Origin of the sequence: Acidovorax sp., assembly GCF_047607405.1 — a bacterium.
Lineage (GTDB): Bacteria > Pseudomonadota > Gammaproteobacteria > Burkholderiales > Burkholderiaceae_C > Acidovorax.
Map to the genome: position 1 here is coordinate 1 of NZ_JASGDA010000001.1, position 88108 is coordinate 88108.

Sequence of the window (88108 nt, forward strand, 5' to 3'; positions counted from 1 at the left end):
GCTCTGCTTTTGCTGTAGCCCCAGCGCTATCGCATGGCGCTCCATCTCGCTCAGTTGTTCGTAGGTGTTCTTTGTCATGGGAGTCTCAATTCTGAAGGGGGGTTGCACTTCAGATTTGAGGCCGCCGGGCGATAGAGGCCGATTTTGCTTAAAGATGCACAATGGTGGATCGCGCCCCCTGTGTGTGGCGCATGAGGAGCCCCGTATGCGCCCTGCCATCCGCCATGCCCTGCCCTTGCTGGCCCTGTGCGCCGCCACGGTCGCCGGGGCGCAGTCCATGAAGCCCGGCCTGTGGGAAATGCAAAGCAGCATGCAGCAAGGCAACGCCGGGCAGCAGAACGCCATGGCCCAGATGCGCCAGCAGATGGACAGCATGCCCCCCGCCCAGCGCAAGCAGATGGAGGCCATGCTGGCCAAGCAGGGCATGTCCCTGGCTGGCGACGGCATGCGCATGAAGACCTGCATCACGCCCGAAATGGCCGCCCGGTACGACGTGCCCCCGCAGCGCGAGGAAGGCGGCTGCACCACCCGGGCCCAGCCCCGCGTGGGCAACACCGTGCGCTTCAGCTACCAGTGCGCCAACCCGCCGTCGCAGGGCGAGGGCGCGGTGACGTGGAGCGGCAGCGACGCCTACAGCATGCGCGTGGAGACCACCACCACGGTGCGCGGCAAGGCGGAGAAGTCCACCGTGGAATCGTCGGGCCGGTGGCTGGCGGCGGACTGCGGCAGCGTCAAGCCGCTGGCTGCGATGGCGGGCCAGCGCAAGTAGCGGCGGCCAGCTACCGCGTGCCGAAGATGCCGGTGCCCACGCGCACCAGCGTGCTGCCCGCGTGGATGGCGGCTTCCAGGTCGGTCGTCATGCCCAGGGAGAGCGTGTCGAAGCGCTCCAGCCCCGGCGCGCCCGAATCGCGTATCTGGTCAAAAAGCCTTCTGGCGCTGGTGTGGATTGCGCATTGCGCTACAAACTCAGGAGCATGATCGGGGATCGCCATCAGCCCGCGCAGCACAAGGCGTGGCAGTTGCGCCACAGCGCGGGCCAGGGCCAGCGCCTCGCCCGGCGCCACGCCCGACTTGGTGGGCCCGCCGTCGATGTTGACCTGGATGCAGACCTGCAACGGCGCCAGCCCCTCGGGCCGCTGGGCCGACAGGCGCTCGGCGATCTTGAGCCGGTCCACCGTGTGGACCCAGTCGAAGTGCGCGGCCACCAGGCGCGTCTTGTTGCTCTGGATGGGGCCGATGCAGTGCCAGGTGAGCGGCACACCCGGCAGCGCAGCGCGCAGGGCGGCGATCTTGTCCGCGCCTTCCTGGATGTAGTTCTCGCCAAAGTCGCGCTGCCCGGCGGCGGCGGCCTGGGCCACCGCATTGGGGCCGAAGGTCTTGGAAACCGCCAGCAGCGCCACGCTGGAAGGGTCGCGCCCGGCGGCCTGGCAGGCGCGCGCGATGCGGCCCCGTATCTGCTGGAGGTTGTCGGCAATCGTGGTCATAATGTTCGATCAAGCGTACCAAACGATAGAGGGATTCCGTGGACATCACCCAACTGCTCGCGTTCAGCGTCAAGAACAAGGCTTCCGACCTGCACCTCTCCGCAGGTCTGCCGCCCATGATCCGGGTCCACGGCGACGTGCGCCGCATCAACGTGGATGCGCTGGACCACAAGACCGTCCACGGCATGGTCTATGACATCATGAGCGACGCGCAGCGCAAGACGTATGAGGAGTTCCTGGAGGTGGACTTCTCGTTCGAGATCGAGGGCCTGGCGCGCTTTCGCGTCAACGCCTTCAACCAGAACCGTGGCGCGGCGGCGGTGTTCCGGACCATTCCGAGCAAGATCCTCACGCTGGAGCAGCTCAATGCGCCCAAGATTTTTGCCGACCTGGCGCTCAAGCCGCGCGGCCTGGTGCTGGTGACGGGGCCCACGGGCTCGGGCAAATCCACCACGCTGGCCGCCATGGTGAACTACCTGAACGAAACCGAGTACGGCCACATCCTGACGGTGGAAGACCCGATCGAGTTCGTACACGAATCCAAGAAGTGCCTGGTCAACCAGCGCGAGGTGGGGCCGATGACGCTGTCGTTCGCCGCCGCCCTCAAGTCCGCGCTGCGCGAGGACCCGGACGCCATCCTGGTGGGCGAAATGCGCGACCTCGAAACCATCCGCCTGGCCATGACCGCCGCCGAAACAGGCCACCTGGTGTTCGGCACGCTGCACACGTCCAGCGCCGCCAAGACCATCGACCGGATCATCGACGTGTTCCCGGCGGAAGAAAAAGAGATGGTGCGCGCGATGCTGTCCGAATCGCTGCAGGCCGTGATCTCGCAGACGCTGTGCAAGACCAAGGACGGCTCGGGCCGTGTGGCCGCGCACGAGATCATGCTGGGCACCAGCGCCATCCGCAACCTGATCCGCGAGGCCAAGGTGGCGCAGATGTACTCCACCATCCAGACCAGCAACAGCGTGGGCATGCAGACGCTGGACCAGAACCTGACCGACCTGGTGCGGCGCAACATCATCAGCCCGGCCGAGGCGCGCAGCAAGGCCAAGATTCCCGAAAACTTCCCTGGCTGACCCCCGCGCAGCCGCCACCACGGAGCACCGTATGAAAGGCATCCTGAGCCTTCTGAAGATCAACACCCGCAACGGCAAGCCTGCGGACGACCACACGGACTCCGTGCTGTTCTCCACCGCCTTCGCGGGCCAGGGCGTGGACGACTCGATGCTCGTGCCCTGGGAGGCGCGCGCCGTCGAGATCGGCGCCAAGCGCCTGCCCGCCAGCCGTGGCGGCAAGCTGCTGCAGGGCCTGTGGGCCAAGGACAAGTACATGGCCCACCTGGACAAGGACGCGGTGGAGCGCATGGAGCGCTTCTTCGAGTTCGCCGCCGTTCCCGCCAGCCGCGACGTGATCCGCCAGGACGAATACGGCAACTTCATGGTGGTGCTGCTGACCGGCACCATCGCCGTGGACCGCGTGCAGCCCTGGGGCGAGCAGCTGCGCCTGGCCGAGACGCGGCCCGGCGACATTCTGGGCGAGATGTCGCTGCTCGACAGCGGCATCCGCTTTTCGGCCTGCACCACGCTGACCGACTGCGAGATCGCCGTACTCAGCGCCGAGGCCATGGACGACATGGTCAACAAGGACCCGCAGCTCGCCGCCAGCCTCATCGCCCTGCTGGCGCGCAAGCTCTCGCTGCGCCTGCGCGTTGTGAGCGCCCGCCTGAGCGACAACCAGAAGTGACAATGGAGAGAATCTGATGGAACGCGATCAGGCCAGTAAATTCATCAACGACCTGCTCAAGCTGATGGTCAGCCGCAACGGCAGCGACCTGTTCATCACGGCGGAGTTCCCCCCGGCCATCAAGGTGGACGGCAAGGTCACCAAGGTGTCGCCCCAGCCGCTGACGCCAAACCACACGCTCACGCTGGCGCGCGCCATCATGAGCGACAAGCAGGTGGCCGACTTCGAGCGCACCAAGGAGTGCAACTTCGCCATCTCGCCCGCAGGCATCGGGCGCTTTCGCGTCAACGCCTTCATCCAGCAGGGCAAGGTCGGCATGGTGCTGCGCACGATCCCGCTCACGCTGCCCACCATCGACGGCCTGGGCGTGCCGCAGGTGCTGAAAGAAGTGACCATGACCAAGCGCGGCCTGTGCATCCTGGTCGGCGCCACGGGCTCGGGCAAGTCCACCACGCTGGCCGCCATGGTGGACTGGCGCAACGAGAACTCCTTCGGCCACATCATCACGGTGGAAGACCCGGTGGAATTCGTCCACCCGCACAAGAACTGCGTGGTGACGCAGCGCGAGGTGGGCCTGGACACCGACAGCTGGGAAGCCGCCCTCAAGAACACGCTGCGCCAGGCGCCCGACGTGATCCTGATGGGCGAGATCCGCGACCGCGAGACCATGGAGCACGCCGTGGCCTTCGCCGAGACCGGCCACCTGTGCCTGGCCACGCTGCACGCCAACAGCGCCAACCAGGCGCTGGACCGCATCATCAACTTCTTCCCCGAGGAGCGGCGCGCGCAGCTGCTCATGGACCTGTCGCTGAACCTGCGCGCCATGATCTCGCAGCGCCTGATCCCCAAGCAGGACGGCAAGGGCCGCGCCGCCGCCGTCGAGGTCATGCTCAACACCCCGCTGATCGCCGACCTGATCTTCAAGGGCGAGGTGTCCGAGATCAAGGAAATCATGAAGCGCAGCCGCAACCTGGGCATGCAGACCTTCGACCAGGCGCTGTTCGACCTGTACGAGGCCAACGTCATCAGCTACGAGGATGCGCTGCGCAACGCCGACTCGCTCAACGACCTGCGGCTGCAGATCAAGCTCAACAGCCAGCGCGCCAAGTCGCCCGACCTCGCCCAGGGCACCGAGCATTTCGCCATCGTCTGACCCGTTTCCGCCCCTTTCACGCCCGCCCTTCTGGGCGGGTTTTCATTTCCACCCCAGGACATTCCCCATGCCAAGCACCAACCCCCGCAGCTACGACGCCACCCCTTCGCGCAAGGTCGCCTTCCTGGGCCTGGGCGTGATGGGCTACCCCATGGCGGGCCACCTCGCGCTGGCCGGGCACCAGGTCACGGTCTATAACCGCACCGCTACCAAATCAGTAGCATGGTGTGCAGAGTACGCAAGCGCTGGAGGCCAAAAACATGCCAAAACGCCACGCGAGGCAGCGGCGGGCGCAGACTTTGTTTTCTGCTGCGTGGGCAACGATGACGACCTGCGCTCCGTCACCCTGGGCGCCGACGGCGCCTTCGCGGGCATGCAGCCCGGCGCGGTCTTTGTCGATCACACCACGGCGTCCGCCGAGGTGGCGCGCGAGCTGTACGCCGCCGCCAAAAATCAGGGCCTGCAGTTTGTCGATGCGCCCGTCTCGGGCGGCCAGGCGGGCGCGCAGAACGGGCAGCTGACGGTGATGTGCGGCGGCGACGCAGCGGCCTTCGACGCAGCCCGGCCCGTGGCCATGGCGTTCGCGCGCGCCTTCACGCTGCTGGGCGACAGCGGCGCGGGCCAGCTCGCCAAGATGGTCAACCAGATCTGCATTGCCGGGCTGGTGCAGGGTCTGTCCGAAGCCATCGCCTTCGGCCAGAACGCGGGCCTGGACATGAAGCAGGTGCTCGACGTGATCGGCAAGGGCGCCGCGCAGAGCTGGCAGATGGACAACCGTGGCAAGACCATGGTGGACGGCCAGTTCGACTTCGGCTTTGCCGTGGACTGGATGCGCAAGGACCTGGGCCTGGTGCTCGACGAGGCGCGCCGCAACGGCTCGCGCCTGCCGGTGACGGCGCTGGTGGACCAGTTCTATGCGGACGTGCAGCGCATGGGCGGCAACCGCTGGGACACGTCCAGCCTGATCAAAAGGCTGACATCCCCCTGAGGGCGGCCCTTGCGCGGCGTCCGCTGGCCTGGGGAGCGCCAGTTTCAAGCGTCGGCGCCCCTGTGCTCGCCTTCAGCCCCCGGCTGGCTTGGTGTCCGTGGTGACGGGCGCGGGCGGGGCGGCGCGGCGCAGCTCTTCTTCCGGGACGATCTCGAACACGCGCACGACCTTGCTCACGCCGCTCACGCCGCGCGCGACCTCGGTGGCGCGGCTGGCTTCGCGCTGCGACACGCGGCCCATCAGATAGACGATGTTGCGCTCGGTCACCACCTTGAAGGAGCTGGCCAGCAGGTCCTGGGCGTCCACCAGGCTGGCGCGCACCTTGCCGGTGATGAAGGTGTCGTTGGAGCGCTGGCTCAGGGTGCTGCTGGGCATCACGGCCAGGTCGTTCACCACGGAGCGCACGTTTTCCACCTGCGACACGATGCGCTCCACCGCCTGGCGGTCCTGATCGCTGGGCACTTCGCCGGTCAGCAGCGCCTGGCGGTTGTAGCTGGTCACGTTGACGTGGGCACGGTCGCCCAGGGCTTCGCGGATGCGGTTGGCGGCGCGCAGCTCGATGCCTTCGTCCTCGATCTGCGTGCCCGCCGTGCGGCGGTCCACCGCCATCACGCCGCCCACGACGGCGCCGCCCACCACCAGCGGCGCGCAGGCCGACAGGCCCGCCGCCAGCGCGGCGGCGGCGAGCACGGCGCAGACCGTGCGGGACGGGTTCTTCAAACTTGTAGCTTGCTTCATAGCGGAATCTCCTGTTCACCAAGTAACTGCGTGTCCACGCCGTCGCACAGGCAGTGCAGCACCAGGGCATGGACTTCGCGCACGCGCGCGGCGCGGTCGTGCGGCACGCTGATGAGCACGTCCGTCTCGCGCAGCAGCGCGGCCAGCTTGCCGCCGGTGCGCCCGGCCAGCACCACCACGCTCATGTCGCGCTCGTGGGCGGCCTCGGCGGCGGCCAGCAGGTTGGCGTCGTTGCCGGTGACGGTCAAGGCCAGCAGCACGTCGCCTGCCTGCCCCAGCGCGCGCACCGGGCGCGCGAACTGCTGCGCGGCGTCGCCCGCCACGTCGATCGGCAGCGCCAGCGCCGCGAGGCCAGGCCGCTCGCGCTCGAAACCGGCCACGCAGAACGCCGCGAACTGCTGCGCCTGTGCCGCCGCAGGCCCGTTGCCGCAGGCCAGCACCTTGCCGCCGCTGGTCACGCAGGCCAGGACGGCCTGCACCGCCGCCGCGATGGGCTGGCTGAGCGCCTGCGCGGCCTGGTACTTCAGGTCGGCGCTGTCGATGAAATGCTGTTGGATGCGTTGCTCAAGCATGGAGGCCCAATGATACCCGGCGCGTGTTACAGCTTTTATAGCAGACTGTGGCCGCCCCTATTGCGCTAGCGGCATAAAAGGCTTGTAAAAAACAGGCTATTGCGCATCGAAGGCCGCCTTCAGCCATTGAATGCCGCCCTCTTGCACCAGCACCACGTCGAAGCGGCACGGCGGCGGCGCGGGCTGCCGCAGCAGGTAATGCCGCGCGGCGAAAACGATGCGCTGCCGCTTGGCCGCGCTGATGCTCGCGCCCGCTCCGCCGAAGGCCCCGCTGGCGCGGCTGCGCACCTCGACGAACACCAGCGTGCCGTCCTGGTCGCGCATCACCAGGTCGATCTCGCCGCCGCCGCGTCCCGGCGTCCGATAATTGCGCACCGCCAGCCGCAGGCCCGCCGCCTGCAAGTGGACCAGGGCTTGGTCTTCCGCGGCCATGCCGCGCTCGCGCGTGGTGGGCGCGGCGCTGGTCGGCTTCTTCTTTCCAAGGAACTTCATTGAGCGCATCTTTCGCTTCTGCCCTCGACGCTGCGCGCGACGCGGCGGCTGCGCAGCATTATCCGCAGGGTGCGCTGTATGTCGTCGCCACGCCCATCGGCAACCTGGCCGACATCACGCTGCGCGCGCTGCACGTGCTGCAACTGGCCGACACCGTGGCCTGCGAGGACACGCGCCACACCCAGGCCCTGCTGCGCGCCTACGGCATCGACAAAGGCGCGGCGCAATGCCTGGCCGTACACCAGCACAACGAGGCCGAAGCCGCGCAGGCCGTGGTGCAGCGGCTGCAGCAGGGCCAGCGCGTGGCCTACGTCAGCGACGCAGGCACGCCGGGCGTGAGCGACCCCGGCGCCCGGCTGGTCGCCGCCGTGCAGGCCGCTGGTCTGCGCGCCGTGCCGCTGCCCGGCGCCAGCAGCGTTACCACTGCCCTGAGCGTAGCTGGCGCTGTCGCGCACCAGGCAGAGCACGGCGGCTTTGTATTTGCTGGTTTCCTGCCCACCAAGAACGCCGAACGCGCCGCCGTGATCCAGCAGCAATTGGCCGCCGAACCCCGCTGCGTGGTGCTGCTGGAAGCCCCCCACCGCATCGCCGAACTGGCGCAGGCCCTGGCGGTGCTGGGCGACCGCCCCGTCACCCTGGCCCGCGAGCTGACCAAGCAATTCGAGGAAGTGACCACTCACCAGGCCCATGCCCTGGCCGCGTGGCTGGACGGCGCCCCGCAGCGGTCGCGCGGCGAGTTCGTGGTGCTGCTGCACCCCGTGCCGGTGGCCGGTGACGACGGTGAAAGCCTGCGGGTGCTGCGCCTGCTGGTGCAGGAGTTGCCGCTCAAGACGGCGGTGCGCCTGGCGGCCGAGATCACCGGCGCGCCGCGCAATACGCTGTATGACGCCGCGCTGGCGTGGAAGCGCGGCGAGGCCGAATCGTAAAGACGCCCCTGCGGAGCCCCTGACGCCCGCCCGCAACAACCCGGGCCGTCACCGCAGCCCGCCACGCTGCGGCTTTCCGGCTTTGACAATTGTTAAAAGACGTTTCTGAAACCAATGCTTACGATTGGATTCTGATACGTATTGCAACAAATCGAGCGCCCCATGCCCCCCATTACCACCGACGACACCCGGCCGCAAACAGCGAAGATTCTGCTGGTGGAGGACAGCTTCGCGAACCGCGACATGCTGACCCGTCGGCTGCAGCGCCGCGGCTTCAGGGTCTGCTCCGCCGCCGATGGCGCCACCGGCGTCGCCATGACGGTTTCGGAGCAGCCCGACCTCGTCCTGATGGACGTGGCCCTGGGCGAGATGGACGGCTGGCAGGCGACGCAGCTCATCAAGGCCGACACCCGGACACAGGGCATACCCGTCATCGCACTGACTGCCCATGCGCTGGCGAGCGACCGGGAAAAAAGCATCGAGATCGGCTGTGCCGACTTCGACACCAAGCCCGTCGATCTGACCCGCCTGCTGGGCAAGATCGAAGGCTGCCTGGCGAAAACCGCCCCGAAACCCAGCCAGCCTGACGCCCCAGCGCACCCAGAGCACGCAGAACCCGCGCCCAGGCTCGATCCGGCGGCAGCGCTCAAGGGCAGCGTGCGCGACTTCCGCGAACTGCAGGGCCCGGACCTGATGGCCCGCGTCGGCGCCTTTTACGAATGGCAGAACCTGCGCCGCCAGAGCAGCCTGTGGCCCTACTCCCGCTCGACGCAGGAAGCGCCCCTGTCCGTCTGCACGGCGCTCGACGACAGCGGGCTGAAGTTCTCCGGGCTGAATTTCGGCACTCAGGATTACCTCGGCCTGTCGTCGCACCCCGCCATCAAGGAAGTGGCCAAGGCGGTCATCGACGAGTACGGGGTCCACAGCGCGGGCTCGTCGGCCCTGGCGGGCAACACCAAGTACTCGCTGCGGCTGGAAGAGACGATCTCGGAGTTTCTGGGCCTGCAGCACACCACGCTCTACCCCACGGGCTGGGCGGCAGGCTACGGGGTCATCAAGGGCCTGATCCGCCCGGCGGATCACGTCGTGATGGACGGCCTGTCCCACGCCTGCCTGCAGGAAGGCGCGTATTCGGCAACCTCCAACGTCCACCTGCACGGGCACCTCAACCTCGATTCGGTGCGCCGCCACCTGAAGCGCATCCGCGCCCACGACACGGCCAACGGCATCCTCGTGGTGACAGAGAGCCTGTTCTCCATGGATTCGGACACGCCCGACCTGAGGACGCTGCAGAACCTGTGCGACGAATACGACGCGACGCTGCTCGTCGATGTCGCCCACGACCTGGGCGCGATGGGGCCGGGCGGCAGGGGCTGCATTGGCGAGCAGGGCATGCTGGGCAAGGTGGACATCGTCATGGGCAGCTTCTCCAAGACGTTCGGGTCGAACGGAGGGTTCGTCAGCAGCAACTCGGCGGCCGTGAAGCAATACCTCAAGTACTACGGCTGCACGGCCACGTTCTCCAACGCGCTGTCGCCGGTGCAGGCCGCCACCGTCACCAAGGCATTCGACATCATCCAGTCCGAGGAGGGTCGGCAGCTTCGCGCGCAACTCATGCAGCGCATCGAGGAGATGCGCGCGGCATTGACCCACGTCGGCCTGCAGCACATGGGCAATCCGTCCCCCATCGTTCCAGTCCGTGTGGGCGACGAGGCCCTGGCGCGGCTCGTGAGCCGACGCCTGCCTGCGCTGGGGGTCATCGCCAATCTGGTCGAGTACCCGGCGGTTGCCAAGGGCGACGCCCGCCTGCGGCTGCAGATGATGCCCACGCACACCACCGAGAACGTGCAGGCGCTGGCCGCGCGGCTGCGCACGGCGATCGACCACGCGCAGGTCGAGTACGTGCGCCATCGCGCCGCGCTCGCCGATGTCGCCAGCCCCGCGGCCGGCAGGGCCAAGGCCGCGACAGAGGTGTGAAGGGGACGCAGGTGGCGCTCGCCGATCGCCTGATCCACGCGGTGGACTGGTTCATTCCAGTCGAGCTGCGCAAGAGCACCGCGACACTTTGGCGGGCCAGAATCTTCGTCATCAGCCATGTGCTGGGCCCTTTCAGCGGTGTCGCCATCCTGGGCTACCTCTACCACGTGCTCCCGGAGCATGACTGGGTCTTCTGGGTCATTTGCGTCCTGTGTACTTCGTTCTGGGCCTTGCCCCTCGCCCTCAAGCTGGCAGGCGATCTGTTCAGGCCCGCCCTCTACTCCTTCTGCACGCTGATCGGCGTCAGCGTCTTCGGGGCTTTTTTCTACGGCGGCGTCAGTTCCCCGTTCATGCCGTGGTTCCTGACGGCGCAGATGCTCGGGTTCTTCTATCTCAGCGGTCGGCCGCTTCTGGTACTGGGCATCATCGGCGCGAACCTGACGGCCTTTGCGGTCGCTTACTTCGTCAACGGCGCGTTTCCCGAGCGGGTGTCGCTCCACGACCTTTCCATCGTCGGGATGATTTCCGTCTGCATGGCCACGCTCTACAGCTCGATGATGGCGATCTACTATGCCTACGTCATGGTGGCGCACTCGGCACTGCAGGAAGAAATCAAGAACCACCTGGAAACCACCGCCAAGCTGCGCATCGCCAAGCACGAAGCCGAGCGCGCCAACGAGGCCAAGGCCGTCTTCCTGGCAAAGATGAGCCACCAGTTGCGAACCCCGCTGAATGCCATCATCGGCTACAGCGAAATCCTGCTGGAAGATGCCGAGGCGAGCGATCCGGTGGTGGACGTGGAGGAGTTGCGATCCATCAACCACGCGGGGCGCCACCTCTTGTCGCTGGTCTCGGACGTGCTGCGCATGCCCAAGTCCGATGCCGAAGGCGGCGACAGCGACGACATCGAAATCAAGCTTCAGCCCGTCGATCTGGACCGCTGCCTGGACGAGCTGTCCGCCACCTGCCGCACCCTGGTGGAGAACAACGGAAACCAATTGACCTGCGACAAGCCCAGTGTGCTGGGAACGATCCAGACCGACGAGATCCGGCTGCGGCAGATCCTGATCAACCTGCTGGGCAACGCCGGAAAATTCACCCGCAACGGCACGGTGGCGCTGCGCGCGTGGCGCGCAACCGATGGCGGGCGCGAACAGGTGTTCATTGCCGTGCAGGACACGGGGATCGGCATTTCTGCCGAGGCCATTCCGAAACTGTTCAAGGACTTCAACCAGCTCAATGCAGGCCAATATGCCGGGAGCGGGCTGGGCCTGGCCGTCAGCCAGAAGCTGGCGCACCTGCTGGGCGGCGATATCTCGGTCGAAAGCCAGTTGAACCGTGGATCGGAATTCACGCTCAGGCTGCCCATGGCCGCCGAAGCGGCATGACGCGCACCGCCCTCGAGAACAGGTGACTGCAATGGGACGCTGGATTGGAAACCTGAGGCCGCGAGTGAACGCGGCGGTGGACTGGTTCATACCCGCAGGGCTGAGGCATTCGCAGGACACCCTGCAGGGCGCGCGGATGTTCATGTTCAGCCATTTCTTCGGCCCGTTCCTGGGGAACACGGTCACGCTGTCGATGCTGTACCTGGGCGCCGAGGCCGACCTGTCCTGGTGGATCCTTTGCTTCGCCGTGTCGGGCTTCTGGGTCTATCCGATCCTGCTGCGGCTGACGGGCTGGTATCTGCCCCTGGCGCTGGTCTCGATCGAGGAACTCCTGTTCTGCATTTTCTGGGGCGCCTACCAGTATGGCGGCATGAATTCACCGATCCTGCCGTGGCTGGTCACCGTTCCGCTGCTGGCCTTCTTCTACCTGCCCGAGCGCTCGACCCGAATCATCGTCGCGATCCAGATCGTCGCCAACCTCGTGCTGTTCTACGGCGTGTTTGCCACGGCGGGCTTTCAGGAAACGGTGCGCTTCGACGGCATGGGCACCCTCGGCCTGGTATCGACCTTCTGCGCCAGCGTCTATGGCTCGATGATGGCGCTGTACTTCGCCAGCATCGTGTATTCGCAAGGTGAGCTTGAGCAGGAGATCCGGCTCCACAGAACGACCGAGCAGCAGTTGCGGGAAGCAACCGACCAGGCGCAGCGCGCGCTGTTGGCCAAGTCGGTGTTCCTCGCCAAGATGAGCCATGAGCTGAAGAACCCGCTCAACGCGATCATCGGCTACAGCGAACTCCTCATCGAAGAGGCCGGTGATGCGGACACGCAAAAGCGCAAGGACCTGGCATCCATCGAAGGCGCCGGCCACAGGCTGCTGGGGCTGATCGACAACCTCCTCGAACTCTCGAAGCTGGAAGCCGGCAGGGTGGAGGTGTATGCCCGGGAGATCGACTTCGCCGATTGGCTCAAGAAACTGGCCGCCCGCATCGGCCCGTGGATTACCGCCCACCAGAACGAATGGATCGTGCAGGTACACGATGCCGGGCGGATCGTCTGCGATACGCAGATATTGCAGCGCGTGCTGGAGGGCCTGGTGAGCAACGCCGCCAAGCACACGAAGAACGGTCGCGTCACGCTCTCGGCCAGCGTGCGTGACGCCACCTGGACCGTATCGATCGCGGACACCGGCGCCGGGATACCGCCGTCGCGGATGTCGAGCCTGTTCGAGACCTTCGGCAGCTCTGAAGACGAGACCGCGAGCCGGTACGGGGACGAGGCGGGGCTGGGGCTTCCGCTGGCCTACCGCTACTGCCAACTCATGGGCGGCCAGTTGTCCGTGCAAAGCGAGGTCGGCGTGGGTACCATGGTCACCGTCACCCTGCCTGTGCAGCCGCGCGGCGCAGTGGAGCCTGCGGGTGTATCCGCTTCGCCCCAACGCCCGCGCCCGATGCCGACGACACCTTAGGCGGCAACGATGAACCCGAACCACGCCAACCCGCAGCCCGGCACCGGGCCCCAGGCTCCCGCCGCTCCGCTGGAGGACAAGCCGCGCCTGCTGATCGTTGACGATGTCTTCGAGAACCGCGAGATACTGCGGCGGCGCTTCGAACGCCAGGGCTACCATGTGACCGAAGCCAGCGGTGGAATCGAAGCACTGGATACGCTGGAGCGCGCGGCATTCGACCTCGTTCTGCTGGACATGATGATGCCCGACCTCAGCGGGCTCGAAGTGCTGGCCCACATACGGGCCAGGCATTCCGCAGGCTCGCTGCCGGTGATCATGGTGACCGCCAAGACCCAGAGCGAGGACATCGTTGAAGCCTTGAAACGCGGCGCCAACGACTACATCACGAAGCCGGTCGATTTTTCCATCGCGCTGGCCCGCGTCGTCACGCAGATCGAAAGACGGCGCGCAGAAGTGAAGATCCACCAGATGAACGAGGAGCTTGCCCGGACCAACGAGGCGCTCGAGCGCCGGGTCGCGGACCGCACGAAGGATCTCGTACAGGTCAACCAGCAGCTGCGCAACGAGATCGAGCAGCGCGAGAGAACGCAGGCGACCATCACGCACCTGGCGCACCACGATGCGCTGACAGGTCTTGGCAACCGGCTGCTGTTCCACAAGGAGCTTGGCGATGCGCTGTCGCTCAGGCAAAGACATGGCGGCGATCTGGCCGTCCTGTTCATCGACCTGGACGGCTTCAAGGCCATCAACGACACCCTGGGGCATGCCACCGGGGACATGCTGCTCAAGCACCTCGCCGCCCGCTTGCGCAACACGCTGCGGGAAAGCGACAAGATCGGACGGCTGGGCGGCGATGAGTTCGCCATCATCCAGTTCAGGGTGGGGCAGCCGACCGAAGCCGTGGCGCTGGCCGAGCGCTTGATCCAGACCGTTCAAGCGCCTTTCGATATCGACGGGCAGAGGCTGGTCGTCGGCGCCAGCATCGGCATCGCGCTCGCGGGAGGCGACTACCAGGACAGCGCCCAATTGCTCAGGGCGGCCGACCTGGCGATGTACCGGGCCAAAACGGAGGGGCGCGGTCGCTTCCAGGTGTTCGAGTCCGACTTCGACCGGCAAGCCAAGGAGCGGCGCGAACTCGAAGTCGCCCTGCGCGCAGCCGTTGAGCAGGATGCGCTCGAAATTCATTACCAGCCCCTGGTCAACCTGCAGACCGGTCGCATCAGCGGCTTCGAGGCCCTGTCGCGCTGGCATGACCCGCAGCGCGGCCAGGTGCCGCCCAACGTCTTCATAGCGCTGGCGGAAGAGGTCGGGCTCATCGGCATCATCGGCGAGCGAATCCTCCAGCGCGCCTGCGCAGAGGCCGCGAACTGGCCGCCGGACACCACGGTCGCCGTGAACCTGTCCGCCGCGCAGTTCCAGAGCGGCGACCTGGTCGCCGTGGTGAAGAATGCCCTGGCCACCTCGGGGCTGGCGCCGGAACGGCTGGAGGTGGAGATCACCGAATCGATCTTTTTGCAGGGCAGCGAATCGAACCTCGAAATCCTCAGCCGACTCGGTGCGCTCGGCGTCAAGATCTCGATGGACGACTTCGGCACGGGTTACTCGAGCCTGAGCTACCTGCGCAGCTTTCCGTTCCACAAGATCAAGATCGACCGGTCCTTCATCGGCGACCTGCCGGAAGGGCAAAGCAGCGTTGCCATCGTGCGGGCCGTTTGCGGGCTGGCGCGCAGCTTCGGCGCATCGACCACCGCCGAAGGCGTCGAGACCGATGGCCAGCTCACATCCATCCGCGCCGAGGGATGCACCGAGGTGCAGGGCTATATCTTCAGCAAGCCGGTTCCGGCCGACCAGATTCCCGCGCTGCTGGCGCTGCCGCCGCGCCCGTCGGAATAGTTCGCGCATTCGGCGATGACCGGGTGGTGTCCATCGCCCTCAATCCAGCAACAGCGCCACGACCGCTGAGAAGCTCAAAAAAGCCAGCGCCGTCGAGACCAGGATGATGCGCGCCACGCGCCCGTTGTGGGCGCCGAACTTCTCGGCCAGCAGTGAGACGTTGCTGGCGCTGGGCAGCGCGGCCAGCAGCACCAGCGCGGTCAGCGCGAACGGCGTGAGCGGCACGCCCAGCGCGATGGCCGCCGTGCCCGCGGCCCACACCAGCAGCGGGTGCGCAGTGAGCTTGGCCAGGGCCAGGGGCACGTAGTCGATTGCAGGCACGCGCTCGTGCTCATTCATCTGCGACCGGGCCAGCACCGCGCCGATGGTGAACAAGGCCACGGGCGAGGCCGCGTCGGCCAGCATGGCGATGGTCTTGTCCACCGGGCCGGGCAGCCGCCACTGCAGCGCCGACGCCAAGGCACCCAGCGCAATCGCCCAGGGCATGGGGTTGGCCGCCACGCCCCGCAACGCCTGGCGCAGCGCCACACCCACGCCGTGCGTGCCCGCGCCATCGAGCCGCGACAGCGCAATGCACAGCGAGCTGGTGACCACCATGTCCACCACGAGGGTCACGATGGCCGGGCCCGCCGCCTGCGCGCCCAGCAGGGCCACCAGCAGCGGCACGCCCATGAAGCCGGTGTTGGGGAACGCGGCGACCAGCGCGCCGAAGGCCGCGTCGTTCCAGCCGATGCGCGTGCTGCGCGTGAGCGCCACCACGATGCCCACCATGGCCAGCGCGCACACCAGATAGACGCCCGCCACGGCGGGGTCGAGCAGCTGGGCGATGGGCGTACTTGCGCCGAAGCGGTACAGCATGCATGGCAGCGCGAAATACAGCACGAAAGCATTCAGGCCCGGGATGGCCGCCTGGGGCAGCACGCCGCGCCACGCGGCCAGGTAGCCGCAGAGCACGAGGGCGAAGAAGGGGAAGGTGATGAGCAGGACGGAGAGCACGGGCGGCATTGTCGCAGCGGCTCGTTATCATCGACCGCTTTACGTTTTCACCCCCCATGTCCGGCCTCAATCTCGCCCAGCTCCAAGCCGTCCACTACACCGACGGCGCCTGCCTGGTGCTGGCCGGCGCGGGCTCGGGCAAGACGCGGGTGATCACGCACAAGATCGCGCACATGATCGAGAAGGGCCTGGCGCCCCAGCGCATCGCCGCCATCACCTTCACCAACAAGGCCGCCGCCGAGATGCGCGAGCGCGCCAGGGGCCTGATCGGTCGCGCGGCCAAGGACGTGATGGTGTGTACCTTCCACGCCCTGGGCGTGCGCATGGTGCGCGAGGACGGGCACGTGCTGGGCTTGAAGCCCCAGTTCAGCATCCTCGACGCGGACGACGTGGCGGGCATCCTGAAGGACGCGGCGGGCGGCACCACCGACCTGGCCACCGCCCGCCAGTGGCAGTGGACCATCAGCAAGTGGAAGAACATGGGCCTGAACGCCCAACAGGCGCTGGCCCAGGCGGCAGACGACCACGAGCGCAGCATCGCCGTCGTCATGGCGCGCTACGAGGAACGGCTGGCGGCCTACCAGAGCGTGGATTTCGACGACCTGATCGGCATGCCGCTCAAGCTGCTGCGCGACCACCCCGAGGTGCGCGCCAAGTGGCAGGCGGCCCTCGCCCACGTGCTGGTCGATGAATACCAGGACACGAACGCCACGCAGTACGAATTGCTGAAGCTGCTGGTGGGCAGCAGAGGCCATTTCACCGCCGTGGGCGACGACGACCAGAGCATCTACGGCTGGCGCGGCGCCACGCTGGACAACCTGCGCAAGCTGCCCGAGGACTTCCCCAATCTGCGCGTCATCAAGCTGGAGCAGAACTACCGCTCCACCAGCGCCATCCTGCGCGCGGCCAACAACGTCATCGGGCCCAACCCCAAGCTCTTCCCCAAGACCTTGTTCAGCGAACTCGGCGAGGGCGAGCCCGTGCGCGTGCTGGACTGCGACACCGAGGAGCACGAGGCCGAGCGCGCCGTGGCCCGCATCCAGGGCCTGCGCGCGGCCGCCAACCCGCCGCCGGACTGGAAGAGCTTCGCCATCCTGTACCGCGCCAACCACCAGGCCAAGCCGTTCGAGAAAGCCTTGCGCCGCGCCAACATCCCCTACAAGGTCTCGGGCGGCACGAGCTTTTTCGACCGCGCGGAGATCAAGGACCTGTGCGCCTGGTTCCGCCTGTGGATCAACAACGACGACGACCCGGCCTTCCTGCGCGCCATCGCCAACCCGAAGCGCGGCATCGGCCACACCACGCTGGGGGCTTTGGGTGAATTCGCCACGCGGCACAAGCAGAGCATGTTCGGCGCGCTGTTCAACGGCATGCTGCCCGCCGCCGTGCCGAAGCGCGCGCTCGACGGCCTGCACGAGTTCGGCCGCACCATCAACGAGCTGGAACACCGCGCCCGGCACACGCACGGCGCCGAGGCGGCGCGCACCTTTTTGACCGACTGGCTGAAAGAGATCGGCTACGAGCAGCACCTGTACGACGGCGAGGACAACGAGAAGGTGGCCGCCGCCCGCTGGAGCAACGTGCTGGAGTTCTGCGACTGGATGGCCCAGCGCGCGGGCGGGCAGATCGACGACGCAGCAGGCGTGACTACCGCCACGGAAACCAAGAGCCTGCTCGAAGTCGCGCAGACCATCGCGCTGCTGTCCACCATCAGCGAGCGCGAGCAGGAACAGGACATGGTCACCCTCTCCACCCTGCACGCCAGCAAGGGCCTGGAATGGCCGCACGTGGTGCTGGTGGGCGTGACCGAGGGCATGCTGCCCTTCAAGCTCGACGACGACGAGGGCCGCCAGATCAAGGTGAGCGACGACACCCTGCAGCGCCTGCAGGAGGAGCGCCGCCTGATGTACGTGGGCATCACCCGCGCCCAGCGCACGCTGGCCGTCAGCTGGACCAAGAAGCGCAAGAAGGGCCGCGAGATGGTGGCCGCGCAGCCCAGCCGCTTCATCGCCGAGATGGCGCTGGACAAGGCCACCCTGCGCGAGGACCCGCGCGAAAAGCTCAAGGCCCTGCGGGCCGAATTCGCCGCCAAGGCCCTGGCGGCGCAGCAGGCGGCGGCATGATCCGTGCCACTACCAATTCAATAGCTACCCGCGCTTGATGGATAAGCGCTAGAGGCCATTTTGACCATGAAAAAATCACACCTTCTCGTTCTCTCCGCCCTGGCTGCCGGGGCCTCGGCCCACGCTGCCGACCCCGATGCCTGGCAACGCTGCGCAGCGCTGGGCGACGACAACCAGGCCCGCCTGGCCTGCTTTGACCAATGGGCCTCCGGGCAGCAGTCGGCGCAAGCCTGGCGCGCCCCCGCCGCCAGCGCCAAGGAGAGCGTGCCCCCGCCCGTGGACGCCACGCTGCCCGCCACCCGCATCATCGAGGTGGCCCGCACCGAGGGCTGCCGCGACCCGCAGTACAGCGAACTGTCGCGCTTCTGGGAGCTGGAGTCGGGCAGCGACTGCGGCACCTTCAGCTTCCGCAGCTACCGGCCCATCACCGTGTCCGTGGTGGCCAGCAGCAGCGTCAACCGCCAGCCCACGTCCGACGCGGCCGACCACTCGGCCACCGAGTCCACGCCCTACCGCCGCACCGAGAACCGCATACAGCTGTCGGTGCGCACCAAGGTCGCCCAGGGCCTGCTCACGCAGGGGCACCCCACGCTCAAGGACTCGGTGTGGTTCGGCTACACGCAGCAGTCGTACTGGCAGCTCTTCACGCCCGAGATCTCGCGCCCCTTCCGCGCCACCGACCACGAGCCGGAGGTGATGTACGTCTATCCCACCACGGCCAACCTGCCCTGGGGCTGGAAGTGGCGCTACAGCGGCATCGGCCTGGTACACCAGTCCAACGGCCAGAGCCTGCCCCTGTCGCGCAGCTGGAACCGCGTCTATCTGATGACCGGCATGGAGCTGGGCAACCGCTGGCGCGTCAACGCCCGCCTGTGGAAGCGCCTGCCCGAGGGCACGGACAGCGACGACAACCCCAACATCAGCGACTACATCGGGCGCGGCGAGCTGTCGGCGTTCTGGAACGTCAACCGGGACCACACCGTGGGCGCCACGCTGCGCAGCGCGCTGTCGAGCAGCGGCCGGGGCTCCGTGCGACTGGAGTGGCTGCAGACCCTGGGCTCGTCCAGCCTGCTGGGCGGCAAGAGCAACCTGCGCCTGCACACCGCGCTGTTCAGCGGCTACGGCGACAGCATGATCGACTACAACCGCAAGCGCACGGTGTTCAGCGTGGGCCTGAGCCTGGTGGACTTCTGAGCTAACAAGCCGTTACGCATTTGCCCTCAGGTTTCACGCCGATGCGCCGACGCGCGCCCACAATGCACGCGCACCGATAAGCGCGGCTTTTGGGCCCTTTTACCCGCCATTGCCCTATGGGTGCGCCCTCGAAAATGCCCAACAGTAGAGAGGAACACACCCATGGACATGCAATACCAGCTCAAGGCAGGCAGCTACTACCTGTACGACATGCGTGACGCCCCCAGCGCCGTGACGGGCGAGCGCCGGTTCAAGCTCAAGACCGACACCGTCGCCATTGCGTTCGACCTGCACACCGGCGAAGTCCACCAGCACGGCAGCCCCACGCGCATCCAGTCCTGGGCCAACAACACCCGCCGCCGCCTGCGCGCCGCCGGGGCGCAAGAGGCCGCCAACGACATCGTGGTCGTCTCCGGCCCGCTGCCGGTGGACGAGCTGAACAAGTGCCTGTGGATTCGCGGCTACTGCCGCCGCATGTTCACGCGGCTGGCGACGCTGCCGCACGGCAAGCTGCAGCGGCCTGCGGCAGATTCTTGGCGAAAAGCGGCCTGAGCGCTTATACAGCAAGCACAAGCAGCTATTTATTCGATAGCAAACGCGGGCCTGAACGGCCCGCGTTTTTTTGTCCCCGCACGCATCGCCCGGCACGCGCAGGGCATTTGGGACAATGCCCCCATGCTCCAATTCACGCTTCTCGCCACCGACCCCGACAGCCACGCCCGGCGCGGCGCACTCACGCTCAACCACGGCGTGGTGCAGACCCCCATCTTCATGCCCGTGGGCACCTACGGCACCGTCAAGGGCGTCATGCCGCGCAGCCTGCACGACATGGGCGCGCAGATCATCCTGGGCAACACCTTCCACCTGTGGATGCGCCCGGGGCTGGACGTGATGCACAGCTTCGGCGGGCTGCACGGCTTCGAGCAGTGGAACAAGCCCATCCTCACCGACTCGGGGGGCTTCCAGGTCTGGTCGCTGGGCGCCATGCGCAAGATCACCGAGGAGGGCGTGCATTTCGCCAGCCCCGTCAACGGCGACAAGCTCTTCATGTCGCCCGAGGTGAGCATGCAGATCCAGACCACGCTGAACAGCGACATCGTGATGCAGCTCGACGAATGCACACCCTACGAGACCCAGGGCCACCTCACCACCGAGGCCGAGGCGCGCAAGAGCATGGAGATGAGCCTGCGCTGGGCCCAGCGGTCGCAGGACGAGTTCCACCGCCTCGCCAACCCCAACGCCCTGTTCGGCATCGTGCAGGGCGGCATGTACGAGAACCTGCGCGCCGAGTCGCTGGAGCGGCTCGTCGAGATGGACTTCCCCGGCTACGCCGTCGGCGGCGTGAGCGTGGGCGAGCCCAAGGACGAGATGCTGCGCATCATGGCCCACACGCCGCACCGCCTGCCCGCCCACAAGCCGCGCTACCTGATGGGCGTGGGCACGCCCGAGGACCTGGTGCAGGGCGTGGCCGACGGCGTGGACATGTTCGACTGCGTGATGCCCACGCGCAATGCGCGCAACGGCACGATCTTCACGCGCCATGGCGACTTGAAAATCCGCAACGCGCGCCACAAGGCCGACCACCAGCCGCTGGACACCACCTGCACCTGCTACGCCTGCGCGGGCCCGTCCGGCGTGGCCTGGGACGCGGGCGGACGCGATGGTTTCAGCCGCGCCTACCTGCACCACCTGGACCGCTGCGGCGAGATGCTGGGCCCCATGCTGACCACGGTACACAACCTGCACTACTACCTGAACCTGATGCGCGAGGTGCGCGAGGCGCTGGACGCGGGCGCGTTCACCGCGTTCCGCGCGCGGTTCAAGGCCGACCGCGCGCGCGGCGTGTGAGCGCGGTCCGCGCCACCGGGGCCGACGCCCCGCCGCTGCGCCGCATCAGGGCGGCGGCGTGCGGCGCTCGAATTGGCTCACCATCAGCCTCAGCAGCTCCAGCACCGCAGGCGGCAGCATGCGGCCATGCCGCGACACCACGTGCGTGCGCCCCTGGTGCAGCAGCGGGTTCTTCATGGGCAGGCAGACGAAGGACTCGGCGCCCAGGCTGGACGGAAAGGCCAGCCGCGTGTTCAGCGCATAGCCCAGCCCCGCCGCCACGAACTGGCCGATGGCGTTGAACGAGCTGGTGGTCAGCGCCGCCTTCAGGCGCACGCCCTCGCTGACCTCGGCGGCCTCGATGTGCTGGCGCACGCCGAAGCTGCGGTGCAGCATCGCGCCCGGATAGGGCAGCAGGTCTTCCAGCGCCAGCGGCCCCTGCCTGCGGGCCAACGGGTGCGACGCCGCCACGATGGCCTCGATCGGCTGCGGGTGGGAATGGTGCGAGCGCAGCCGGTCGTCCTGCGGCGGCTGGAACAGCAGGCCGATGTGGGCGCGCTCCTCGACCACGCTGCGCACGATGTCGTCGCTGCTGGCCACCGCCAGGTCCACCGTGATGGCCGGGTGCGCCTGCATGAAGCTGCGCAGGCTGTGGCGCATGAGCCAGTCCACGAAGCCCTCGCCCGCCACGATGTCGATGTGGCCGCGCTCCACCTTCTCGATGCTCGCCATCTGCGCGAGCAGGTGGCGCTTCTGGCTGTTCTGGCGGCGCAGGTAGGCGGCCAGCAGCTCCCCCGCGTCGGTGGGCACCACGCCGCGCCCGCGCCGCTCCAGCAGCCGGGTGCCGCACTCTTTCTCCAGGATGCCGACGGCCCGGCTCAGCGCCGAAGGGTCCATGTCCAGCACCTCGGCGGCGCCGCGCACCGAGCCGCTTTCGAGCACCTGCATGAAGTACCGCAGGCGGCGGCTTTCGAGTTTGTCGTCCATCGGCGGGCCCTTCAAGCGTTGCATTCAATGCAACAAATATCCCAAATCTCGATCATTGATGCAATCCATTGGCCTGGAGAGACTTCATGGGCACCGCTTCGCCCCTCCACCAACGTCAAAGGACCACCCCATGAATCCCGCCGTGCCCGCCACCGCCGCCGTGACCGCCGCGCCCAGCGCCAGCGGCAAGCTGCGGCTGCTCGCCGTAACGATCGTCGTCGTTGCCCTGGCCGAACTGATCGGCCCCGCGAACTTCCAGGTCGGCCCCGGCAAGGTCGTGCTGCTGCCCATGCTGTGGGCGCTGCTGCTGGCCGCCGCCTGGGGCATTGCGCAGCGGCGCCTGCCGTCGGCGGTGCGCATCGACACCGGCCTGCAAGGGCTGGCGGGCGGCCTGTTGGACGCCGGGCTGCTGCTGTTCATCGTCAAGCTGGGCCTCACCGTGGGCGCGGCGCTGCCGATGGTGCGGCAGGCCGGCTGGGCCTTGTTCTTCCAGGAGTTCGGCCATGCCTTCGGCACGCTGGCGCTGGGCCTGCCGCTGGCGCTGCTGCTGGGCATCAAGCGCGAGGCCGTGGGCGCCACCTTCTCGGTGGGCCGCGAAGGCAACCTGGTCATCATCAGCGAGAAGTACGGCATGGCCTCGCCCGAGGGCCGGGGCGTGCTGGCCGAGTACATCACCGGCACCGTGCTCGGCGCGCTGTTCATCGCGGTGCTGGCGGGCTTCGTCGCCAGCCTGAACATCTTCGACCCGCGCTCGCTCGCCATGGGCGCGGGCGTGGGTTCGGGCAGCCTGATGGCCGCCGCGCTGGGGGCCATCACCGCGCAGGTGCCGCCCGAGCAGGTGAAGCAGATCACCGCCATCGCGGCCGCGTCCAACCTGCTGACTTCGGTGGTGGGCTTCTACTTCACGCTGTTCCTGTCGCTGCCCGCCTGCTCGTGGCTCTACGGCAAGCTGGAGCCGGTGCTGGGCCGCCTGACCCAGCGCGGCCGCGCGCCGGTGGCCGAGGCCGCTCCCGCCAACGCCAGCCAGGCCGTCGCCGCCCATGCGCTGTCGCTGGCCGACACGGTGCTGGCCTGGCTGGTCATGGTCGGCGGCGTGGTGATCGCCAACGCGCTGTCGTACAAGGTGCCGGTGCTGGAGTCGCTGGAAGGCATGGCCGTGGTGGTGGTGATCGTCGCGCTGGTGGAGGCGATCAAGCGCCTGCTGCCGCGCGTGCCGCTGGTGCTGGTGCTGTCGGTGGTGGCCACGGTCTTCGGCATCCCGGGCCTGCTGCCCTTCACCGACACCGTGCTCGCGCTCACGGGCAAGCTCAACTTCCTGGCCTTCACCACGCCGGTGCTGGCGCTGGCGGGCTTCTCGGTGGCCAAGGACCTGCCCCTGTTCCGCCAACTGGGCTGGCGTATCGTGGTGGTATCGCTCACCGCCACGGCGGGCACCTTCCTGGGCGCCACGCTGATCGCAGAATTCTTCCACTGACCCAATTTTTCTGGAGCGCACCACCATGTACCGCGACCCCGAGATTTCCGACGACATCCGCCAGAGCATGGTCGCCTGGCGCCGCGACATCCACGCCCACCCCGAGACGGCCTTCGAGGAGCACCGCACCGCCAACGTGGTGGCGCAGGCCCTCACGCTGATGGGCCTGCCTGTCCACCGAGGCCTGGCCGTGACCGGCGTGGTGGCCACGCTGCGCAACGGCGACGGCCCCAGCATCGCCCTGCGCGCCGACCTGGACGCGCTGAACATGCAGGAGCTGGGAGGCGGCAACAAGCCGCACATCTCCACCTGCCAGGGCAAGATGCACGGCTGCGGGCACGACGGCCACACCGCCATGCTGCTGGGCGCGGCGGCGCACCTGGCGCGCCACAAGCCGTTCAAGGGCACGGTGCATTTCGTCTTCCAGCCCGGCGAGGAGAACGAGGGCGGCGGCCGCGTGATGGTGGACGAGGGCCTGTTCGAGCAGTTCCCCGCCGACGCGGTCTATGGCATGCACAACTTCCCCGGCATGCCGCGCGGGCAGTTCGGCATCCGCGTGGGCACCATGACGGCGTACCTGGACACCTTCGAGATCACCGTCACCGGCAAGGGCAGCCACGGCGCCATGCCCGAGACCGGCATCGACTCCATCGTGGTCGCCTCGCAGCTCGTCAACGCGCTGCAGACCATCGTGAGCCGCCGCACCGGCGCCACGCAGTCGGCCGTGGTCAGCGTGACGCAGATCCATGGCGGCGACACCTGGAACGTGATCCCCGAGACGGTGGTGCTGCGCGGCACGGTGCGCACGCTGGACGCGGCCATCCAGGACAAGACCGAGGCCGCCATGCGCCAGATCTGCGAGGGTGTGGGCCAGACGCACGGCGCCCGGGTCGAGCTGAACTACATGCGCGGCTACCCCGGCGTGGTCAACACGCCCGCCGAGACCGCCGCCGCCGTGGCCGCCGCCGCCAGCCTGGTGGGCGAGGCGCAGGTACACACCGACATCCCGCCCGCCATGGGCTCGGAGGACTTCGCCTTCATGCTGCAAAAGCGCCCCGGCGCCTACATCGCCATCGGCGCGGGCGAGGGCGACAACGACCCGCCGGTACACAACCCCTACTACGACTTCAACGACAACATCCTGCCGCTGGGCGCCGCCTACTGGGTGGCCCTGGTCCAGCAGCAGCTGCCCGCCGACTGACCTGCCAACGCATGCTCTCCGCCTTCGACATCTTCAAGATCGGCATCGGCCCGTCCAGCTCGCACACCGTGGGCCCCATGCGCGCCGCGCAGCAGTTCGCCAGCGCGCTGGAGCAGGGCGGCCTGCTGGAACGCACCGCGCGCGTACACACCGATCTGTTCGGGTCCTTGGGCGCCACCGGCCACGGCCACGCCACCGACCAGGGCGTGATCCTGGGCCTGATGGGCGACGCGCCGGACACCGTGGACCCGGCCACCGTGCAGCCGCGCCTGGCCCTGCTTCGCAAGACCGGGCAACTGGCGCTGCTGGGCCGCCACGCCATCGTCTTTGACCGCGTGCGCGACATCGTCTTCCTGGGCGGGCAGTCGCTGCCCGAACACCCCAACGCCATGCGCCTGACCGCCTACGCGGCCGACGGCGCGGTGCTCTCGGCGCGCAGCTATTTCTCGGTGGGCGGCGGCTTCGTGGTGGAAGGCGGCACGGCGCCGCCCGCCAGCGCCGTGCAGCGCAACTGGCCCTGGCCCTTCTCCTCGGGCGATGAACTGATGGCCCAGGCCCGCGCCAGCGGCCTGTCGGTGGCGGGCCTGATGCTCGCCAACGAATGCGCCTGGCGGCCCGAGGCCGAGGTGCGCGCGGGCCTGCTGCGCATCTGGCAGGTGATGCAGGATTGCGTGCAGCGCGGCTTTGGCATCGGCAACCCGCTGGCCGCCACGCCCCTGCCTGGCCCGCTGCACATGCGCCGCCGCGCGCCCGAGCTGCACCGCGAGCTGACGCAGGCGCAGCAGGGCGCTGCCGACCCGCTGGCCGCGATGGACTGGGTCAACGCCTTCGCCATGGCGGTGAACGAGGAGAACGCCGCAGGCGGCCGCGTGGTGACTGCGCCCACCAACGGCGCGGCGGGCGTGGTGCCTGCGGTGATGCACTACTACGCGCGCTTCGTGCCCGGCGCGAGCGACGAGCACATGGTGGACTTCCTGCTCACCGCCGCCGCCATCGGCATGCTCTACAAGGCCAACGCATCAATCTCGGGTGCCGAGGTGGGCTGCCAGGGCGAGGTGGGCGTGGCCTGCTCCATGGCGGCGGGCGCGCTGGCCGCCGTGCTGGGCGGCACGCCCGCGCAGGTGGAGAACGCCGCCGAGATCGGCATGGAGCACAACCTGGGCCTGACCTGCGACCCCGTGGGCGGCATGGTGCAGATCCCGTGCGTGGAGCGCAACGCCATGGGCGCGGTCAAGGCCATCAACGCCGCGCGCATGGCGCTGCGCGGCGACGGCAGCCACTACGTGTCGCTGGACACCGTGATCCGCACCATGAAGCAGACGGGCGAGGACATGAAGGCCATCTACAAGGAAACCTCGCTCGGCGGCCTCGCCGTCAACGTGGTGGAGTGCTGAACCCCGCCCTCTACTCCTGCGCCAGCTTGACGCCCGAGCCTGCGCCGCAGGCGTGGCAGAACCGCGCGAAGGCGCTCTTGCGCGTGCCGCAGGGCGCGCAGCGGTCGAACAGGCCGATGCCGCAGTGCGGGCAGAAGTCGATGGCCGCGTTCTTCAAGTCCACCGGGCGCTCGCAGCCCGGGCACACGCCCTTGGCCAGCCGCGCCAGGGCCACGTCGTAGCCCAGATCCTTGCGGCGCTCCTGGTCGGGCAGGGCCTCGGCCTGCTTCTGGCGCTCCAGGTAGCGGTTCAGGGCCACGATGGCGTAGCGCCCCACCAGCGCCGTGATGCCAATGCCCACCACGTAGCGCACATAGCCGCCGTAGCTGGGCAGGTAGGGCACCAGCTCCACGAAGAACGCGAACAGCGCGAAGAAGATGAAGCCCCACACGAAGGGCCAGTAGGTACTCTTGCGCTTCTTCACGAACAGCCAGCCCGCCACGGCCAAGAGCGGCAGCGTGAGCGCCAGGCGGTACAGAAAGACGCGCAGCTCGACCCTGCGGCGCTCGGCGTCGAGCTTCACGGTGCCGTCGGCTTCGAGCTGGTCCAGCCGCTCCTGCGCGGCGGCGGCGGCCTGGCGCGCGTCGAGCGCGGCCTGCTGCTGGGCCTCCACCGCCTGCTGGGTCTTGCGCTCGGCGCGCTTGAGCACGTCCAGCGCCTGGGTGCGGGCGATCACTTGCGGGTCCTGGTCGGCGCGCTGCGTGGCGCTGCGCGTGGCCAGCCAGTTGTTGAAGGTCTCGCGCGCGGACTGGCTCTCGCTGCGGGCCTTGCTGTGCTGCAACTGGGCCTGCTCCAGCGCTTCCTGGGCGTCCTGCTCTGCCTGGCGGGCCTGCTTGACTTCGGCGCGCAGCTTGTCGGCGGCGGGTTTGTCCAGGAAGTCATCGACGCGCAGCGGCGTCTCCACCTTGGGCAAGTCGCCCACGATGGTGCCGCCCAGCCCGATCAGGAAGCCCGCGAACACGAAGGCCACCAGCCACAGGCCGCGGCGAAACCATTTCTCGGACAGGCGCAGGGATTTGCTCATATTCGTTCCTTACTATTCTTTTGGTAGCTGCTTGCGCTTGATGGATAAGCGCTGGAGGCCATTTTGGCTTAATTTTTCAGCACCACCACAACCGGGGCCGACGCCATCTGCGTGCGCTGCAGTGAGCGGCCCGATCTTGAGCGCAGTCGGCTCGTAGCCCTTGAACTGCAGCCAGGCCTGCGCCTGCTCGCGCGAGCGCACGGTGACGGGCTCCATGGCCACGGGCAGCAGCGACAGGGCCATCGTTGAACAGGTAGCGCATGGTGCAGCGCCCCGCGCCGCCTGTCCGCGCCCAGGGTGCGCAGTGGCTGCGGGCCGGCTGCCCGGTATTGCCACGCGATACTTTGGCCCCGCCAGATCGGGCACCTGGGCGACATGCGGGCACCCGGCCATCTCCCACAATCGCAGGCTTGCAAGGAGACAACGCCATGACCCAACCCTTCGACCTCGTCGTGTACGGCGCCACCGGCTTCACGGGCCGCCTCGTCGTCGAGTACCTGCTGCAGCGCTACCCCGCAAGCAGCGGCGGCCCGCGCTGGGCCATGGGCGGGCGCAGCGCGGCCAAGCTGGCGACCGTGCGCGACGAGGTGGGCGCGCCCGCCGACACGCCGCTGGTGGTGGCCGACGCCAGCGACCCCGCCAGCCTGCGGGCGCTGATGGCGCAGACCCGCCTGGTGCTGACCACCGTGGGGCCGTACCAGCTCTACGGCAGCGAACTGGTGGCCGCCTGCGCGGCGGCGGGCGTGGACTACGTGGACCTGTGCGGCGAACCCGCCTGGATGCGCCAGATGATCGACGTACACGAGGCTGCGGCAAAGGCCAGCGGCGCGCGCATCGTGTTCTCGTGCGGGTTCGACTCCATTCCGTTCGACCTGGGCGTGTTCCTGCTGCAAAAGGAATTCCGCCACCGCTTCGGCCACCCGGCCAGCCGCGTGCGCGGGCGGGTGCGCCAGATGAAAGGCACGTTCTCGGGCGGCACCGCCGCGAGCCTCAAGGCCACGCTGGCAGCGGCTGCGGCCAACCCTGCGGTGCTGGATCTGCTGAAGAACCCCTTCTCGCTCACCCCCGGCTTCACGGGGCCGCGCCAGCCGCCGGGCAACAAGCCGATGCTGGACGAGGCGCTGGGCCTGTGGGTGGCGCCGTTCGTGATGGCGGCCATCAACACGCGCAACGTACACCGCTCCAACTTCTTGCTGCAGCACGCCTACGGCGCCGACTTCGTCTATGACGAGATGCTGGTCACCGGCGCGGGCGACAAGGGCGAGGCGCTGGCGAACGCCGTCGCCAGCGACAAGTCCCTGGGCGCGAGCGACGGCCCGAAGCCCGGCGAAGGCCCCTCGCGCGCGGAGCGCGAGGCGGGTTTCTACGACCTGCTGTTCGTGGGCCAGGACGACGCGGGCCGCAGCCTGCGCGTGGGCGTGCGGGGCGACCGCGACCCGGGCTACGGCTCCACGTCCAAGATGATCGCCGAGGCGGCGGTGTGCCTGCTGCAACAAAGCGCCGCCGCCACCCCCGGCGGCATCTGGACGCCCGCGCCCGCCATGGGCGACAGGCTGATCGACCGGCTGCAGGCCCATGCGGGACTGCGCTTTGCGGTCGAAGAGGCTTGATTTGCTATTGAATAAATAGCTGTTGGCGCTTGCTGCATAAGCGCCAGCGGCCATTTCCATTAAAAACTACCGCGCCAGCAGCATCTGCACCCGCTCGCGCAGCAGCGTGGGCTGCACCTCGCTGGGTGCCACGGGGTCGCCCACGTTCAACCCCACACGGCTGAACATGCCGCGGCGGAAGGGCCGCACCATGGCGTTGCCCTGCTCCACGCGGCTGAAGTACGAGCCCCACAGGTTGGTCAGCGCCATGGGGATCACCGGGGCCATCACGCCGTCGCCCTGGGCGCGGTCGATGATCTTCATGATGCCGCCCTTGAACGCCTGCAACTGCCCGTCGCGGGTGATGCCGCCCTCGGGGAAGATGGCGAGCAGGTCGCCGCCCCGCAGCACCTGCGCGGCGCGGGCAAACGCCGCGTCGTAGGTGGCAGGGTCTTCCTTGTAGGGCGCGATGGGGATGGCCTTTGCCAGCTTGAACAGCCAGCCCAGCACGGGTACGCGGAAGATGCGGTGGTCCATCACGAAGTAGATGGGCCGGGGGCTGGCGGCCATGAGCAGCACGGCATCGACGAAGCTCACGTGGTTGCACGCCAGGATGGCTGCGCCCGACGCGGGCAGGTTCTCGTCGCCCTGCACCTTGAAGCGATAGACGAAGCGCGACAGCACCCAGGCCACGAAGCGCAGCAGGTACTCGGGCACCAGCAGGAAGATGTAGAACGCCACCACCGCGTTGGCAATGCCAGTGAACAAAAAGATCTGCGGCACGGTAAAGCCCGCGCCCAGCAGCGCGCCCGCGATGAGGCTGCTGGCGATCATGAACAGCGCGTTCAGGATGTTGTTGGCCGCGATGATGCGCGCGCGGTGCGTGGGCTGGCTGCGCATCTGGATCAGCGCGTACATGGGCACGCTGTACAGGCCCGCGAACAGCGACAGCAGGAGCAGGTCGGTCATCACGCGCCAGTGCGCGCCCTGGGCGATGAAGGCGGCCACGTTCATGATCTCGGACGGCGGCAGGCCGCGCGACGCGAAGTACAGGTCGATGGAGAACACGCTCATGCCGATGGCGCCCAGCGGCACCAGGCCGATCTCGACGTGGCGGCGCGACAGCACCTCGCACAGCAGCGAGCCGATGCCGATGCCCACCGAGAACACCACCAGCAGCAGCGAGGCCACCTGCTCGTTGCCGTGCAGCACCTCCTTGGCCAGGCTGGGGAACTGGCTGAGGAACACCGCGCCGAAGAACCACATCCACGAGATGCCCAGCAGCGAGCGGAAGACCACGACGTTCTCGCGCGCGATCTTCAGGTTGCGCCATGTCTCGGTGATCGGGTTCCAGTTGATGACCAGCCCCGGGTCGGTGGCGGGCAGCGAGGGGATGTAGCCCGACACCACGCGCCCCGCCACCGCCAGCACCACGCAGGCAAAGCCCACATGGTGCGCGCCGATCTCGGGCACGGCGATGATGAGCCCGCCCGCCACGTTGCCCAGCAGGATGGCGACGAAGGTGCCCATCTCCACCATGCCGTTGCCGCCGGTCAGCTCGCGCTCGGTCAGCACCTGGGGCATGTAGGCGAACTTGACCGGGCCGAACAGCGTGGAGTGCAGCCCCATCAAGAAGGTGCAGCCCAGCAGCACGGGCACGCTCTGCGAGAAGAAGCCCCAGGCCGCGATGGCCATGATGGCCATCTCCAGCCGCTTGACGAACACGATCAGCGCGCGCTTGTCGTACTTGTCGGCCAGCTGCCCCGACGTGGCCGAGAACAGCAGAAACGGCAGGATGAACAGCGCCCCGATCACCAGCCCCGCCATCGCGGGCGGCAGCCACGACACGCCGATCTGGTACGTCACCATGACGGTGAAGGCGAACTTGAACAGGTTGTCGTTGGCCGCGCCGGAGAACTGCGTCCAGAAGAACGGCGCAAAGCGCCGCTGGCGCAGCAGGGCGAACTGGTTCGGGTCCTCGTGCAGTGCCGGGGTGGGTTCAGTGCGGTCCATGTGTCGTGCTCCAAATGCGGATAAGAGGGGTCGCGGCGCGGGCGCCATTGTGCCCACGGGCGCAGTATCGGCAACCGATGCGGCGACAGCCCGTCGGAAGTCGCACAGGTGGCCGCCCATGCACCTCGGGTATCGATAATCGATACCCATGAGCACCACCGCCGACCTCGTCGCCGCCTTGAAGAAGGAACTGAAGGCCGCGCACATGACCTATGCCGACCTTGCCCAGGCGCTGGGCATGGCCGAGTCCAGCGTCAAGCGCATGCTGGCCAAGGGCGACATGCCGCTGTCGCGCATCGACGCGATCTGCCGTGCGCTGGCGCTCGACTTCGCCGACCTGGCGCGGCGCGTGGCCGACAGCCAGCCGCTGCTCAAGGAGCTGAGCCTGGAGCAGGAAAAAGCCGTGCTGGCCGACAGGAAGCTGACCCTCATGGCAATCTGCGTGCTGAGCCAGTGGACGCTGGAGCAGGTCACGTCCACCTACCGGCTCACCGAGGCCGAGGGCGTCAAGTACCTCGCGCAGCTCGACCGCATCGGCATCATCGAGCTGCGCCCGCTCAACCGCTACCGCCTGAAGCTCGCCAAGACTTTCCGCTGGCGCCCGCACGGGCCGGTGATGAACTTCTTTCGCGAGCACGCGCTGCTGGACTACTTCGCGGGCGGCTTCGACGGCCCGGGCGAAGGGGTCTTGCTGGTCCACGGCACCATCAGCCGCGCCCTGGCGCCCGCCTTCATGGAACGCATGCAGCGCGTGGCGCAGGACTTCGCCCAGCAGCACCTGGCCGACCAGAAGCTGCCCCCGCACGAGCTGGAGGGCTACACCCTGCTGCTGGCGCTGCGCAGCTGGGAGTTCGAGGTGTTCACGCAGCTGCGGCGCTGACGTTGGCGCTGGCGCTGGCGCTGGCGCCTATCACGCGACACGAAACACAACTTCACAACACTTCGCAATTCGCCTACACCGCGTTGACGGCGCATGCGCACCATGAAGGCTCCGGTTCCGGCAGGAATCTTTTCACAGGAGAACATCACCATGGCCCGCAATGCACTCGCCACCGCCGTTTCCGTCGTCCTGCTGTCGCTCGGCGCCGCCACGGCGGCGCAGGCGCAGACCAGCGCCACCGTCGTCATCCAGGCCGGGCAGCCCCAGTACCAGCCCGCCGCCGCGCCCGTGCAGGTGCAGTACGGCCCGCCGCCCCCGCCGCGCCATGAAGCCGTGCCCCGCCCGCGCCGCGGCCAGGTCTGGGTGCCCGGCCACTGGGAATGGCGCGGCCACCGCCACGTGTGGGTGCGAGGCCACTGGGTGAAGGAACGCCCCGGCTACCGCTACCGCGAACCGCGCTGGGTGGAACACGGCGGTCGCTGGGAGATGCAACCGGGCGGCTGGGACCGCGACGGCGACGGCGTGCCCAACCGCTACGACAGCCGCCCGAACGACCCGACCCGCCGCTGACGGTCGCCATGGGCATCGGCGGCGCCCGCTGATGCTCATTATTTAATAGCTATAAGCGCCCGTCCAATAAGCGCTGGAGGCCAAAAACACCTCAAATTTCCGTACGTGGCGAACAGCTTCTTACAATGATCGCTGTCTCAACACCCAAGGGCACGCCGGTGCCCTTTGTATGGAAATAGCAATACTGTTCGCCCTCATCCTGCTCAACGGCCTTTTTGCCATGTCCGAGATCGCGCTGGTCACGGCGCGCAAGGCCCGGCTGCAGAGGCTGATCGATGAGGGCGATAGCGGCGCCGCCGCCGCCGTGAAGCTGGGCGAGGACCCCACGCGCTTTCTGTCCACCATCCAGATCGGGATCACCTCGATCGGCGTGCTCAACGGCATCGTGGGCGAGGCGGCGCTGGCCGCGCCGCTGGCGGGCTGGCTGGAGCGCCTGGGCATGCCGCAGCCGGTGGGCAGCTACGTGGCCACGGGGCTGGTGGTGGTGTTCATCACCTACTTCTCCATCGTGGTGGGCGAGCTGGTGCCCAAGCGCATCGGCCAGTCCTACCCCGAGACCTTCGCCCGCCTGGTGGCGCGGCCCATCAACCTGCTGGCGCTGGCGACCAAGCCCTTCGTGCTGCTGCTGTCCACCTCCACGCGCACGCTGCTGCGCATCCTGGGCGTGAAGGAGACCAGCGGCAGCCCCGTGACCGAGGAAGAGATCCACGCCATGCTGGTGGAGGGCACCACCGCCGGCGTGATCGAGTCGCACGAGCACACCATGGTGCGCAACGTGTTCCGCCTGGACGACCGGCAGATCGGCTCGCTGATGGTGCCGCGCGGCGACGTGGTGTGCCTGGACGTGGACGCGCCGTTCGAGCAGAACCTGGCGCGCATCGAGGAATCCGACCACGCCCGCTTTCCGGTGGTGCGCGGCGGCATGGACAACATCCTGGGCGTGATCAACGCGCGCCAGTGGCTGTCGCGCACGCTGCGCGACAGCGCCCACGGCCAATTGGCCGATCAGCCGCTGCAAACGGCGCTGTACGTGCCCGAGACGATCACGGGCATGGAGCTCTTGGACAACTTTCGGCTGCAGGACGTTCACATGGCCTTCGTCATCGACGAGTACGGCGAGGTGCAGGGCATCGTGACGCTGCAGGACCTGATCGAGGCGATCACCGGCGAGTTCCAGCCGCGCGACCCCGAAACGTCGTGGGCGCTGCAGCGCGAGGACGGGAGCTGGCTGCTGGACGGCCACATCCCCGTGCCCGAGCTCAAGGACCGCCTGCAGCTCGACGCCGTGCCCGAGGAGGAGCGCGGCCGCTACCACACCCTGAGCGGCATGGTGATGCTGCTCACGGGCCGCCTGCCGTCCGAGACGGACACGGTGCGCTGGGAAGGCTGGAAGTTCGAGGTGGTGGACATGGACGGCAAGACCATCGACAAGATTCTTGCCACGCGCCTTACCGAAGCGGAGTTGGCCGAGGAAGACCCCGCCGACTGACGGGGGCGAATCAGTCGTCGGCCACGAACACCGTCAGCACGCCGGTGTAGCCGTACAGGTGGCGGTGCGCGATCTCGCCGCCCGCGAAGAAGCCCGCCAGCGGCACGTCGCCCAGGGCGTGGCGCACGGTTTGCAGCTCGGCGCTGGGCCCGCCGAAGTGCGGCCCGCCCCGGCCCGAGCAGCTCACGTAGATGGCGCCGCAGATGCGCCGCTCGCGCTGCGCGGCGTCGGGGCTGCCGGATACCGTGGCTTCCAGCACTTCGGGCGCCAGCTCCTCGCGGATTTCGGCGCAGATGCGCACGAGGTCGGCGCGCGCCGCCGCCACGTTGCGCTGGCAGAACGCCAGGCGCATGCCCGCATTCACCCGGTCGGCCAGGGCCACGCCGCGCCGGGCGCCGTCCAGCCCCACGATGTGGCGCACGCGCACGTCGGTGCCGAAGTGGCCGGTGCGGCGCGCATCCAACGCCGCCTTGCCGTCGGCCAGGCCCGCCAGCGTGGCGCGCACCTTGCGCAGGGCGGGCTGCGGGTCGCCGTCGAGCGTGATGTCCAGCGTGTCCAGCAGCACGTCCAGCGCCGGTTCGCCGTCGAGCTGCAGCACCAGGTTGTCCTGCACGGCGGTGACCGTGTGCAGCGCGCCCACGGGCTGGCAGCCCTGCGTGACGCGCGACAGCAGCGCCACCCCGGCCCCGAAGGCCACGCCCGACAGGCCGCCGTCGAACACGCCCGTGGCATGGCCCTGCCCCGCGATGTTGCCGTTGCCGCCCACCGCGAACTGCACGCTGGCGCCCCGGCTGGCCGACAGTCCGCCGAAGAGGTAGCCTGAGCCGGTGCGCGCCGCCATCTCGGCGATCAGCTCCGCCAGCTCGGGCGTGTTGCCGTCCGCATGCACCAGCGCCGTGTGCGGGGCAAAGCCGCCGCCCGCGCGCAGGGGTGCCACGCCCGAGAACACGCGGTACTGATCGGGCGGCACGTCCAGCAGCAGCACGGACAGCGCGGGCTCGTCGAAGTACTCGGCGTTGTTGGCGGCCACGCCCACGCCGACGGTGCCGCTCCAGTCCGTCACCTCGGGCAGTTCGGCGCTCAGGTAGTCCAGCAGCGCGCGCGCCTCGCCCGCGTAGTGGTCGGTGATGTAGATGAGGCCCAGCGTGGGCGCGGCGGCGTAGGCGGGCAGCGCCATCTGGGCGCGCAGCTGGGCCAGCACCAGCGCGGCGGCCATGCGCCACTGCGGATGGGTGGCGTGGCCGCTAGGAAAGAGTTTCATGGGAGGCTCCGGCGCCGCCGCCGACAAGGCCGCGCGTCAGCGCGCCCGCTTGCGCGCTGCCGCCGTCGCCTTCTTGGCGGTCGCCGTCTTGCGGGCGGAGGCTGGCGCCTTGGCGCTTGCCGCGCGCTTGCCCTGGGCCGCGAGCTGGTTCGCCATGCCGGTGGCCGTCTTCAAAGCCCCTTTGGCCAGGCCCGTGGCCACGTTGCGGGTGGTGTCGATGGCGGTCTGCCGGGCAGCGTCCTTCATGGCGTTGGCGGCGATCTGCTGGAACTGGCTGGTGAGCGAGCCCCACCACTGCACCGGGTCCACCACTGCCGATTCGGCAGCGGCGGCGGCCTTGGCGGGCTTGCGGACTTTCCTGGCGGGGGCGGCCTTGGGAGCGGGAGCGGGTGCAGGGGCGGCCTCTGCGGCTGCCGGTCGGCCCGCCATGCGGGAGACGGCGCCAGCGGCGCCGCTCACGGTGTCGGCGGCCTTCTGCACGCCGCTCTTGAGGTTGTCGGCGGTCTTGAGCTTGAAGGCGTTGGCCACGTCGCCCATGCTGAAGTTCATGCCCTTGAGCGTGGCCAGCGTCATCTTCTGCACCTCCAGCGCCTGGATGGTGGCGGCCAGCGCGCGCGAGTTCTGCTCCAGCCAGAACTGCACGGCCTTGAGTTCGTCGATGCGCTTTTCCAGCTCTTCCACGCTGATGGTGGGCGCCACCCAGTTGGCGAGGCTGGGCAGCTGCGGAATGCTGCTGGTCGCGCCTTTGGCCAGGCTTTGCAGAAAGTCGAAGCCGGGGACGAATTTGCCGAAGCCGAAGTTGGTGGGTGTGTCGCTCATGGCCGCTCCGCGTGAGATGGGGTGGATCTGTGGTGCGCGCAGCTTACTCCAACGCCCGCCGGGGGCGGCCTACGGTTTTCCCGCCCTCAGTGCTTGTGGCCGTGGTCGTGCGCGGGGGCGGCTGCGCCAGGGGCCGCGGTGGCGACGGGCACGGTGAGGTTCAAGCGGCTCTCGGCCCCCTGCGCGTCCTGGAACACCAGGGTGATGGGCACGGTGCCGCCCTTTTGCAGCGGGGCCTTCAGGTCGAGCAGCATCAGGTGGTAGCCGCCGGGCTTGAGCTCCACCGCCTGGCCTGCGGGCAAGTCCAGCGCGGGGACGGCGCGCATCTTCATGATGTCGCCGTCCATCCTCATCTCGTGGACTTCGGTGGTGCCTGCTGCGGGCGACTCGGCGCGCACCAGGCGCGCGCCGTGGGGGGCCGTGAGGCGCATGAAAGCGCCCGTGCCCTTCTGGCCCTGCACGCTGGCACGGGCCCAGGCAGCCTCGGCCTTGACGGGGGCCTGCTGGGCGTGGGCGGCGGCGCTGGCGGCCAGGGCGGCAACGGTGAAGGCGGCGGCGCGGAGCAGTGTGCGCATGGTGGGGGTTCCTTTCAAAAATCGATCCATCAATGTTGGTGTGCGGCGGTGCCCGAGGGCAGTATCTCCAGCGCGACCGCCGGGGCCTTGAGCTTCTGGCCGGGCTGCTGCGGCACCTCCGTCCAGTCGTGGCGGCCCTCGGCGCAGACCTGGCGCACGGGCCAGTACACGGTGCCCGCCTGCGCGGGCATGGTGGCGACGAGCACGAACTCATCGTAGTGCGCGTCGGGCAGCATGTCGTCGGGTGTCCTGGCCGTCCATGTGATGCGCACCACGTCCTCGGTCACGCTGCGGCCATGGCTGGTGTAGGGCTGGGCGAGCTTGGCGCGCTGCACGTCCAGCGCCCAGCCGGGCTTGGGCATGGGGCGCGCGCCCTGCACGCCTGCGGGTATGTCCACGGCAATCTGCCGCGTGGGCGAGCCCGCGCAACCGTGGCCGATCTTGAAGCTGGCCTTGTAACTGCTGCCCGCCGGGGCCACCTGGTATTCCAGGCCGACATGCGCGGATGCAGGGTAAAAAATGCCTATAGCGCCCGTCAATAAAGCGCTGGCAGCTATGGTTTTGATAGTTTTGGGGTGCATGGTGCGTCCGTCTTTTCGTATGTCTGAAAAATACAAGCCAAATAGGCCGCCAGCGCTTGGACTTGAAACCGCCCTTTATGGACAAGCACTGGCAGCTATCTAAAAAGTAGCAAATCAGGAGAAGGCGGGCGGCCCACGTGGCGGCAGCGGCGCCGCCGTGCGCTCAGCGATGTGCGCGGCGGGAACGGGGTGCAGCGCGTGCGCCAGGGGGTGGGGCAGCGCCGCGTGGTCCAGCGGCGCGGGCGGCGGCGCGCCCCCATGGACGCACAGGGGACAGTCCAGCGTGTGGCCGGGCAGCTCCTGCGCGCCGTCGTCCGTCTTGACCAGCAGCTTGATGGCGCCCGAGCCCGAGCAGATCAGCTCCAGCGACTGCGGGCTGACCAGCGGCGAGGCCACGGCCACCCCCAGCGACAGCGCGAACCACGCCAGCACGAGGCGGGCGAGCCCGCGAAGGCGGCGGATGGCGTGCAGGGCGGTGGGCATGAGGGCGCCATTGTAGGTGCCGAGGGGGGAGCGCCGCCGCTGGGCTATCCTCGGCGCGCATGAGCTACACCTTCGCCTCCGCCACCATCCTGCTCCTGCTGATCACCGACCCGCTGGGCAACATCCCGATCTTCGCCAACGCCCTGCGCGGCGTGGCGCCCGAGCGCAGGGCCCGGGTGATCCTGCGCGAAGTGCTCATCGCCTTCGCGCTGCTGCTGGTGTTCTTGTTCTTCGGCGCGCAGTTCCTGCAGGTCATGAACCTGAGCGACCTGTCGCTGCAGCTCGCGGGCGCGGTCGTGCTGTTCCTGATCGCGCTGCGCATGATCTTTCCGCCCAGCGCACCCGCCGAGGCCGCGCTGCCTGGCGAGCCGCTCATCGTGCCGCTGGCCATACCCGCGCTCGCGGGGCCGTCGGCCATGGCCACCGTGATGCTGCTGGTCGCCCAGGCGCCCGAGCGGCGCGTGGAGTGGGTGGCCGCGCTGTGTGTGACCATGGCGGTCTGCGCCGTGGTGCTGCTGCTGGCCGAGCGCATCCAGCGCCTGCTGGGCGAGCGCGCGGTCATGGCCTTCGAGCGGCTCATGGGGCTGATCCTGGTCGCCATCTCGGTGGAGATGCTGCTGCGCGGCATCAGGCAGCTCGCGCGGCAGCTGTAGCAGGCGTTCAGCGGCGCTGCAGCGCCACGGCCGCGCCCAGTGCGAACACCGAGTTGGGCACGCCCGCCCGCGCCATCAGCGGGCGCGGCCTCGGGCTCAGCCGGGGGCGCGTTGCGGCAGCGGGCCGCTCTGCCTCGGCAGCGGCTTGCGTCACGCCCTTTTCCAGCTGCTGGGCCACCAGGTCCTGCAGGCTCACCGACTGCAGGTAGTCCAGCACCCGCGCGTTGAAGCTGGTCCACAGCTCGCCCGTCATGGCTTCCACCTGCGCGGCCTGGCCGGGGCCCAGGTTTTGCAGGTCGTCGGCCTGGAGGTTTTCTACCGCCAGGATGATGTCGGCCACCGAGATCTGCTCCGCGCGCCGGGCCAGCGTGTAGCCGCCGCCGGGTCCGCGCGTGCTGTCCACCAGCCCCGCGCGGCGCAGCGCGCTGAACAGCTGCTCCAGGTACGACAGCGACGTGCCCTGGCGGGCGCTGATCGTGGACAGGGCCACCGGGCGCAGTTTCTGGCGCAGCGCCAGGTCGGTCATGGCCGATACCGCCAATCGTCCTCGGGTCGTGATTCGCATCGTTGCTACTCCTTGTGAACGTCGTTCGTCTGCCCATCCAGACCGTGCAATACCGCCACGGAATGGTCCCAGGCGTTCAATGTAGGAGCTTTGATACTTCGCGTATATTCGTTTTATTGATTCCAACACTGCGTTTTTTTCGAACTGTTGAGGACGCCATGAACTTCAAGCACCTGCGCTACTTCTGGACCGTCGCCAAGGCGGGGGGCGTGGTACGTGCCGGTGAGCAGCTGCACACCACGCCGCAGACGCTGTCCGGCCAGATCAAGCAACTGGAGGAATGGCTGGGCCACGACCTGTTCAGGAAGCGAGGGCGCGGGCTGGAGCTGACCAGCGAAGGGCGCGTGGCGCTGGGCTACGCGGAGCAGATCTTCGCGCTGGGCGACGAGCTGGAGAAAGCCGTGCGGCTGTCGCGCGGCCAGGCGAGGCCCCTGGAGTTCCGTGTGGGGGTGGCCGACGCCATCGCCAAGTCGGTGGCCTACCGCCTGCTGGAGCCCGCGCTGGGCATGCCGCAGCAGGTCCACATGACCTGCCAGGAGGGCAAGTTCCCCGAACTGATCGCGCAGCTCAGCCTGCACCGGCTGGACCTGGTGCTGGCCGACGAGCCCGTGTCCCGCAAGATCGGCGTGAAGGCGTTCAACCACCCGCTGGGGCACAGCGGCATGAGCTTTTGCTGCACGCCCGCGCTGCGCGCCCAATTGCAGGGCGACTTCCCCCACTGCCTGCAGGGCGCGCCCATGCTCATCCAGGGCCCCATGTCCTCGGTGCGCCAGCAGCTAGACCACTGGTTCAACAAGCACCAGTTGCAACCCCGTGTGGTCGGCGAGTTCGACGACAGCGCGCTCATGAACGCCTTTGGCCGCGAGGGCCGGGGCGTGTTCACCTCGCCCACGGTGCTGGACGGGGAGACCTCGGCGCAGTTCGGCGTGGAAGTGATCGGCCGGTCCACCGAACTGGTCGAGGAGTTCTTCGCCATCTCGGTGGAGCGCCGCATCACCCACCCCTGCGTGGCCGCAATCACCCGGGCCGCCAAGGCGGACCTGTTCGCCGCCTAGGGCGTGTCATCCCTGAATTCACCCACGCGCTGGCCCCGCAATGCGGATGGATGCGCGAAGCGGGGTGCAGCCCATGGTCAATCCATGGGCAAGCCACGCGACAAAGCAGATGCCGTATTGCGGGGCCTGGCTGGCTTTCACGTGGGCGAATTCAGGGATGACACGCCCTAAGATCCAAAAACAAAAACGCCCACTGAAGAGTGGGCGTTTTGCAACTGTTTTGGTTGCGCGAGAAGGATTTGAACCTCCGACCTTTGGGTTATGAGCCCAACGAGCTACCAGACTGCTCCATCGCGCGGTAAGACAGAAATTATAACCTATTTTTTAGGCTGCTGCGGAATCTTTGGACTCCGTTGCTTCGGCAGCGCGGTCCACGAGTTCCACATAGGCCATGGGCGCGTTGTCGCCCACGCGGTAACCCATCTTCAGGATGCGGGTGTAGCCACCGGGACGGGCCTTGAAGCGCGGACCCAGTTCGTTGAACAGCTTGGTCACGCTGTCGCGGTCGCGCAGGCGGTTGAAGGCCAGGCGGCGGTTCGCCACGGAGTCTTCCTTGGCCAGGGTGATCATGGGTTCGATCACGCGGCGCAGTTCCTTCGCCTTGGGAACGGTGGTCTTGATGGCCTCGTGCTCGATGAGCGAGTTCATCATGTTCTGCAGCATCGCAAGGCGGTGCGAGCTGGTGCGGTTGAGTTTGCGGAGGCCGTGTCCGTGGCGCATGGTGCTTTTTCCTTTGATTTAATTAAAACGGGCAGCCGTATCAGGTACTGCCCGCGGCACTGCTCCCACTGAAGGGAGCCAAAAATTATAGCGATTAACGCTTGTCCAGGCCAGCAGGCGGCCAGTTTTCGAGCTTCATGCCCAGCGTGAGGCCCCGCGAGGCGAGCACTTCCTTGATTTCGTTGAGCGACTTGCGGCCCAGGTTCGGGGTCTTGAGCAGCTCGTTCTCGGTGCGCTGGATCAGGTCGCCGATGTAGTAGATGTTCTCGGCCTTCAGGCAGTTGGCCGAACGCACGGTCAGCTCCAGCTCGTCCACGGGGCGCAGCAGGATGGGGTCGAACGTGGCGTTGCCGCGCGGGCCGGCGGGCGCATCGAAAGCAGCCAACTCGCCGCCTTCCAGTTGCGCGAACACGGCCAGTTGTTCCACCAGGATCTTGGCCGAGGCGCGCACGGCGTCCTCAGCGGTGATGGCGCCGTTGGTCTCGATCTCGACGACCAGCTTGTCCAGGTCGGTGCGCTGCTCCACGCGGGCGCTTTCGACCGTGTAGCTCACGCGCTTGACGGGCGAGAACGATGCGTCGAGCACGATGCGACCGATCGACTTGGTGGACTCGTCGGCATAGCGGCGCAGGTTGCCGGGCACGTAGCCGCGGCCCTTTTCCACCTTGATCTGCATGTCCAGCTTGCCGCCCTGCGACAGGTTGGCGATCACGTGGTCGGGGTTCACGATCTCCACGTCGTGGGGCGTCTGGATGTCACGCGCCGTGACGACGCCTTCGCCGTCCTTGCGCAAGGAGAGCGTGACTTCGTCGCGGTTGTGCAGCTTGAAGACCACACCCTTGAGGTTCAGAAGGATGTTGACCACGTCCTCTTGCACACCGTCAATGGACGAGTACTCGTGCAGAACACCCGCGATGGTGACTTCCGTCGCTGCGTAACCCACCATGGACGAGAGCAGAACGCGGCGGATGGCGTTGCCCAGCGTGTGGCCGTAGCCACGCTCGAACGGCTCCAGCGCGACCTTGGCACGGTTGTGGCCAAGCTGCTCGACATTGATCGCCTTGGGTTTCAGCAAATTGGTTTGCATGCAGACTTCCTCTCAATGCCCCCAGCTCGTTACACCGGTAAGGCTGGTGAAGCGCCTAAACCGCGATGCCTCGCGGTTCAGGGACGGTTTTCTTGAACTACCTAATTAGCGCGAATACAACTCAACGATCAGCGATTCGTTGATGTCGGCGCCGAACTCATCACGGTCGGGCACCTTCTTGAACACGCCTTCGGCCTTGTCGGCGTTGACTTCAACCCATGCAGGCATGCCAACCTGGGCTGCCAGTTGCAGGGCTTCGACCACGCGGTTCTGCTTCTTGGACTTTTCACGCACGGCCACAACGTCGCCGACCTTCACCAGGTAGGAAGGGATGTTCACGGACTGACCGTTCACCGTGATCGCCTTGTGGGACACCAGCTGGCGCGCCTCGGCGCGCGTAGAGCCGAAGCCCATGCGATAGACCACGTTATCCAGGCGGGACTCCAGCAGGAACAGCAGGTTGGCGCCGGTGTTGCCCTTCTTGCCTTCGGCGGCTTCGAAGTAGCGGCGGAACTGCTTTTCCAGCACGCCGTACATGCGCTTGACCTTCTGCTTTTCGCGCAGTTGCAGACCGTAGTCGGACGTGCGGGCGCCAGAGGTGCGACCGTGCTGGCCGGGCTTGGAGTCGAACTTGGACTTGTCGGCGATCGAGCGGCGCGCGCTCTTGAGGAACAGGTCCGTGCCTTCACGGCGGGAGAGTTTGGCCTTGGGGCCGAGGTAACGTGCCACTTGAGCTTCCTTTATGTCATCTACCGCAAACCATTGCGGGAGCCGCCTGAGGCGCTTGCGCGTTCACAGGCGGCGGTGGGCTTGGCGAAAATTAGATACGGCGGCGCTTCTGGGGGCGGCAGCCGTTGTGGGGCACCGGGGTCACATCGGAGATCGACGTGATGCGGATGCCCAGTGCGCCCAGTGCGCGCACCGAGGATTCACGACCCGGGCCGGGACCCTTGATTTCCACGTCCAGGTTCTTGATGCCCTGGTCGATGGCAGCGCGGCCAGCCACTTCCGATGCCACCTGGGCAGCGAACGGCGTGGACTTGCGCGAGCCCTTGAAACCCTGGCCACCCGACGAAGCCCACGACAGGGCATTGCCCTGGCGATCGGTGATCGTGATGATGGTGTTGTTGAACGAGGCGTGTACGTGGGCAATACCGTCCGAAACGTTCTTGCGGACCTTCTTGCGCACACGCTGGGCTGCGTTGTTGGCGGGAGACTTAGCCATGTTGATCTTCCAATCTCTTTACTTCTTCAGTGCAGCGGCACCCTTGCGCGGGCCCTTGCGGGTGCGTGCATTGGTACGGGTGCGCTGACCACGCATTGGCAGACCGCGGCGATGGCGGAAGCCACGATAGCAGCCGATGTCCATCAAACGCTTGATGTTCATCGTGGTTTCGCGGCGCAGGTCACCCTCGATGGTGAACTGTTCGATCTGCTCGCGAATCTTTTCCAGATCGCCATCCGTCAGGTCTTTGATCTTCTTGCTGTATGCGATGCCCGTTGCGTCGCAGATCTTGCGCGCGCGGGTGCGACCGATGCCATAGATGGCGGTCAAACCGATTTCCGCGTGCTTGTGCGGCGGAATGTTAATGCCAGCGATACGTGCCATATGCGTCCTCTAATACTTTCCAATCAACCTTGGCGCTGCTTGTGACGCAGATCCGTGCAGATCACGCGCACCACACCCTTGCGGCGGATGATCTTGCAGTTACGGCAGATTTTTTTGACCGAAGCCGAAACTCTCATTGCATTCTCCTAAAACTTTTCCATCCGTCCCGGGCTGCTTGCGCGGAACAACAATTCATCAACCACCCGTGCCGCCCTTGAAGTTGGCCTTCTTGAGCAGCGATTCGTACTGTTGCGACATCATGTAGTTCTGCACCTGGGCCATGAAGTCCATGGTCACCACCACGATGATCAGCAGCGAGGTTCCGCCAAAGTAGAACGGAACGTTGTACTTCAGGATCAGGAACTCGGGCAGCAGACACACGAAGGTGATGTACACCGCGCCTGCCAGCGTCAGCCGGACCAGGATCTTGTCGATGTAGCGGGCCGTCTGCTCACCCGGGCGGATGCCAGGAATGAACGCGCCGCTCTTCTTCAGGTTGTCTGCGGTCTCGCGGCTGTTGAACACCAATGCCGTGTAGAAGAAGCAGAAGAAGATGATGGCAGCCGCGTAGAACATCACGTAGATCGGCTGGCCGGGGGTCAGCGCGCCGGAGATGTCCTTCAACCAGCGCATGGATTCACCTGCGCTGAACCAGTTCACCACCGTGGCGGGCAGCAGGATGATCGACGAAGCGAAGATCGGCGGGATAACGCCAGCCATGTTCAGCTTCAGGGGCAGGTGCGACGACTGACCGCCATACACCTTGTTTCCCACCTGCCGACGGGCGTAGTTCACCAGGATCTTGCGCTGACCACGCTCCACGAACACCACGAAGTAAGTCACCAGACCCACCACGATGACGATGAAGATGGCTGCCAGAATGCTCATCGCACCCGTGCGCACCAATTCCAGCAAGCCGCCGATGGAGCTGGGCAGGCCCGCAGCGATACCCGCGAAGATCAGAATCGAAATCCCGTTGCCCAAACCACGCTCGGTGATCTGCTCGCCCAGCCACATCAGGAACATCGTGCCCGCCGTCAGGCTGACCACCGCCGTCATGCGGAAGCCGAAGCCCGGGCTCAGCACCAGGCCCGCGGAGCTTTCCAGCGCCACGGCAATGCCCAGCGACTGGAACAGGGCCAGGCCCAGCGTGCCGTAGCGGGTGTACTGCGTGATCTTGCGGCGACCGGCTTCGCCTTCCTTCTTCAACTGCTCGAAGGTGGGCACCACGTAGGTCATCAACTGCATGATGATCGATGCCGAGATGTACGGCATGATCCCCAGCGCAAAGACCGTGAAGCGCGACAGCGCGCCGCCCGAGAACATGTTGAACAGGTTCAGGATGCCGCCCTGCTGGCCGCTGAAGAGCTGCTGGAGCTGGGCTGGATCGATGCCGGGCACGGGGATGTGCGCCCCGATGCGGTACACGACCAGCGCGAGCAACAGAAAAACCAGGCGGCGGCGAAGATCGCCGAACTTGCCGGTCTTTGCAATTTGAGCTGCGCTAGTAGCCACGAATGCCTTCCTTAGCAATCACGCTCAGGCGACGCTGCCGCCAGCGGCTTCGATCGCTGCCTTGGCGCCAGCGGTGGCACCAATGCCGCTCAGCTTGACGGCCTTCGTCAGCGCGCCGCTCTTGATGACCTTGACCACCTTGGCCAGCTCGCCCACCAGGCCAGCCTGCTTGAGCGCCAGGACGTCCACTTCGGCCAGGCCGAGCTGGTCCAGCGCCGTCAGGGTGACTTCGGCGTTGTACTTGAGCAGGTGCGACTTGAAACCGCGCTTGGGCAGGCGGCGTTGCAGAGGCATTTGACCGCCTTCGAAACCCACCTTGTGGTAGCCGCCCGAACGCGACTTCTGGCCCTTGTGACCACGGCCAGCGGTCTTGCCCAGGCCGGAGCCGATACCACGGCCTACGCGGCGCTTGGCATGCTTGGCGCCGTCGGCGGGCTTGATGCTATTGAGTTCCATGATCTATCTCTCAGACGATTTTGACCAGGTAGCTGATCTTGTTAATCATGCCGCGCACTTCGGGCGTGTCCTTCAACTCGCTCACGCTGTTGAGCTTGCGCAGGCCCAGGCCACGAACGGTGGCGCGGTGCGATTCCTTGGTGCCGATCGGGCTGCGCACCAGTTGAATCTTGACGGTTTGTTGTGTAGTCATACCAGCTCCCATCAGGCGAAGATGTCTTCGACCGTTTTGCCGCGCTTGGCCGCCACCTGGGCGGGCGTGGTGGAGTTCACCAGCGCGTCGAACGTGGCGCGGACCATGTTGTAGGGGTTGGAGGAACCATGGCTCTTGGCAACGATGTCCGTTACGCCCAGCACTTCAAACACGGCGCGCATCGGGCCGCCGGCGATGATGCCCGTACCCTTGGGGGCCGGGGCCATCATCACCACGGCGGCGCCGTGGTGGCCCGTCACGTTGTGGTGGATGGTGCCGTTCTTCAAGGAGACCTTCACCATGTTGCGGCGGGCCTCTTCCATGGCCTTTTGCACAGCAGCGGGCACTTCCTTGGACTTACCCTTGCCCATGCCCACGCGGCCATCACCGTCGCCAACCACCGTCAGTGCGGCGAAACCGAGAATACGGCCACCCTTCACGACTTTGGTCACGCGGTTGACCGCGATCATTTTTTCGCGCAGACCGTCGTCACGACCTTCGTCTTGCACCTTGGGTTGAAATTTAGCCATTTTGTATTCCGCTCCGCTTAGAACTGCAGGCCGGCTTCACGGGCTGCGTCGGCCAGGGCCTTGACGCGACCGTGGTAGGCGAAGCCTGCGCGATCGAATGCAACCTTCTCGATACCGGCGGCCTTCGCCTTTTCAGCGATGCGCTTGCCGATGACCTGGGCTGCAGCGGCGTTGCCACCCTTGCCCGAGCCGCCGAGCGACTTGCGCACGTCGGCTTCCGCCGTGGAGGCACTGGCCAGCACCTTGCTGCCGTCGCCGGAAATCACGGTGGCGTAGATATGGAGGTTCGTGCGGTTCACGGTCAGACGCGCCACGCCTTGCTGTGCAATGCGGATGCGGGTCTGGCGCGCACGACGAAGACGCTGCTCTTTCTTGGTCAACATGTTGCAGCTCCTTATTTCTTCTTGGTCTCTTTGATCGTGATCTTTTCGTCCGCATAGCGGATGCCCTTGCCCTTGTAGGGCTCGGGCGGACGAACGGCACGGATCTCGGCAGCGATCTGCCCGACGCGCTGGCGGTCGGCACCCTTGATCACCACTTCCGTGGGTGTGGGGGTGGCCACCGTGATGCCTGCGGGCATGTCGATGTTGACCGGGTGCGAATAGCCCACGGCCAGGTTCAGCTTGGAACCGGAGGCGGCGGCCTTGTAGCCCACGCCGACCAGGCTGAGCTTCTTCTCGAAGCCCTTGCTGACGCCAACCACCATGTTGTTCACCAGTTGGCGGATCGTGCCGCTCATGGCATTGGCTTCGCGGGAGTCGTTGGCAGGCTCGAAGCTGAGCTTGCCGTCCTTGTTCGACACGGTCACCAGGGCGTTCTGCGCCAGCGACAGCGTGCCACCAGAGCCCTTGACGGAGATCTGGTCATCTTTCACGGACACATCCACGCCTGCGGGGATGGTCACGGGCATTTTTCCTACTCGGGACATTTCAGTTTTCTCCTCAATGCCGCGGGTTAGGCCACGTAGCAGAGCACTTCGCCACCGACACCGGTAGCGCGCGCCTTGCGGTCGGTCATCACACCCTTGGGGGTGGTGACGATGGCCACACCCAGTCCGTTCATGACCTGGGGAATGGAGTCGCGGCCTTTGTACACGCGCAGGCCGGGGCGGCTGACACGCTCGATGCGCTCGATCACGGGGCGGCCCGCGTAGTACTTCAGGGCGATTTCGAGTTCGGACTTGCCGGCCTCGGTCTTGACCTGGAAGCCGTCGATGTAGCCCTCATCCTTCAGCACCTGGGCGATGGCGACCTTCACCTTGGAGGAAGGCACCAGCACCGTGGCCTTGGAGACCATTTGTGCATTGCGGATGCGGGTCAGCAGGTCAGCGATGGGATCACTCATGCTCATGTTGTTCTCTCCTGCCTGCTTACCAGCTGGCCTTGGTGACACCAGGGATGTCGCCTGCGAAAGCCAGTTCGCGGATCTTGGCGCGGGCCAGACCGAATTGACGGAAGGTGCCACGCGGACGACCGGTGATTTCGCAACGGTTGCGCTGGCGCGTGGGGTTGGCGTTGCGCGGGAGCTTCTGCAGGCCCAGACGGGCGGCATCGCGCTCTTCGTCGCTGCGCTTGGCATCGCCAGCGATGGCCTTCAGTTCCGCATACTTGGCGGCGTACTTGGCTGCCAGTTTTTCGCGCTTCAGTTCGCGCTGGATCAAAGCTACTTTAGCCATGCTTCGCCTCAGTTCTTGAACGGGAAACGGAAACCAGCGAGAAGCGCCTTGGCTTCTTCGTCGGTCTTGGCCGTCGTGGTGATGCTGATGTTCAGGCCGCGCAGGGCATCGACCTTGTCGTACTCGATCTCAGGGAAAATGATCTGTTCCTTGACACCGATGTTGTAGTTGCCGCGGCCGTCGAAGGCGCGACCGGAGATACCACGGAAGTCACGCACACGGGGCAGGGCCACGGTAACGAAACGGTCGAGGAACTCATACATCTGCACGCCGCGCAGCGTGACCATGCAGCCGATGGCCTGGCCTTCGCGGATCTTGAAACCGGCGATGGCCTTCTTGGCCTTGGTGACGACGGGCTTCTGGCCTGCGATCTTGGTCAGGTCGGCCACGGCGTTGTCCATGACCTTCTTGTCCGACACGGCTTCGCTCACGCCCATGTTCAGCGTGATCTTGGTCAGACGGGGCACCTGCATGGGCGAGGTGTAGCCGAACTGCTTGGTCAGTTCGGGAGCGATCTTGTCGCGGTAGATTTCTTGGAGTCGTGCCATGTTTACCCCTTAGGCCGCCTTGATTTCGGCGCCGCTGGACTTGAACACGCGAACGCGCGTGCCGTCGGCCTGCAGCTTGATGCCCACGCGATCGGCCTTGCCGGTGGCGGCATTGAAGATGGCCACGTTGGACTGGTGGATCGGCATGGCCTTTTCCACGATGCCGCCGGTCGTACCCTTCATGGGGTTCGGCTTGGCGTGCTTCTTGACCAGGTTGATGCCTTCGATGATCAGGTGGGAGTCATCCTTGCGCAGCGTGACGGTGCCACGCTTGCCCTTGTCACGGCCGGTCAGCACGATGACTTCGTCGCCCTTGCGAATCTTGTTCATGGCGCGTCCTTAGAGAACTTCGGGAGCCAGGGACACGATCTTCATGAACTTCTCGGTACGCAGTTCGCGCGTCACGGGTCCGAAGATGCGGGTGCCGATGGGCTCCAGCTTTGCATTGAGCAACACGGCTGCGTTGCCATCGAATTTGACGAGCGAGCCGTCGCCACGGCGGATGCCCTTGGCGGTGCGGACCACCACTGCGCTGTAAACCTCGCCCTTCTTGACGCGGCCACGCGGAGCGGCTTCCTTGATGCTCACCTTGATGATGTCGCCAACGCTTGCATAGCGACGCTTCGAGCCACCCAGCACCTTGATGCACAGGACGGACTTGGCGCCGGTGTTGTCGGCAACCTCTAACCGAGATTCTGTCTGGATCATTTCAATATTCCCAACTTGTACCGGCAGGCAACGCGCCAACCAGTCAGTCTTGGGCCCGTCGTCCGCGCCGCAAACCATTTGCAGCGCTTCCCGTTGGGCAGAAACCTCGCGCTTTGAACGCGAAGCCCTCGATTATGGCAAAAGATATTTCGGGAGTCAAGCACCCGTCACGCCGGGACCTGCATGTACTGCCGGGCCAGGGCCACGAAGGCATCCAGTTGCGGGTCGGCGCCCAGTTCTTCGCGCAGGATTTGGGCAACGGCGGGCGCCAGTTCGGCCGCCTGGCGCGCATCCAGAAACAGCAGGCGGCAGCGGCGGGCCAGCACGTCTTCCACCGTGCGGGCGTATTCGTGGCGCGCCGCGAAGCGCACCATGGCGGTCGTCAGCCTGCCGCCCAGCTCCTCGTCGGCACCGGGCAGCGCCTGCAACGCCTCGGCCTCGCTGCCGTAGGAATGCAGGCCCTGCGGGTCGCTGATGCGGTGCCGCACGGGCCCGGCGGGCGTGCCCACCAGCAGCAGGTGGTTGGTGGCGCCTGCAGGCTTTTCGGCCAGCAAACCGGTGGTGAAGCATTTTTGCAACACATCCTCGGCCATGGCGCGGTAGGTGGTCCATTTGCCGCCCGTCACCGTGACCAGGCCGCTGCGGCTGGTGAGCACGGTGTGCTCGCGGCTCAGGCTCTTGGTGTTGTCGCCGTCGTCATCCTGGGGTTTGACCAGGGGGCGCAGGCCCACCCAGACGCTGCGGATGTCCTCGCGCTGCGGGGCGCGGGTGAGGTAGCGGGCGGATTCCTCCAGGATGAAGCGCACCTCTTCCCGGAAAGGCTCGGGCTCGCGCACGATGTCCTGGCGCGGGCTGTCGGTCGTGCCCAGGATGAGCTTGCCCAGCCACGGCACGGCGAACAGCACCCGACCATCCGCCGTCTTGGGCACCATGAGGGCGTGGTCGGAGGGCAGGAATTCGCGGTCCACGACGATGTGGACACCCTGGCTGGGCGCGACGATGGGCTTGACCGGGCGACCGATGGCCTCTCCGTCCATCTGGCGCAGGCCGTCCACCCAGACGCCGGTGGCGTTGACCACGGCGCGGGCGCGCACCGTGAACTGGCGGCCGCTGGCGGCGTCCTCGCAGACGAAGCCCGCGACCTTGCCACCTTCATGCACCAGCGCGCGGGCCGGGCAGTAGTTGACCACCAGGGCGCCCAGGCTGGCGGCGGTGCGCGCCAGGGCCAGCGCGAGCCGGGCGTCGTCGAACTGTCCGTCCCAGTACTTGACGCCGCCCTTGAGGCCCTGGGTGCGCACCGTCGGCAGGCAGGCCAGCGTGTGGTCGCGCCCCAGGAACTGCGTGGCGCCCAGGCCGGCCTTGCCCGCCAGGGCGTCGTAGGCCATGAGCCCGGCGCCATAGAACGGCGTTTCCCAGAAGCGGTACGACGGCATGACGAACGGCAGAGGCTGCGCCAGGTGCGGCGCGTTGTGCAGCAGCGTGGTGCGTTCGTGCAGCGCCTCGCGCACCAGCGCGATGTTGCCTTGGGCCAGGTAACGAACGCCGCCATGCACCAACTTGGTGGCGCGGGACGATGTGCCCTTGGCGAAATCATGCGAATCCACCAGGACCACGCTGAAGCCGCGCGCCGCCGCGTCCACCGCCACGCCGAGGCCCGTCGCGCCGCCACCGATCACGGCGAGGTCGTACTGACGCGGCTCGGCCAGGCGATTCAGAAGGTCGGCGCGGCGGGTAGGAAGGGGCGCAGCAGCAGGAGCGGTGGTCATGGGATGGAATTGTCCATGGACAGGGAGAAAAGATCGGGGTTTACCCTGAATTCTTGCGCAAAAAAGGCAGCCGGACGCCTTGTAAGCAGCGGCTGCCTGTCTTCTCGGTCACATGCCAGGATCAACGGACCTTGCCGTCCTTCCAGGCTTGCAGCAGCTTGTTGTAGTCGATGGTCTCGCCCTTGGGCTTTTCGTTGGCCAGCTTCTTCCAGGGGGCCTGCTTGTCGCTCAGCCACTTGTTGGGGTCGCCCTTGGGGTTGAGCTTGGGCGCGCAGTGGGCCATGCCGGCCCGCTCCAGGCGGCCCATGACCTGGTCCATCTCGTCGGCCAGCGTGTCCATGGCGCCCTGGGGCGTCTTTTCACCCGTGACGGCCTGGGCCACGTTCTTCCACCAGAGCTGGGCCAGCTTGGGGTAGTCGGGCACGTTGGTGCCGGTGGGCGACCAGGCGACGCGCGCCGGGCTGCGGTAGAACTCGACCAGGCCGCCGAGCTTGGGCGCGGCGTCGGTCATGGCCTTGGACTGGATGTCGCTCTCGCGGATCGGGGTCAGGCCCACCAGCGTCTTCTTGAGCGAGGTGGTCTTGGCCGTCACGAACTGCGCGTAGAGCCAGGCGGCAGCCGTCTTGTTGGCGTCATGGCCCTTGAAGAAGGACCACGAGCCCACGTCCTGGTAGCCGTTCTGCATGCCCTGCTTCCAGTACGGGCCGTTGGGGCCGGGGGCCATGCGCCACTTGGGCGTGCCGTCGGCGTTGACCACGGGCAGGCCGGGCTTGGTCATGTCTGCCGTGAAGGCGGTGTACCAGAAGATCTGCTGCGCGATCTGGCCCTGGGCGGGCACGGGGCCGGCTTCGCCGAAGGTCATGCCCATGGCTTCCTTGGGCGCGTACTTCTTCATCCAGTCCACGTATTTGGTGAGCGCATAGACGGCGGCGGGCGAGTTGGTGGCGCCGCCACGGGCCACGCTGGCACCCACGGGCGTGCATTTGTCGTCGGCCACGCGGATGCCCCATTCGTCGATGGGCAGGCCGTTGGGCGCGCCGATGTCGGCAGACCCCGCCATGGACAGCCACGCATCGGTGAAGCGCCAGCCCAGCGACGGGTCCTTCTTGCCGTAGTCCATGTGGCCGTAGATGGGCTTGCCGTCGATGGTCTTCACGTCGTTGGTGAAGAACTCGGCGATGTCCTCGTACGCGCTCCAGTTCAGCGGCACGCCCAGGTCGTAGCCGTACTTGGCCTTGAACTTGTCCTTCAGGTCCTTGCGCTCGAACAGGTCGGCGCGGAACCAGTACAGGTTGGCGAACTGCTGGTCCGGCAGCTGGTACAGCTTGCCGTCGGGCGCGGTGGTGAACTTGGTGCCGATGAAGTCCTTGATGTCGAGGCCGGGGTTGGTCCACTCCTTGCCGGCGCCTGCCATGTAGTCGGTCAGGTTCATCATCTTGCCGTAGCGGTAGTGCGTGCCGATCAGGTCGGAGTCGCTGATCCAGCCGTCGTAGATGGACTTGCCGGACTGCATGGACGTTTGCAGCTTCTCGACCACGTCGCCCTCTTGGATCAGGTCGTGCTTGACCTTGATGCCGGTGATTTCCTCGAACGCCTTGGCCAGCGTCTTGGACTCGTATTCGTGCGTGGTGATGGTTTCGGAGACGACCGAGATTTCCTTCACGCCCTTGCCCTGCAGCTTCTTGGCGGCGTCGATGAACCACTTCATCTCGGCCATCTGCTGGTCCTTGGATAACGTGGAAGGCTGGAACTCACTGTCGATCCACTTCTTGGCCTCGGCCTCGCCGGCCCAGGCGGCGTGCCCCATTGCCAGGGCCGCTGCGGCGAACGCGATCGCCTTGAACTGCATCTTCATTGCTGTCTCCTCTCAAAGTTCGAGACCCCCATTGGTGAATCGGCACCAGCCCAGGGGGGAACCAGGCCGGGCCTGTGACACTGACCATTTACTATCAAAACAATAGCTGCTTGCGCTTGTCCATCAAGCGCTAGAGGCCATTTTGACCCTTAACCCTTGCGCAACACCAGCGCCAGCACCAGCATGGACAGCACGAAGCTGAACCACACCGAGGGCTCGGCCGAGAGCGAGAACCACTGCACCATCTTCTCGCCCAGGCCCACCCAGGCGAGGTTGATGTAGGCCGCCGTCAGCAGGCCGATGAACAGGCGGTCGCCGCGCGTGGTGGCAATGGGCAAAAAGCCCTTGCGCTCCACGGTGGGCCACTTGAGCTCCCACACCGTCATGCCGATCAGCATGAGCACGATGCAGGTGAAGAAAACGGCGACCGGCGTCGTCCAGGCCATCCACTCGAACATCTGCGAATCTCCTCAAACCCGGCCCATCGCAAAGCCTTTTGCGATGTAGTGCCGCACGAACCAGATGACGATGGCGCCGGGCACGATGGTCAGTACCCCGGCGGCGGCGAGCGTGGCCCAGTCCATGCCGGATGCGCTGACGGTGCGCGTCATCGTCGCCACGATGGGCTTGGCGTTCACGCTGGTCAGCGTGCGGGCCAGCAGCAGTTCGACCCACGAGAACATGAAGCAGAAGAACGCCGCCACGCCCACGCCCGCCTTGATGAGTGGCAAAAAGATGGTGAGGAAGAAGCGCGGAAAGCTGTAGCCGTCGATGTAGGCCGTCTCGTCGATCTCGCGCGGGATGCCGCTCATGAAGCCTTCCAGAATCCACACCGCCAGCGGCACGTTGAACAGCAGGTGCGCCAGGGCGACTGCGATGTGCGTGTCCATCAGCCCCACGGTGGTGTAGAGCTGGAAGAACGGCAGCAGGAACACGGCGGGCGGCGTCATGCGGTTGGTCAGCAGCCAGAAGAACACGTGCTTGTCGCCCAGGAACTGGTAGCGGCTGAACGCATAGGCCGCGGGCAGCGCCACGGTGAGCGAGATCACGGTGTTGATGGCCACGTAGATCAGGCTGTTGATGTAGCCCGAGTACCAGCTCTCGTCGGTGAAGATGCGGTGATAGTTGTCCCAGGTGAAGTGCTGGGGCCACAGCGAGAAGCTCGCCAGGATCTCCTCGTTGGTCTTGAAGCTCATGTTGACCATCCAGTAGATGGGCAACACGGCGAAGACCAGGTACGCGACGAGGAACAGCGTGCGTTTCTGGAAGCGGCGCTCATTCATGGCCACCCTCCTTTTCTGCGGTGCCCACGCGCTGCATCCAGTTGTAGAGGATGAAGCACAGCAGCAGGATGATGAAGAAATAGATCAGCGAGAAGGCCGCCGCCGGCCCCAGGTCGAACTGGCCCACGGCCTTCTGCGTGAGGTACTGGCTGAGGAACGTGGTCGCGTTGCCCGGCCCGCCGCCCGTGAGCACGAAGGGCTCGGTGTAGATCATGAAGCTGTCCATGAAGCGCAGCAGCACGGCAATCATCAGCACGCCGCGCATCTTGGGCAGCTGGATGTAGCGGAACACGGCGAACTTGCTCGCGCCGTCGATGCGGGCGGCCTGGTAGTAGGCGTCCGGAATGCTGCGCAGCCCCGCAAAGGCCAGCAGCGCCACCAGCGGCGTCCAGTGCCACACGTCCATCAGCAGCACCGTCAGCCACGCCTGCGTGGCGTTGCCGGTGTAGCTGTAGTCGATGCCCAGCTCCTGCAGCGTGCGGCCCATCAGGCCGATGTCGGCACGGCCATAGATCTGCCAGATGGTGCCCACCACGTTCCACGGGATCAGCAGCGACAAGGCCACCACCACCAGCACGGCGGACGACTTCCAGCCCTGCGCGGGCATGGCGAGGGCCAGCAATATGCCCAGCGGAATCTCCACTGCCAGCACCGCCAGCGAGAAGCCGATCTGCCGCAGCAGCGCGGCGTGCAGCTCCTCGTCGCGCATCACCTGCGCGAACCACTCGGTGCCCACGAACACGCGGCGCTCGGGGCTGATGATGTCCTGCACCGAGTAGTTCACCACCGTCATCAGCGGCAGGATGGCCGAGAAGGCCACGCACAAAATGACCGGCAGGATCAGGAACCAGGCTTTCTGGTTCACCGGCTTGGTCGTGGTGCTCATGGCAGCAGCCCCTCGTTTTGGTAGAAGCAGGTGTGCTCGCCGAGCACCTGCAGCCAGACGGTGTCGCCCGGCGACGGCAGCCGCGTCTCGGGGCTGAAGCGCGCCTTGAGCGTGTGCGCGCCCACCTTGGCGGTCAGCATCAGGTAGGTGCCGATGTCCTGCACCTGGGCCACGGTGCAGGGCAGCGCACCGTCCTGCTGCGCGTCGGCCAGAGCCAGGTATTCGGGGCGCACACCGACTTTCAGTTCGCCATCCGGCAAGGCACGCGGCGTCCGCAGGCGGTGGCCCGCCACCGCGATGCCGCTGCCATCCACCTGCGCAGGCAAAAAGTTCATGCCCGGCGAGCCGATGAAGTGGCCCACGAAGGTGTGCTGGGGCCGCTCGAACAGCGCGTCGGCCGAGCCGACCTGCACAGCGCGGCCCCGCGTCATCACCACCACCTGCTCCGCAAAGGTGAGCGCCTCCACCTGATCGTGCGTGACATAGATCAGCGTGAGCTTCAGCTCATGGTGGATCTGCTTGAGCTTGCGCCGCAGCTGCCATTTGAGGTGCGGGTCGATCACCGTGAGCGGCTCGTCGAACAGCACGGCCGCCACGTCGGCGCGCACCAGCCCCCGGCCCAGCGAGATCTTCTGCTTGGCGTCGGCAGAGAGCCCCGCCGCGCGCTGGTTGAGCTGCCCGCTCATCTCCAGCATCTCGGCGATCTGGCCCACGCGCTCTTTGATCTGCGCCTCGGGCACCTTGCGGTTCTGGAGCGGGAAGGCCAGGTTCTCGGCCACCGTCATGGTGTCGTAGATGACGGGGAACTGGAACACCTGGGCGATGTTGCGCTCCTGCGGCGTGGCGCGCGTCACGTCGCGGCCGTCGAACAGCACCTTGCCGTGCGAGGGCACGAGCAGGCCCGACATGATGTTGAGCATGGTCGTCTTGCCGCAGCCCGAGGGGCCGAGCAGCGCATACGCGCCGCCGTCCTCGAACTCCATCGTGAGCGGCAGCAGCGCGTAGTCGCTGTCCTGCTGCGGGTGGGGCTTGTACGAATGCGCCAGGTCCAGACTGATGCGAGCCATCTCAGCGCCCCCCTTGGCGCGCGGGCGCCCATGCCAGGCGGCCATCGGCGCCAAAAACGTAGATTTGCGCCGGGTCCAGGTGCAGCGTGATGTGCGCGCCCAGCTCGAAGTAATGCACGCCCGTCAATTGGGCCACCAGCTCGCCCCAGGGCGTGGCGGCATGTACGAAGGTGTCGGAGCCGGAGATTTCCGCCAGCTCCACCACGCCCGCCACGTTCACATCGCCGGGGCGGGCCTGCTCGCGCAGCGCGCTGGCGCGCACGCCCACCGTCAGACCGTCCGCCGCCAGGCCCTGCGGCAGCGCCGCTGCCAGCTCCACACCGCCTTGCAGGCGCACGCCCTGGCTGGTGGCCATGGCAGGAATCAGGTTCATCGGCGGGTCGGAAAAGGCCCGCGCCACCCGCAGCGAATTGGGCGTGTGGAACACCTCTGCCGTGGGGCCGTACTGCAGCAACTGGCCTTCATCCAGCACGGCGGTGTAGCCGCCCAGCAGCAGGGCCTCGCCCGGCTCGGTGGTGGCATAGACCACGGTGGACTGGCCTGCGGCAAAAAGCTGCGACAGCTCCTCGCGCAGCTCCTCGCGCAGCTTGTAGTCCAGGTTGACCAGGGGCTCGTCCAGCAGCATCAGCGGCGCGCCCTTGGCCAGGGCGCGGGCCAGCGCCACGCGCTGCTGCTGGCCGCCCGACAGTTCCGCCGGATAGCGGTCCAGGAACATCTCGATGTGCAGGCGGCCCGCCAGCTCGCGCACGCGGGCGTCGATGTTCTTCTCGCCGCGCAATTTGAGGGGCGAGGCGATGTTGTCCGCCACCTTCATCGACGGGTAGTTGATGAACTGCTGATACACCATGGCCACGTTGCGCTCGCGCACGGGCATGCCGGTCACGTCCGCGCCGTCCACCGTCACGCGGCCCGCCGTGGGCGCATCCAGCCCGGCCATGATGCGCATCAGGCTGGTCTTGCCCGCCTGCGTGGCGCCCAGCAGCACCGTCACGGCGCCGCTGTGCAGCGCCAGGCCCATGTCGTACAGCCATGTCTGCGCCCCCACCCTCTTGCTGATGCCTTCCAATGCCAGTTGCATCGAAGCTGCCTTTCCTTTTCGGTTTTGCGCATTCTTGTTCTTTTTGGATCGCTTTCACTCCAGGTTTACCCTTATCAGGGTTCCTTTTCGTTCGCTTTAAAGTCAAACGTGTGAACACGAACCCACGACAACTCCTGCTGCTCGACGAGGTGCGCGCGCGCAAGTCCGCCACCGTGGAGCAGTTGGCCGAGACCCTGGGCGTGACGCTGCAGACCGTGCGCCGCGACGTGCAGCGGCTGGCCGAATCGGGTTTGCTCAAGCGGTTTCACGGCGGCGTGCGCGTGCCCAGCTCCACGGTGGAGAACATCGCCCACACCCAGCGCCAGGCGCTCAACGCCGAGGGCAAGGCGCGCATCGCCCGCGCCGTGGCGCAAGAGGTGCCCAACGGCTGCTCGCTGATCCTGAACATCGGCACCACCACCGAGGCCATCGCCCAGGCGCTGATGCACCACCGCGGCCTGCGCGTGCTGACCAACAACCTCAACGTGGCCGCCGTCCTGAGCGGCAACCCGGACTGCGAGGTGATCGTGGCGGGCGGCGTGGTGCGCACGCGCGACCGGGGCATCGTGGGCGAGGCGGCGGTGGACTTCATCCGCCAGTTCCGCGTGGACATCGCGCTCATCGGCATCTCGGGCATCGAGCCCGACGGCACACTGCGCGACTACGACTTGCGCGAGGTGAAGGTGGCGCAGACCATCATCGAGCATGCGCGCGAAGTCTGGCTCGCCGCCGACCACACCAAGTTCAACCGCCCGGCCATGGTGCAGCTCGCCACGCTGGCCCAGATCGACCGCCTGTTCACCGACGCCCCGCCGCCCGAGCCCTTCCCCGCCCTGCTGCAAGAGGCAGGCGTCCAATGCACCGTGGCCTGAAAAAATGACCTACCTGCTCGCACTCGACCAAGGCACCTCCAGCTCCCGCAGCATCGTGTTCGACGAACACGGCCACATCGTGGCCCAGGCCCAGCAGGAGCTGCCGCAGATCTACCCCCAGCCCGGCTGGGTGGAGCACGACCCGCTGGAGATCTGGCGCACGCAGCTCGCCACCGCGCGCGAGGCGCTGGCCAAGGCGGGCATCGCCGCCAACGCCATCAAGGCCGTGGGCATCACCAACCAGCGCGAAACCACCGTGCTGTGGAACCGCAAGACCGGCCAGCCCGTACACCACGCCATCGTCTGGCAGGACCGCCGCGCCGAGCCCGCCTGCGCGCAGCTGCGCGCCCAGGGCCACGCCGACGCGATCCAGGCCAGGACCGGCCTGCTGATCGACGCCTACTTCTCGGGCACCAAGCTGCAATGGATGCTGGACAACGTGCCCGGCGCGCGCGATGCGGCCGAGCGCGGCGAGCTGGCCTTCGGCACCGTGGACAGCTGGCTGATGTGGCAGCTCACCCACGGCGCGGTCCACGCGACGGACGTGAGCAACGCATCGCGCACCATGCTGTTCAACGTGCGCACCAACCAGTGGGACGAAGACCTGCTGGCGCTGCTGCGCATTCCCAAGTCGCTGATGCCGCAGGTGCAGCCGTCCAGCAGCCATTTCGGCGACATCGCCGCCGACCTGCTGGGCCATGCCATTCCCATCGGCGGCGTGGCGGGCGACCAGCAAAGCGCGCTGTTCGGCCAGGCGTGTTTCAGCGCAGGCATGGCCAAGAACACCTACGGCACGGGTTGCTTCATGCTGATGCACACGGGCGGCAATTTCCAGAAAAGCGAAAACGGCCTGCTGACCACCAGCGCCGCGCAGACCACGAGGCAGCCCGAATTCGCCATGGAAGGCAGCGTCTTCGTCGGCGGCGCCGTGGTGCAGTGGCTGCGCGACGGGCTGCGCGCCATCGCGTCGAGCAGCGAGGTGCAGCCCCTGGCCGAGAGCGTGCCCGATTCGGGCGGCGTGATGATGGTGCCCGCCTTCACCGGCCTGGGCGCGCCCTACTGGAAGCCCGAGGCGCGCGGCACCATCACGGGCCTGACGCGCGGCAGCACGTTGGCGCACATCGCGCGCGCCGCGCTCGAATCCATCGCCTACCAGAGCGCCGCCCTGCTCATCGCCATGAGCCGCGACGCCGTGGCCGCTGGCGGCAAGCCGGTCAGGGAATTGCGTGTGGACGGCGGCGCGTGCGTGAACGATCTGCTGATGCAGTTCCAGGCCGACCTGCTGGGCATCCCCGTGGTGCGCCCCGCCGTGGTGGAGACGACGGCCCTGGGCGCGGCCTACCTCGCGGGCCTGTCCAGCGGCGTCTATGCGGGTACGGCGGAGCTGTCCCAACTGTGGCGCGCCGAGCGGCGCTTTCTGCCCACGCTGCCGCGCGACCAGGCGCAGGCGCTCATGGCGCGGTGGGAGCATGCGGTGGCGCAGGCCACGCTATGAATAAATGAGCTGTTAGCGCCTTTGCAATATGGTTTTCACCATCAAATCATATTGAAAGTGCGATAGACAGGGCGCCAGCAGCTCACTTTTTTGATATGCACCGCCCTGCGCCCGGCAGCGGCCAGGCGCATATCGATATGCGGTTTTATCGCTTCGTGCGGACGGGGTGGCCTTCCAGAATCGGTCGCATCACCCCGTCACAAAAAGAGCACGCACGCATGAACCCACCCCCCATTTCCCGCCGCTCCCTGCTGGGAGCGGCCAGCGCCGCCGCACTGTGGGCCGCAGCACCGCCAGCCGGGGCGCAACAGGCGGTGCCCGAGTCGGCGCGCATCATCGTGGGCTTTGGCGCGGGCGGCAACATCGACATCCTGGCCCGCCTGATCGCCGAGCAGGTGGGGCCGCTGCTGGGGCCCCGGCACCACATCCGGGTGGAGAACAGGCCCGGCGGCGGCGGGCAGATCGCGGCCCAGCAGCTCCTGGCCGCGCCCGCCGATGGCAGCACCTACCTGATCGCCCCGCTCATCACGCCCGTGCTGTCGCAGCTGGTGTACGACAAGCCCGGCTACGACCCCAAGGTGGACTTCACGCCCGTCGGCCTGGTGGCCCACTTCCAGTTCGCGCTGGCCGTGCCCGCCAGCCACCCGGCGCGCGATGCCAGGGAGCTGATCGCCTGGTTCAAGGCCCATCCGGACAAGGCCAACTTCGGCTCGCCCGCAGCGGGCAGCCTGCCGCACTTTTTTGGCCTGCTGCTGGGCGAGGCGGCAGACGTGGAGATCGTCCACGTCGCCTACAAGGGCGGCCCGGCGCTGCTGGCCGACCTGGGCGGCGGCCAGCTCAGTTCTGCCGTGTCCACCGTGTCGGAGCTGCTGCCGCTGCACAGGCAGGGCAGGATCCGCATCATCTCCACCTTTGGCCCGCAGCGCGCCACCGAACTGCCGCAGGTGCCCACGCTGGCGCAGCAGGGCTATGCCCAGGCCACCGGCAGCGGCTGGTTCAGCCTGTGGGCGCGCGCGGGCACGCCGCCCGCCGCCGTGGCCGCCTTCAATCGCGCCCTGAACACCGTGCTGGCCAGCCCCGCCGCCAAGGCCAAGCTGGCCGAGCTGGCGCTGGAGCCCGATCCGCGCACGCCACAGTACCTGGAGCAGCTGCGCGTGGCGGAGATCGAGAAGTGGCGCTCCGTCATCGCCGCGTCCGGCTTCAGGGCAGGCTGATGACGCAGCGCGAGCAACCCAACATCCTGTTCATCCTGGCCGACGACCTCGGCTGGGCGGACCTGGGCGTCTATGGCGCGACCGACTTCGCCACGCCACACCTGGACCGGCTGGCCGCGCAGGGCGCGCGCTTCACGCAGGCATATGCCAATTCCGCCGTGTGTTCGGCCACGCGTTTCGCACTGATCACCGGGCGCTACCAGTACCGGCTGCGCGGCGGGCTGGAAGAGCCCATTGCGGGCAGCAACACCCAGGGCCTGGGCCTGCCGCCCGAGCACCCCACCCTGCCCTCGCTGCTGCGCGATGCGGGCTACGACACGGCGCTGATCGGCAAGTGGCACCTGGGCCACCCGCCCGCGTACGGGCCGCTCCAAAGCGGCTACGACCGCTTCTTTGGCAACCTCGGCGGCGTGGTGGACTATTTCACCCACAAGCCCGGCGTGGGTGAACACGTGCCGCGCGACCTCTGGGAGGGCGATCTGCCCGTGGAGCGCACCGGCTACTACACCCACGTGCTGGCGGACGAGGCCGAAGCCTACGTGCGCGGGCGGCAGGGCAGCCAGCGGCCCTTCTTCCTGTCGCTGCACTTCACCGCGCCGCACTGGCCCTGGGAAGGGCCGGGCGACGAAGCCGTGTCCCGCGAACTGAAGGACTTGTTCCACTACGACGGCGGCAGCCTGCGCAAGTACGGCGAGATCGTCGAGGCCCTGGACGCCGCCGTGGGCCGGGTGCTGGCCGCGCTGGACGCCACCGGGCAGGCCGACGACACCATCGTCGTCTTCACCAGCGACAACGGCGGGGAGCGCTTTTCCAAGACCTGGCCCTTCACCGGCCAGAAGACCGAGCTGCTCGAAGGCGGCCTGCGCGTGCCCACGCTGCTGCGCTGGAGCGCCCGCATCCGCCCGCACGTGCAAACCCAGGTCACCATCACCGCCGACTGGCTGCCCACGCTGCTGGCCGCCGCAGGCGGCGCGCCCCACCCCGGCTACCCGAGCGACGGCGAAAACATCCTGCCCGTGCTGGAGGGCCATGCGCCCGCGCACCCGCGCACGCTGTACTGGCGCTACAAGGCCCAGTCCCAGCGCGCCGTGCGCGACGGCGACTGGAAGTACCTGCAGATCAACGACAACGAGTTCCTGTTCGACGTGGCAGTGGACGCCCGCGAGCGCGCCAACCTGCGCGACAGGCACCCCGATGTGTTCACCCGCCTGCGCCTGCAGTGGGAACAATGGAACGAGGGCTTCCTGCCCATCACCGACGAGGTGTTCACCCACGGGCTGACGCCCGACGTGCAGGCCGACCGCTACGTGCCCCACAGCCTGGCGCGCAAGCGCCCATCCGGGGCGTAGCTGCAAAAAAGAGCGGGGTCAGGCCGCAGCCCGCTCCTGCGCATGCAGCCGCTCGCGCTCGGTGGCAAGCAGCTCCTTGCGCGTGTGGTCGATGTGCTCGCGCAGCAGATCCACCACCCGCTCCACGTCGCGCTGGCGGCAGGCGTCCAGCAGCGCGTAGTGGTCCTGCATGGGGCGGTCCAGCCCCGTGGCCTCGGACATGGCGACGTGCGTATAGCGGTCGGTGTTGAGGCAGAACTCCTCGATCAGCTGCCGCAGCCGCGCGTTGTTGGCGGGCGCGGACAGCGCCAGGTGGAACTGGCGGTTGTACTCGGCCCAGTCTTCCAGCACGTCCGACGCAGCGTAGGCCGCCAGGATCTTCTCCATCGCGTCGAAGTCGCGCTGCACCATGTTGGGGACGGCCAGCCGCGCCGCGTGGCATTCCAGCGCGATGCGGATGTCCAGCAGCTCGCACAGCTGCGCCACGCTCATGCCCGCCACCACGGCGCGGCGGTTGGGCTGGTGGATGACCAGGCCCTCGGCCTCCAGTTGGCGCAGCGCCTCGCGCACGGGGATGCGGCTGGCGTTGAAGCGCTCGGCCAGCGCGTCCTGGCGCAGCTCGTGGCCGGCCTGCAGTGCGCCACTCAGGATGTCCTGGCGCAAGACTTCGCGTATCGTATGGTGCAGGGCGCGGGGCTTCATGCCCTATATTGGATCAGATTCGCGCGACAATGGATCAAATCCACGCTTCGGGTTAACCCTGGATTGCCATTTTGAATCCGTTTTCGTACATTTGTATCCAATTCGCTCTGGTATGGATATTGCGAATGCCCTGGCAACCCTTTTTTTCCACCCACTCTCAGGAGTTCACATGCCTCGTTTGACCCGCCGCCAAATCTCCACCGCCGCAGCGCTCGCGCTGGGCCTTGCCGCCGCGCTGCCTGCCGCCCATGCGCAGGAAACCATCAACATGGGCGCCGTGCTGTCGCTCACGGGCGCCAACGCCACCGTGGGCGAGGACGTGCGCCGCGCCGTCGCGCTGGCCGTGGACAAGGTGAACGCCGACGGCGGCGTGCTGGGCAAGAAGTTCAACGTCATCATCGAGGACTCGGGCGGCAACGCCACGACCGCGCTGAACGCCGCGCGCAAGCTGGTGAGCGTGGACAAGGTGCCCGTGGTGATCGGCGAATACTCCTCCGGCATCACGCTGCCCATGGCGCAGTACCTGGTGAAGGAAGGCGTGACGCACATCAACATCGCCAGCACCAGCGTGAAGGTCCGCGACCTGGGCGCCAGCTCGTTCAACCTGATCGGCCTGGAGGACAAGGGCAACCAGTTCTCGTCCAAGGACGTGTGGGACCTGGGCTACCGCAACGTGGCGATGATCGCCCCGAACAACGCCTACGGCCAGGGCGTGGTGCATGGCTTCAAGACGGAATTCGAAAAGCTCGGCGGCAAGATCATTGCCGAGGCGCTGTACACCGCCGGCCAGTCCACCTACCGCCGCGAGCTGCAGCAGCTCTCGCGCAGCAACCCCGACGCCTACATCTACACCGCCTATGGCCAGGAATCGGCCGTGATCAACCGCGAAGCGGTGGAGCTGGGCCTGCGTGACAAGCCCTTCTACGCGATCCTGATCTCCATGAGCCTGTCGGACACCGCGCCCGAGATCGCCAAGGGCCAGCTCGGCATGGAAGTGGGCAGCGTCTATGGCGATGCCGGCAAGGCGTACACCGCCGCCTTCACCGCCAAGTACAAGGAAGGCATGAAGACCTCGTACACCGGCTACGCCTACGACGCCGTGCTGATGACCGCCGCCGCCATGAACAAGGCCAAGTCCACCGACACCGCTGCCGTGCAGGCCGCGCTCAAGGAAATCGGCAAGGGCGGCTACGTGGGCGTGACCGGCCCCATCGTGTTCGACAACGACCGCCAGCGCATCAACCCGCCCTACGCCAAGCTCAAGTTCGACGGCAAAGTGGTTCCCCGTTAATCGGCCAGACATCGCCGCCTGAGCGGCGATTTCAAGCCAAATCGGCTTCCAGCGCTTATCCACTAAGCGCTGGAAGCTCTTGTTTTCATAGCATCCTTTTCCGCCCGCCATGCTCCAACTGCTCTTCGACACGCTCTTGCGTGCCTCGGATCTCGCGCTCGTCGCGCTGGGCCTGAGCACCGTCTATGGACTGGTCAAGTTCCCCAACATCGCGCACGTCCAGTACGCCATGCTGGGCGCCTACGCCACCTACGCCTTCTTCTCCATGGGCCTGCCGCTGCCCGTGGCCATCGCCATCGCCTGCGTGCTCACGGGCCTGCTCACGCTGGTGCTGCACCTCTTGGTGTTCCGCCGCCTGCTGCGCTCGGGGCCTGCCATCACCATGATCGGCTCGCTGGCCGTGGCCATGCTGGTCGTGGCCTTCGCGCAGGGCTTCGCGGGCTCGTTCCCGCGCATGTTCAACCTGCCCATGACCGAGCCCGTCATCGTCGGCGGCGTGCGCCTGTCGCACACGCAGATCTACGCCATGGCGACCACGGCCGTGCTGCTGGTGCTGTTCACGCTGCTGCTGTTCTTCACGCGCACGGGCCGCGCCATGCGGGCGCTGTCCACCAACCCGGCGCTGGCCGCCGCGTCGGGCCTGAATGCCGAGGGCATCACGCGCCTGGTCAACTTCGCCAGCGGCGCCATCGCCGGGCTGGGCGGCAGCGTGCTGGCCCTGTCCACCGGCGCGCACATCAACCTGGGGCACGACCTGCTGCTGCCGGTGTTCGCCGCCGCCATCCTGGGGGGCCTCGGCAACCCGCTGGGCGCCGTGCTGGGCGCGCTGCTCATCGCGCTGACCGAGACGCTGGTGACCAACATCAACTTCGGCCCGCTGCTGGGCAAGCCCATGGCCTTCCTGCCGGTGTCGTACATCAGCGCGGGTTCGTTCCTGGTGCTGCTGCTGGCCCTGCTCTTCAAGCCCTACGGCCTGTTCGATCGGGAGGTGCGCCGTGTTTGATTTCTTTGTCGCCACCCTCACCGTCGCGGGCATCTATGGCCTGATGGCGCTGGGTCTCAACCTGCAGGCGGGCGTCTCCGGCCTGCTCAACTTCGGCCACATCGCGTTCGCGGGCATCGGCGCCTACGGCACGGGCATCGCCATCCAGGCGGGCTGGTCGCCCGTCGCGGGCGCGGCCTGCGGCGTGCTGGTCGCCGTGCTGCTGGGCTGGTGCATCGCGCGCCTGGGCCGCCAGCTCGCGTCGGACTACTGGGGCATCGCCACGCTGGCGATTGCCGAAATCCTGCGCACCGTCGCCACCAACGAGGACTGGCTGACCGGCGGCGCCAACGGCATCGCGGGCATCCCTTCGCTGTTCGACAGCCTGGGCCGCCCCTGGAGCGCCCTGGCCTTCCTGGCCGTGGTGCTGGTGGTGCTGGCGGGCTTTGCGCTGCTGGCGCGCCGCCTGGCGAACGGTCGCTTCGGCCGCGCGCTGCGCCTGATGCGCGAGGAGCCGCAACTGGCCGTGTGCATGGGCTACGACCTGCGCCAGCTCAAGTCGCACGCCATCATGACCGGCGCGGCGGTGACGGCGCTGGGCGGCTCGCTCTACGCGCACTACATGAGCTTCGCCGGGCCGGACTACATGATCGCGGCGGAAACCTTCCTGCTGTGGACGATGCTGATGATCGGCGGCCTAGGCAACACCGCAGGCGTGCTCGTCGGCGTGCTGCTGGTGCAGGCGGCCTATGCGCTCGTGCCGTTCGCCAAGGACTATTTCCACTTCAGTTCCGACCTCGCGGGCGCCATCCGCCTGGGCCTGATCGGCGCCATCCTGCTGGCCTGCCTGCTGTGGCGCAGCGAGGGCCTCGTCCCCGAAAAGCTGAGGAAGATTCCATGACCCAACAAGCATTCCTCGACGTTCAGTCCGTCGCCAAGGCGTTTGGCGGCAACCAGGTGCTGGAAGACGTGAGCGTGCAGATCGCCCCCGGCGAGATCGTGGGCCTGCTGGGCCCCAACGGCTCGGGCAAGAGCACGCTGCTCAACGTCATCACCGGCTTCACGCAGGCCGACAAGGGCAGCGTGCATTTCGACGGCCAGCGCATCGACCGCCTGCCCGCGCACCGCATCGTGCAGACGGGCATGGCGCGCACCTTCCAACTGCCGTCCATGCCCACCAAGATGTCGGTGATGGAAGTGGCCATGGCCGCCGCCACCGCGCACCACGGGGTGCTCGACACGCTGCTGGGCACCGGCGGCGCGCGCGCCACGGAACAGGCCGCGCGCGACAAAGCGGAGCACCTGCTCAAAGAGCTGCTGCTGACGCCCGTGCGCGACCTGCCCGCATCCGCCATCTCGGGCGGACAGAAGAAGCTGCTGGGCATCGTCTGCGCGCTGATGGCCGAGCCGCGCATGCTGCTGCTCGACGAACCCACGGCCGGCGTGCACCCCAACCTGCGCCGCGACATCGTGGCCGCGCTGCAGCGCCTGAACGCCCAGGGCATGACCCTGGTGATCGTGGAGCATGACATGCACTTCATCCGCGACGTGTGCACGCGCTGCGTGGTGCTCGACCGCGGCCACATCGTGGCGAGCTGCCGCCCCGACGAACTCGCGAGCAACGAACGGGTCTTGCAAGCCTACCTGGGCTCCGCAGGCGCCAAACCCCTGGAAGCGACAACATCGTGATCGACATCGACAACGTGGTAGCCGGCTACACGGCTGAAATCGACATCCTGCGCGGCATGACGCTCAACGTGCAGAAGGCCGAAATCGTCACCCTGCTCGGCCCCAACGGCTGCGGCAAGAGCACGCTGCTCAAGACCATCGCGGGCTTTCTGCTGCCGCGCGGCGGGCACGTCAAATTGCGCGGCGAGGACGTTTCGCAGATCCCCGTGCACCGCAAGATCCGCCACTGCGGCCTGGGCTTCGTGCCGCAGACCGAGAACGTGTTCAGCGCCCTGACCATCCGCGAGAACCTGCAGGTCGGCGGCCATTACATGGACAAGGCCGACTGCGCCAGGCGCATGGACGAGCTGTGCACGCTCTACCCCATCCTGCGCAAGAAGTTCGACGCGCGCGCCGCGTCCATGTCGGGCGGCGAGCGGCAGATCCTGGCGCTGGCCCGCGCGCTGATGCCGCGCCCCGAAATCCTGCTGCTCGACGAGCCCTCGGCGGGCCTGTCGCCCAAGGTGCTGCACGAGGTGTTCGACGCCATCGTCCACGTGCGCGACCAGGAGCGCGTGACCATCCTCATGGTGGAGCAGAACGCGATGGAGGCGCTGCGCATCTCCGACCGCGCCTACGTGCTCTCCATGGGCGCGGTGGCGCTCACGGGCCGGGCACAAGAACTGCTTCAGGACGAGAAAGTGCGCGAGCTGTACCTGGGCGGCCGCGCGCACTGACCTGCCCAACCCGAGAAACGGCCCCACCATGCGCGCCCTGCTCGCCCGCTTCCCCATCAAGGCCCAGTTGCTGGCGCTCGTCGGTGTGCTGGGGGTGCTGCTCGTCGCGCTGGGCGGCTTCGGTCTGCATGCCTTGCAGCACAGCAACACCACGCTGCAGTCGCTGGTGTCGGGGCGCCTCGCGCCCATGCAGCAGCTGGCCGAGGTGACGCACGCGCTGGACCTGGGCCGCTACGGCGTGGTGTCGGCCATTGCCGACCCCACGGACATCGACCGCGACCTGGCCACGCTGGAGCGCGTGCTCAAGCAAGGCGCCACCGCCTGGAAAGCCTATGAAGCCGGCGACCTGAGCCCGAAAGAGCGGGAGCTGGCCGACCGCTTCGCCAAGGAATACCAGCGCTTCGCCGCCGAGGGCGTGCAGCCCGCCGTGGAGGCGCTGCGCTCGGTGAACCTGCCCGGCGCGACCGAGCTGTACGGCCAGACCCTGGTGCCGCTGTACCAGCCCGCCCGCGCCACGCTGGACGCGCTGATGCAGGAGCAGCGCGCCGCAGGCGAGGCGCTGTACGCCGAGTCGCAGGACGCCTACGCGCACAACCGCCTGCTCACGGCGGCGGTCATCGGCGGCGGCCTGGCGCTGGCGCTGGTGCTGGGCGTGCTGCTGGCCCGCGCCATCGCCCGCCCACTGACCCTGGCCGTGCGCATCGCCGAGGGCGTGGCGGGCGGCGACCTGACCCAGCGCATCGAAGTCAACAGCGCGGGCGAAACGGGCCAGTTGCTCGCCGCCCTGCGCAGCATGAATGCCAGCCTGCAACACATCGTGCGCGACGTGCGCGGCGGCTCGGACGAGATTGCCGACGCTGCGGCGCGCATCGCGCAGGGCAACGCCAACCTGGCCGAGCAGACCGCCGCCCAGGCCCAGGCGCTGGAAGAAACCACGCAGGCCCTGCACGCCATTGCGCAGCAGGTGCAGGGCAACGCCAGCCACGCCCAGCAGGCGCGCGCCCAGGCCCAGTCGGCCAGCGGCGTGGCGCACGACTGCGGTGCAGTGGTGGCGCAGGTGGTGCAGACCATGGGCTCCATCCAGGACGCGTCGCGCCGCATGGCCGAGATCATCGGCGTGATCGACGCCATTGCCTTCCAGACCAACATCCTCGCGCTGAACGCCGCCGTCGAGGCCGCGCGCGCAGGCGAGCAGGGGCGGGGCTTTGCCGTGGTGGCCGCCGAGGTGCGCAGCCTCGCAGGCCGCTCGGCCCAGGCCGCCAAGGAGATCAAGGCGCTGATCGACGACTCCAGCAGCCGCGTCGAAGGCGGCCACCGCCTCGTCACCCAGGCAGGCGACACCATGCGCGACGTGGTGCAGCGCGTGGGCGAGGTGGTGGGCAGCGTGGACGCCATCGCCCAGGCCAGCCATGCCCAAAGCGAGGGCGTGGCCCAGGTACACGCCGCCGTGGCGCAGATGGAAGGCAGCACGCGCGACACCGCCCTGCTGGTGGAGCAGGCCAGCAGCGCCGCCGACGCGCTGCGCGGCCAGACGCAGGCGCTGGCGCACACCGTGCGCCGCTTCGTGATCGACGATGCCGACGGCACTGCCGCGCAGCCCGCAGCCCTGCTGCTGGAGGGCGACAAGGCGGTCGATTCATCCCGTGGCGACCCCGCCTGAAGCACCGGCGCAACACAGGCATGAACGATTGTGAATAGATTCCGACCGGAAAAAAACGCGGCGACAATGTTGACGCATTGCAACACCCGGCATTGATATCCCGCTCATTCCACAAGGATTCACACCATGCGCATGCTTCTCCCCCGCCTTGCCGCCTGCCTGACCCTCGCCCTCGGCGCCATGAATGCGGGCGCGCAGGCCACGTCGTCCGCAGCCCAGCAGCCCATCGTGCTGGGCACCACCGCGCCGTTCAGCGGGGCGTTCGCCGAGTACGGCGAGGAATACCGCAAGGGCGCCGATGCCTGCCTGGCGCCCATCAATGCCGCAGGGGGTGTGCGCGGTCGGCCCATCCGCATCGCCTACCTGGACGACGGCTATGACGCCAAGCGCGCCGTGGCCAACGTGCGCGAGCTGGCCGGCCAGGGCGTGGCCGCCTTCGTGAACGTGGTGGGCACCGGCGTCATGCTGGCCGTGCAGCCCGTGCTGGAAGAAATCAAGACGCCGCTGATCGGCACCTCCAGCGGCGCCGACGCGCTGCGCACGCCCGAGGGCAGCAGCCCCTGGGTGGTGCATACCAAAGCCAGCAACGGCGACGAGTTCGCAGGCTTCGCGCGCATCCTGCCCACCATCGGCATGACGCGCGTGGTGCTGGTGGTGCAGGACAACGCCTTCGGCAAGGCGGGCCTGGAGAGCGCCCGCAAGGCTTTCGACAAGCCCGGCCAGCCCGCCACCGTGATTCAGATGGGCACCGACGCGGCCGGCATGACCACCGCCATCGCCAACGTGCGCAAGGCCGAGCCGCACGTGGTGGTGCTGATCGCCGCAGGCGCTGCTGCGCCCGAATTCATCGCCAAGTACCGCGACGCCGCAGGCCCTGCCGCGCGCGTGGCCGTGCTCAACGTGGTGGGCGGGCGCCTGCTGACCGACCGGCTCAAGGAGCAGGTGTCCGGCATCATGACCTCCATGCTCTACCCCAGCCCCTGGACCGGCGCGCGCCGCGCCGCCCGCGAATACCAGGCCGCCATGTCGCAGGCCAAGCAGGAACCGTCGCTGCTCAGTATGGAAGGCTGCCTGAACCTGCGCTTTGCCGTGGCCGCGCTGCGCGCCGCCGACGAACCCACGCCCGCAGGCGTGCGCCGCGCGCTCGACAAGGGCGTGACGCTGGACCTGGGCGACTTCGCCCTGCGCCTGGCGCCCGGCTCGCGCACTGCATCCACCTACATGACGCTGGGCGTCTATCGCGCCAACGGTCGCGTCACCGAATAGACCCACTCACGACAACCCTCTGTTTTCTATGCCCGCCACGACTGCCTCCACCTCCTCCCATCCCGTCATCGCCTTCATCGGCGGGGGCAACATGGCCAGCGCCATCATCGGCGGCCTGGTCGGCCAGGGCCACCCGGCCCAGCAGTTCGAGGTGGTCGAGCCGTGGGACGAGGCCCGCGCGGCGCTGCGCCAGCGCTTCGGCATCGAGGCGCAGGCGGCGCCCGGCCCGCAACTGGCGCGCGCCGAGCTGGTGGTCTGGGCCGTCAAGCCCCAGACCTTCAAGGACGCGGCCCTGGCCGCCGCCGCCCACACCGGCCACGCCCTGCACCTGAGCGTGGCGGCGGGCATCACCAGCGACAGCATTGCGCGCTGGCTGGGCAACGGCCGCATCGTGCGCGCCATGCCCAACACGCCCGCGCTGGTGGGCAAGGGCATGACCGGCCTGTTCGCGCGGCCCGAGGTGAGTGCCGAAGGCCGCGCCCTGGTGGAGCGCGTGATCGCCACCACCGGCCAGTCGTTGTGGGTGAGCAGCGAGGACAAGCTCGACGCCGTGACCGCGCTGTCGGGCTCCGGCCCGGCCTACGTGTTTCTGTTCCTCGAGGCCATGGTGCAGGCGGGCACGGACATGGGCCTCACGCCCGCGCAGGCGCACCAGCTCGCGGTGGCGACCTTCCAGGGCGCGTCCGAACTGGCCGCGCGCTCCGACGAGCCGCCCGAGGTGCTGCGCCAGCGCGTGACCAGCAAGGGCGGCACCACGCACGCCGCCATCACCCATATGCAAGCCTGCCAGGTGCCCGAGCACTTCGTCGCCGCGATGCGCCAGGCAGAGAAACGGGCGAAGGAACTGGCCGCAGAGTTCGGCGGCTGACCGCCAAACGCTCCTGATTTGATAGCTTCCAGCGCTTATTGGATAAGCGCTAGAGGCCAATTTGGCTAGAAACTTTCCCAGTCGTCCTCAGATGAGGACGATGTTGCCGGGGATGTGCTCGCCGACGCCGTCGGCTTGCTGGCGGCGGCGGGAGCAGGCGCAGCGATGGCACGGCGAGCAGCGGCTACCGGCTTGGGCGCAGGCTTGGCGGCGGCCCGGGGCGCAGCAGCCGGGCGCGGGGCCGTCACAGCCGGTGCGGGCGCCACTGCGGTTTCGCCGCCCGCCAGCTTGAACACTGCCACCGTGCTCACCAGCGCCTGGGCCTGGTGGCTCAGGCTGCCAGCGGCAGCGGCCATTTCCTCGACCAGCGCGGCGTTCTGCTGCGTCACCTGGTCCATCTGCACGATGGCCTCGCCCACCTGGCTCACGCCCTGGCTCTGCTCGCTGCTGGCGGCGCTGATCTCGCCCATGATGTCCGTCACGCGGCGGATGGCGCCCACCACTTCAGCCATCGTGGCGCCCGCCTTGTCCACCTGCGCCGTGCCCTGCTCCACGCGCTCCACGCTGGCGGTGATCAGGCCCTTGTCTCCTTGGCCGCCTCGGCGCTGCGCTGGGCCAGGTTGCGCACCTCGCCCGCCACCACGGCAAAGCCCCGGCCCTGCTCGCCCGCGCGTGCGGCTTCCACAGCCGCGTTCAGCGCCAGGATGTTGGTCTGGAAGGCGATGCCGTCGATCACGCCGATGATGTCGGCGATCTTGCGGCTGCTGTCGTTGATGCCCTTCATGGTCTCGACGACCTCGCTGACCACCTCGCCGCCCTGGGTGGCCACAGTAGATGCGCTCATCGCCAGCTGGTTGGCCTGGCGCGCGTTGTCGGCGTTCTGCTTGACGGTGGAGCTGAGCTGCTCCATCGACGCTGCCGTCTGCTCCAGCGCGCTGGCCTGCTCCTCGGTGCGGCTGGACAGGTCGTGGTTGCCCGCCGCGATCTGCGCGCTGGCCGATGCCACGCCCTGGGCGTTGCCGCGCACCGCGCTCACGGTGTTGACCAGGCCCTGCTGCATGCGCTGCAGGGCGCCGAGCAACTGGCCCATTTCGTCCCGGGACGTGACCTCGACGCGGGCGCTCAGGTCGCCCTGGGCCACACGGTCGGCCACCTCGACGGCGCGCGCCAGGGGGCGTGTGATGGAGCGGATGAGGGCAATCGCCAGGAACACGGCCAGGATGATGGCCACCACGCCGCAGATGACCACGTCGCGCCGCAGCGCACTGCCGGCGGCCTCGGCCTTGTCACCCGACTGCTCGGTGACCTCGACCTGGTTCTGCACCAGTTCGCGCAGGGCCTCCTCATACACCAGTTGCGCGGGGCGCAGGCTCGACTCCAGCAGTGCCACGGCTTCGTCGCGCTGGCCCTTGCCCATGAGGTCCAGGTACTGGTTGCCCTGGTTCAGAAATTCCGTGCGCCGCTGCTGGACGCGCGCAAAAAGCTGCTTGCCCTTTTCGGACTGGATGAGCTTCTCCAGCGTCTGCATCTGCACCACCAGGTTCGCGCGCGCGGCGGCGATCTTCTCGCGCGCGGACTTTTGCATGTCCTCCTGCGCAAACAGCGCCAGGTTGCGGAACTGGATCGCCTGCTCCTTGGCCCCGTCCGCCGTCACGGCCAGCGCCTGGGTGATGGGAATGCGGTAGTCCAGCACGTCGTGCATGGCCTCCGCCTGATTGGATGCGCGGCTCAACGCCACGCCGCCCAGTGCTATCAACAGCAATACCAAAACGACAAATGCGGCGATGAGCCGCGTCGAGATCTTCAGGTTGTTCATACAGTGTTTCCCTCGTTTGTACTTGGCGAGAGCCCTCCGCCCTCGGTTCTGGCATTGCACCAGTAATTGCATACTATGCGAAACTCAAAATAACGCCTAGAAACAAAGTGACACCCACCCAGTGGCTCTTGCTGAATGCCTTGAAACAGTCCTCGCGCCTGCGGCGGCGAATCAGCGTGTAGTGCCACACCACCTGGGCGGCGGCCCCAGCCAGCCCCAGCGCGAAGCGCCAGCCGCCCACCAGCGGCCACAGCGCCCAGGCCGTGAGCGCCAGGCACAGCACAAAGAAGGCCATGACAGCCGCCACGTCGAAGCGCCCGAGCGTGATGGCCGAGGTCCGGATGCCGATCTTGAGGTCGTCGTCGCGGTCCACCATGGCGTATTCGGTGTCGTAGGCCAGCACCAGGCACATGTTGGCGAGCCACAGCACCCAGGCCGTGGCCGTCACCTCGCCGCGCACGGCGGCGAACGCGATGACGATGCCGAAGTTGAACGCCAGCCCCAGGAACGCCTGCGGCATGGCGAAGAAGCGCTTGGTGAACGGGTACAGGATGGTGACCAGCACGGCAGGCACAGACCAGGCCACGGCCTCCCAGCGCGTGGTCAGCACCAGGCCCAGCGAGACCAGCGCCAGCGCCACGCCCACCAGCAGTGCCTCCTTCACGCTGACCAGGCCGCTGGTGATGGGGCGGTGCGCGGTGCGCTTGACGTGGCGGTCGAAGTCGCGGTCGGCGATGTCGTTGATGCAGCAGCCGCTGCTGCGCATCAGGAAGGTACCCAGCACGAACACCGCCAGCAGGTGCCAGCCGGGAAAGCCCCCTGCCGCCACCCACAGCGCGGTGAGCGTGGGCCACAGCAGCACCAGCCAGCCAGCGGGGCGGTTGAAGCGTATGAGGTCGAGGTACAGGTCGAGACGGCTGCGCGGAAGATCGGACGGCATGCGGCGGCAAGGGCAGAAGGATCGCAAAAGGGCCGCCTGGGTCGGCGGGTTGCGGGACTGTAACAGCCGGTTCCGCGCCGCACCCCGGCAGGGGCGCAAACCCGGTACAGTCGTTCGCATTTCCACCCCACGGACCTGCACCGCATGCCCCGATCCCCGAGCACACAGGCCGCCGCCAGCTTCGCCGTCCCCCGCACACTGGTCGCGGGCTTCACGGTGGCGGCCCTGGCCACCCTGGTCATCGCCCTGGCGAACTTCCGCGCATCCGAAATGCGTGCCGACGCCGTAGCGGCCATGGACCGCTCCGCGATGGCCATGCGCCAGCTCAACCTCGTCACGTCCTCGCTCAAGGACGCGGAGACCGGCCAGCGCGGCTACCTGCTGACGGGCGACATTGCCTACCTGCAACCCTACCAGCTCGCGCTCACCGCGCTGGAGCGGCAGCTGGCGGCGCTCAAGGCCAGCGCGGCCGACGAGCCCGCGCAGCGCCGGATGGTGACGCAGCTCGACGATCTGTCCCGGCAGAAGCTGCGCGAGCTGCACGACACCATCGCCCTGGTCCAATCCGGTGACCGGGAGGCCGCCATGGCCATGGTGCGCAGCAACGCGGGCAAGAACCTCATGGACCGGGTGCGCGACCTGGCGGCGGACCTCTTGACGCAGCAGAGCCAGCAGCTGGAGTCGCGCCGCCGCGGCTGGGAGGATGCCTCCATCACCTCGGCCTACTACTCCTGGGGCGGCTCGCTGGTGCTGCTGGCGCTGATCTGCATGTCGGCGGCCATGACCGCGCGCGAATACCGTGCCAAGGCACGGCAGTCCTGGGTGTCCGCGGGCCTGACCGGGCTGGGCCAGCGCCTGCAGGGGGACCACCGGCTCGAAGACATCGGGCAGCGGGCCCTGGACTACCTGGCCAGCTACCTCAAGGCCCAGGTGGGCGCGGGCTACGTGGCCGACCCGGGCGGGAGCTTCACGCTGTTCGGCGGCTACGCGCTGCCGCGCGAGCGGCTCACGCAGGCCCTGCTGGCTGGCGAAGGGCTGGTGGCGCAGGCCGCGCGCTCGCGCACGCTGCTGCATGTGCGCGACGTGCCTGCGGGCTATCTGCCGGTGACTTCCGGCACGGGCCAGGCCAGCCCCACCGAGCTGCTGGTGGCCCCCGCCATGGAGAACGGCAGGGTCTATGCCGTGATCGAGCTGGGCTTTCACCGCCCACTGGACGAGGCCGAGCGCAGCCTCGTGGAGCGCGCCTCGGAAATGCTGGCCATCGCCATCCGCGCGGGCATGGACCGCAGCCGCCTCGAAACGCTGCTGGAGCAAACCCAGCGCCAGTCCGAGGAACTGCAAGCCCAGCAGGAGGAACTGCGCGTGAACAACGAGGAGCTGCAGCAGCAAAGCCGCATCCTGCAGGAGTCGCAGGCGCAGATGGAGTTGCAGCAAACCGAGCTGGAGCAGACCAACGCCCACCTGGAGGAGCAGACCCAGCAGCTGGAATACCAGCGCGAGCAGTTGCTGCGCGCCCAGAGCGCCTTGACCGACAAGGCGCGCGAACTGGAGCAGGTCAGCCAGTACAAGAGCGAGTTCCTGGCGAACATGAGCCACGAGTTGCGCACGCCGCTGAACTCCACGCTGATCCTCGCCAAGCTGCTGGCCGACAACAAGCCCGGCAACCTGAGCGCCGAGCAGGTGAAGTACGCGCAGACCATCCACGCGGCGGGCAACGACCTGCTGGCGCTCATCAACGACATCCTGGACCTGTCCAAGATCGAGGCCGGTCAGGCCGAATTGACGATAGAGCACGTGCCCATCGCCCAGGCCCTCCAGGCCCTGGTGGAGCCGCTGCGCCCGCTGGCCGAGGAAAAGGGCCTGGCGCTTACTGCCAGCGTGGCGCCCGACGTGCCCGCCGCGCTGGAGACGGACCCCATGCGCCTGGGCCAGGTGCTCAAGAACCTACTGTCCAACGCGCTCAAGTTCACCGAGCAGGGTTCGGTGGCGCTGCACGTGTCGCGCAACCCGGACGACACGCTGTCCTTCGCGGTGCGGGACACGGGCATCGGCATCCCGGCGCACCAGCAGACGCTGATCTTCGACGCCTTCCGCCAGGCCGACGGCAGCACCCACCGCAAGTACGGCGGCACGGGGCTGGGCCTGTCGATCTCGCGCGACCTGGCGCAACTGCTGGGCGGTCGGATCACGGTACACAGCGCGCCGGGCGAAGGCAGCGTGTTCACGCTGGTGCTGCCCCTGCAGGCCCCCACGCGGCAGGAACCCCAGCCGCCGACGCCAGCGCCCGCTCCAGTGGCCGCACCTCCCCTGCTGGCTCCGCAACCGGTGGCCGCCGCATCCGCGCCCACCGCCCTGCCTGCCACGCCCGGCAGGGGGCGCAGCATCCTCGTGATCGAGGACGACGAGCGCTTCGCCCAGATCCTGCGCGACCTCGCCCTCGAAATGGACTTCGACTGCCACGTGGCCCACAACGCCGCCGACGGCCTGGCGCTGGCCGTGCAATGCCAGCCCAGCGCCATCGTGCTGGACGTGAACCTGCCCGACTTCTCGGGTCTGGGCGTGCTCGACCAGCTCAAGCGCAACCCCGCCACGCGGCACGTTCCCGTACACGTGGTGTCGGTGGCCGACTATTCGCAGGAAGCCCTGGGGCGCGGCGCCGTGGGCTACGCGCTCAAGCCGGTCAAGCACGAGGAGCTGGTGCAGGCCTTCCAGCGCCTGGAAGCCAAGTTCACGCAGGACCTGCGCCGCGTGCTGGTGGTGGAGGACGACGAGCGCCAGCGCGAGAGCGTGCGCCAGCTGCTGCGCCGCGACGGGGTGGAGATCGTCTGCGCGGGCACCGCCGCCGACGCGCTCGGCCACCTGCGCGGCGCCACCTTCGACTGCATGGTGATGGACCTGAACCTGCCCGACCTGAGCGGCTACGAGCTGCTGCAGCAGATGACCGAGCAGGACGGCGTGGCGTTCCCGCCCGTCATCGTGTACACGGGCCGCGCGCTCTCGCGCGACGAGGAACTGCAACTGCGGCGCTTTTCCAAGTCCATCATCGTCAAGGACGCGCGCTCGCCCGAGCGGCTGCTCGACGAGGTCACGCTGTTCCTGCACCAGGTCGAGTCCGAGCTGTCGCCCGAGCACCGGCAGATGCTGCAGGTCGCGCGCAGCCGTGAATCGGCCCTGGAAGGCCGCACGGTGCTGGTGGTGGAAGACGACGTGCGCAACGTGTTCGCGCTCTCCAGCATCCTGGAGCCCACGGGCATCCGCGTGGAGATCGCGCGCAATGGCCGCGAGGCGCTGGACGCGCTGGCCCGCGCGGACGGCGGCGCCAGCCCCGCCATCGACCTCGTGCTGATGGACATCATGATGCCGGAGATGGACGGCTACACCGCCATGCGCGAGATCCGCAGCCGTCCCGAATGGCGCCGCCTGCCCATCATCGCGCTCACCGCCAAGGCCATGAAGGACGACCAGGAGAAGTGCCTGGCCGCCGGCGCCAACGACTACATCTCCAAGCCGCTGGACGTAGAAAAGCTGCTGTCGCTGGTGCGCGTGTGGATGCCCAAGTAGCGCGCCGCACACGGAGAACGTGCCATGCCCGACCGCAAAGCGCGTACCGCCGAGATCGAGCAACGCCTGCTGATCGACGCGATCTACCACCGCTACCACTACGACTTCAGGGGCTACGCCCAGGCGTCGCTCAAGCGGCGGCTGCACGCGGCCCTGCCGCAGTTCGACTGCAAGACGCTGTCGCAATTGCAGGATCGGGTGCTGCACGACCCGGTCGTGTTCTCTGCGCTGCTGCAGTACCTCACGGTGCAGGTCAGCGACATGTTCCGCGACCCAAGCTACTTCCAGTCGCTGCGCCGCGAAGTGGTACCGCTGCTGCGCACCTACCCGTCGCTCAAGGTCTGGGTGGCGGGCTGCAGCACCGGCGAGGAGGTGTATTCGCTCGCCATCCTGCTGCACGAGGAGGGCCTGCTGGAGCGCTCGCTGATCTACGCAACCGACATCAACCCCCACGCGCTGCGCGCCGCCGAGTCGGGCGTGTTCGACCTGGAGCGGGTACCGGCCTTCACCGGGAACCACGCGCGTTCGGGCGCGCGCAGCTCGCTGTCGGACTACTACATGGCGCGCTATGGGCGCGTGGTGTTCGACAAGGCGCTGCGCGAACACATTGTCTTCTCCGACCACAGCCTCGCCACCGACAGCGTGTTCGCCGAGGTACACCTGGTCTCCTGCCGCAACGTGCTGATCTATTTCGAGCGCGAGTTGCAGGACCGCGCCCTGGGGCTGTTCCGCGAGGCGCTGTGCCACCTGGGGTTCCTGGGCCTGGGCTCGAAGGAGTCGCTGCGCTTCTCGGCGCATGCGGAGGCGTTCGGCGAGTTCGTGGCCGACGACCGCATCTACCGCAAGAAGGCCGCCCGGTGAGTGCAGCACTGCGCCCGCAGCCGCGTCGGCAGGCTTACTCCGCCATCGTGGTGGGCGGGTCTGCGGGCAGCGTCGAAGCCCTGGCGGTACTGCTGCCCGCGCTGCCCACCACGCTGCGCAGCGCCGTACTGGTCGTGCTGCACCTGCCGCGCGACCGCAGCAGCCTGCTCACGCAGATCTTCCACACGCGCTGCGCCCTGCCCCTGCAGGAGGCGCAGGACCACGACGCCATCGAACCGGGCAGGGTGTACTTCGCTCCGCCGGACTACCACCTGCTGGTGGATGTCGGCCCCCGTGCCGCCCTGTCGGTGGACGCGCCGGTTCACTATTCGCGCCCGTCGATCGACGTGCTGTTCGAATCCGCCGCCGACCTGTACGGCTCGCAGCTGGTCGGCATTCTGCTGTCGGGCGCCAACGAGGACGGCGCGCTGGGCCTGGCGCACGTCCGTGCCATCGGCGGGCTGACCATCGTGCAGGATCCCGCCACCGCTGCCATGCCTGCCATGCCCCAGGCCGCACTGGCGCGCTCCGCCGCCGACCACATCCTGCCGCCGGAGGGCATCGCTGCCCTGCTGGCGCAACTTCACTACCGAAACCTGCTTTGATGCTCCCACCCATAACCCACCCGCCACCCCACTCCGCGCCCCGTGCCGAGCGCATCAAGTGCCTGCTCGTCGATGACGTGCCCGAGAACCTGATCGCACTCGAAGCGCTGCTGCAGCGCGACGACATCGAATTCCTGAAGGCGCAGTCCGGCCCCGAGGCGCTGGAGCTTCTGCTCGACCACGGCGACATCGCCCTGGCGCTGCTCGACGTGCAGATGCCCGGCATGAACGGCTTCGAGCTGGCCGAGCTGATGCGCGGCAGCGAGCGCACGCGGCACGTTCCGCTGATCTTCATGACTGCAGGCTCACGCGAGCACAACTGGCAATTCAAGGGCTATGAGAGCGGGGCCGTGGACTTCCTCTACAAGCCCATCGACCCACACGTGCTGACAACCAAGGCCCAGGTGTTCTTCGAACTGCACCGGCGCAAGCAGGCGCTGGCCCACGAACTGCGGGAGCGTACCGAAGCGCTGCGCATCAACGAGATGTTCATGGCGGTGCTCAGTCACGACCTGCGCACGCCGCTCATGTCGATCACGGCAGCCGCTACCGTCATCAAGCGCCAACCCGGCTCGGACAAGGTGGGCGCCATGGCCGACCGCGTGCTTGCAGGCAGCCAGCGCATGGGCAGCATGATCGAGGACCTGCTGGATGTCACACGCATCCGGCAGGCCGGCGGCCTGGCGCTAAAAAAGGGCCCGACCGACATGGGGATGCTGGTGCAACGCGCGCTGCGCGAGATCCAGGTTGGCTTTCCGGACAGCCGCATCGAATGCAGCGCCGAGGGGGACCTGGCGGGCGTGTGGGACGGCGAGCGCCTGTGCCAGGTCGTGTCCAACCTCGTCGGCAACGCGGTACACCACGGCGCGCAGGATCAGCCGGTGCGTGTGGCGATGGACGGCCACCGCGCCGACGCCGTGGTGCTGGAAGTGTCCAACGGCGGCGGCATCGCCCCAGAGCTGCTGCCCAGCCTGTTCGACCCGTTCCGGGGCCGCGAGCGGCCAGCGGGACGGCACCAGGGCCTGGGGCTGGGCCTGTACATCGTTCAGCAGATCGTGCGCGCGCACCAGGGGTTCATCCAGGTGTTTTCGCAGGACGGCACGACGCGCTTTCGGGTGGAATTGCCCCGTGTAGTGGACGCACCCGCCGAAAGAGGCGTTTGAAATGGGCTCCGCAGCGCTTGTTCAGGCCACCGGGCGCCGCAGCGCCGTGTGGATGGAGTCCAGCAGCGCATCCAAGTCTTCCAGGTCGAAGGGCTTGAGCAGGGTCCGCACGTTAGGGCCCCAGGCCGCAGGGTAGTTGCCCAACTCGTAGCCGGAACACAGCACCACCCAGCGCTGCGGGTCGGCTTCGAGCATCCTGCGCGCGAGTTCCGTTCCGGGCATGCCGGGCAGGCTGACATCCGAGACCAGCACGTCGAAGGGCTGGCGCGCGTCCAGTTCCAATGCCTCCTCGGCCGTCGCACACGGGGTTACGGTCCGGCCCTCGCCTTCCATCAGCATGCCGATGGTTTCGCGCAGTTCGGGGTTGTCTTCAACGTAAAGGATTCGCATGGCTCATGGTGGGTTCGACCCGGCACCTCCTTGGGCAGGCGGCGCCGACAATGCCTGCTCATGCGCACGGAGACCCGCGCGCCATGCAGGACAAGGCACACTTGGCGCACGCCCGCCGACGGGATCGGCGGGCGGCGCTGTCACTCTTCCAGCAGCGAACGCAGCATCCACGCCGTCTGCTCATGCACCGTGAGGCGCTGGGTCAGCAGGTCGGCCGTGGGCTCGTCGCTGGCCTTGTCGGCCAGGGGCAACAGACCGCGCGCGGTGCGCGCCACGGCCTCGTGGCCATCCACAAGGATGCGCACCATTTCCAGTGCCTTGGGCGGCTTGGCGGGTGCATCGGGCACCGTCGCCAGCTTGCCGAACTCCGCGTACGAGCCGGGAGCCACATGACCCAGCGAGCGGATGCGCTCTGCAATCGGGTCCACCGCGTTCCACAGCTCGGTGTACTGCGCCATGAACATGGCGTGCAGAGAATTGAACATGGGGCCCGTCACATTCCAGTGGAAGTTGTGCGTGGTGAGATACAGCGTGTAGGTGTCGGCCAGCACGCGCGACAGGCCCTGGGCGATGGCGGCGCGATCCTTGTCGCTGATTCCGATGTGGATGCCGGGGGCTGCGGTCTTGGGGGCTGTGGTTTTGGGGGCCTTTGCCATGGGGTGCTCCTTCTTCGGTTGAGAGAAAACTGTCACTGTATGCCGAACATCAAGACAAGCGGTTGACACCGGGTAATTCGCACGCATATACCGCGTTGCGCAACGCCGCGATGGCCTCGTAGCGCGTGAAGCTGCGCCGCCACGCCAGCACCACGCGGCGCATGGGCGGCGGGCTGCCATCGTCTTCGGCGATGGGCAGGTAGCGTACATAGGTTTCGTCGCTCTTGCGGCGGCGCGACACCGTCAGCAGCGCATCGCGCGGCACCGACAGGCGCGGCACCAGCGTCACGCCCATGCCCGCAGCCACCATGTGCTTGATGGTTTCGAGCGACGAGCCCTCGAACGACTTGCGGATGCCTTCGGCGTTGCTGGAAAAGCGCGCGAATTCCGGGCAGACCTCCAGCACGTGGTCGCGGAAGCAATGGCCCGCGCCCAGCAGCAGCATGGTCTCGTTCTTGAGCTCGGCAGTGCTGACCGACACCTTGCCTGCCAGCGGGTGCGAGCTGGGCACGGCCGCCATGAAGGGCTCGTCGTACAGCGGTGCCATGGCCAGGCCCGTGTCGGGGAAGGGCTCCGCGAGGATGGCACAGTCGATCTCGCCCGTGCGCAGCATCTCCAGCAGCTTCACGGTGAAGTTCTCCTGCAGCATCAGCGGCATCTGGGGCGTGCGACCGATGGCCTGGCGCACCAGCTCCGGCAGCAGGTAGGGGCCTATGGTGTAGATCACGCCCAGCGTGAGCGGCCCGGCCAGCGGGTCCTTGCCGCGCTTGGCGATCTCCTTGATGGCAGCCGCCTGCTCCAGCACGCTCTGCGCCTGGCGCACGATCTCCTCGCCAAGGGGTGTGACCGATACCTCGCCCGCGCTGCGCTCGAAGAGCTTCACGTCCAGTTCTTCCTCGAGCTTCTTGATCGCGACCGACAGCGTGGGCTGCGAGACGTAGCAGGCGTCCGCCGCGTGGCCGAAATGCTTCTCGCGCGCCACGGCCACGATGTACTTGAGTTCGGTGAGGGTCATGAATAGGTTCTGTGCATTGTCGCCAGTTTCCATCATGAACTGATTTGGCAGCAGACGGTGTGAAGGCCCCAAAACCCATGACCCGTATCCGGCGACCCGCTGTATTCCGGTGCATCCATGCACCAGCCGCGAACTTCGCGGGCCTGCGATTCCTGGTGAAAACCCTAGAACCTGACCCCAGGAACAATGCATACCATGCACATTCGTTGAAATATACGAATACATATACGAAACAATCCCCAAAGACGGCGCGATGGCGCTGGCATAGCTTTTGCGTTGCTCGTATATGAAGACATATATCTTGTCTTGACCATCGCTGTCCCCCAACCCTCTCAAGAAAGGCATCCATGCTCTATTACTTCGCATACTGCACCTGGCTCAACGACCCCGAGATCCGCCGCTACTGGCCCAACACCAAGGCCATCACCAAGGGCTATGCCGCCAACCACCGCCTGCAGTTCCACGCTGCGGGCGACCGCTCGGACCGTGGCTGGTGCCACCTGAACGGCGTGTCGGACGCGCACGGCGTGAACGCGCTGGGCGTGGTGTTCGAGCACGAGCCGCACCAGTTCAACGAGGACTACGACGACTTCGAGCGCTTCTTCCTGACCGTCCACGGCGACGACGGAAAAGCCTACGATTGCTGGACCTACCGCCTGAGCAACCCCGGCATGGCCATGCGCCCGCCCAACTTCTACTGGGACCACATCCCCGCCGGCCTGAAGGCGTGGCAGTTCCCCGCCGAGTACATCGCCTCGGTGCAGGCCACGTACGACGCCGCCGCGCCCTGCCCGCGCGCTGACCGCCCCAACCCGTCCGCCATCCCCGGCAAGTCGGCCGACAGCCGCTGACCTGCCACGCCCACGCGACACCCACCGCCAACCGCCTCTTTTTTCTTTTTTTCCAAGGAAATCACCATGAGCACCCTGATACGTCACCTCCGCAGCGGCGCCCTGCTGCTTGCCGCCGCTGTTCCGCTGCTGGGCATGGCCCAGACCAAGACCGTTCCTGCGGACGTGCTGGCAATGATTCCGGCAGAGATCAAGGCGCGCGGCGCGCTGCGCGTGGGCTCTCAGCAGACCTTCCCGCCCGTCGAGTTCCGCGAGGCGGGCAAGACCGAGGTCACCGGCGCGAGCCGCGACCTGCTGGTCGAGATGGCCCAGCGGCTGGGCCTGAAGATCGAATACGTCCAGGCCGAGTACGCGGCACTGATCCCCGGCCTGGAGGCCGACCGCTTCGACATGGCCTCGGGCGGCATCAGCGACACCGAGGAGCGCGAGCAGAAGGTGGACTTCGTGAACTACATGTTCTCGGGCGGCAGCATCCTGGCGCTGGCGGCCAACACGGACAAGCTGGACACCATCGACGACTTCTGCGGCAAGGGCGTGGCCACGCTGCTGGGCAGCCGCGTCATCATGGCGCAGGTGGAAGCCGCGTCGGAGCGCTGCGTCAAGGCGGGCAAGGGCCCGATCCGTGCCGAGCAGCTGCCCTCCGCGCCCGACGCGCGCATGCAGCTCGACCTCAAGCGCGTGGACGGCTACCTGGGCGACTTCCCCGCCCTGGTGTACATGAGCCAGCAGTTCCCGGGCCGCTACCGCATCGTGGGCGGCAACTACATGCTCACGCAGTACATCACGTCCTGGGCCTTCGCCAAGAACCGCACGGGCCTGCGCGACGCGGTGCAGAAGGCCACGCAATCCATGCTGGAAGACGGCACCTACAAGAAGCTGCTCGACAAGTGGGGCGTGGGCGGAGCGGCCCTGCCCGCAATCAGCATCAACCTGCCGTCCTCCAAACGGACCAAGTAACCGTGAGCCACGGCAGAGGCCCATCCCCCAGGGCCTCTGCCGTCAGGCTCTCCACATTCCACACCGGAGCCGTCGCGTGACCCTCGCTACCCCTTCCGACAACCCTGCCGTCGGCGCAACCCCGCGCCGCGTGGTGCATCGCCGCCACTGGGGCCCCTGGATCTTCGCGGCCCTGGTGCTGCTGGCACTGGCCCTGCTGCTGCAGGCCGCCATCCGCGCCAAGGTGATGGACCTGTCCATCGTCGGCGAATACCTGTTCAGCCGCCTGGTGCTCGAAGGCGCCATCAATTCGCTGATGCTGGGCACCACGGCGCTGTTCCTGGCCGCGGGCGTCGGCCTGGTGGCCGCGCTGATGCGCGTGAGCGGCAACCCCATCCTCACCGCGTTCTCGTCCACCTACGTCTACCTGTTCCGCGGCACGCCGATGCTGATCCAGTTGATCTTCTGGTTCAACGCATTCCCCATCATGTTCCCTCAACTGCACATCGCCATCCCGTTCACGAACTGGGTGCTGGTCGATGCGCAGATGACCCAGGTCATCACGCCCCACGTCGCCGCGCTGATTGGCCTGAGCCTGGCCGAGGGCGCCTACATGGCCGAGATCATCCGCGGCGGCTTCCTGGCCGTGGACAACGGCCAGCGCGACGCAGCGCGCGCCATCGGCATGTCGCAGGGCCTGCTGATGCGCAAGGTGGTCATTCCGCAAGCGGCGCGCATCATCGTGCCTGCGGCGGGCAACCAGTACATCCTGCTGCTCAAGTCCACGTCGCTGGCCTCGGCCATCGGCTACCTGGAGCTGCTGCGCATCTCCACCGACATCTACGCCGCCAACTTCCACGTGGTGGAACTGCTGGCGGTCGCCGGGTTCTGGTACCTGGTGATGACGGCCTTCGCCACCGTGCTGCAGACCGCGCTCGAAAAGCTCTTCCCCCACCGGTAGCCCCATGACGACGCCATCTCCCAACCCCATCGCCATCCAGCTCGATGGCGTGACCAAGTACCGCGGCGCGCAGTGCGTGCTGCGCAACGTGACCGCCGAGATCCCGCGCGGGCAGATCGTGGCCGTGCTCGGCCCTTCGGGCGCGGGCAAGTCCACGCTGCTGCGCTGCGTGAACCACCTGGAGACCATCGACGGCGGTCGCATCGTCGTCGATGGCGGCCTGGTGGGCTACCGCGAGCGCGGCGATGCGCTGCTGCAACTGAGCGACCGCGAGATCAGCCTGCAGCGCCGCACCACCGGCATGGTGTTCCAGAGCTTCAACCTGTTTCGCCACATGACGGTGCTGGACAACGTCACGTCCGGCCCGCTGCACGTGCTGGGCCGCCCCAAGGCCGAGGCCCGCACCCAGGCCCTGGCGCTGCTGCGCCGCGTGGGGCTGGAAGAAAAGGCCAACGTCTATCCGCACCAGCTCTCGGGCGGGCAGCAGCAGCGCGTGGCCATTGCGCGCGCCCTGGCCATGGAGCCCACCGTGATGCTGCTCGACGAGCCCACCAGCGCCCTCGACCCCGAGCTGGCGCAAGAGGTCGTCGCCGTGATCCGCCAGCTCGCCGAGGACGGCATCACCCTGATGATGGCCACGCACGAGATGTCCCTGGCGCGCGACTTCGCCGACCGCGTGCTGTTCATGGTCAACGGCGAGATCGTCGAGGACGTGATGCCCGCGCGCCGCTTCTTCGAAGGCCCCGCGAGCGAGCGCGGGCGCCAATTCCTGTCCCACCACCTGGCCGCCCACTAGCCTATGTCCCAACACCCCTTCCAGCAGCTGCACCACGTCTGCATCGTCGTGCATGACCTCGACAAAGCCGTCGCCTACTACGAAAGCCTGGGCATGGGCCCCTGGTTCGACTACCCCAAGGGCCGCCATCCCTACGTGACCTTCGAGGTGCCCAACAAGGAGGCCTCGGACGCCATGCGCTACAAGTGCCTGGACCTGGGCAACGTCCAGCTCCAGCTGTGCCAGCCGCCGCTGCTCGATTCGCCCCAGCGCCGCTTCCTGGACACGCACGGCGAGGGCGTCTATCACCTGGGTTTCGAGGTGCCCGACTGCGACGTGGCCGAGGCCCACGCGCGCCAGGTCGGCGTGGGCATCACGGCACGGGGCCGCCGCACCGATCATTCCGGCTTCACCTATTTCGATACCCGGTCCGGCGCCGGCGTGGTGCTGGAAGTGCGCACCACGTCCGCCGGATAGCCCTCGCATTGCCCGCGCCATGATGCTTGCCCGCCCCGCCGCTGCCTCCATCGCCACCGATGTCTATCAGCAGTTGCGCGACAAGATCCTGTCGCACGAAGCCAGGCCGGGAGACCGCCTGATCGAGGACGACATCTGCGCGCAGTTGTCGGCGGGCCGCACCCCCGTGCGCGAGGCGCTGCTGCGGCTACAGGGCGAAGGGCTGGTGAGCCGCCACCGGGGCTGGATGGTGGGCAACGGCGCGCCGCTGGCATTCCGCAGCATCTTCGAGGGCCGCATGGCCATCGAGGGCTACGCCACGCGCCTGGCCGCCGAGCGCGCCACGCCCGAGGATCTGGCGTACCTGCGCGACCTGCTCGTGCAGATGGACGCAGCAGAGTCCGTGTCACGCAGCGAAGTCAGCCGCCTGAACCGGCTGTTCCACCGCCGCCTGGTGGCGCTGTCGGACAACACTTACTTCGTGGAACAGCACGAGCGCACGCAGTTCCACTACTGGAGCCTGCGCCTGCCGGTGATCTTCGCGCAGGACCAGCTGGCGCACTCGAACGTGCAGCACGCCGACATCCTGCATGCGCTGGAGCAGCGCAACGGTGACCTGGCCGAGCAGCTCACGCGCAAACACATCGCCACCACCATGCGCATCGTGGCCGATGCGCTGGAAGAGCGCTGACCCATGGCAGACACCCCCGTCCGCGTGCTGCACGCAGGCGCCAGCCACCTGTACCCCGGCGTGCGGCTCGGCGGCCCGGCGGTGCAGGACTGGCCGCTGTGGCAGGCAGGCGATGCCGTGCTGGTCGAGTTCGCCGACCTGACCACCGGCCAGGGCACGGTCGAGGCCCCCGCCCCCGGCGGCTGGCAGGTGCGCGTTGCCGCGCGCACCACGGCCAAGGGCACGGCGACGGCGGCGAAAACCTGGTGGCTGGCCCCCCATCCCAGCCAGCCGGGCCAACTGCGGGTGCGCCGACCCGCGCGCTGAACAACCAACCCTCTCCCCCAAAAAATGCCCGCTCCCAACGCCATGGGCAGCCTGCTCCTCATCGGAGCCATGGCCAGCTTCTCTCTCTCCGACGCCCTGGTGCAGCGCGCAGGCAGCGGCCTGCAGTCCGCGCACCTGGCCTGGCTGCGCTACGTGCTGCTGCTGCTGTCCACGCTGCCCCTGCTGGTGCGCAACCCGTCCCTGGCGCGCAGCAAGCGCCCCGGCGTGCAGGTGCTGCGCGCGGTGGGACTCGTGGGGTCGGCGGTGCTGTTCCTGCAAGGGCTCAAGGCCCTGCCCATCGCCGACGCCACCGCGCTGGTGTTCGCGTCACCGCTGTACGTGACGCTGCTGTCCGCCCTGCTGCTGCGCGAACCCGTGGGCCTGCTGCGCAACCTGCCGGTGATGCTGGGCTTCACGGGCGTGCTCATCGTCGCGCAGCCGGGCGGGGCAGGGTTCAACGCGGCCATGCTCTACCCCATGCTCTCGTCCATGGCCTGGGCCACCTCCGTGATCTGCACGCGCCTGCTGAGCGACTCCGACTCCGCCACCACCACCATGCTCTACTCCGCCGCGCTGGGCGTGGTGGCGCTGTCGCCCACGCTGGGCACCGCCGACGCCGCCGCCGTGGCGGCCCAGTGGCCCTGGCTGCTGGCCATGGCGGTCGCCTGGTGCATGGCGCAGTGGATGGTCATACTGGCCTACCGGCTGGCGCCGCCGGGCGCCATCGCGCCGTTCTCGTACTCCCAGATGCTGTGGGCCGCCATCCTGGGCTGGCTGATGTTCAGCCAGGTGCCCAGCGCGCGCACCGCCGTGGGCATGTCCGTCATCGCGCTCAGCGGCGTGATGGCGGCGTGGATGGCGAACCGACCGACATCCGCTCCCGCCTATTCGGGCCGCCAGCCGCCGCCCAGCACCCTGTAGAGGTCCACGGCTGCCGTGAGGCGCGCCTGGCGCATCTGCGCCAAGGCGTCCTGCGCGCTGAACAGCGTGCGCTGCGCGTCGAGCACGGTCAGCAGCGTGTCCACGCCCTCGCGGTAGCGCAGCTCGGCGAGCTGCAGCGTGCGCTGCGCCTGGGCGACCACCTCGCGCTGTGTGCTTTCCTGGCGCTCGCTGGTGGCGGCGTTGCCCAGAGCGTCCTGCACTTCCTTGAGCGCGCCGCGCACGGCGCTGGCATAGGTCTCGACCAGCACCGCGCGCTGGGAACGGACGGATTCCACCTGCAGCTCCTTGCGCCCGCCGTCGAACAGGCTTTGCACCAGCGATGCCGCCAGCGACGCACTGCCCGTGGCCCCGGCCAGACTCAGCAGCGCCGCGCTGCCCACGCCGCCGCCCGCCGACAGTGCAATGCTGGGCAGCAGGGCGGCGCGCGCGGCGGCCACGTCGGCATCGGCTGCGGCCAGGCGGGCCTCGGCGGCGCGCAGATCGGGGCGGCGGGCCAGCAGCGCCGAC

At 67.6% G+C, this 88108-nt stretch carries 91 protein-coding genes, 1 tRNA gene and 2 pseudogenes; 47 read left to right on the forward strand and 47 right to left on the reverse strand.

Annotation, left to right across the window (positions count from 1 at the left end):
• Positions 1–205: 205 nt before the first annotated feature.
• A complete protein-coding gene (locus tag QM569_RS00005; RefSeq protein WP_414985168.1) occupies positions 206–769 on the forward strand; it encodes a DUF3617 domain-containing protein in 564 nt (187 codons plus the stop codon).
• Between the two features lie 10 nt (positions 770–779).
• On the opposite strand, the gene QM569_RS00010 is transcribed toward QM569_RS00005, so the two are convergent.
• A complete protein-coding gene (locus QM569_RS00010; RefSeq protein WP_414985169.1) occupies positions 780–1484 on the reverse strand; it encodes a YggS family pyridoxal phosphate-dependent enzyme in 705 nt (234 codons plus the stop codon).
• Positions 1485–1522: 38 nt separating this feature from the next.
• Here QM569_RS00010 and QM569_RS00015 point away from each other — a divergent pair, with 38 nt between their 5' ends.
• The 4 genes from QM569_RS00015 to QM569_RS00030 all read left to right on the forward strand — a co-directional run bounded on the left by QM569_RS00015 (position 1523) and on the right by QM569_RS00030 (position 5374).
• Positions 1523–2566 (forward strand): type IV pilus twitching motility protein PilT, encoded by a 1044-nt coding sequence (locus QM569_RS00015; RefSeq protein WP_414985170.1) that lies wholly within the window; start codon positions 1523–1525, stop codon positions 2564–2566.
• A gap of 31 nt (positions 2567–2597) precedes the next feature.
• Complete coding sequence (locus QM569_RS00020; protein WP_414985171.1) at positions 2598–3233, forward strand: cyclic nucleotide-binding domain-containing protein; 636 nt, start codon at positions 2598–2600, stop codon at positions 3231–3233.
• A 16-nt stretch (positions 3234–3249) separates the two neighbouring features.
• Entirely contained in the window at positions 3250–4386 is a 1137-nt protein-coding gene (locus tag QM569_RS00025) for a PilT/PilU family type 4a pilus ATPase (RefSeq protein WP_414985172.1), read from the forward strand.
• A 67-nt stretch (positions 4387–4453) separates the two neighbouring features.
• Positions 4454–5374 (forward strand): NAD(P)-dependent oxidoreductase, encoded by a 921-nt coding sequence (locus QM569_RS00030; protein ID WP_414985173.1) that lies wholly within the window; start codon positions 4454–4456, stop codon positions 5372–5374.
• A 72-nt stretch (positions 5375–5446) separates the two neighbouring features.
• On the opposite strand, the gene QM569_RS00035 is transcribed toward QM569_RS00030, so the two are convergent.
• The 3 genes from QM569_RS00035 to QM569_RS00045 form a co-directional block, all read right to left on the reverse strand.
• A complete protein-coding gene (locus QM569_RS00035; RefSeq protein WP_414985174.1) occupies positions 5447–6112 on the reverse strand; it encodes a BON domain-containing protein in 666 nt (221 codons plus the stop codon).
• The gene (locus tag QM569_RS00040) at positions 6109–6684 is read right to left on the reverse strand and encodes an SIS domain-containing protein (RefSeq protein WP_414985175.1); all 576 of its coding nucleotides are present in this window, start codon (positions 6682–6684) and stop codon (positions 6109–6111) included. The genes QM569_RS00035 and QM569_RS00040 overlap by 4 nt, the downstream gene beginning before the upstream one ends.
• Positions 6685–6780: 96 nt before the next feature.
• Entirely contained in the window at positions 6781–7176 is a 396-nt protein-coding gene (locus tag QM569_RS00045) for a YraN family protein (protein ID WP_414985176.1), read from the reverse strand.
• Here QM569_RS00045 and rsmI point away from each other — a divergent pair.
• The 5 genes from rsmI to QM569_RS00070 all read left to right on the forward strand — a co-directional run bounded on the left by rsmI (position 7176) and on the right by QM569_RS00070 (position 14825).
• Positions 7176–8102, forward strand: coding sequence for a 16S rRNA (cytidine(1402)-2'-O)-methyltransferase (rsmI, locus tag QM569_RS00050; protein ID WP_414985177.1), 927 nt, complete (start codon positions 7176–7178; stop codon positions 8100–8102). The genes QM569_RS00045 and rsmI overlap by 1 nt on opposite strands.
• A 162-nt stretch (positions 8103–8264) precedes the next feature.
• A complete protein-coding gene (locus QM569_RS00055) occupies positions 8265–10079 on the forward strand; it encodes an aminotransferase class I/II-fold pyridoxal phosphate-dependent enzyme (RefSeq protein WP_414985178.1) in 1815 nt (604 codons plus the stop codon).
• 11 nt (positions 10080–10090) lie between these two features.
• On the forward strand, positions 10091–11467 hold the full coding sequence (locus tag QM569_RS00060; protein WP_414985179.1) for a sensor histidine kinase: 1377 nt from the start codon (positions 10091–10093) through the stop codon (positions 11465–11467).
• Positions 11468–11498: 31 nt separating this feature from the next.
• The gene (locus QM569_RS00065; RefSeq protein WP_414985180.1) at positions 11499–12932 is read left to right on the forward strand and encodes a sensor histidine kinase; all 1434 of its coding nucleotides are present in this window, start codon (positions 11499–11501) and stop codon (positions 12930–12932) included.
• Between the two features lie 9 nt (positions 12933–12941).
• Complete coding sequence (locus tag QM569_RS00070) at positions 12942–14825, forward strand: putative bifunctional diguanylate cyclase/phosphodiesterase (RefSeq protein WP_414985181.1); 1884 nt, start codon at positions 12942–12944, stop codon at positions 14823–14825.
• A gap of 39 nt (positions 14826–14864) precedes the next feature.
• On the opposite strand, the gene QM569_RS00075 is transcribed toward QM569_RS00070, so the two are convergent.
• Positions 14865–15821 (reverse strand): AEC family transporter, encoded by a 957-nt coding sequence (locus tag QM569_RS00075; RefSeq protein ID WP_414985182.1) that lies wholly within the window; start codon positions 15819–15821, stop codon positions 14865–14867.
• A gap of 56 nt (positions 15822–15877) precedes the next feature.
• On the opposite strand from QM569_RS00075, the gene QM569_RS00080 reads away from it, so the two are divergent.
• The 4 genes from QM569_RS00080 to tgt all read left to right on the forward strand — a co-directional run bounded on the left by QM569_RS00080 (position 15878) and on the right by tgt (position 20986).
• Complete coding sequence (locus QM569_RS00080) at positions 15878–17944, forward strand: ATP-dependent helicase (protein WP_414985183.1); 2067 nt, start codon at positions 15878–15880, stop codon at positions 17942–17944.
• A 66-nt stretch (positions 17945–18010) separates the two neighbouring features.
• The gene (locus tag QM569_RS00085) at positions 18011–19138 is read left to right on the forward strand and encodes a phospholipase A (RefSeq protein WP_414985184.1); all 1128 of its coding nucleotides are present in this window, start codon (positions 18011–18013) and stop codon (positions 19136–19138) included.
• Positions 19139–19300: 162 nt separating this feature from the next.
• Positions 19301–19690 (forward strand): hypothetical protein, encoded by a 390-nt coding sequence (locus tag QM569_RS00090; protein WP_414985185.1) that lies wholly within the window; start codon positions 19301–19303, stop codon positions 19688–19690.
• A 123-nt stretch (positions 19691–19813) separates the two neighbouring features.
• The gene (gene tgt, locus QM569_RS00095; RefSeq protein WP_414985186.1) at positions 19814–20986 is read left to right on the forward strand and encodes a tRNA guanosine(34) transglycosylase Tgt; all 1173 of its coding nucleotides are present in this window, start codon (positions 19814–19816) and stop codon (positions 20984–20986) included.
• Positions 20987–21031: 45 nt separating this feature from the next.
• Here the strand turns inward: tgt and QM569_RS00100 are convergent, their stop codons facing one another.
• Positions 21032–21952 carry a LysR family transcriptional regulator gene (locus QM569_RS00100; RefSeq protein WP_414985187.1) on the reverse strand — a complete coding sequence of 307 codons (921 nt, stop codon included), beginning with the start codon at positions 21950–21952 and terminating at the stop codon, positions 21032–21034.
• A 130-nt stretch (positions 21953–22082) separates the two neighbouring features.
• On the opposite strand from QM569_RS00100, the gene QM569_RS00105 reads away from it, so the two are divergent.
• The 3 genes from QM569_RS00105 to QM569_RS00115 are packed head-to-tail and all read left to right on the forward strand — an operon-like array spanning position 22083 to position 26021.
• A complete protein-coding gene (locus QM569_RS00105) occupies positions 22083–23426 on the forward strand; it encodes a DUF3100 domain-containing protein (RefSeq protein ID WP_414985188.1) in 1344 nt (447 codons plus the stop codon).
• 25 nt (positions 23427–23451) lie between these two features.
• Positions 23452–24627: a M20 aminoacylase family protein gene (locus QM569_RS00110; RefSeq protein WP_414985189.1), complete on the forward strand. Its 1176-nt coding sequence runs from the start codon at positions 23452–23454 to the stop codon at positions 24625–24627.
• A gap of 11 nt (positions 24628–24638) precedes the next feature.
• Positions 24639–26021, forward strand: coding sequence for an L-serine ammonia-lyase (locus QM569_RS00115; RefSeq protein ID WP_414985190.1), 1383 nt, complete (start codon positions 24639–24641; stop codon positions 26019–26021).
• A gap of 10 nt (positions 26022–26031) precedes the next feature.
• Here the strand turns inward: QM569_RS00115 and QM569_RS00120 are convergent, their stop codons facing one another.
• Both QM569_RS00120 and QM569_RS00125 read right to left on the reverse strand, forming a co-directional pair.
• A complete protein-coding gene (locus tag QM569_RS00120; protein WP_414985191.1) occupies positions 26032–27084 on the reverse strand; it encodes a serine endopeptidase in 1053 nt (350 codons plus the stop codon).
• Between the two features lie 12 nt (positions 27085–27096).
• Positions 27097–27324: pseudogene (locus QM569_RS00125) on the reverse strand (DUF2145 domain-containing protein); the annotation flags it as partial.
• A 188-nt stretch (positions 27325–27512) separates the two neighbouring features.
• Here QM569_RS00125 and QM569_RS00130 point away from each other — a divergent pair.
• Complete coding sequence (locus QM569_RS00130) at positions 27513–28694, forward strand: saccharopine dehydrogenase family protein (RefSeq protein ID WP_414985192.1); 1182 nt, start codon at positions 27513–27515, stop codon at positions 28692–28694.
• Between the two features lie 66 nt (positions 28695–28760).
• Here QM569_RS00130 and QM569_RS00135 read toward each other — a convergent pair whose 3' ends face one another.
• Positions 28761–30686: an MFS transporter gene (locus tag QM569_RS00135; protein WP_414985193.1), complete on the reverse strand. Its 1926-nt coding sequence runs from the start codon at positions 30684–30686 to the stop codon at positions 28761–28763.
• 148 nt (positions 30687–30834) lie between these two features.
• Between QM569_RS00135 and QM569_RS00140 the strand changes: the two genes are divergently transcribed.
• The 3 genes from QM569_RS00140 (at position 30835) to QM569_RS00150 (ending at position 33625) form a co-directional block, all read left to right on the forward strand.
• Complete coding sequence (locus tag QM569_RS00140; RefSeq protein WP_414985194.1) at positions 30835–31566, forward strand: helix-turn-helix domain-containing protein; 732 nt, start codon at positions 30835–30837, stop codon at positions 31564–31566.
• A 150-nt stretch (positions 31567–31716) separates the two neighbouring features.
• Positions 31717–32136, forward strand: coding sequence for a YXWGXW repeat-containing protein (locus QM569_RS00145; protein WP_414985195.1), 420 nt, complete (start codon positions 31717–31719; stop codon positions 32134–32136).
• Positions 32137–32305: 169 nt separating this feature from the next.
• Positions 32306–33625, forward strand: a complete 1320-nt coding sequence (locus tag QM569_RS00150; RefSeq protein WP_414985196.1) for a hemolysin family protein — start codon at positions 32306–32308, stop codon at positions 33623–33625.
• A 10-nt stretch (positions 33626–33635) separates the two neighbouring features.
• Here the strand turns inward: QM569_RS00150 and QM569_RS00155 are convergent, their stop codons facing one another.
• From QM569_RS00155 to QM569_RS00175, 5 genes are all read right to left on the reverse strand, one after another.
• Positions 33636–34886, reverse strand: coding sequence for an FIST N-terminal domain-containing protein (locus QM569_RS00155; protein WP_414985197.1), 1251 nt, complete (start codon positions 34884–34886; stop codon positions 33636–33638).
• Positions 34887–34922: 36 nt separating this feature from the next.
• Positions 34923–35705 carry a PhaM family polyhydroxyalkanoate granule multifunctional regulatory protein gene (locus QM569_RS00160; RefSeq protein ID WP_414985198.1) on the reverse strand — a complete coding sequence of 261 codons (783 nt, stop codon included), beginning with the start codon at positions 35703–35705 and terminating at the stop codon, positions 34923–34925.
• A gap of 86 nt (positions 35706–35791) precedes the next feature.
• The gene (locus QM569_RS00165; RefSeq protein WP_414985199.1) at positions 35792–36280 is read right to left on the reverse strand and encodes a copper chaperone PCu(A)C; all 489 of its coding nucleotides are present in this window, start codon (positions 36278–36280) and stop codon (positions 35792–35794) included.
• 29 nt (positions 36281–36309) lie between these two features.
• The gene (locus tag QM569_RS00170) at positions 36310–36861 is read right to left on the reverse strand and encodes a YcnI family protein (RefSeq protein WP_414985200.1); all 552 of its coding nucleotides are present in this window, start codon (positions 36859–36861) and stop codon (positions 36310–36312) included.
• Between the two features lie 114 nt (positions 36862–36975).
• On the reverse strand, positions 36976–37344 hold the full coding sequence (locus QM569_RS00175; protein ID WP_414985201.1) for a DUF2946 family protein: 369 nt from the start codon (positions 37342–37344) through the stop codon (positions 36976–36978).
• 59 nt (positions 37345–37403) lie between these two features.
• Here QM569_RS00175 and QM569_RS00180 point away from each other — a divergent pair, with 59 nt between their 5' ends.
• Positions 37404–37997 carry a MarC family protein gene (locus QM569_RS00180; RefSeq protein WP_414985202.1) on the forward strand — a complete coding sequence of 198 codons (594 nt, stop codon included), beginning with the start codon at positions 37404–37406 and terminating at the stop codon, positions 37995–37997.
• 7 nt (positions 37998–38004) lie between these two features.
• On the opposite strand, the gene QM569_RS00185 is transcribed toward QM569_RS00180, so the two are convergent.
• Entirely contained in the window at positions 38005–38562 is a 558-nt protein-coding gene (locus QM569_RS00185; protein ID WP_414985203.1) for an Rrf2 family transcriptional regulator, read from the reverse strand.
• A gap of 158 nt (positions 38563–38720) precedes the next feature.
• On the opposite strand from QM569_RS00185, the gene nhaR reads away from it, so the two are divergent.
• A complete protein-coding gene (gene nhaR / locus QM569_RS00190) occupies positions 38721–39617 on the forward strand; it encodes a transcriptional activator NhaR (protein WP_414985204.1) in 897 nt (298 codons plus the stop codon).
• Positions 39618–39838: 221 nt separating this feature from the next.
• Here nhaR and QM569_RS00195 read toward each other — a convergent pair.
• The 25 genes from QM569_RS00195 to QM569_RS00315 all read right to left on the reverse strand — a co-directional run bounded on the left by QM569_RS00195 (position 39839) and on the right by QM569_RS00315 (position 56593).
• Positions 39839–39915: transfer RNA gene (locus QM569_RS00195), tRNA-Met, on the reverse strand.
• A gap of 26 nt (positions 39916–39941) precedes the next feature.
• Entirely contained in the window at positions 39942–40337 is a 396-nt protein-coding gene (gene rplQ / locus QM569_RS00200; RefSeq protein WP_414985205.1) for a 50S ribosomal protein L17, read from the reverse strand.
• 94 nt (positions 40338–40431) lie between these two features.
• Positions 40432–41424 (reverse strand): DNA-directed RNA polymerase subunit alpha, encoded by a 993-nt coding sequence (locus QM569_RS00205; RefSeq protein WP_100408937.1) that lies wholly within the window; start codon positions 41422–41424, stop codon positions 40432–40434.
• 105 nt (positions 41425–41529) lie between these two features.
• Positions 41530–42153 carry a 30S ribosomal protein S4 gene (rpsD, locus tag QM569_RS00210; protein WP_414985206.1) on the reverse strand — a complete coding sequence of 208 codons (624 nt, stop codon included), beginning with the start codon at positions 42151–42153 and terminating at the stop codon, positions 41530–41532.
• Between the two features lie 91 nt (positions 42154–42244).
• The gene (gene rpsK, locus QM569_RS00215) at positions 42245–42649 is read right to left on the reverse strand and encodes a 30S ribosomal protein S11 (protein WP_005793662.1); all 405 of its coding nucleotides are present in this window, start codon (positions 42647–42649) and stop codon (positions 42245–42247) included.
• A gap of 18 nt (positions 42650–42667) precedes the next feature.
• Complete coding sequence (gene rpsM, locus QM569_RS00220) at positions 42668–43033, reverse strand: 30S ribosomal protein S13 (protein WP_414985207.1); 366 nt, start codon at positions 43031–43033, stop codon at positions 42668–42670.
• Between the two features lie 23 nt (positions 43034–43056).
• A complete protein-coding gene (gene rpmJ / locus QM569_RS00225; protein WP_005793651.1) occupies positions 43057–43170 on the reverse strand; it encodes a 50S ribosomal protein L36 in 114 nt (37 codons plus the stop codon).
• Positions 43171–43228: 58 nt separating this feature from the next.
• The gene (secY, locus tag QM569_RS00230) at positions 43229–44548 is read right to left on the reverse strand and encodes a preprotein translocase subunit SecY (RefSeq protein ID WP_414985208.1); all 1320 of its coding nucleotides are present in this window, start codon (positions 44546–44548) and stop codon (positions 43229–43231) included.
• 24 nt (positions 44549–44572) lie between these two features.
• On the reverse strand, positions 44573–45004 hold the full coding sequence (gene rplO / locus QM569_RS00235) for a 50S ribosomal protein L15 (protein WP_414985209.1): 432 nt from the start codon (positions 45002–45004) through the stop codon (positions 44573–44575).
• A gap of 10 nt (positions 45005–45014) precedes the next feature.
• Complete coding sequence (rpmD, locus tag QM569_RS00240) at positions 45015–45197, reverse strand: 50S ribosomal protein L30 (RefSeq protein ID WP_291489369.1); 183 nt, start codon at positions 45195–45197, stop codon at positions 45015–45017.
• A gap of 11 nt (positions 45198–45208) precedes the next feature.
• Entirely contained in the window at positions 45209–45727 is a 519-nt protein-coding gene (gene rpsE / locus QM569_RS00245; RefSeq protein WP_184860263.1) for a 30S ribosomal protein S5, read from the reverse strand.
• Between the two features lie 17 nt (positions 45728–45744).
• Positions 45745–46110 carry a 50S ribosomal protein L18 gene (gene rplR, locus QM569_RS00250; protein WP_414985210.1) on the reverse strand — a complete coding sequence of 122 codons (366 nt, stop codon included), beginning with the start codon at positions 46108–46110 and terminating at the stop codon, positions 45745–45747.
• A gap of 11 nt (positions 46111–46121) precedes the next feature.
• Complete coding sequence (gene rplF, locus QM569_RS00255; RefSeq protein WP_414985211.1) at positions 46122–46655, reverse strand: 50S ribosomal protein L6; 534 nt, start codon at positions 46653–46655, stop codon at positions 46122–46124.
• 26 nt (positions 46656–46681) lie between these two features.
• A complete protein-coding gene (gene rpsH, locus QM569_RS00260; RefSeq protein WP_056420320.1) occupies positions 46682–47077 on the reverse strand; it encodes a 30S ribosomal protein S8 in 396 nt (131 codons plus the stop codon).
• A gap of 19 nt (positions 47078–47096) precedes the next feature.
• Positions 47097–47402, reverse strand: a complete 306-nt coding sequence (gene rpsN, locus QM569_RS00265; protein WP_005793633.1) for a 30S ribosomal protein S14 — start codon at positions 47400–47402, stop codon at positions 47097–47099.
• Between the two features lie 8 nt (positions 47403–47410).
• Positions 47411–47950, reverse strand: coding sequence for a 50S ribosomal protein L5 (gene rplE, locus QM569_RS00270; protein WP_291489373.1), 540 nt, complete (start codon positions 47948–47950; stop codon positions 47411–47413).
• A gap of 9 nt (positions 47951–47959) precedes the next feature.
• Entirely contained in the window at positions 47960–48280 is a 321-nt protein-coding gene (rplX, locus tag QM569_RS00275) for a 50S ribosomal protein L24 (RefSeq protein WP_414985212.1), read from the reverse strand.
• A 9-nt stretch (positions 48281–48289) separates the two neighbouring features.
• A complete protein-coding gene (gene rplN, locus QM569_RS00280; RefSeq protein ID WP_007861702.1) occupies positions 48290–48658 on the reverse strand; it encodes a 50S ribosomal protein L14 in 369 nt (122 codons plus the stop codon).
• A gap of 167 nt (positions 48659–48825) precedes the next feature.
• Positions 48826–50424 carry an FAD-dependent oxidoreductase gene (locus QM569_RS00285; RefSeq protein ID WP_414985213.1) on the reverse strand — a complete coding sequence of 533 codons (1599 nt, stop codon included), beginning with the start codon at positions 50422–50424 and terminating at the stop codon, positions 48826–48828.
• Positions 50425–50545: 121 nt separating this feature from the next.
• Positions 50546–52279 carry an ABC transporter substrate-binding protein gene (locus QM569_RS00290; RefSeq protein WP_414985214.1) on the reverse strand — a complete coding sequence of 578 codons (1734 nt, stop codon included), beginning with the start codon at positions 52277–52279 and terminating at the stop codon, positions 50546–50548.
• A gap of 149 nt (positions 52280–52428) precedes the next feature.
• Positions 52429–52737 carry a DUF2160 domain-containing protein gene (locus QM569_RS00295; protein WP_414985215.1) on the reverse strand — a complete coding sequence of 103 codons (309 nt, stop codon included), beginning with the start codon at positions 52735–52737 and terminating at the stop codon, positions 52429–52431.
• Between the two features lie 12 nt (positions 52738–52749).
• Positions 52750–53562, reverse strand: coding sequence for a carbohydrate ABC transporter permease (locus QM569_RS00300; RefSeq protein ID WP_414985216.1), 813 nt, complete (start codon positions 53560–53562; stop codon positions 52750–52752).
• Entirely contained in the window at positions 53555–54448 is an 894-nt protein-coding gene (locus tag QM569_RS00305) for a carbohydrate ABC transporter permease (protein WP_414985217.1), read from the reverse strand. Before QM569_RS00305 ends, QM569_RS00300 begins: the two co-directional genes overlap by 8 nt.
• The gene (locus tag QM569_RS00310; RefSeq protein WP_414985218.1) at positions 54445–55515 is read right to left on the reverse strand and encodes an ABC transporter ATP-binding protein; all 1071 of its coding nucleotides are present in this window, start codon (positions 55513–55515) and stop codon (positions 54445–54447) included. The genes QM569_RS00305 and QM569_RS00310 overlap by 4 nt, the downstream gene beginning before the upstream one ends.
• A gap of 1 nt (position 55516) precedes the next feature.
• On the reverse strand, positions 55517–56593 hold the full coding sequence (locus QM569_RS00315; RefSeq protein ID WP_414985219.1) for an ABC transporter ATP-binding protein: 1077 nt from the start codon (positions 56591–56593) through the stop codon (positions 55517–55519).
• Positions 56594–56703: 110 nt separating this feature from the next.
• Here QM569_RS00315 and QM569_RS00320 point away from each other — a divergent pair, with 110 nt between their 5' ends.
• From QM569_RS00320 to QM569_RS00335, 4 genes are all read left to right on the forward strand, one after another.
• Complete coding sequence (locus QM569_RS00320; RefSeq protein WP_414985220.1) at positions 56704–57465, forward strand: DeoR/GlpR family DNA-binding transcription regulator; 762 nt, start codon at positions 56704–56706, stop codon at positions 57463–57465.
• Positions 57466–57469: 4 nt separating this feature from the next.
• Entirely contained in the window at positions 57470–58960 is a 1491-nt protein-coding gene (gene glpK / locus QM569_RS00325; RefSeq protein WP_414985221.1) for a glycerol kinase GlpK, read from the forward strand.
• Between the two features lie 218 nt (positions 58961–59178).
• A complete protein-coding gene (locus tag QM569_RS00330) occupies positions 59179–60174 on the forward strand; it encodes a tripartite tricarboxylate transporter substrate-binding protein (protein WP_414985222.1) in 996 nt (331 codons plus the stop codon).
• Positions 60174–61523: a sulfatase gene (locus QM569_RS00335; protein WP_414985223.1), complete on the forward strand. Its 1350-nt coding sequence runs from the start codon at positions 60174–60176 to the stop codon at positions 61521–61523. The genes QM569_RS00330 and QM569_RS00335 overlap by 1 nt, the downstream gene beginning before the upstream one ends.
• A gap of 18 nt (positions 61524–61541) precedes the next feature.
• Here QM569_RS00335 and QM569_RS00340 read toward each other — a convergent pair whose 3' ends face one another.
• Entirely contained in the window at positions 61542–62204 is a 663-nt protein-coding gene (locus tag QM569_RS00340; protein WP_414985224.1) for a GntR family transcriptional regulator, read from the reverse strand.
• A gap of 169 nt (positions 62205–62373) precedes the next feature.
• On the opposite strand from QM569_RS00340, the gene QM569_RS00345 reads away from it, so the two are divergent.
• The 8 genes from QM569_RS00345 (at position 62374) to proC (ending at position 70676) form a co-directional block, all read left to right on the forward strand.
• Complete coding sequence (locus QM569_RS00345; RefSeq protein WP_414985225.1) at positions 62374–63495, forward strand: ABC transporter substrate-binding protein; 1122 nt, start codon at positions 62374–62376, stop codon at positions 63493–63495.
• 109 nt (positions 63496–63604) lie between these two features.
• Positions 63605–64498, forward strand: coding sequence for a branched-chain amino acid ABC transporter permease (locus tag QM569_RS00350; RefSeq protein WP_414985226.1), 894 nt, complete (start codon positions 63605–63607; stop codon positions 64496–64498).
• A complete protein-coding gene (locus QM569_RS00355) occupies positions 64491–65378 on the forward strand; it encodes a branched-chain amino acid ABC transporter permease (protein WP_414985227.1) in 888 nt (295 codons plus the stop codon). The genes QM569_RS00350 and QM569_RS00355 overlap by 8 nt, the downstream gene beginning before the upstream one ends.
• Entirely contained in the window at positions 65375–66166 is a 792-nt protein-coding gene (locus QM569_RS00360; protein ID WP_414985228.1) for an ABC transporter ATP-binding protein, read from the forward strand. The genes QM569_RS00355 and QM569_RS00360 overlap by 4 nt, the downstream gene beginning before the upstream one ends.
• Positions 66163–66882, forward strand: coding sequence for an ABC transporter ATP-binding protein (locus QM569_RS00365; RefSeq protein WP_414985229.1), 720 nt, complete (start codon positions 66163–66165; stop codon positions 66880–66882). Before QM569_RS00360 ends, QM569_RS00365 begins: the two co-directional genes overlap by 4 nt.
• A 28-nt stretch (positions 66883–66910) precedes the next feature.
• Positions 66911–68542, forward strand: a complete 1632-nt coding sequence (locus QM569_RS00370; protein ID WP_414985230.1) for a methyl-accepting chemotaxis protein — start codon at positions 66911–66913, stop codon at positions 68540–68542.
• Between the two features lie 126 nt (positions 68543–68668).
• Positions 68669–69808: an ABC transporter substrate-binding protein gene (locus tag QM569_RS00375; protein WP_414985231.1), complete on the forward strand. Its 1140-nt coding sequence runs from the start codon at positions 68669–68671 to the stop codon at positions 69806–69808.
• 28 nt (positions 69809–69836) lie between these two features.
• Positions 69837–70676 (forward strand): pyrroline-5-carboxylate reductase, encoded by an 840-nt coding sequence (gene proC, locus QM569_RS00380; RefSeq protein ID WP_414985232.1) that lies wholly within the window; start codon positions 69837–69839, stop codon positions 70674–70676.
• A 65-nt stretch (positions 70677–70741) separates the two neighbouring features.
• On the opposite strand, the pseudogene QM569_RS00385 reads toward proC, so the two are convergent.
• Both QM569_RS00385 and ubiA read right to left on the reverse strand, forming a co-directional pair.
• Positions 70742–72492, reverse strand: a pseudogene (locus QM569_RS00385) (methyl-accepting chemotaxis protein).
• Between the two features lie 73 nt (positions 72493–72565).
• Entirely contained in the window at positions 72566–73432 is an 867-nt protein-coding gene (gene ubiA / locus QM569_RS00390; RefSeq protein ID WP_414985233.1) for a 4-hydroxybenzoate octaprenyltransferase, read from the reverse strand.
• A 144-nt stretch (positions 73433–73576) separates the two neighbouring features.
• Here ubiA and QM569_RS00395 point away from each other — a divergent pair, with 144 nt between their 5' ends.
• Genes QM569_RS00395 through QM569_RS00410 form a run of 4 tightly spaced genes read left to right on the forward strand, consistent with a single transcriptional unit; the run spans position 73577 to position 79622 of the window.
• Positions 73577–76993: a response regulator gene (locus QM569_RS00395; protein ID WP_414985234.1), complete on the forward strand. Its 3417-nt coding sequence runs from the start codon at positions 73577–73579 to the stop codon at positions 76991–76993.
• Positions 76994–77017: 24 nt separating this feature from the next.
• Positions 77018–77854 carry a CheR family methyltransferase gene (locus QM569_RS00400; protein ID WP_414985235.1) on the forward strand — a complete coding sequence of 279 codons (837 nt, stop codon included), beginning with the start codon at positions 77018–77020 and terminating at the stop codon, positions 77852–77854.
• A complete protein-coding gene (locus tag QM569_RS00405; protein ID WP_414985236.1) occupies positions 77851–78459 on the forward strand; it encodes a chemotaxis protein CheB in 609 nt (202 codons plus the stop codon). Before QM569_RS00400 ends, QM569_RS00405 begins: the two co-directional genes overlap by 4 nt.
• Positions 78459–79622 carry an ATP-binding protein gene (locus QM569_RS00410; RefSeq protein WP_414985237.1) on the forward strand — a complete coding sequence of 388 codons (1164 nt, stop codon included), beginning with the start codon at positions 78459–78461 and terminating at the stop codon, positions 79620–79622. Before QM569_RS00405 ends, QM569_RS00410 begins: the two co-directional genes overlap by 1 nt.
• A gap of 21 nt (positions 79623–79643) precedes the next feature.
• Here QM569_RS00410 and QM569_RS00415 read toward each other — a convergent pair whose 3' ends face one another.
• From QM569_RS00415 to QM569_RS00425, 3 genes are all read right to left on the reverse strand, one after another.
• The gene (locus QM569_RS00415; protein ID WP_414985238.1) at positions 79644–80012 is read right to left on the reverse strand and encodes a response regulator; all 369 of its coding nucleotides are present in this window, start codon (positions 80010–80012) and stop codon (positions 79644–79646) included.
• A gap of 140 nt (positions 80013–80152) precedes the next feature.
• Entirely contained in the window at positions 80153–80668 is a 516-nt protein-coding gene (locus QM569_RS00420) for a Dps family protein (protein ID WP_414985239.1), read from the reverse strand.
• Between the two features lie 49 nt (positions 80669–80717).
• A complete protein-coding gene (locus tag QM569_RS00425) occupies positions 80718–81683 on the reverse strand; it encodes a LysR substrate-binding domain-containing protein (RefSeq protein ID WP_414985240.1) in 966 nt (321 codons plus the stop codon).
• A 347-nt stretch (positions 81684–82030) separates the two neighbouring features.
• On the opposite strand from QM569_RS00425, the gene QM569_RS00430 reads away from it, so the two are divergent.
• From QM569_RS00430 to QM569_RS00465, 8 genes are all read left to right on the forward strand, one after another.
• On the forward strand, positions 82031–82534 hold the full coding sequence (locus QM569_RS00430) for a gamma-glutamylcyclotransferase (protein ID WP_414985241.1): 504 nt from the start codon (positions 82031–82033) through the stop codon (positions 82532–82534).
• 66 nt (positions 82535–82600) lie between these two features.
• Positions 82601–83491 carry an ABC transporter substrate-binding protein gene (locus QM569_RS00435; protein ID WP_414985242.1) on the forward strand — a complete coding sequence of 297 codons (891 nt, stop codon included), beginning with the start codon at positions 82601–82603 and terminating at the stop codon, positions 83489–83491.
• A gap of 76 nt (positions 83492–83567) precedes the next feature.
• Complete coding sequence (locus QM569_RS00440) at positions 83568–84431, forward strand: amino acid ABC transporter permease (RefSeq protein WP_414985243.1); 864 nt, start codon at positions 83568–83570, stop codon at positions 84429–84431.
• 4 nt (positions 84432–84435) lie between these two features.
• Positions 84436–85227, forward strand: coding sequence for an amino acid ABC transporter ATP-binding protein (locus tag QM569_RS00445; protein WP_414985244.1), 792 nt, complete (start codon positions 84436–84438; stop codon positions 85225–85227).
• Positions 85228–85230: 3 nt separating this feature from the next.
• Positions 85231–85683 carry a VOC family protein gene (locus tag QM569_RS00450; RefSeq protein ID WP_414985245.1) on the forward strand — a complete coding sequence of 151 codons (453 nt, stop codon included), beginning with the start codon at positions 85231–85233 and terminating at the stop codon, positions 85681–85683.
• A gap of 19 nt (positions 85684–85702) precedes the next feature.
• On the forward strand, positions 85703–86353 hold the full coding sequence (locus tag QM569_RS00455) for a GntR family transcriptional regulator (RefSeq protein ID WP_414985246.1): 651 nt from the start codon (positions 85703–85705) through the stop codon (positions 86351–86353).
• Positions 86354–86356: 3 nt separating this feature from the next.
• Positions 86357–86659 (forward strand): hypothetical protein, encoded by a 303-nt coding sequence (locus QM569_RS00460; protein WP_414985247.1) that lies wholly within the window; start codon positions 86357–86359, stop codon positions 86657–86659.
• Positions 86660–86683: 24 nt separating this feature from the next.
• Entirely contained in the window at positions 86684–87580 is an 897-nt protein-coding gene (locus QM569_RS00465) for a DMT family transporter (RefSeq protein ID WP_414985248.1), read from the forward strand.
• Here QM569_RS00465 and QM569_RS00470 read toward each other — a convergent pair.
• A partial coding sequence (locus QM569_RS00470; protein WP_414985249.1) for a TolC family protein occupies positions 87544–88108 on the reverse strand: 565 nt, incomplete at its 5' end. The two genes, QM569_RS00465 and QM569_RS00470, sit on opposite strands and share 37 nt — an antisense overlap.

Coding starts and splice junctions, on each gene's coding strand:
- rpsE (WP_184860263.1), bottom strand. CDS start 45,727: ATGGCTAAATTTCAACCCAAGGTGCAAGACGAAGGTCGTGACGACGGT.
- QM569_RS00030 (WP_414985173.1), top strand. CDS start 4,454: ATGCCAAGCACCAACCCCCGCAGCTACGACGCCACCCCTTCGCGCAAG.
- QM569_RS00300 (WP_414985216.1), bottom strand. CDS start 53,562: ATGAATGAGCGCCGCTTCCAGAAACGCACGCTGTTCCTCGTCGCGTAC.
- QM569_RS00070 (WP_414985181.1), top strand. CDS start 12,942: ATGAACCCGAACCACGCCAACCCGCAGCCCGGCACCGGGCCCCAGGCT.
- QM569_RS00340 (WP_414985224.1), bottom strand. CDS start 62,204: ATGAAGCCCCGCGCCCTGCACCATACGATACGCGAAGTCTTGCGCCAG.
- QM569_RS00040 (WP_414985175.1), bottom strand. CDS start 6,684: ATGCTTGAGCAACGCATCCAACAGCATTTCATCGACAGCGCCGACCTG.
- QM569_RS00085 (WP_414985184.1), top strand. CDS start 18,011: ATGAAAAAATCACACCTTCTCGTTCTCTCCGCCCTGGCTGCCGGGGCC.
- QM569_RS00005 (WP_414985168.1), top strand. CDS start 206: ATGCGCCCTGCCATCCGCCATGCCCTGCCCTTGCTGGCCCTGTGCGCC.
- QM569_RS00145 (WP_414985195.1), top strand. CDS start 31,717: ATGGCCCGCAATGCACTCGCCACCGCCGTTTCCGTCGTCCTGCTGTCG.
- QM569_RS00315 (WP_414985219.1), bottom strand. CDS start 56,593: ATGCAACTGGCATTGGAAGGCATCAGCAAGAGGGTGGGGGCGCAGACA.
- QM569_RS00425 (WP_414985240.1), bottom strand. CDS start 81,683: ATGACCCTCACCGAACTCAAGTACATCGTGGCCGTGGCGCGCGAGAAG.
- rpsK (WP_005793662.1), bottom strand. CDS start 42,649: ATGGCTAAGTCTCCCGCCAACAACGCAGCCCAGCGTGTGCGCAAGAAG.
- QM569_RS00185 (WP_414985203.1), bottom strand. CDS start 38,562: ATGCGAATCACGACCCGAGGACGATTGGCGGTATCGGCCATGACCGAC.
- proC (WP_414985232.1), top strand. CDS start 69,837: ATGCCCGCCACGACTGCCTCCACCTCCTCCCATCCCGTCATCGCCTTC.
- rpmD (WP_291489369.1), bottom strand. CDS start 45,197: ATGACTACACAACAAACCGTCAAGATTCAACTGGTGCGCAGCCCGATC.
- QM569_RS00455 (WP_414985246.1), top strand. CDS start 85,703: ATGATGCTTGCCCGCCCCGCCGCTGCCTCCATCGCCACCGATGTCTAT.
- QM569_RS00335 (WP_414985223.1), top strand. CDS start 60,174: ATGACGCAGCGCGAGCAACCCAACATCCTGTTCATCCTGGCCGACGAC.
- QM569_RS00330 (WP_414985222.1), top strand. CDS start 59,179: ATGAACCCACCCCCCATTTCCCGCCGCTCCCTGCTGGGAGCGGCCAGC.
- QM569_RS00045 (WP_414985176.1), bottom strand. CDS start 7,176: ATGAAGTTCCTTGGAAAGAAGAAGCCGACCAGCGCCGCGCCCACCACG.
- rpsH (WP_056420320.1), bottom strand. CDS start 47,077: ATGAGCATGAGTGATCCCATCGCTGACCTGCTGACCCGCATCCGCAAT.
- QM569_RS00130 (WP_414985192.1), top strand. CDS start 27,513: ATGACCCAACCCTTCGACCTCGTCGTGTACGGCGCCACCGGCTTCACG.
- QM569_RS00140 (WP_414985194.1), top strand. CDS start 30,835: ATGAGCACCACCGCCGACCTCGTCGCCGCCTTGAAGAAGGAACTGAAG.
- QM569_RS00065 (WP_414985180.1), top strand. CDS start 11,499: ATGGGACGCTGGATTGGAAACCTGAGGCCGCGAGTGAACGCGGCGGTG.
- QM569_RS00370 (WP_414985230.1), top strand. CDS start 66,911: ATGCGCGCCCTGCTCGCCCGCTTCCCCATCAAGGCCCAGTTGCTGGCG.
- QM569_RS00305 (WP_414985217.1), bottom strand. CDS start 54,448: ATGAGCACCACGACCAAGCCGGTGAACCAGAAAGCCTGGTTCCTGATC.
- QM569_RS00170 (WP_414985200.1), bottom strand. CDS start 36,861: ATGCACCCCAAAACTATCAAAACCATAGCTGCCAGCGCTTTATTGACG.
- QM569_RS00205 (WP_100408937.1), bottom strand. CDS start 41,424: ATGCAAACCAATTTGCTGAAACCCAAGGCGATCAATGTCGAGCAGCTT.
- rpsN (WP_005793633.1), bottom strand. CDS start 47,402: ATGGCTAAAGTAGCTTTGATCCAGCGCGAACTGAAGCGCGAAAAACTG.
- QM569_RS00460 (WP_414985247.1), top strand. CDS start 86,357: ATGGCAGACACCCCCGTCCGCGTGCTGCACGCAGGCGCCAGCCACCTG.
- QM569_RS00450 (WP_414985245.1), top strand. CDS start 85,231: ATGTCCCAACACCCCTTCCAGCAGCTGCACCACGTCTGCATCGTCGTG.
- QM569_RS00110 (WP_414985189.1), top strand. CDS start 23,452: ATGTACCGCGACCCCGAGATTTCCGACGACATCCGCCAGAGCATGGTC.
- rplE (WP_291489373.1), bottom strand. CDS start 47,950: ATGGCACGACTCCAAGAAATCTACCGCGACAAGATCGCTCCCGAACTG.
- QM569_RS00100 (WP_414985187.1), bottom strand. CDS start 21,952: ATGGACGACAAACTCGAAAGCCGCCGCCTGCGGTACTTCATGCAGGTG.
- QM569_RS00115 (WP_414985190.1), top strand. CDS start 24,639: ATGCTCTCCGCCTTCGACATCTTCAAGATCGGCATCGGCCCGTCCAGC.
- QM569_RS00375 (WP_414985231.1), top strand. CDS start 68,669: ATGCGCATGCTTCTCCCCCGCCTTGCCGCCTGCCTGACCCTCGCCCTC.
- QM569_RS00445 (WP_414985244.1), top strand. CDS start 84,436: ATGACGACGCCATCTCCCAACCCCATCGCCATCCAGCTCGATGGCGTG.
- ubiA (WP_414985233.1), bottom strand. CDS start 73,432: ATGCCGTCCGATCTTCCGCGCAGCCGTCTCGACCTGTACCTCGACCTC.
- QM569_RS00435 (WP_414985242.1), top strand. CDS start 82,601: ATGAGCACCCTGATACGTCACCTCCGCAGCGGCGCCCTGCTGCTTGCC.
- QM569_RS00175 (WP_414985201.1), bottom strand. CDS start 37,344: ATGCCCACCGCCCTGCACGCCATCCGCCGCCTTCGCGGGCTCGCCCGC.
- QM569_RS00025 (WP_414985172.1), top strand. CDS start 3,250: ATGGAACGCGATCAGGCCAGTAAATTCATCAACGACCTGCTCAAGCTG.
- QM569_RS00105 (WP_414985188.1), top strand. CDS start 22,083: ATGAATCCCGCCGTGCCCGCCACCGCCGCCGTGACCGCCGCGCCCAGC.
- QM569_RS00350 (WP_414985226.1), top strand. CDS start 63,605: ATGCTCCAACTGCTCTTCGACACGCTCTTGCGTGCCTCGGATCTCGCG.
- QM569_RS00010 (WP_414985169.1), bottom strand. CDS start 1,484: ATGACCACGATTGCCGACAACCTCCAGCAGATACGGGGCCGCATCGCG.
- QM569_RS00400 (WP_414985235.1), top strand. CDS start 77,018: ATGCCCGACCGCAAAGCGCGTACCGCCGAGATCGAGCAACGCCTGCTG.
- QM569_RS00090 (WP_414985185.1), top strand. CDS start 19,301: ATGGACATGCAATACCAGCTCAAGGCAGGCAGCTACTACCTGTACGAC.
- QM569_RS00035 (WP_414985174.1), bottom strand. CDS start 6,112: ATGAAGCAAGCTACAAGTTTGAAGAACCCGTCCCGCACGGTCTGCGCC.
- QM569_RS00180 (WP_414985202.1), top strand. CDS start 37,404: ATGAGCTACACCTTCGCCTCCGCCACCATCCTGCTCCTGCTGATCACC.
- QM569_RS00420 (WP_414985239.1), bottom strand. CDS start 80,668: ATGGCAAAGGCCCCCAAAACCACAGCCCCCAAGACCGCAGCCCCCGGC.
- QM569_RS00395 (WP_414985234.1), top strand. CDS start 73,577: ATGCCCCGATCCCCGAGCACACAGGCCGCCGCCAGCTTCGCCGTCCCC.
- nhaR (WP_414985204.1), top strand. CDS start 38,721: ATGAACTTCAAGCACCTGCGCTACTTCTGGACCGTCGCCAAGGCGGGG.
- rplF (WP_414985211.1), bottom strand. CDS start 46,655: ATGTCCCGAGTAGGAAAAATGCCCGTGACCATCCCCGCAGGCGTGGAT.
- rpmJ (WP_005793651.1), bottom strand. CDS start 43,170: ATGAGAGTTTCGGCTTCGGTCAAAAAAATCTGCCGTAACTGCAAGATC.
- QM569_RS00310 (WP_414985218.1), bottom strand. CDS start 55,515: ATGGCTCGCATCAGTCTGGACCTGGCGCATTCGTACAAGCCCCACCCG.
- QM569_RS00160 (WP_414985198.1), bottom strand. CDS start 35,705: ATGAGCGACACACCCACCAACTTCGGCTTCGGCAAATTCGTCCCCGGC.
- QM569_RS00415 (WP_414985238.1), bottom strand. CDS start 80,012: ATGCGAATCCTTTACGTTGAAGACAACCCCGAACTGCGCGAAACCATC.
- QM569_RS00120 (WP_414985191.1), bottom strand. CDS start 27,084: ATGAGCAAATCCCTGCGCCTGTCCGAGAAATGGTTTCGCCGCGGCCTG.
- QM569_RS00360 (WP_414985228.1), top strand. CDS start 65,375: ATGACCCAACAAGCATTCCTCGACGTTCAGTCCGTCGCCAAGGCGTTT.
- tgt (WP_414985186.1), top strand. CDS start 19,814: ATGCTCCAATTCACGCTTCTCGCCACCGACCCCGACAGCCACGCCCGG.
- glpK (WP_414985221.1), top strand. CDS start 57,470: ATGACCTACCTGCTCGCACTCGACCAAGGCACCTCCAGCTCCCGCAGC.
- QM569_RS00430 (WP_414985241.1), top strand. CDS start 82,031: ATGCTCTATTACTTCGCATACTGCACCTGGCTCAACGACCCCGAGATC.
- rplN (WP_007861702.1), bottom strand. CDS start 48,658: ATGATCCAGACAGAATCTCGGTTAGAGGTTGCCGACAACACCGGCGCC.
- rplQ (WP_414985205.1), bottom strand. CDS start 40,337: ATGCGCCACGGACACGGCCTCCGCAAACTCAACCGCACCAGCTCGCAC.
- QM569_RS00410 (WP_414985237.1), top strand. CDS start 78,459: ATGCTCCCACCCATAACCCACCCGCCACCCCACTCCGCGCCCCGTGCC.
- QM569_RS00080 (WP_414985183.1), top strand. CDS start 15,878: ATGTCCGGCCTCAATCTCGCCCAGCTCCAAGCCGTCCACTACACCGAC.
- QM569_RS00285 (WP_414985213.1), bottom strand. CDS start 50,424: ATGACCACCGCTCCTGCTGCTGCGCCCCTTCCTACCCGCCGCGCCGAC.
- rplX (WP_414985212.1), bottom strand. CDS start 48,280: ATGAACAAGATTCGCAAGGGCGACGAAGTCATCGTGCTGACCGGCCGT.
- QM569_RS00290 (WP_414985214.1), bottom strand. CDS start 52,279: ATGAAGATGCAGTTCAAGGCGATCGCGTTCGCCGCAGCGGCCCTGGCA.
- QM569_RS00135 (WP_414985193.1), bottom strand. CDS start 30,686: ATGGACCGCACTGAACCCACCCCGGCACTGCACGAGGACCCGAACCAG.
- QM569_RS00295 (WP_414985215.1), bottom strand. CDS start 52,737: ATGTTCGAGTGGATGGCCTGGACGACGCCGGTCGCCGTTTTCTTCACC.
- QM569_RS00020 (WP_414985171.1), top strand. CDS start 2,598: ATGAAAGGCATCCTGAGCCTTCTGAAGATCAACACCCGCAACGGCAAG.
- rplR (WP_414985210.1), bottom strand. CDS start 46,110: ATGTTGACCAAGAAAGAGCAGCGTCTTCGTCGTGCGCGCCAGACCCGC.
- rpsM (WP_414985207.1), bottom strand. CDS start 43,033: ATGGCACGTATCGCTGGCATTAACATTCCGCCGCACAAGCACGCGGAA.
- QM569_RS00150 (WP_414985196.1), top strand. CDS start 32,306: ATGGAAATAGCAATACTGTTCGCCCTCATCCTGCTCAACGGCCTTTTT.
- QM569_RS00465 (WP_414985248.1), top strand. CDS start 86,684: ATGCCCGCTCCCAACGCCATGGGCAGCCTGCTCCTCATCGGAGCCATG.
- rplO (WP_414985209.1), bottom strand. CDS start 45,004: ATGGAACTCAATAGCATCAAGCCCGCCGACGGCGCCAAGCATGCCAAG.
- QM569_RS00055 (WP_414985178.1), top strand. CDS start 8,265: ATGCCCCCCATTACCACCGACGACACCCGGCCGCAAACAGCGAAGATT.
- QM569_RS00345 (WP_414985225.1), top strand. CDS start 62,374: ATGCCTCGTTTGACCCGCCGCCAAATCTCCACCGCCGCAGCGCTCGCG.
- QM569_RS00165 (WP_414985199.1), bottom strand. CDS start 36,280: ATGCGCACACTGCTCCGCGCCGCCGCCTTCACCGTTGCCGCCCTGGCC.
- QM569_RS00155 (WP_414985197.1), bottom strand. CDS start 34,886: ATGAAACTCTTTCCTAGCGGCCACGCCACCCATCCGCAGTGGCGCATG.